The sequence below is a fragment of the Agrobacterium sp. M50-1 genome, assembly GCF_049843495.1.
Taxonomy (GTDB): domain Bacteria; phylum Pseudomonadota; class Alphaproteobacteria; order Rhizobiales; family Rhizobiaceae; genus Agrobacterium; species Agrobacterium radiobacter.
Genome location: NZ_JBBHZH010000010.1, coordinates 1 through 113,605 on the forward strand (window position 1 = coordinate 1; position 113,605 = coordinate 113,605).

Consider the following 113,605-nt stretch of genomic DNA (forward strand, 5'->3'; position numbering starts at 1 on the left):
GAGGCACGATCATCCACACCAGCAATAACAGCACCGATGGCGCAAGCATCACCCGCGCAAGACCGCTCGTGTTTCGGGTTGCCATTGGTAGTTCCCTCCCTGACCAATCCCCGCAACGTCTCCGCCGGGGCATCCTAATTCAACGATTGCCTCAGTGGCGCCCTTCGCCCGTCGCCGCATGGTAGGTCGCCAGCACCTGATCCACCGCCGCGACCAGAACCTCCTCCATATCCTTGCCCGCAACCGTGGCGAGCGGCAATTCGCCGAGATATTGGCGCAGCAGGGTTTCGGGAATTGTCTTCCCATCCAGTGCTTTGTGCAAGGCGGAAACGGCGGCAAGCGCCTCCGGCCGCGTCCAGTAATAGCGGATACGGTCGCTGTAACTGTAGTGGCGCTGCAATCGGAGCGTGATGTCATCGCCATGATAATGTCCGCGCCAGTCACCGGGCGAGGAGAGCATCAGCTCTTCCATGGTCCGCGCCAGGGGACGATCGCCATAGTCGCTGATCATCTCGGATGCGATCATGTCGAGAGCGTAAAGCGCTTCGCGATAGGCGAAGGTCAGGCCGGGACCCACTTTCAGGATGGGATATCCATCGCATACCAGTGTCGTGAGAGCGGCCTGCGTCTGGTAATCGGTGGAATGGGCCTCGAAGACCAGTTGCGGTTCGGCATCCAGCACGGCGCTCAAGGCGGTGGCTGCCTGCGGATCATAAGCGACGACATTATCGCTGCCGAATTCCACGCCGGGCTGCACGACGAAGGCGATGACCCGATCGAACGCGTCGGAAAGACCATGTCGCGCGAAGATTTCGCGGTGAAGATCGATGGTCTGGCGTGCTGCCTGCGGCTCCGTCGGCGCGACCGTGTCGAGCACATGATCGGCTCCACCAGGCACCGGCACTTCGGTGCCGAGAATGTAAAGCGGTTTTGGCAAACCGGACTCGATGGCGGCCTTTTCGGCGACGGTCGCGAGTTTCGCGGCCCGGTTGGCAATCGTGACGTCGTCCAGCGCTGCCGGCTCACCGGCGCAGCCCATCGATGCATCGAGATGGATCTTGCGAAAACCCGCCGCCACATAGGCCTCGACCATCGCGGCGGCTTTTGTCAGCGCATCTTCGGCCTTTTCCCTGCGCCAGGGATTGGGGCCGAGATGATCGCCGCCAAAGATCACCAGTTCGTGGGGCAATCCTTCTTCCTCGGCAATGCTGTTGACGAAGCTGACGAAATCCCGTGGTGTCATGCCGGTATAACCGCCGAGATGATTGACCTGGTTGCAGGTGGCCTCGATCAGCACCGGTGTCTTGCCGATGGCGGCGCGGCGAATTGCGGCGCGCAAAACCACGGGATGGGCGGAGCAGACTGAGGTGATGCCAGCGGGCCTGCCGGCGCGGCGTGCGGCGGCGAGATTTTCGAGTATGCCGGTCACAGGATTTCCTCCGACAGTTGCGCGGCCAGAAAGGTGTCGAGTTCGGAAAGGCTGACGGCGCCCTCCATCGGGCCGCGGCGAGTGACATTGTGCGCGCCGGCGGCATTGGCGTAGGCGAGCGCCTTTTGTGGATGCATGCCGAGGCGGCGGCAGGTGAGATAGGTTGCGCCGAAACAGTCGCCGGCACCGGTCGGGTCGACTTCGCGAACCCTCAGGCCGGGGGCATCGATACGTCCATGGGTACGGCTGAAATGGCTTGCGCCATCCGCACCGCGTTTCAGCACGATCTCGCCGATCCCGGAGGCGAGGAGCTTTTCGATCGCTGCGTCCTCGTCATCCAGACCTGAGGCGGCCTGAAGCTCTTCGCCGGAAGGCAGCAGAAGATCGGTGACGCCAAGGAGATCATCGATCAGCCTGCGGCCGGCATCGTCCTGCGCCAGTTCCTTGCGGATGTTCGGATCAAAGGACACCGAGCCGCCGCGCGCCTTGACGCTTTTGATCGCTTCCAGAATGATCTCGCCAATACCGGCAATCGCGAAGGCCGATCCCATGACATGCACATGCCCGGCTTTTTCAATGAGGGCCTGCGCTTCATCCGTCATATGCGTTTCGCGCGCCGCCGAATGGGCTATGTTGAAAACGAAGTCCCGTGCGCCATTTTCCCGGTAACGCACGAAGGCGCTGCCCGTCGGCCGGTCGGCTATTGTGGCGATGGCCGAGACATCAACGCCGTCGCGGCGAAGCCTTTCGACATTGAGACGGCCGAAATCATCGTCACCAACTGCTGCGATGATGCCGGCGGTTCCGCCACAATGCGCCACCTGATCGATGAAGATGGCCGGTGCGCCGCTCGGGAAGGGGCCGATCAGCGATTGCGGTTCGAGAAAGCCGTCGCCCACCGTCGTCGCCATGATTTCCACGAGGATTTCACCTGCCGTGATGGTCGGACCATTCGTGTGCGGCGCCAGTGCGGATGTCTGCCTCATCGTCTCCTCCTTATACGTTCGCCCCCAGCTTTCGGGCGGATCAAATGCCGTCGTTCTGCGGACTCTTGTTTTCGGGTATCATTCAAAAATTTACGCGCGTCAATATATGTAATTATGAAAATTTTGCTGCATCGCAGCAGGAATCTGGCGCGATGAAATAATTTATGAAGACATTATTTGCGTTAAAACAACCATTTATCGGTATATTCAGCGATGCGACCGTGCTCGGTTTTATTTTCGTATGTTGACAAAGTAACGGATTTTGAGAGATAAAAAATTTACGCATGTATTGTTATGCGTGGACATCCGTAAAGGAGGAGCGGGTATCATGAGCAAATTTATTGGAATTCTGTCATCGTCAGTGGTCGGTGTCGGCCTTTTGGCCGGTCTTGCGCAGGCGGAGGAAATCAACATCGCCACCGTCAACAATGGCGACATGATCATCATGCAGAAGCTTTCCAGCGCCTGGGAGAAGGAAACTGGAAACAAGATCAACTGGATCGTGCTGGAAGAGAATGTCCTGCGCGAGCGCGTGACGACCGATATCGCCACCAATGGCGGCCAGTTCGACATCATGACCATCGGCGGTTACGAAGCGCCGATCTGGGGCAAACAGGGCTGGCTGGCGCCGGTTGATGATCTCGGCGACGATTACGATTACGCCGATCTGCTCGATCCGATCAAGAAGGGCCTGACGGTGGACGGCAAGCTTTACGCGGTGCCATTCTACACCGAAAGCTCGTTCACGCTTTACCGCAAGGACCTGTTCGATGCTGCCGGCCTGAAAATGCCTGACAATCCGACCTACGACCAGATCAAGGACTTCGCCGCCAAACTGACCGACAAATCGAAACAGCAATATGGCATCTGCCTGCGCGGCAAGCCGGGCTGGGGCGAGAACATGGCTTTCCTCGGCACCATGATCAATACTTATGGCGGCCGCTGGTTCGACATGGACTGGAAGCCGCAGCTGACGAGCGAGCCGTGGAAAAAGGCGATCTCGGATTATGTGGCGCTGATGACCTCCTACGGCCCGCCCGGTGCGGCCGCCAACGGCTTCAACGAAAACCAGACGCTGTTTTCATCCGGCCGTTGCGCCATGTGGATCGACGCCACCTCGGCGGCGGGCCGCGTTTATGACCCCAAGCAGAGCCAGGTTGCCGACAAGACCGCGTTTACGCGTGCTCCGGTGGAGGCAACGCCGAACGGTTCGAGCTGGTCGTGGTCTTGGAACCTTGCAATTCCAAACAGCACGAAGAAGCTTGAAACCGCCAAGTCCTTCGTCAAATGGGCGACTTCGAAGTCCTATGTGAAGACGGTTGGTGAAAGCGAAGGCTGGGTGGCCGTGCCGCCGGGCACGCGCAAATCCACCTATGAGCTGCCGGAATACAAGAAGGCGGCGCCCTTTGCAGATACGGTGCTGAAGGCGATCATGTCGGCTGATCCGTCGAAGCCGACCAAGGATCCGGTTCCCTATACCGGCGTGCAGTTCGTCGCCATTCCGGAGTTCCAGGCCATCGGCACGGTTGTCGGCCAGCAGATCGCCGCAGCCCTTTCCGGCCAGCAGACTGTGGATGCGGCGCTCGAAGGCGCGCAGAAACAGGTCGAGCGTGACATGACCCGCGCGGGCTACATCAAGTAGCCGCGTCCTCCCGGCGTGCCGCCCGTTCGTCACTTTGACGGCGGGCGGCATGGGTGGGGCCAACACCCGCCGCCCTCATTCCTGTGCTTGTCACCGGAATCCAGCCAGCCCAAGCCCTTGGGCTGAAAAGGACTCTCTCGCCACGCAGACGCGCGTCGGCTGGATTCCTGTGACAAGCACAGGAATGAGGGGAGTGGGAAAATCGCATCTAACACAAACACGCATGGCCGAGTTCATCCACTGCCCGCCATGCATCACGGAGATCGACATGAGATTGAAGAACAAGGTCGCGCTGATTACCGGCGCTGCCCGCGGCATCGGCCTTGGTTTTGCGCAGGCTTTCGCCGATGAGGGCGCAAAGGTCGTCATCGGCGATATCGATATCGCCCGGGCGACCGCCTCTGCCGCCGCCATCGGCCCTTCCGCCAAGGCCGTCCGGCTGGATGTGACCGATCTGGCCGGGATCGATGCCGTGGTAAAGGCGGTCGATGAGGAATTCGGCGGCATCGATATCCTCGTCAACAATGCCGCTATCTTCGATATGGCGCCGATCAACGGCATTACCGAAGAGAGCTATGAGCGAGTCTTCGACATCAACCTCAAGGGGCCGCTGTTCATGATGAAGGCCGTCTCCAATGTCATGATCGCCCGAGCGCGCGGCGGCAAGATCATCAATATGGCGAGCCAGGCCGGCCGGCGCGGCGAGGCGCTCGTCACGCTTTATTGCGCTTCCAAGGCGGCGATCATTTCCGCCACGCAGTCGGCGGCGCTGGCGCTCGTCAAACATGGCATCAACGTCAATGCCATTGCACCTGGTGTCGTGGATGGCGAACACTGGGAAGTGGTCGATGCGCATTTCGCCAAATGGGAAGGCCTGAAGCCCGGTGAGAAGAAGGCGGCGGTGGCCAAATCCGTGCCGATCGGCCGTTTCGCCACGCCAGACGACATCAAGGGGCTTGCGGTTTTCCTCGCCTCTTCCGACAGCGACTATATTCTCGCCCAGACATATAATGTCGATGGCGGCAACTGGATGAGCTGAAAAGCCGGAGATGACCATGCATGCCATTCAATTCGTCGAGAAGGGACAGGCCGTTCTTGCGGAAGTTCCGGTTGCCGATCTGCCGCCGGGCCACGCCCTCGTGCGGGTCAAGGCTTCCGGCCTCTGCCACACCGATATCGATGTGCTTCACGCGCGTTACGGCGACGGTGCCTTTCCGGTCATTCCAGGGCATGAATACGCCGGTGAAGTCGCGGCCGTAGCCGCCGATGTAACGGGCATCCAGATCGGCGACCGGGTGGTGGTCGATCCCAATCTGCCGTGTGGCACCTGCCCGAGTTGCAGGAAGGGGCTGACCAATCTTTGCAGCATGCTGAAGGCCTACGGCGTTTCCCATAATGGCGGTTTCGCGGAATTCAGCGTCGTACACGCCGATCACCTGCATGGCATCGGTTCCATGCCCTATCACGTCGCGGCGCTGGCCGAACCGCTCGCCTGCGTCGTCAACGGTATGCAGAGCGCGGGTATCGGCGGGAACGGAACGGTGGCTGAAAATGCACTGGTTTTCGGAGCCGGTCCCATCGGCCTGCTGCTTGCACTGTCGCTGAAATCGCGCGGCATCGAGACGGTTACGATTGCCGATATCAACGAAAGCAGGCTGGCTTTTGCCGAAGATCTCGGGCTTGAGGTGGCGGTTTCCGGCTCGGAAGAGTTGCTGCGGCAACAGAAGTCTTTCGATGTTGTCGCCGATGCGACCGGTATTGCCCCCGTTGCGGAAGCGATGATCCCGCTGGTTGCCGATGGTGGCACGGCGCTGTTCTTTGGCGTCTGCGCGCCGGATGCCCGCATTTCGGTTGCGCCCTTCGAAATCTTCAGGCGTCAGCTCAAGCTTGTCGGTTCGCATTCGCTGAACCGCAACATACCGCAGGCGCTTGCCATTCTGGAAACGGATGGCGATGTCATGGCGCGGCTCGTCTCGCACCGGCTGCCGCTTTCGGAGATGCTGCCGTTCTTTACGAAGAAACCATCCGATCCGGCCACCATGAAAGTGCAATTTGCAGCCGAATGATCGTTTGGTGGTTGATAACCGCAGTCGACCGGCTTTTCGTGCGAAGGCCGGTCGATATAAAGTACCACATGTAATATTTCATGGGGGCAAGCACTTTGGCCAAATCTATCAGGACGATGGAAGAGTTTTCGGAATTCGTCGGCCTTTCCCGCCCGACCGTTTCGAAATACTTCAATGATCCGGCCTCGGTCCGCAAGAAGACCCGGGATGCTATCGAGGACGCGCTGAAGAAATCGGGCTTCAGGCCCAATATCTTTGCCGTGAACCTCAACCGCCGCCGCTCCAATATCATCGGCATCATCATCCCGAATTCGACGGACCCGTTCTATATGGCGCTGACGAGCCGTATCGAACTCATCGCCAATGAGGCGGGGTTCCTTGCTTTCGTGCTGTCTTCTGATGGCAAGGCGGAAATCGAAGACCGCGCCATCCGCACCTTCAAGTCGATGAATGTCGCGGGCGCGATCATCGCGCCGCTCGGCGTCAAGTCCCACCGCGCCACGCTGGAGCAACTCGCGGCCAGTATTCCGATCGTTTATGTGGATTCGCCGCTCGACGAGACCTCGGCCTTTGTCGGCACCGACAACCGCCAGAGTGTCGGGCTGATGGTGGATTATCTCTGCCGTTCGGGCGAGCCGCCCTGTTTCTTCGACATGCCGCAGGTCAACACCAACGCCGCGACGCGTCGCACGGCTTATGAGGAGGCCATGCAGCGCCTCGGTTTCGAGCCGCATGTGATCAATGTCCCTGAGATCGTCACCTGGGATTTCGAGCGTTTCGCTTTTGATGAAGCGTCCCGGCTGCTTGATGGGGCAGGGCATTTGCCATCACGCACCATTCTGTGCGCCAATGACCGTATCGCCTTCGGCGTCATCGCCGCCGCTTTCCAGAAGGGCATCAAGGTTGGCCACGGTGCGGATTACGACCTCAGGGTCGCAGGCCATGATGATCATCCGCTGTCTCGTTACGCCTGCCCGCCGATTACCACGGTCGCGCAGAACTATAACGAGATCGGCAGGCTCTCGATCGAGCTTCTGTTGCAGAAGCTGGACGAGGAGGCGGATGACGCAACCCGGATGCGCGAGCGCATTCTCCTCAGCGCCGATCTGATGCTGCGCAAATCGGCCTGATGATTTGTTAGGTGAGCTAAACAAAAAATCTTATTTTCTAAATAGAACTAATATCTGAACGCTCCTACTCTGTTCTCAAGGTTGCTTTGGGAGGCGACCGCGAGAGCCGGCGCAAAGGCGTGCCGGGATCCGGGAGGAAAGCAGAAACGTCATGTCGTCGGTGCCGCGAGGGTTGACCCTTCGTAGCCTCGCCAGCGCATGGCCTTCGCCGGGCAGACTGGACACTCTCGCCAGCAATTTCCCCAGCGAAGGATGTCAAAACATGAATCTCTATTCTCTCCTGTCAGCGCGTGCAGCCGGTGGTAAGCCTGTCCGGGTGGGCCTTATCGGCGCCGGCAAATTCGGTTCCATGGTGCTCGCCCAGGCGCAGCGCATCGCCGGTTTTCACATGGTCGCCGTCGCAGACCTCAATGTCGGCAAGGCGAAGGAATCGCTGGACCGTGTCGGCTGGCCGAAGGAGCGTTATGACGCGACGAGCTGCGCCGATGCGCTGAAGAGCGGCAAGACCTATGTGACCGACGACGTGAACGAGCTTTTCGCCTGCGGCGAGATCGAATGCGTCATTGAGGCGACCGGCCATCCGCTTGCCGGCGCGCGCCATGCGCTTGGCGCCATCGACCACAACAAACATGTCGTCATGGTCAATGTCGAAGCCGACGTCATGGTCGGGCCGATCCTTGCCGAGAAGGCCAGGGCCAAGGGCCTGATCTATTCCATGGCTTATGGCGACCAGCCGGCGCTGATCTGCGAGCTGGTCGACTGGGCGCGCGCCACCGGCTTCGAGGTCGTCTCCGCCGGCAAGGGCATGAATTTCGAACCGCGTTACCGTTATTCGACGCCAGACACGGTCTGGGGTTATTTCGGCTGGACGGAAGAGGAAGTGGCCAAGGGCGACTTCAATCCGAAAATGTACAATTCCTTCACCGACGGCACCAAGGCGGCCATCGAGATGGCGGCCGTCGCCAACGGTACGGGGCTGGATTGCCCGGATGACGGTCTGGCTTTCCCGCCCGCCGGCCTGCATGATCTCGCCCGCGTCTTCCGCCCCGCTGCCGATGGCGGCCGCATGGCGCGTTCCGGCCTCGTGGATATTGCCGCGAGCCAGGAGCCGGATGGGCGCGAGGTGTTCAACAACATCCGCTACGGCGTTTTCGTCACCTTTAAGGCGCATAATGAATATGCCCGCGCCTGCTTCAAGCAATATGGCCTCCTGACCGATCCCTCCGGCTGGTACGCTTCCATGTGGCGTCCGTTCCATATCATCGGTCTGGAAACCTCGATCAGCGTGCTGTCCGCGGTGCTGCGCAACGAGGCCACCGGTTGCTCCAAGGAGTTCCGCGGCGATGCCGTCGCGACCGCCAAGAAGGATATGCAGCCGGGCGAGATGCTTGACGGCGAGGGCGGTTACGCGGTCTGGGCCAATGCGATTCCCGCCACGCGCAGCCTCGACATCAAGGCGCTGCCGATCGGTCTTGCCCATAATGTCAAGCTGAAGCGCGCCATCAAGAAGGACCAGATCGTCAGCTTCGATGATGTGGAGCTGGTCAATGACCTTGACGTGGTGAAGCTGCGTCAGGACATGGAAAACCGCTTCCGTCCGCAAAAAGAAGCCGCAGCGTGATGGGCGGAGAAGCTGATATGTCCAATGGCGCTTTCGTGGTGATCGCGGAATTTCGGGTGAAGCCCGACGCGATGGACGCCTTCCTCGATGCGGCGCGCGATGACGCCAAGCATTCGGTTGAGGATGAACCGGGTTGCCGCCAATTCGACGTGGTGCGGCCGGAGACGGGAAACAATGTGGTGTTCTACGAGGTCTATGACGACAGACAGGCTTTCGACGATCATCTGAAAACACCGCATCTCGACCGGTTTCGGGAAGCATTTCCCGCCCTTATCGAAGAAGAGCTGCCGGTGCGGTTTCTGAACCGGCAGTGGCTCTGAAAGATGGAAACGATGGCTGACATTCGCCAGATCGCCGTTATCGGAACGGGTATCATGGGCTCCCCCATGGCGCGGCGTCTGGCGGAGGCCGGGTTTTCCGTCAAGGCCTGGAACCGCAGCGCTGAAAAAGCTGCGGTTCTGGCGGCAAAGGGCGTGCAGCCGGCGGCCACGGCTGCCGAAGCTGTAACCGAAGCCGATGTCGTGCTCTGTATGCTGAGTTCCGGGCCGGTCTGCGACGAGGTTCTGCTCGGCGCCTCGGGTGTCGTTTCCACCATGAAGCCTGGTGCATTTCTGCTGGTGATGAGTTCGATCCCGGTCGATAGCGCGCGGGAACAGGCGGAGGCGGCAAAGGCTCATGGCGTCGCTTATGTCGACGCACCGGTTTCCGGCGGCGAAAAAGGCGCGACTGAGGGAACGCTCGCCATCATGGCCGGCGGTGAACAGCGGGATGTGGACGCATTGCGGCCACTCCTCAATTGCCTTGGCCGCGTCACCCATGTCGGTCCGGTGGGCTGCGGCTCATTGGCCAAGCTGGCCAACCAGCTGATCGTCGCCTCGACAATCTGCGCCGTTGCGGAAGCTTTGACGCTGGTTGAAGCGGGGGGAGCCGACCCGGCGCAGGTGCGCGAGGCCCTGCTTGGCGGTTTTGCCGAGTCCACCGTCTTCCGCCAGCACGGCAAACGCATGGTGGAAGGCGATTTCCGCCCCGGCGGGCCGGCGAAATATCAGGTGAAGGATACGTCCACGGCGCTGGCTTTCGCCAAGAGCCGTGGCCTGAAATTACCGGTCGGCGAGGAGGTTGACCGGCTGTTCCGCTCCATGGTCGAGCATGGCGCGGGCGAGCTTGATCACAGCGGTGTGATCCTTGAAGTTAAACGCATGAATGCGTTCGGAGGAACGCTCGAAACTGTTTAGAGACAACAACGGGAGGAACACATGAAAATTTCAAAACTTTACGGGCTGGCTCTCGCCGCCACCATGCTGGTTGCATCGATCGCGCAGGCGGAAACGCTCACGCTTTCGACGCCGGATCCGGACAATTCCGAAATTACGCTCGCGGCCAACAAGTTCGCCGAGCTGGTGTCCGCCAAGACAAATGGCGAAGTCACCGTCAAGGTCTTCCCGAACGGCTCGCTTTACGGCGGCGATCCATCGGGCGCCGTCAAGCAGCTGGCGGGCGGATCGCTCGACATGCTGCTTCTGGCGACATCGCTTTATGCGAATTTCGACCCGCGTTTTTCGGCGATTTCCATTCCCTATCTTTTTGACGATGAAGAACAGCTTCGCACCTATCTGGAAGGTGAGCAGGGCAAGGAGCTGATTGCCGGGCTGGAAAAGATCGGCATCAAGGCGGTGGATCTGTGGCCGCGCCCCTTCCGCCAGATGACCAATTCCAAGCGCCCGATAACCTCGCCGGATGATCTCAAGGGTTTGAAGTTCCGCGTTCCCAACAATCCGCTCTGGGTGGAATTCTTCAAGAAGATGGGCGCCGCACCGACGCCGCTCGCCTTTGCCGAGGTTTATAACGCCCTGCAGCTGAAGGTCGTCGACGGGCAGGAAAACCCCATCAACGTCCCATTGTCGGCGAAATTCTACGAGGTGCAGAAATACGTCTCGATCACCAACCATATGGGTGACGGCTGGGTTCTGGGCATCAGCCCCGCCAAGTTCAACGCCCTGAGCGATGCGCACAAGGCGGCCGTCGAGGAGGCGGCGAAGGAAGCGGAAGTGTGGAAGGTGCAAAACGACGCCTCGAGCGCCGAAGCGACGATTGCCGAACTGCAGAAACACGGAATGGAGATCAATCGCCTGACGCCGGAGCAGCAGAAGGCTTTCGTGGAAGTCTCAAAGGGCCTCTATCCGGTCTTTGCCGGGTTGGTGAAGGATCAGGCTTTCTTTGACAAGACCATTGCCGCCGTCGGCAAGAAGTAAGGCCATCAGGTCTTCCGGGCCGGCGCGCAGCCGGTCCGGTTGGGAGGACAGGTTTATGGACGAAACGTCATCATTTTTCGGCAGGGTCATCAGATTGGCGACCGACGTGCTGGCCGGTCTGGCCGCTATCGGGGTTCTGGCCGTCGTGCTTTTGCAGGTGTCGACCCGAATGTGGGGCACTCCGGTCTCCTGGACCGAGGAGGCGACACGGTATCTTTTCATATGGATGGTGTTCCTGGGCGTGGCGGGCAGCTTCCGCACCGCCGACATGGCGCGGGTAACGGTGTTCATCGCGCTGATGCCGGCCTGTGTGCGGCGTCTTGCGCTGCCCATCTACGTCGTGTCGTCGGTCGTCTTTTTCGGCCTGATGATCTGGACGGGCTGGACGCTGGTGCGCCAGCAATATGTGATGAATGAAGCCGCCGCGACGCTTGCCACGCCGATGTGGATGATCGGCATCATCATTCCGCTCAGCGCGGCTCTAGGCATTGCCGCCATCGTGGAATCCCTGCGCCAGCATCGCGACCGCATCGAACTGCCGGAAGGCCTGCAGCCTCTCGCCGATGCCGATCTGGTGGTTGGAAATATGGAGAAACGGCCATGAGCCTGACGCTGCTTGGACTTTTCCTTCTCATGAGCGCTTTCGGCGTTCCGCTTGCCGTCGCGCTCGGCCTTGCGAGCCTTGCCTCCATTGCACTTTATACGTCGATGCCGATGGACCTTCTGGCGCAAACCATGTTTTCGGGCATGAACTCCTTCCTTCTGGTTGCGGTGCCGCTTTTCATTCTTGTCGGCGTCCTGATGGAACGGGGCAAGGTCGCCGAACGGCTGTTTGACTTTGCCGAGGCGATTGTCGGCTGGCTTCCCGGTGGTCTCGGCCACGTCAATGTCGCCTCGTCGGTGATTTTCGGCGGTGTCTCCGGTTCATCCGTCGCCGATATCGCCTCGATCGGCGCAATCGAGATCAAGGCCATGGAGCGTCACGGTTTTCCCAAGGGATATGCCGTTGGACTGACGCTTTGCACCTCCACGCTCTCGTCCATCATCCCGCCGTCGATCCTCATCGTCATTGCCGGCTCAGTGGCCAATGCTTCCATCGGAACGCTGCTCGTGGCAGGTCTGGTGCCGGGCCTGTTCCTTGCATTCGTCTTCATGGTTTTCAACCATATTTACGCCGTGCGTCATGGCTTCAATCCGCCCACACCCTTCAATGTACGGCGTGTTTTGACGACCGGTCTTGCGGCCATCCTGCCGATGCTGACGCCGGTGATTTTGCTGATTGGTATCGTCGACGGATATTTCACCCCTACGGAGGCGGCCGGCATCGCCGTTGTGTACACGCTGTTTCTGGCAGTGATCCTCTACCGCACGATCCCGTTTTCCGCACTGCTCGGCATCTTCATGGAGACCGCACGTACATCGGGGTCGATCCTCTTCATCGCAGCGACGGCAAAGCTGGCCGCCTGGGTCTTCACCTTCGACGGCCTGCCCGCACAGGTCGCAGTCTTCCTCGGCCATATCAGCACCGGGCCGACCATGGCGATGGTATTGATATTTTTCTTCCTGATCGTCGTTGGCATGTTCATGGATGCAATTGCGGCGATGTTCATTCTCATTCCGGTACTTCTGCCGCCAGCGGTATCGCTGGGGGTCGATCCCATACATTTCCTGATCGTCATGGTCATCACACTGACGTTGGGGCTCGTCACGCCTCCCGTCGGCGTATGCCTGTTTGCCGTTGCACAAGTCGCGAAAATGTCGATCGAGGACGTGATAAAAGGCTCCCTTGCGCCAATGGCCATTCTGGTCGCTGCCATCTTCGCGCTGGTTCTGTTTCCGGATCTGACTCTTGCGCCCATCCGGCTCATGGGGCTTTACTAAGGCCGCGCGAAGACGACCGAAAAATCAGACAACGCGACGGGCTTGCCACTCGTCGCGTTGTTTTCGCATCCATTCCAGAAACAGCATCACTTTTCTCTGCCGCAGATGGGAATGCGGGCAAACAATCCATTGGGTGACCAGCTTGATACGTGGCGCGTCGATGACGGGACAGACAAGCGCTCCGGTGCCAAGTTCCCGTTCCATCATCAGCGTGCTTTCCAGTGCCACGCCCAGGCCGCCGGCCGCGGCATCAATTGCCATATGGCTACGGTCGAACAGCACACGCCGCCATCGCGTGTCGGAATTGACACCGGCCATCGGGAACCAGTGCGTCCACTGCGCCTGCGCCTTCACAGAATGAATGAGCCGCAATTCAAGTAGCTCGACGGCCTGAAGGCTCCCGGCGGCAGCGTAATCCGGTGCGGACACCGGCAGGAATTCCTCCTCCACCAGCCCTTCCACGAAGAGGCCCGGCCAGCGGCCATCGCCGTGGCGCAGCTCTATATCGACGAGTTCCTGCGAAAAATCGGTCGGCTCGTTGGTGCCGTCGAGGCGCACTTCCAGTTCCGGATGTTCCTCCAGAAACGAGCCGAGACGAGGCAGCAGCCACTTGTTGGAAATGGTCGGCGTCGCCCGGATCGTCAGCGTGGTGACCGAGCGGAAGCCGCGAATGCTGTCGGTGGCGTCCGCAATCTGTTCGATCTGCGCGGTGATCATCGAAAAATAGCGTTCGCCCGCTTCAGTCAGCGTTACCTTGCGGCCGGTTCGCGCCATCAGTGTCGTGCCGAGCTGGCCTTCCAGCACCTGAATCTGCTGGGAAACGGCGGAGGGCGTGACGCTAAGTTCCTCCGCCGCCCGCGAAATGCTGCCCGCCCTTGCCGCGGCGTGGAAGACGAGGATCGATTTTATCGGTATCTGCATGAGGTGGTCTTCGCTTAACAAATCACGGCGGTCACCTGAGTATCACAGGTGACCGCCGTGTTGAAAAGCGTTGAACGCGAGGCTTTTAGCGGTGGCTTGGCAGTTTCGGCAGGAATACCGTCAGAAGGCCGAGCAGCGGCATGTAGGAGCAGATGCGGTAGACGAATTCGATGCCTTCCTTATCCGCATAGACGCCGAGAACCGCAGCCCCGATGCCGCCGAAACCGAAGGCGAAACCGAAGAACATGCCGGCGATGAGGCCGACGCGGCCCGGCACCAGTTCCTGCGCGAACACCACGATGGCCGAGAAGGCCGACGAGAAGACGAAGCCGATGACGACGACCAGAACCGCCGTCCAGAACAGGTTGGCATAGGGCAGCATCAGCGCGAAGGGAATGACGCCGAGGATCGAGAACCAGATGACGACGCGCGAGCCGAAACGGTCACCGATCGGGCCGCCGAAGAACACACCGAGCGCCGAAGCCCCGAGGAAGAGGAACAGCAGAACCTGCGCATCCTGTACGCCGAGGCCGAACCTGTCGATCGTGTAGAAGGTGAAGTAGCTGGACAGGCTGGCGAGATAGGCGTTCTTGGTTGCGGTCAGGACCACCAGAACGAGAAGCGTCATCATAACCGTGCCGCGTGCCAGCGGCAGGGCGCGGCTGACCGGAGCCTTGCCGACCGTTGCGCGGCGGTGGCGGGTATACCAGACACCGACCCAGGAAAGCAAGCCAAAACCGACGAGCGCAATCAGCGAGAACCAGCTGAGGCTCGACTGGCCGAGCGGGATGACGATGAAAGCGGCGAGCAGCGGGCCGATGGCCGTGCCGGTATTGCCGCCGACCTGGAAGAAGGATTGCGCCAGACCATGGCGACCGCCCGATGCCAGACGCGCAACGCGCGAGGCTTCCGGATGGAAGATCGCCGAGCCGATGCCGATGAGGCAGGCCCCGATCACCAGAACCTCGAAACTGTGGGCGAAGGCGAGTGTGATGAGGCCGGCGCAGGTGGACAGCATGGCGACGGGCAGGGAGAAAGGCATGGGCCAGCGATCGGTCACCATGCCGACGACCGGCTGCAGCAGCGATGCGGTGACCTGAAAGGCGAAGGTCAGCAGCCCGATCTGCATGAAGTCGAGCGCGTAATTGGCCTTCAGCAGCGGATAAAGCGACGTCAGCAGCGATTGCATGATGTCGTTGAGCATATGGCAGAAGCTCGCGGCTGCGATAATTGAAAACGCCGTGCGTTGCGGGTTGAACCCGGCGCTGGTGACGGTGGCCATGATGTATCCTCTCCAGATTCCCGATCGAAGGGCGGGAAACGTGTCTTTATTTCTTCCCGCTTTTATTCATATTGTTTCTGGCCTGCATTTGTGTTCTGGACGAGTTTCTTTGTGAGTGGGCCAAATGGCAAAAATCAAATCGCGGCCGCCTTCGGGGCTGACGCTGGATGAGCATGAACGCAGTCTGAAATTGATCGACGGCACCAATGAACCGGTGCTGGCGCTTTGCCGCGTTTATCCCACCGGGCACCGAACCCCGCCCCACAGCCACAGCCGGGTGCAGATCTGGTGTGCACGTCAGGGTGTGGTGCTGGTCAGCACCGCAGATGGGCGCTGGATGATACCGCCCGGTCACGGGCTCCTCATTCCCGCCGGGCTGCAGCATGAGGCCGAGACCATTTCCACGGTGGAGATGCACTCGATCTACGTTCATCCCGATCTCTTCCACGCCGGCGCGCCGCGGGTGGTGGAAATAACCGATCTCGCCTCCAGCCTGATTTCCGAACTGCTGGCTGAGGAACACCAGCCGTCGGCATTTCATCGGCAGGGCCTTGTGCGCGCGCTTTTGCTCGACGAGGTCAACCGTCTGCCGGAGCGGCCGCTCGGATTGCCTTTTCCCGATAATCAGCGTCTGGCTGCGCTCTGCCGAGATTTCCTCAAGAAGCCCGTAGCAAGGGTGGAGATTGACGACTGGGCGGCAGCCATGGGAATCAGCCGACGCTCTTTCACGCGCCTGTTCCGCCGGGAACTCGGGGTTAGTTTCGTCACCTGGCGCCAGCAGGCCTGCATTTTTGCGTCACTGCCGAGGCTGGCGGACGGCGAGGCGGTGACCAATGTGGCGCTGGATGCCGGTTATGAAAACATCCCCGCCTTCACCACCATGTTCCGGCGGATGCTGGGCAGTTCGCCCCGGGCTTATCGGCAGGCGGCGCGGCAGCGTGTTGGAGCTTTTCCGGAGCCGGAAGAAATTGGCGACTAGGCTTCACGTTCCTCCTCATCCCTATGCCTGTCGCAGGAATGAGGGAGGTGCCCTAAGCCGCCGTCGCCCGCATGTCGCGGCGGAAATCGGAAGGCGACATGCCGGCAATCTGGCGAAACGCCTTGTTGAAAGCGCTGACGGAGCCGAAGCCGCTTTCCATGGCGATCTGCAGAATATTGTCCTTGCCGGTCATCAGCATTGCCTGTGCACGCGAAAGGCGTAGCAGGGTTAGGTATTTGATCAGCGTCATGCCTGTGGATTTGCGGAACAGGTTCATCGCATATTTCGGATGCAACGATGCGGCGCGGGCAATATCGGTCGCATCTATATCGTCGAGAAAATTGGCGGCGATGAAATCGCACATGCGCACCACGCCGATGGATGGCGCCATGCCTTCCTCGTCCTCTTTGTGTTTTCCATCGGCGGCGGACGATACGACGGAATAGGGTTCGAGAAACATCCGTTCCACCCGCAGCAGCAATTCCTCCACCGCATGTTGCGCTCTGGCCGGGTCACCCGAGGCGACGTAGCGGAACCAGCGGCCAAAATTCTCCTTATCCGCCAGGTCAGTCTCGGCGCTTACCATTGTGGCGCCACCCATCAACTGGCTGGAGACGGCGACCGGCAGGCGCATACGGAAGAAATGCACAAGCGGCAGATGCGCGCCTGCGTAAAAGGAATCGTCGGAGGAGCGGTCCATCTGGTGCGGCTGGCCACCCCAGAAAATGCACATCTGGCCGGCCTCCAGCGAGAGCTCATGATCGCCCATGCGGTAATGCACCGATCCCGACATCACATAGTTCACCTCCACCTGCGCGTGCCAGTGGGGACGGAGCATGATGGGCGGGTGATTATGGAAAAGTTGAAGCGTTGTCGGCATGCCTTCGATGCTGCTTGCACCCGGCTGGTAGAAGGCTCTTTCGGCAATCTTACTTTCCGCCAAATCGATGTTCCCTTTTTACGAGACAGATTTCCTGTCGCCGTTAATGTGCCCATGTTCGCTTAAGAACGGCAATTGAAAAAGGGAGGTTTTCAATGTGCTTGAAATTTCTTGGCGCGTCCACGGCTATGCTGCTTCTCGCAGCCCCGGCTTTCGCGCAAACCGAGACCGTCACCATCTGGAGCTGGAATGTCGCGGCGTCCGCGCTGAAATCCACGGTGGAAGGCTTCAATAAACAGAATCCGGATATCAAGATCGTTGTTGAAGACCTTGGAAACAATCAGGTTTTTGACAAGACGCTTGCCGCCTGCGCAGCCGGTGGCGATGGGCTTCCGGATATTGTCACCATTGAGAATTTTGAGGCGGAGTTGTTCTGGAGCCGCTTCCCCGATTGTTTCGCCAATCTGACCGAGCTTGGCTACACGCCTGAGAAACAGGCGCTTTTTCCTGATTTCAAGCGCACGGAACTGGAGGTTGACGGCGTCGCCTATGCGGTTCCGTGGGACTCGGGCCCGGTGGCGGTGTTTTATCGCCGCGACTTCTATGAAAAGGCTGGTATCGATCCGGCCACCATCAAAAGCTGGGATGATTTCATCGCCGCCGGCAAAAAGGTCATGGCCGCCAATCCCGGCACCGTCATGGCGCAGGCCGATTTCAACGGCGACAGCGAATGGTTCCGCATGATCGCCAACGAGCAGGGATGCGGTTACTTTTCGACCGATGGCCAGAGCATCACCATCAACAAGCCCGCCTGTGTCGCGACCCTTGAAAAGGTCAAGGAGATGAAAGACGCCGGCATCATTACGGCAGCGATCTGGGATGAAAAAATCCAGGCCAATACGGCCGGCAAGGCTGCAAGCCAGATGTATGGCGCCTGGTATGAGGGTACAGTTCGCTCCGGCTCCCCCGATCTTTCCGGCAAGTGGGGCGTCTATCTGATGCCGAGCCTGACGCCGGATGGTCCGCATGCCGCCAATCTCGGCGGGTCTTCGCTGGCGATCAGCTCGACGTCCGAGCACAAGGAAGCCGCCTGGAAATATATCGATTACGCGCTGACCACCAATGAAGGTCAGGTGACGATGCTGAAATCTTTCGGCCTCGTTCCCTCCTTGCTGTCAGCCATTGACGATCCTTTCGTGAAGGAAAAGCAGTCCTATTGGGGCGGGCAGGCGGTGTGGACCGATATTCTCGCCACCCTGCCGAAAATCGTGCCCAGCCGCGGCACGGCGTTCCAGTCGGATGCGGACGCGATCTACAAGGCGACGCAGACGAAATATTTCGCTGGCGGATATCCGGATGCGAAGGCTGCGCTCGATGATGCGGCCAAGCAGATCGAAACGGCGACGGGGCTGCCGGTCGCGGAGTAGGCCGGCGGCTGTTTATGGCCGAGTGGGTGCCGCACGTTTCTTCTCCCCGAGGGGGAGAAGTCCGCGGCAGCGGGATGAGGGGGCGAGGGTTGCGATAGATCGCGAGCTAGCCCCCTCATCCGACCCTTCGGGCCACCTTCTCCCCCTCGGGGAGAAGAAATACGCCGCACCGCCTTGCAATGGTCTCGCCCTTAAACGGGGGCAGGCCTCTTTCAAACTTTTCCATTTACCCGGCAAAACCGCCGGCATCTGGAGGTCGTCATGCCGTCAAGGAACAGGATCGCTTATGCGTTTCTTGCGCCCTATCTCCTGATTTTCGCCACCTTCTGGGTCTGGCCGATCATCAGCTCGTTCATGCTGTCGTTCCAGAATACACGCATCAATCCGTGGCGGTTCGCCCCCTCCTTGAACTGGGGGCGGCTCGTCTCCGACCCGGCTTTTTATAATGCGCTCTACAATACGCTGATCATTCTGGTCATTCAGGTGCCCGTCATGATCGCGCTCGCCACCGTCATGGCGGTGCTCCTGAATTCGCCGCTCCTAAAGGCGCGGCCACTCTACCGCTTTGCCTTTTTCGCGCCTGTTGTTGTCGGCGAGGTTGCCTATGCCGCCGTTTTCCGGCTGATGTTCAGTGCCGATTTCGGCATCATCAACAAGCTCATCACCTCCGTCGGCCTTTCGCCCATTTCCTGGTTCGACAATGCCAATGCGGCCATGGCGCTCGTCATCATTGCGGTTACCTGGCGCTGGGCGGGGTATAACGCCATCATCATCTTGGCCGGCCTGCAATCCATCCCCGGCGATGTCTATGAGGCGGCGACACTGGACAAGGTGAGCAAGCGGCAGCAGTTCTTTTACATCACCCTGCCGCTTCTCAAACCCATCATCCTCTTCTGCGTTGTGCTCTCTGTCATCGGCACCATGCAGCTTTTCGCCGAACCCTTCCTCATCACCAACAGGGGCGGGCCGGGCGGCGGCACGGAGACGCTGGGGCTGTTCCTTTATCGGCAGGGCTTCACCTCACTCAATTTCGGTTACGCCTCGGCCATTGCCTACACCATGGCGGCGCTCGCCATCGCCATTTCACTCCTCAATCTATGGGTCGGGAGGGAGCCGAAATGAGATCGAAATCAAGATCGCTTTTCTGGCAGAAGATCGCGCTGCATGCGGCGCTGACGCCGCTCGCCATCATCTGGCTGTTTCCGCTGTGGATGATGTTCGTGTTCTCGACCATGCCGGACTACGGCATTTTCAGCCCTGATATTGTTCTGGTGCCGTCCACCAACTTCATCGAGAATTTCGAGAACCTTCAGGCGGATTCCAACTTCCTGCGGGCCATGTTCATCTCGATCACCGTCGCCGTCATCTACACTGTCCTTTCGGTGTTCCTGACCTCGATGGCGGGCTGGGCGCTGGCGCGCTACCGTTTTGCGGGACGCGGGGTGGTTATCGCCATCATTCTCGGCACCATCACCCTGCCATTTGCGGTCGTCGTTATTCCGCAGTTCATCATGGTGGCGCGCGAATTCAAGCTCGCCAACACCTGGGTGGCGCTGATCGTGCCGCCGCTCTTCAATTCGCTCGGCGTGCTGTTCATGCGGCAATCCTTCTCGATGATGCCAACGGAACTCTTCGATGCTGCACGGGTGGAGGGCGTGAAGGAGTGGCAGATATTCCTGCGCATCGCCCTGCCGCTGGCGCGGCCCACCATGGCGGCGCTGTCGATCATCCTGTTTCTGGCTTCGTGGAACAACTATCTCTGGCCGCTTCTCATCAATTCCCGCCCAGGAATGATGACCGCACCCGTGGCGCTTGGCACCCTCATCGGGCTCACCAAAGTGTCATGGGGCGGCATCATGGCCGGCGCGGTGCTGCTCACCGCACCCATCCTCGTGGTTTTCGTGGCATTGCAGCGTCACTTCATCGCCGGCATTTCCGCCGGGGCAGTCAAGTAAGGGGAGGCCGCATGGCGGAACTTTCGCTCAAGAACGTGGTCAAGCGTTACGGCGCGCTCGAAGTCATCCATGGCGCCGACCTCGATATTGCCGACGGCGAATTCGTCGTCTTCGTCGGCCCCTCCGGATGCGGCAAATCCACGTTGCTGCGCATGATTGCAGGGTTGGAAGACATATCGGATGGCGATGTCAGCATCGGCGGCAGGACGGTCAACGATGCCGATCCGGCAGACCGCGGCATCGCCATGGTGTTCCAGTCCTATGCGCTTTATCCGCATATGACGGTTGCCGAAAACCTGTCTTTCGGCCTTCGAATGAATGGCAACCCCAAGGCCGATACACAAAAGCGGGTCAACCGCGCCGCCGAAATCCTGCAGATAAACGAGTTGATGGAGCGCCGGCCGAAGCAGCTTTCCGGCGGCCAGAGGCAGCGTGTCGCCATCGGCCGCGCCATAGTGCGTGAACCGCAGGTGTTTTTATTCGACGAGCCGCTGTCCAACCTCGATGCGGAGCTGCGGGTGCAGATGCGCGTCGAGATATCGCGGCTGCACAAGCAACTCGGGACAACGATGATCTATGTGACCCATGACCAGACCGAGGCGATGACGCTGGCCGACAAGATCGTCGTGCTGCGTGCGGGCAATATCGAACAGGTCGGCGCGCCACTCGATCTTTACGATGATCCCGCCAACCGTTTCGTTGCCGGTTTCGTCGGCTCGCCGAAAATGAATTTCCTCGACGCCACCATCATCGGCAGCGGCGCTGAGAGCGTGACGCTCTCGCTCGACAGCGATCCTGCGGTGCGGCTGAGCCTGCCGACAAAGGCCCGCTTGAACGACGGAGCCCGCGTTTCGCTCGGCATCCGGCCCGAGCATTTTTCCGATGCGGGGCAGGGCGATGCCGATCTCACCGTGCATGTCGATGTCGCCGAACATCTCGGCAATACCAGCTATGTTTATGCCCGTACCGAAGGCGGCGAGCAGCTCATCATCGAGAGGCCGGAATCGCGCGATGTCGGTAATCGTGACCGGCTGACGGTCGGCCTTTCCGCCCGCCGGGCCTTCCTTTTCGACAGCAAGGGCGAACGCCTGCGCTGAACCCTTTCCCAAGCACCCAAGACTGATATGAAGGACGAGGATTTCATGACGACCGAACAACCGATCCGCTGGGGCATCATCGGCCCGGGTACTATCGCGAAAACATTCGCTGACGGCATCGCCCATTCCCGCACCGGCAGGTTAGAGGCCATCGCCACCCGCAATCCGGACAAGCCCGGCCTGGCCGAGGCCTTCGCCGGTGCGCGCATCATCCATGGGTACAACGCGCTGCTGGCCGATCCCGATATCGATGCCGTCTATATCGCCACACCCCATACCGGCCATGCCGAATGGGCGATCAAGGCCATTCGCGCCGGCAAGAATGTATTGGTGGAGAAACCGATTGCGCTTTCCGCCTACGATGCCGACGCCATTTTCCATGAGGCGAGAAAGGCAGGCGTCTTTGCCGGCGAGGCCTATATGTATCGCCTGCACCCGCAGACGGCGAAATTGCTCGAACTGGTCAAGAGCCGCGCGGTTGGCGATATCCGCATCATCCGTTCCAGCTTCGGTTTCAACATGGGGTCGTTCCGGGCCGATCACCGGCTCTTCGCCAATGAGATGGCGGGCGGCGGCATTCTCGATGTCGGCGGTTATCCCGTCTCGATGGTGCGGCTGATTGCCGGCGCGGTGGATGGCAAACCCTTTGCCGAGCCGGAAAAAGTGGCGGGCGCCGCCCATCTCGGCCAGTCGGGCGTCGATGAATGGGCCTCGGCCGTGCTGAAGTTTTCCAACGGCATCGTTGCCGAGGTGTCCTGCTCCATTATGGCGGGACAAGATAATGTGCTGCGCATCATCGGTTCGGAAGGGCGGATCGAGGTCAAGGATTTCTGGTTCGCCGCCGGCCACAAGGGCGGCACCGGCCGGATTGATATCTTCAGGGGCGACAAGGTGGAAACCGTCGAGTTGCCGGAGGATCGCTGGCTTTATTCCTTTGAGGTCGATGCAGCGGGTGAGGCGATCCGTGAGGGCAAAAAGGAATTCGACGCACCGGGCATGGGCTGGGGTGACAGTCTCGGCAATCTGCGTGTCATGGATCAATGGCGCGCCTCGGTCGGCCTTGAATACAGCGTCGAAAAGGCAACCTCGCGCGTTGCCAATATTACCGGCGGCAAGGTCGTGGCCGGAAACGCGGTTCCGAAGCGGCAGGTGCCGGGCCTTGCCAAGCCCGCTTCTGTGGTCGCGCTCGGTTTCGAATTTTTCCCCAATTTTGCTTCTGCATCCCTGACGCTCGATGCCTTTTACGAGGCGGGCGGCAATCTGTTCGATACGGCCTATGTCTATGGCGCAGGCAGGACCGAGGCGATTTTCGGTGACTGGCACACCAGCCGCAATGTGCCGCGCGAGGAGATCGTTTTGATTGGCAAGGGTGCGCATTCGCCGCTCTGCTACCCTGATATGATCGCCAGGCAACTCGATCAGTCGCTGGAACGTCTGAAGACGGATTATGTCGATGCCTATTTCATGCATCGCGATAATCTGGATATTCCGGTCGGCGAGTTCGTCGATGCCATGGATGCCGAAGTTCGGCGCGGCCGCATTCGCGGCATTTTCGGCGGCTCGAACTGGACGCGCGAGCGCATGGACGAGGCGGCCGCCTATGCGCAGAAGAACGGCAAACAGGCCCCGGGCGCGCTTTCCAACAATTTCTCGCTTGCTGAAATGCTCGATCCCATCTGGGCGGGATGTGTGGCGGCATCGGACGATGAGTGGAAGGAATGGCTGAAATCCCGCCAGATCCCCAATTTTGCCTGGTCCAGCCAGGGGCGCGGTTTCTTCACCGACCGGGCAGGGCGCGACAAGCAGGACGATGAGGAAATCGTCCGCGTCTGGTATTCCGACCGCAATTTCGTCCGCCGCGACAGGGCGATCGAGCTTGCGCAGAAACTTGGACGACACCCGATCCATATCGCGCTCGCTTATGTCATCGCCCAGCCTTTCCCGGTCATCCCGCTGATCGGACCGCGCACGATTGCGGAGCTGGAGGATAGTCTTTCGGCGCTGGATATCAGGCTGACGGCCGAGCAGGTGAAGTGGCTGGAGGCGTGAAAGACAACGAGCGGTGGATTTATCCGCCGCTCGTTCGGATAGGGCAAGGCATTGCGGCATATTTCTTCTCCCCGCCGGGGAGAAGGTGGCCCGAAGGGTCGGATGAGGGGCAAGCTCTCCGCATATCTCGACGCTTGCCCCCTCATCCCGCTGCCGCGGACTTCTCCCCGGTGGGGAGAAGAAACAAGGGGCATCCGCTCGCTCCAACTGACGATCTTCGGGGTGGAGACATCATCTTCCACCTTCTTTCCTCTCACGGTGACTGCTAAAGCGTAGGTTCATAAACCTGCAGCGAAACACCGCAGCTAAACAGTCACCGGGGTTCCCATGAGCGATATCGACCGAAGCCGTGCCCAGCAGCTGATGCGGGAAGCGGGCATGGATGCGCTGGTGCTTTTCCAGCCCGAAGCCTTCCGTTATGCGGTCGGTGCCCATGCCGGTGTCGCGACCATGTGGGGCAGGGCGGGTTCGGCAATTGGGCTGGTGCCGGCCGATGCCGATGCGCGGCTTGCCGCCGTCGTCAGCGATCACGCCGCCCCGACCATCAAAAAACTCGCGCCTGATGTCGATCTGCGCTGCCATCGCATCTGGATCGATATGGTCGATCTGTCGGGTGTGAGAACCATCGCGCAGGTGGACGATGCCTATCGCCGCAACAATTGCGGCGGGCCGAGGCCGGAGACATTCGACTGCGCCGCCTGTTTCGGCCTGCTCTCCGATCTGTTGCGAGAGCGCGGGCTGTCTGCGGCGCGCATCGGTGCGGACCTTGAATTCATGCCCGCCGCCGATTTTTCAGCGCTAAGGCAGGCGCTGCCCGATGTCGATTGGGTTGACGGATCGGCCGTGCTGCGCCGTCTGCGCGCCGTGAAATCCGAGCGCGAGATAGAGCTTCTAAGGCGCGCGGCAGCGGCGGCTGAGGCTGGGTTGGTCGCGATGGCCGCTGCCGTCAGGCCTGGCGCGCCGCTCGGCGGGCTTTCCGCCGCCTGGAAGGCTGGTGCACAGGCCCATGCCGCGAAATCCGGTTTTTCGCTGAGCGGGCATTGGGATTACATATCCGTGGGGCCTGCCTTGTCGGATATGGCGGCGGCTGTGACGCCGGGTGCGCTGATCAAGGCCGATGTCGGTACGCTGGTCGACGGTTATTCGTCAGATGGTGCGAGAACCTTTTCATGGGGACCGGTCTCGCCTTTGGCGTCCGATATCTTCAAAGCGCTTGAAGCGGCCTTCGCCTGCGGGCTGGAAGCGCTTCGCCCCGGCAACAGCTTCGGTGCGGTGCACGCCGCCATGCTCGCCTCGATGCGCAAGGATGGCCTCAGCGAATATTATCGCGGCCATTTCGGCCATTCCGTCGGCGGCGGTGTGGGTATCGAGGAATGGCCATTCTTTTCCCACGACAACTCGGAAATCATTCTTCCGGGCATGGTGGTCGCGCTCGAAGCACCTTTTTATGGCGAAGGGCTGGGGGCTTTGATGATCGAGGACCAGTTTCTGGTCACACCTTCAGGGGTGGAGTGCATGAACAGCCTGCCACGCACCCTGCGGGATTTGTCACTGGAGTGACGACCTGCCGCGGGGCTCCGCCTCAGAGAAAGTCGTCGCGGCGCGGGGTGAAGCAGTCGATCAGCTCGCCCTCTTCCAGGCACAGGCAGCCATGCTCGATATGGCCGGGCACAACAAGGCTGTCGCCCTTCTGCAGGTCATAGGCTTCACCATCGCGGTAAAAACGGAAACTGCCGCTGGCGACATAGGTGGATTGCACATGCGGATGGCTGTGCAGCTTGCCTTCGGCACCGGTCTTGAAACGGAACGAAACCACCATCAGCTCCGGCGCTTCGGAAAGCACGGTGCGTTCGACACCATCGTCGGGTGAAACGGTGGGGAATGTCGGTAGCTGCTGCATGTCGTTCTCCTCAATCATGTAATGCGATTTAAGCCGGCGGTCAGCGCGGCGCGCGCAGCATGGCGCGATAACGCGTCTGGCTGCTTTTCAGGTGGTTGCGCATGGCGCTTCGCGCCGCATCCTCGTTGCCGTCCTGTATGGCGATCAGGATCGCTTCGTGTTCGCCGACGAGACGGCTGAGATCGGCAGGTGAAAGCACGGTTTCCGAGCCGTTTTCGGCAACGGCGCGGCGTGGAATGACGGTCGGCCCCAGCACCTGCAGGAACTCGCTGAAGCGGGGATTGTTGGTCGCCTCTGCCACGGCGAGATGAAAGGCGAAATCGGCTTCGGCTGTCGGGCTGCCCTTGGCGGCGCTGGCGCGGAAGGCATCAAAGGCCTCGATGATCTTTTCTTCCTGCGCCGGCGAACGGCGAATGGCGGCAAGGCCGGCGGCATCGCCTTCAACGGCCGTGCGCAGTTCCAGCATCTCGATCAGCGAGGAGACGCGTGCGAGATCGACATTATGGAAGGGCCGCCGCTCTGCGGGCGCGGGTTCCAGCACGAAGACGCCGGCGCCCTGACGGGGTTCGACCAGACCGTCTGAGCGCAGCGAAGCGATCGCCTCGCGCACCACCGTGCGGCTGACGCCAAATTCCTGCGTCATCTGCGCTTCGGAGGGCAGGCGGTCGCCCGTCTTGTAACGGCCCTTGGCGATCTGGCTGCGGAGTTCCTCCGAAACTTTCACCACAAGCGTTCTGCCCTGTGGAGCGGCCGGTTCGGAGGTTGTCGCTTTTGTCATCTTGGTCGCCGTTCTAAAAAATGTCGGTTGCGTGCACCGGTCCTCGATACGTCATTCGCTGCCCGGCTTGCAATCCCGTCACTCGTGCAGGCGAGGTTTCATGCGGCATCTCAGCTTTCCCTGAAAATGGGATTGTCGACGAACACGCCGCCCTGAAACCGCACCAGCGCATCTTCCGGGGCGGGTTTTTGCGTTGTCGCTGATATATGCTGCCGGAAGGTCTCGGCATTGTCCTTCGGTTTCCAGCCGAGATAGCCGAGATGCGAATTGTCCCACCAGCCGGCATCATTGGCCGATGCGCCCCAGACGACCGGGCAGCCGAGCACCGGCGCACGAAACACCGCTTCGATCAGCGATACGAAATCATCGTATGAGAACCAGGTGGACAACATACGGTAATTGGTCGGTTCCGGCGTACAGGAGCCGATGCGCACCAGCGCCGTCTCCTGCCCGAACTTCTCGAAATACATGCGGGCAAGGCTTTCGCCGAAACATTTGGAAACGCCGTAAAGCCCGTCCGGCCGGACGGGCACGTCGGGACCGAGCCTCTCGGTCTGGGAATAATAGCCAATTGTATGGTTAGAACTGGCAAAGACGATGCGCGGCCGGCCATGGGCGCGGGCGGCCTCGTAGAGATTATAAAGCCCGATGATATTGCCCTGAAGGATTTGTTCGAAGGGCTTCTCCACCGAAATGCCGCCCAGATGAACGATGCCGTCGCAACCGGCGACCATCGCATCCACGGCATTTTCATCCGCAAGGTCGCATTGCACACATTCCTCGTTCGGCCCCGCCGGGTCGAGCGGGGCGAGATCGGCAAGACGCAATATCTCGACCATCGGTGCAAGGCGTTCACGCATCACGCGGCCAAGCTGGCCCGCCGCACCGGTAACAAGAAGCCGTTTCATTGCAATTCTCCCAAGCCTGTTCCACGTCCGCAGCGTGGTCGAGATATGCCGGCACCTCTTGACCTTGTCATACAGATCGTACAAAAAGCGGATAACATATATTATGTGCCATACGCAACAATCATGAAGGATGAGTTTGATGCTGACCGTCGAAACAAGGCAGGCCGTGAACCCGGAATATGCAAAAACGCTGGATACCGAAGGGCTCCGCCGGCATTTCCTCGCCAACGACATGTTCCGTTCCGGTGAAATCAGGCTGATCTATACCCATTATGACCGTTTCGTCATGGGCGGCGCTGTGCCAAATGGTGGGCCGCTGACGCTGGACAAGGTGGAAGAAACCAAGACGCCGTCCTTCCTCGACCGGCGTGAAATGGGCATCGTCAATATCGGCGAGGCGGGCACCGTCAGCGCCGGCGGCGAGACCTACACACTCAATCGTGGTGACGTGCTTTATCTCGGTGCGGGCAGCGGCGCGGTGACGTTTGATGGCGCCGGCCGATTCTACATCACGTCTTGCCCGGCGCATCGCAGCCTGCCGGCAAAGCTCGTCAGCCTTGCCGACAGCAAGGAGGTCAAGCTCGGCGCGACCGAAACCTCCAACAAGCGCACCATCAACCAGTTCATCCATCCGCTTGTCATGGAAAGCTGCCAGCTGGTGCTGGGTTATACAACGCTGGAGGACGGCTCCGTCTGGAACACGATTCCCTCGCATATTCATGACCGCCGCATGGAAGCCTATCTCTATTTCGGCATGGATGAAAAGTCGCGCGTCCTGCATCTGATGGGCGAGCCGCAGGAGACCCGCCATCTGTTCATTTCGAACGAAGAAGGCGCGATTTCACCGCCCTGGTCCATCCATTCCGGTGCCGGCATCGGTTCCTACACCTTCATCTGGGCCATGGCGGGCGACAATGTCGACTATACCGACATGGACTTCATCCAGCCGGGGGATCTGAAATGAACAATCCCTTTTCGCTTCAAGGGCGTAAGGCGCTGGTCACCGGCGCTAATACCGGTCTTGGTCAGGCGATTGCGGTGGGGCTTGCCGCCGCCGGTGCGGAGGTGGTGTGCGCCTCGCGCCGCGCGCCGGATGAAACGCTTGACATAATCGCCAGGGATGGCGGCAAGGCGAGCGCCCTGTCGATCGATTTCGCCGATCCGCTGGCGGCGAAGGACAGTTTTGTCGATGCCGGCTTCGATATTCTCGTCAACAATGCCGGCATCATCCGCCGCGCCGATTCCGTCGAGTTTTCCGAACTTGATTGGGACGAGGTCATGGACGTCAATCTCAAGGCGCTGTTTTTTACCACGCAGGCCTTTGCGAAAGAGCTGCTGGCAAAAGGCAGGCCCGGCAAGGTGGTCAACATCGCCTCGCTCCTGTCGTTCCAGGGCGGCATTCGCGTCCCATCCTACACGGCGGCGAAACACGGCGTCGCCGGTCTCACCAAGCTTCTGGCGAATGAGTGGGCTGCGAAGGGCATCAATGTGAATGCGATTGCGCCCGGTTACATCGAAACCAACAATACCGAGGCGTTGCGGGCGGATGCCGCCCGCAACAAGGCCATTCTCGAGCGTATTCCGGCAGGGCGATGGGGCCATTCCGAAGATATTGCCGGCGCTGCCGTGTTTCTGGCTTCGCCCGCGGCGGATTATGTGCATGGCGCGATTTTGAATGTGGATGGCGGCTGGCTGGCGCGCTGATCTGCGCCGGTTTCGAAAATTCATCATATAACTTGTATGATGAATTGTTGACAAATATACGGCAAGTGGTTTAGGTGGCTTTCAGTCAGTGAATTTGCAGAGGAATACCCAATATGAACCCTGAACAGATCAAGACGGCGCTTGGCTCCGGCCTGTTGTCCTTCCCCGTTACCCATTTCGATTCCGAAGGTCGTTTCGCCGCCGATAGCTACAGGGCGCATGTCGAATGGCTCGCCGGATACAAGGCGCCGGTGCTGTTTGCTGCCGGCGGCACGGGTGAGTTCTTTTCGCTGAAGCCGGATGAGATCCCCACCATCGTTTCCGCCGCCAAGGAAGTTGCCGGCGAAACCGCCATTGTTTCCGGCTGCGGTTATGGCACCGAGATCGCCGTCGATATCGCCCGCTCTGTCGAAAAGGTCGGAGCTGACGGTATCCTGCTTCTGCCGCATTACCTCATCGATGCGCCGCAGGAAGGGCTTTACGCCCATATCAAGAAGGTGTGTCAGTCGGTTGGCATCGGCGTCATGGTCTATAACCGTGACAATTCCGTGCTGCAGGCCGATACGCTGGCGCGTCTCTGCGACGAATGCCCGAACCTCGTCGGCTTCAAGGATGGCACCGGCGATATCGGCCTCGTGCGCCAGATCACCGCCAAGATTGGCGACCGCCTGATGTATCTCGGCGGCATGCCGACGGCGGAACTGTTTGCTGAAGCCTATCTCGGCGCCGGTTTCACCACCTATTCCTCGGCGGTCTTCAACTTCGTGCCGGGCCTTGCCAATGAGTTCTATGCGGCGCTGCGTGCCGGCGAGCGCGCGACCTGCGAACGTATCCTGACGGAGTTCTTCTACCCGTTCATGGCGATCCGCAACCGTGCCAAGGGTTACGCCGTCTCCGCCGTCAAGGCCGGTGTGCGGCTGCAGGGCTTCAACGCCGGTCCGGTGCGTGCGCCGCTGAAGGACCTGACGAATGAGGAAATCGGCATGCTCGATGCCCTGATCGGCACGCATAAGCGCAAAGCCTGATTAGGGGGCCTGATCGAGACAAGCGGGAGGGGAGCCATGAAAATCACGGCGGTGCGCACGCATCTGCTCGAACACCGGCTGGACACGCCGTTTGAAAGCGCATCCATGCGCTTTGATCGGCGCGCCCATATTCTGGTGGAAATCGAATGTGACGACGGGACCATCGGCTGGGGTGAATGCCTCGGTCCGGCCCGGCCGAATGCCGCCGTGGTTCAGGCTTACGCAGGTTGGCTTATCGGCCAGGACCCGCGCCAGACCGAGAAAATCTGGGCCGTGCTTTATAATGCCCTGCGCGATCAGGGCCAGCGCGGCCTCAGCCTCACCGCATTGTCCGGCATCGACATCGCGCTCTGGGACATCAAGGGCAAGCACTACGGCGCTTCCATCTCCATGCTGCTCGGCGGGCGCTGGCGCGAAAGCGTGCGCGCCTATGCGACCGGCAGTTTCAAGCGCGATGGCGTTGACCGCGTTTCCGACAACGCCTTGGAGATGGCGGAACGCCGGGCAGAGGGTTTTCACGCCTGCAAGATCAAGATCGGTTTCGGTATCGAGGAAGACCTCCGGGTCATCGCCGCGGTGCGGGAGGCGATCGGGCCTGATATGCGGCTGATGATCGACGCCAATCATGGTTACACCGTCACCGAAGCCATCACGCTCGGCAATCGCGCTGCCGATTATGGTATCGACTGGTTTGAGGAACCGGTGGTTCCGGAACAGCTTGATGCCTATGCCCGGGTGCGGGCGGGCCAGCCAATCCCGGTTGCGGGCGGCGAGACCTGGCATGGGCGTTATGGCATGTGGCAGGCGCTTTCCGCCGGTGCTGTGGATATTCTCCAGCCAGATATCTGTGGTTGCGGCGGCTTTTCCGAAACCCAGAAGATCGCCACGCTTGCAACGCTGCACGGCGTGCGCATCGTGCCACATGTCTGGGGCACCGGCGTGCAGATCGCAGCCGCGCTGCAATTCATGGCGGCGATGACGCCAGATCCGGTGCGGGTCAATCCCGTCGAGCCGATCATGGAATTCGACCGCACGCATAATCCGTTCCGCCAGGCTGTGCTGAGCAAGCCTATCGAGGCGGTGAACGGCATTGTCGCCATTCCCGATGGTCCCGGTCTTGGAATTGAGATCAACCGCGACGCATTGCTTGAATTCAGGATGCCAGACCCGTGAGCGAACTTGTCAGAAAACTGAGCGGCACAGCGCCTCAGCCTGCTTTCCCGAAAGGGGCTGTCGACACGCAGATGCATATGTATCTGCCTGGTTATCCCGCCTTACCGGGCGGGCCGGGCCTGCCGCCCGGCGCCTTGCCGGGACCGGAGGAGTATCGCAAGCTCATGCAGTGGCTCGGCATCGACCGGGTCATCATCACCCAGGGCAACGCCCATCAGCGCGATAATGGCAACACGCTCGCCTGTGTCGCTGAGATGGGCGAGGCGGCCCGCGCCGTGGTCATTATCGATGCGGCCACGACCGAAAAGGACATGGAGAGACTGATCGCCGCCGGCGCCGTTGGCGCGCGCATCATGGATCTGCCTGGCGGTGCCGTGAACCTTTCCGAGCTTGAGGCGGTGGATGAGAGAGCGCAGGCGGCTGACTGGATGGTGGCGGTGCAATTCGACGGTAATGGTCTTCTCGACCACCTGCCGCGCCTTCAGAAAATCCGCTCACGCTGGGTGTTTGATCACCACGGCAAGTTCTTCAAGGGCATCAAAACGGGCGGCCCGGAAATGACGGCTCTTCTGAAGCTGATCGATCGCGGCAATCTCTGGTTCAAGTTCGCCGGCGTCTATGAAAGTTCGCAGGAAAACTGGCCCTATGAGGATGTCGCCGCCTTTTCGCGGGTGATCGCCGCCCATGCGCCGGAGCGCATCGTCTGGGGCACCAACTGGCCGCATAATTCGGTGCGCGAAACGGCTGCCTATCCGGACGATGCCCGCCTTGCCGAACTGACGCTCGGCTGGCTGCCGGATGAGGCGGCCCGTCATCGTGCATTGGTGGAAAATCCGCAAGCGCTGTTCAAGCTGCCGCCATTCAAGGCGGCATAGGTCAATTCGGGATGGGAGGGGAAGGGAGGCCCCATCATCCTTTTTAAATGCGAGGTCTTTGCATGCCGGCCCGGATGGGCGTGAAAAAATCGGTCCGATAGCCTTGGAGGGGCTGGGCCGTTTCAACAATGGAGGAGGAAAGCATGAAAAAGATTGCAAGCATGATGTGCGTCGCGATGGGGATCGCGCTATCAGGTGTGGCCGCCGGCGCGCAGGAAATAACCCTGCGCTCCGCCGATATCCACCCGGATGGTTATCCAACCGTCGAAGCCGTGAAATACATGGGCGAGCTGCTGGCCGAGCGAAGCAATGGCCGCATCAAGATCCAGGTAATGAACAATTCCGTTCTCGGCGGCGAGAAAGACACCATTGAGCAGACCCGTTTCGGCGTCATCGACATGAACCGCGTCAACGCCGCCCCCTTTAACAATCTGGTCAAGGAAACCACCGTTCTCGGCCTGCCGTTCCTGTTCCGCTCGACCGAGCACATGCACAATACGGTGGACGGCCCGATCGGCGATGAGGTTCTGGCAGCCTTCGAACCACACGGCCTTGTCGGCCTTGCCTTTTACGATTCCGGTGCGCGTTCCTTCTACACCACCAAAAAGCCCGTTGAAAAACTGGCGGACCTGAAGGGCCTGAAAATTCGCGTGCAGCAGTCCGATCTGTGGATTTCGATGATGCAGGCCTTTGGCGCCAACCCAACGCCGATGCCGATGGGTGAGGTCTATTCCTCACTTGAAACCGGCGTCGTTGACGGTGCCGAAAACAACTGGCCGTCTTACGAATCCGCCCGCCACTATGAAGTGGCGAAAAACTACTCGCTGACGGAGCATTCCCTCAATCCGGAAATTCTCGTCATTTCCAAGATCTCCTATGACAAGCTCTCGCCGGAAGACCAGAAGCTGCTGCGCCAGGCCGCCAAGGATTCCGTTGCCAAGATGCGCGAACTCTGGAGCGCCCGCGAAAAGGCGTCGGAAGAAAAAGTCCGCGCCGGTGGCGCCAACATCATCAAGGTCAACAAAGAGGAATTCGCTGCGGCGATGGGTCCGGTCTACGACAAATTCGTCACCGATCCGAAGATGAAAGACCTTCTGGAACGGGTGAAAGCGGTCAAGTAACGCGCGGAAAACCGGCCCTGGACACAGGGCCGGTTTTCTTTTGTCGCCGTGGATGCGGAGGAACAGACAATGCGAAATTTCATGCGGGCAATCCGCCCCTTTCTCGGCGCGCTCAGCCACGCGTCGCTTTATATTGCCAGTATCGGTATGATCGCCATGACGCTCATCGTCGGCTGGCAGGTCTTTGCCCGTTACATCCTGAATGATTCACCCAGCTGGTCGGAGCCGCTGTCGCTGCATCTCATGTCATGGTTCATCATGCTGGGGGCAGCCGTCGGCGTGCGCGAAAGCGTGCATCTTGGGCTTGATATTCTGCGCTACATGATGTCGCCACGCGTGCAGAAAGTCATGGACTTGACCAGCCTTGCGCTCATCTTCTTCTTCGGCGTCGGTATGGCCTGGTATGGCGCCTCGCTTTCCATGGGCACGTGGTCGGCGACGATCCCGGTTCTCGGCTGGCCCGGCGGCACGGACTTCTTCCCGTTGATCGGCGGCGGTTTCCTCATTGCGCTGTTTTCCGCCGAACGTTTCATCGATCTTATCATCGGCGAGGAAATCGCGGCTGACGTGATCGTGCAGGAGGCTGCGTAAAATGGCTTACACCATTCTCTTCGGCGTCTTCACCCTGCTGATGCTGATCGGCACGCCGATCGCCTTCTGCCTCGGCATCGCTTCCTTCGCCACGGTTCTTTATCTCGGCCTGCCGCCCGTCGTTGTGTTCCAGCAGATGAATTCCGGCATGAATGTCTTTGCGATGATGGCGATCCCGTTCTTCATCTTCGCCGGAGACCTCATGGTGCGCGGCGGCATCGCCCATCGCCTCATCCGCTTTGCCGCCGGTCTCGTCGGGCACCTGCGCGGCGGCCTCGGTCAGGTCAATATCGTGGCCTCGACGTTGTTCGGCGGCATTTCCGGCTCGGCCGTCGCCGATGCCTCGGCTGTCGGCGGGCTGATGATCCCGCAAATGGCCAAACGCGGTTATGACAGGGATTATGCCGTCAATATCACCGTCAATGCCGCCATCATCGCGCTGATGATCCCGCCCTCGCATAACATGATCCTCTATTCGATTGCAGCGGGCGGCAATGTCTCGGTCGCCGATCTTTTCACCGCCGGCATTATTCCGGGCCTGCTTTTGGCCGCGGCGCTGATGGTGACGGCCTATATCGTCGCCCGCCGCAAGGGTTATCCATCCGAACCGTTTCCTGGCTTTTCGAAGCTGATGTATTATCTGCTGGCGTCGTTCCCCGGCATTCTGCTGATCGGCATCATCTTCGGCGGTGTGCGCTCGGGCATTTTCACCGCCACGGAAAGCTCCTGCATCGCCGTGCTCTATGCCTTCCTCGTAGCCATGCTGGTTTACCGCGAGCTGGACTGGAACGGTTTCGTGGAAGCGGTGATGGGTGCCGTCCGCACCACGGCCATGGTGCTGCTCGTCATCGGCACGGCGGCGTCCTTCGGCTGGCTGATGGCCTTCCTGCAGGTGCAGACGCTGATGATCGCCGCAATCAGCGCGATTTCGGACAATCCAATCATCGTGCTGCTGGTCATCAACGTCATCCTGCTGCTGCTCGGCACCTTCATGGACATGGCGCCCATGGTCATCATCTCCACGCCGGTGCTTTTGCCTGTCGTGAAGGCCTTCGGCATCGACCCCGTGCATTTCGGCGTCGTGATGATCCTGAATGCCGGCATCGGCCTCAACACGCCGCCGGTCGGAACGGTGCTCTTCGTCGGCTGCGCGGTGGGCGGCATATCGATACGGGAGGCGATGCGGACGATCTGGCCGTTCTTCGGCGCCAGCATCGCCGTGCTGCTCGCCGTTACCTATATTCCGTCGCTTTCCCTGTGGTTGCCTTCACTGTTCCGGTAACTCCGGAGATTCCAAAAAAGGAGGCCCCGCTATGCCGGGGCCTTTTCCATTTCGGCGGCAAGCAGCCTCTGCTGTTCATGCTCGTCGAACGCCATCAGATTGCCATGCCGGCTGCGGCGTATCCGGTTCATATGCTCGCGCGGACTTAGTCCCAGTGTGCGCTTGAACATGCGTGAGAAATAATAGGGGTCGCCATACCCCACCTCGGCAGCGGCCGCCGAGACTGAAAGTCCTGCCTCGAGAAAATGCATGGCGCGTTCCATGCGCTTGAATTCCTGATATTTCCGCGGCGTTCGACCCACCCGTTTCTGGAATTCGCGCAGGAAATAATCGCGATTATAGGGCGCTGCGTCTGTCGCCCGACCGGCAATGTCAGGGTCCAGCGGATTGGCCGAAATCATGGTGATCGCCTTCATCACCGCAAGGTCCAGGCCTTCCGTGCCTTCCGGTTGGAAACTCGGGCGGTCAACCCAGCCGAGGAAGGCATCGTCGATGAAGGCGATCAGAAGCACCATGAAAAGATGGTGCTGGCCCAGTGTTACCGAGGAGGGCGGGGCGCTCTGCCGGTAGTGACGCACGAGCGGCTCCAAAAGCGGCCAGCGGCTCAGCCGTAGTTTTGGCTTCAGGTCCATCTGCGCGATCAGGTTGTGGCGGCCATAAATATCGAGCGTGAAATGCTGCGCCACGCCGCGATAGGTCACGGCCTGCTCGTTCCAGCCGACAAAGCGCTGCCCCTTCAAAATCAGCATCGCATCACCGGGCTCCAGCACCCGTGATTCGCCATCGACGAGATAATGCCCACGCCCTTCAAGGCAGATGATGAGGTCGTCCACCTGGTTGGATTTGTCGATCTGCCAGGTGCGCGAATGTTCCATCTTGATCGTCGCGCGCGTCAGGTTGAGGTTCAGCGCCGCAGGTGGAACGGACGACAGAATACCACCTTCGATTTCGTCCATCTTTTTCCTCGTCTTTGTTAATTCACCTTGGCGCGGAAATTTGGTTTTGTCATCGGATAAATTGCTTTTACGCGCCGTATCAATGAGGGAGGAGATCGGTCGCGGCGAGAAATTGCGCCATCATGCGCCCGCCGCCGGCCGTTCCGGGAGATTCACTTGTACGAAATTGTATTCTGTCATTCGCGTTCCATCGGGGCGCGGGGAGGAGCATCATGAAATCTCAGCGCTTCCTTGGGCTGGGATATCTGACGCCTTACATCATCGGGCTGCTGGTCTTCACGGCAATCCCGTTTCTCGGCTCGCTCTATCTCAGCCTCACCCGTTACGACCTGATGAGCGATCCCAGCTGGGCTGGACTTGCCAATTACGAGCGGCTCTTCACCCGTGACCGGACCTTCATGAAATCGCTGAACGTTACCCTGTTCTACGTGTTTCTGACGGTGCCGCTGAAGCTTGCCTTCGCGCTGTTCATTGCGGCCATACTCAATTATAAGCTGCAATTCATCAACTTCTTCCGCACGGCCTTTTACGTGCCGTCCATCCTCGGCGGCTCCATCGCGATTGCGGTTCTGTGGCGCTACATCTTTGCAAGCGAGGGGCTCGCCAATATGGCGCTGGCGGCCGTCGGCCTGTCGCCGGTCGATTGGTTCGGTGATCCCGGCAACGCGCTTTTCACCATTACGCTGCTGCGCTGCTGGCAGTTCGGTTCGGCGATGGTGATCTTTCTCGCCGCCCTGCAATCCATCGACAAGTCGCTCTACGAGGCGGCCGCCATCGACGGCGCGGGCAAGGTCAGAACCTTCTTCTTCATCACGCTGCCGCTTTTGACACCCGTGATCTTCTTCAACCTCATCATGCAGATGGTGCAGGCGTTCCAGGAGTTCAACGGACCTTACATCATCACCCAGGGCGGGCCGCTGAAGTCCACTTACCTCCTGCCACTTTATATCTACGACGAGGCCTTCAAGAAGTTCAACATGGGCTACGCCTCCGCCATCGCCTGGGTGCTTTTCACCATCATCACCGTGCTGACCCTCGTGGCCTTCTGGTCCTCGAAGAAGTGGGTCTATTACGCCGGCGACAAGCGGAATTGATGCCATGACCGATATCGCAATCCTAAACGACATGCAGGCGGCCCGCCGGGCACGGCTCAGGCTGCTCTCCACCTCCGTCCGCTACGTGCTGCTGTTCGCCGTCGGCCTAGTCATGCTTTACCCGTTGATCTGGCTGGTGGGCGCAAGCTTCAAGACGAATTCGGAAATCTTCTCCGGCGCCGGTTTCATCCCGGAAAACCCGACGCTGGACGGCTATATCCGCGGCTGGGAAACCTCGACGCCCTATACGTTCGGCCGGTTCTTCTGGAATTCCTTCCTGATCATCCTGCCGAAGGTCATCGGCACGGCGATTTCCTGCACCATGGCGGCCTATGCCTTTGCCCGCTTCGATTTTCCGTTGAAGAAAATCCTGTTCGGGTCGGTCATCGCCATCCTGCTCCTGCCGAATGTCGTCACCCGCATTCCGCAATATATCCTCTTTCGTGATCTCGGCTGGCTGGATAGTTTCCTGCCGCTCTGGGTTCCCTCGGCTTTCGCCGGTGATGCCTTCTTCGTCTTCATGCTGGTGCAGTTCCTGCGCTCGCTGCCATCGGACATGGAAGAAGCCGCCCGGGTGGATGGCGCCAACAGCCTGCAGACGCTCGTTTATATCGTCGTGCCGATGCTGGCGCCGGCGCTGATCTCGGTTTGCCTGTTCCAGTTCATGTGGACGATGAACGATTTCCTCGGGCCGCTGATCTACCTGTCCTCGGTCGACAAATATCCGGTGAGCCTCGCGCTCAAACTCTCCATCGACACCACCGAAGCCTTTGAATGGAACCGCATCCTGGCGATGTCGGTGCTGACGATCGCGCCTGCGCTGATCGTGTTCTTTGCGGCGCAACGGTATTTCATTGAAGGGATCTCGTCTGGCGGGGTCAAGGGCTGAAAATGGCAAGCGTTCAACTTAAAAATCTCGAAAAAATCTACGGCGGCAGCTTCAAGGCCGTGCATGGCATCAATCTCGACGTCGAGGATGGCGAGTTCATGGTGTTCGTCGGCCCTTCCGGCTGCGCCAAATCCACGACGCTGCGTATGGTGGCGGGGCTGGAGGAAATCACCGGCGGTGAAATCCTGATCGGTGACCAGCGCGTCAATGACCTGCCGCCCGGCAAGCGCTCCATCGCCATGGTATTCCAGAACTATGCACTTTATCCGCATATGAAGGTGCGCGGCAATCTGGCTTTTGGCCTGAAGATCGCCGGTGTCGCAAAACCCGAGATCGAAAAGGCGATCGAGAATGTCGCGCGCATTCTCGAAATCGAGCCGCTGCTTGACCGTCTCCCGAAGCAGCTTTCCGGCGGACAGGCGCAGCGTGTGGCGCTGGGTCGCGCGCTCATCAAGAAGCCTGGCGTGTTCCTGTTCGACGAGCCGCTGTCCAATCTCGATGCCAAGCTGCGCGCCTCCATGCGGGTACGCATCACCGATCTGCACCGCCAGCTGAAAGCGGAAGGCCTGTCCTCGACGGTCATTTACGTCACCCATGACCAGACCGAAGCCATGACCATGGGCGACCGCATCTGCGTGATGCAGGCCGGCCGCATCATGCAGGTCGCGACGCCGAAGGAGCTCTACAACCATCCCGCCAATCTGTTCGTGGCCGGTTTTATCGGTATGCCGGAAATGAACCTCGTGGATGTGGCCATCGACGGTGCGGAATTCGTCATTGGCGGGCAGCGTCTGCCGATCGGCGAACATCTTGAAAGGCGTCTTTCAGCAAAGCCGGTAGATGCCGTCATCGGCATCCGCCCGCAGCATCTTTCACTGGCGGATGCCACCGATGGTCCGGCGCTGCAGGCGAAACTCACCAATGCGGAATTCATGGGCCACGAGGTCTATCTGCATGCCGATCTCGGCGGCCAGAAGCTGGTGAGCGTGGTCGGTGCGGCGGAGTTCGAAGCGCTCGGGCGCGACGGCATCCTGCGGCTCAAACCGGACCCGGAGAAGCTGCATATTTTCGACAAGGCCGATGGCCGCAACGTCTCGCTGTGAGGAGGGGACGCGCGTGCCTGATTTTTCGAGGAGGAGAAGAACAATGAAGACGACGACAAGAATGATGGCGATGCTCGCCGGTGCCGCTTATGTGGCGATGGCAACCGCCCCGGCGGCAGGTGCTGCGGAACTGCGCATGTCGTGGTGGGGCGGCGAAAGCCGTCATGTCGCCACCCAGAAGGCCATTGCCGCCTGCGGCGAGAAATACGGCCACACCGTGAAGGGCGAATTCACCGGCTTCGACGGCTATCTGGAAAAGCTGACCACGCAGATGGCCGGCAAGACGGAAGCCGATATCGTCCAGGTCAACTGGCCATGGCTGCCGCTGTTTTCCAAGAACGGCGAGGGTTTTGCCGATCTGCGCCAGCTGAAACCGCTCGATCTCTCGCAATGGGCCGAGACCGATCTGGAGGCAGGATCGATGAACGGCGTGCTGCAGGGGCTTTCCGTCTCCACCACGGGCCGCGTCTTCTTCTTTAACGCCACCACCTTCGAGAAGGCGGGCGTGGAAATTCCGAAGACCTGGGATGAGTTCTTCGCGGCAACCAAGACCATCAAGGAAAAGCTCGGCAAGGACTATTACACCTTCAATGCCGTGAAAGAGACCGCCCAGCTGCTCGTAACGCTGGCCATCGTGCAGAAGACGGGCAAGGATCTGGTCGACCCCAAGACCAACCGCGTGGCCTGGACGCCACAGGAGCTGGCAGAGGGCATCTCCTTCGTCGGCAAGCTGGTCGAAACCGGCTCCATCCGCTCCCAGAAAGAGGAGGCGGCCGATGGCAACGTCAATCTCTATGAAAAACCGTCCTGGTCCGAAGGCCGCATCGCCGGCTCCTATGAATGGGACTCGACCTATTCGAAATATGCCGATCCCCTGAAGGAGGGGCAGGTTCTGAAACCGGTGCCGATGCTGAAGCTTGCCGATGCCGTGACGGAAGGCGTTTATCGCAAGCCTTCCATGGTATTTTCGATCTCGAAAAACTCCAGGAACCCGGAAGCGGCTGCGCAGATACTGAACTGCCTGCTGAACGAGCCGGAGGGCGTCGACGCGCTCGGCACGTCACGAGGCCTGCCCGCATCGAAGGCTGCGGCGGCGCGTCTGGGTGACAAGGGCGAGCCGGAAGTGCGCGCCGCCAACGCCATCGTCATGGCGGCATCGGGACCGGTGGTTTCCCCCTTCAACGAACATCCGGAAATCCGCTCGGGCTTTATCGATACGCTTGAAGAATATGCCTATGGCCAGCTGACGGCGGAAGAGGCGGCCGAGCAGATCATCGATACGACCAACGATGTTCTTGCCAAGTTCGATTGATGACAATGGCCCGCCGCCTCCGGTGGCGGGCCCTCTATCCGGCCGCCGGATGATATGACGCATGTCCGCCAAGGGTTTGGCCGGCCATGCACGAAAGACGAGAAGAGAGCATGAACGAACCCCTTATCATCGCGTCTTCGGCGCGAACGGCAGCGCTTTGCCTTGCTGCGCCCGGCGCTCGATATTTCCTTCCGTCCAGAACGGAGTGGCGTCTGACGTCGCCGGATGGCGAAGAACGGAGCGGCGAAACCGCGACCGTCGTGACGCTGCTGCACGATCTATCCCCGGATACGCGCTATATCTTTAAAGCGGAAGGGTTCGGAAGGCTGGAGTTCAGAACTTCTCCCTGTGCCGGGCTTGTGGAGGCTACGGCATTTCCCCTGACGCCGGATGTCGCGCTCGATGATGAAGAGGGTGCGCGCGCCAATGCGCAGGTGCTGGAAAGGGCGATTGCCGCCGTGCCTCAGGGCGGCGCGTTGCGGCTTGCAGCCGGCGTCTGGACCGCCTTTCCCGTGCGCCTCAAAGGCAACATGACCTTTCACCTTGCGCAGGGAGCCGTGCTGCGCGCGCCCTCCACCCGCAAGGGTTGGCCGATATTGCCCGCACGCGATGAGGCCGGCCGCATGCTGGGCAGCTGGGAGGGATTGCCGGACGCCTGTTTTGCCGCGCCGGTTTGTGCCATCGGGGCAGATAAACTCGTCATCGAGGGCAGGGGCATTCTCGATGGCTCCGGCGACGCGGGCGACTGGTGGAGCTGGCCGAAAGAAACCCGCGATGGCGCGCGCCGGCCGCGCGGCCTTCACCTCGTCTCCTGCCGGAAGACAAACCTGCTCGGTTTCACCATCCGAAACGCCGCCTCCTGGACGATCCATCCGCAAGGCTGCGAAGACTTGATCGCCGCCGGTCTCAGCATCGCCGCGCCGCATGACAGCCCGAACACCGATGGTTTCAATCCGGAAAGCTGCCGCAACGTCACGATATCAGGTGTGCGCTTTTCCGTCGGCGATGATTGTATCGCGGTAAAGGCGGGAAAGCGCGGCCCTGACGGCGAGGACGATCATCTCGCGGAAACACGCGGCGTGCGTGTACGTCATTGCCTGATGGAACGCGGCCATGGCGGGCTGGTGATCGGTTCGGAAATGTCCGGCGGCGTGCATGACGTGGCGGTTGAGGATTGCGACATGATCGGCACGGATCGCGGCCTGCGCCTCAAGACACGGCGCGGGCGGGGCGGCGCCGTCAGCAACATCGCCATGCGCCGGGTGCTGCTGGATGGCGTGAAGACCGCGCTTTCCGCCAATGCCCACTACCATTGCGACGCCGATGGACATGACGAATGGGTGCAGTCGCGAAACCCCGCACCGGTCGATGGCGGTACTCCCTTTATCGACGGCATTACCGTAGAGGACGTCGAAATCCGCACTCTCTCCCATGCTGCCGGCGCGTTTCTCGGTCTTCCCGAAGCGCCCATCCGCAATGTCGCCGTCCGCAATCTCACCATCGTCTCGCGCGATCCGTCGGCCATCGCAACGCCGCCGGTCATGGCCGACCGGGTGCGCCCCATGCGCCATGAGGCGATTGTTTTCGAACAGGCGCATATAGTCTGCGATAATCCCGCCCTGCTGAGCGACGCTTCCGTTTCCATTGTGTCAGATTCCGATTGAGAGAATCCATGAAAGCCACTGAATATTTTGATCAGTTCTCTAACCGCTATCGGTACTACAAGGGCGGAAGCTGGTGTTATGAGGATGGATGTGTCTATCGCGGCTTGCAGCAGCTGTTCGAGGCGACCGGAGAGGCGCGCTGGAATGACCATCTGCACCGTCTGGCCGATGCACAGATAGCGGTTGACGGAACGCTCGCCGGTTACGATCCGCGGGAATATAATATCGACCACGTCCTCGCCGGCCGCGTTCTCTTTCCCCTGGCGACGGAAACGGGCGATCCGCGTTACCTCGCCGCGGCGGAACATCTGGCGGGACAACTTCGCGACCATCCGCGCATTGCCGCCGGGAATTACTGGCACAAGAAGCGTTATCCGCACCAGGTCTGGCTGGACGGGCTTTATATGGGACTTCCTTTCCAGATCGAATATGCGCAGGCGACGGGCCGAACAGAGCTGATCGACGATGCGCTGCGGCAGTTTTCGACGGCGCTCGCGGCCACGGCGGATAGCGGCGGGCTTTATGCCCATGGTTACGACGACAGCCGCAGCCAGCGCTGGGCCGATCCTCAGAGCGGCAAGTCTCCCGCCATATGGGCGCGCGCGGTGGGCTGGCTCGCTATGGCGCTGGTGGACGCGCTGACCATTCTGCCGGAGGATGGCGCGACGGCGGAGCTTCGGGAGAACACACGGCGTCTTCTGGCCGGCATCATCGCACGGCAGACTGAGGCGGGCCTCTGGATGCAGGTTCTCGACAATCCGCGCCTTGCGGGCAATTATGAGGAAACATCCGCCTCAGCCATGTTCGCCTATGCCTTGCTGCGCGCGGCGCGGCTGAAGCTCCTGCAGGGCGAAGAGGCGAATGCTGCCCTTTCGGCGGGTCGCCGCGCGCTTGAGGCGCTTCTGGAAACGCGGCTGAAAGCCGATGAAGAGGGCGTGATGCGCCTCACGGGCATCGTGCACGTCGCGGGCCTTGGCGGCTTCGAGGGCAATTATCGCGATGGAACGCCGGAATATTATCTTACCGAGCCGGTGGTGTCTGACGATGCCAAGGGTGTCGGGCCGTTGATGATGGCCTATGCCGAAAACCTGCTTCTGGCCAAGCCGCAGGCTGTTTCAGCGGAGCCATTTGCGGGGTAAATTCCCCCGTCGGTCACGCCTTGTTTTTTTCGACGAAACGGATGGCGTCGCCGACGGTCAGGATCGTGCTTGCGGCGGAATCTGGAATTTCCACCCCGAATTCCTCCTCGATTTCCATGACGATCTGAACCGTCTCCAGAGAATCCGCACCGAGATCGTCAGCAAAATTGGCGTCGTCCACCACATTGGCGGGGTCGGCGCCAAGCTGGTCCACGATGATTTTTCTGATACGTTCTGCAATGGTGGACATGGTGAGACTCCGAGAAAGTTGCTTGCCGCCGAACCCGCCCGATCTGAATTTGCGCCGAAGATATCAAAGCGAAATCAAGCTGAATTCGAAAGGACAGGCCGCAGAGTCAAAGGGTCAAAAGATTGATGACATCCGGACGTAGCATGCCTTTCGCAGCCGCGAAAGGGTGTCGATCACCCTTTAGTACCCTATAATAATACGGGATGTTTGCCACGTTAAACAGTTTGTGACTGGCAGCGGCAAACCGCTACGCGCTAAAGCTCGTTGCTTGTGAACTTTTAAATCCGCCAGCCACACCGAGCCTCACGCCATGGTCCAGTCGTCCCCGGAACGCTTCATATTGCTCGACGGCATAAGGGGAGTGGCTGCCCTTTTCATCGTCCACCGCCATGCCGAGGATCTGTTCGGGAAAAGTACGGCTTCGAGCTATCTCGCCGTGGATTTGTTCTTTGCGCTCAGTGGCTTCGTGCTGGCGCACGCCTATAACCGGAAGCTGAGCGAAGGGGCGATTACGCCGGGCTTTTTTTTGAAGGCACGTTTTGCGCGTCTTTACCCTCTTTATGTGCTGGCGCTGGTGTTGATGGCGGCTTATTTCATCTGCCTTTACGTGCTGGGCGTGCCGACGCCGATCGACGATCTGCATCGTCTCGTCGATCCCGGCGAGCTCGCTTTTGCCCTTTTCACGGGGCTGCTGTTTTTGCCGGCGCCCTTCACGCTAACCCTGAACGGCGCGTTGTTTCTCGTCAGTCCGGCATGGTCGCTTTTCAACGAACTGGTGGTGAATGCGTTTTATGCCCGCTTGGGTGTTCGGGCCACGACGAGACAGACCGCTGTGGTGCTCACCGTCAGCGCGCTTGTGCTGATGGTGGCGGCCGCCGAGTTTGGCCGTTTGCACGCGGGGTTTCGCTGGCACGAAATGTATGCAGGCATGGGCCGGGTGTTCTTCTCGTTTTTTGCCGGCGTGCTGATTTACCGTTTCCGCAATCGCGTACCGCAGTTGAAACCCTTTCAGGCGGGGCTTTGCCTTCTGCTGGTCTGTTTCATTCTGGCTGTGCCCATGTCGCGCGAACTTCGGCCGTTTTTCGATCTTGCGGTTGTCCTGTTCGTCTGGCCGCTGCTGTTATTCGTGGCCAGCAAGACGGTTCCGGGGCGCGCGGTGGCAATGGTTTCGGTGTTTCTCGGCACGGCGTCCTATGCGGTCTATGTGCTGCATATTCCGCTTCTCGCCTGGACGGAGTTTCTGATCCCGGCGGTGCACAGGGAAAATCTCGCTCTGCCGGCGGGCATTGTTTTTCTCATCGCCACGACGTGCCTGTCATGGTGGCTGACGGTTTATTACGACCAGCCCGTTCAAAAATGGCTGAAGAACCGGTTGAGAAAGCGAAGTGAGGTCCGCCAGCCGGTATGATCCCGCCTTGCGGCCCCGAACGTCAATAATGGGCGAAAATCGGGGCTGTCAGAACGAAAGCTGCGACGAGGCTGATGATCGTCAGTTTCGCAGCTCGCATGCGGCGCATTTTGCGGCCGCTCCAGTCATACGTCATACTCACCTCCACGCAGACGCAAAACTTCCGGCATGGGGACAGTCGGGACACGGCGCAGGCCGGTCATGGTCCCGCACTCACCCGATGCACATTCCATGCCCAAACTTCCCGGATGCGCCTGATCGCGCGCGGGATGCTCAATTTCAGTGTTGCCTGATATACGGCTTTTGCCAAGCCGTTATTTTCATCGGTGATTTTGAAGGCCGCTTCGCGTGGTTGCCACGAAAAGCGCGGCAACAGCATCACCGGTAAAGAGGCGGCAGACCCTGAATGGCATAACGCGGCAGCGGTCTCCACGGTCTTACGCGTTCATGTTTGTGAACGCCGAACAGAAACAGCATTTCCTCCGAGATATCGGCGGGGTCGGTCAAGCCATCCTGAAAGAGCTGGATCACCTTGCGGGCGGCATTGTTGTAGAGAACGATTTCGTCATCCATGGTGTGGCGATCATAACCGAGACCTTCCAGCACGGACTGGAGCATTTTGAGGTCCTGCGATGTGATGATGCAATTTTCATATGCGGAAGACATGGCGTCCTCCTTTCTAGTGAGGTTCACAAAAGCCGGAGCGTCGCGCTGCCATCCGGAGATGGTGCGAGGACGCTTCAACGCCTTGAGACGCGGGCAGCGCCAGGGAAACCGTTGCCGGCCCGTGGCGTCATGCATGTCGCGTGAATTCCGAATCGCTTCCCTGGTGGTCAGCAGGCGGGACAGGGCTGGAAATGCAGCAGGCCTGACGGTGGCAACGCCCTTTAATTACCGATGACGAAGCGTGCGCCGTTTATGGGGAATAGGCAAGTTAATTCCGTTACCGCAGGGAAGATGCAGCATTCGCTGCCGCAGGCAACAAAAAAGGCCGGGGCAATATTGCACCGACCTTCCTCATATCGCTCTCAACACCAGTGCCAGTACATCCGTGGTCAAAAGTCTGAAGCGACTAAAACAACTGCGAACATCGATTTCATTCGCGCTCACCAGCAGTTGCCATGAGAGCTATTTAAACTGGCAATGTGACCAAAACAAGTCCGGCGCCTATCGCGATGTTTTTATTCGTCGTGGCTTGCCGGCTGCGCGTCGCGCTACTTCTTTTTGCCGTCCGCTGTCGTAGCATTTGCGAACTTGACCTGCGAACCGGCTGGCGGCGCTGCAGCCACTTTCGCCGTCTTGTCCTTCTTCGGTTTTCGGACTTCCTTGTTACTGCGCAATTGACCCTTGGCCATGGTGTCCTCCTCCTGTTGGATTGATGGGGCCTTGAGCGGGTATGAGATAATCCGTTCAAGACCCGTTCGATCGTCGATGCTGGAAATCCCGTCCGGCTATTTCTTGCCGGATCGTTTTTTTGCGGAAACGGGCGTGTCGGTTATGATCGTCGCTTCCTGGGCTTCGCGAAGCTGGCGAAGGCGTTCCGTTTTGCGGGCGCGCTGAGCGGCCTCGGCGTTTATGATCTGCTTTGCGGCGCTATCCGTCAGTGACGCCTTGTCCTGCGCGGATAGTTTGCCGGGTTTGAAAAAAGCTTCTTTTGTCGCAGCCATGGCATTCTCCTTTACGGAAGAGCAGTATCGAACGGCTAGCGAGGGCGGGCAACCTTTTTGGGAGCGGGCAACAGCCCTTCGCGCTGCATTTTTTTCTTCGCCAGCTTGCGGTGGCGGCGCACGGCCTCTGCTTCTTCGCGGACGCGCTTTTCCGAGGGCTTTTCATAGGACTGCCGGGCCCGCATCTCGCGGAAAATGCCCTCACGCTGCATTCTCTTTTTCAGAACGCGAAGGGCCTGCTCTATATTATTGTCTCGAACGAGTACCTGCACGAATATCTCCTTTATGCAGCCGCAGCCGCTATTTTCTGATTTTAATCCTGTCCGGATTGATCCAGCTTGATCCCGTTTCGCGCACCGATGGGCTTTCATTGTTGCGCGACGGCGATGGCGCCGAGGTGGGCGCACTTATTTCATCGAGCGCGATGTTGCGCTCGAAATTTTCATGCTGGAAACGCACCCTGTAACGAACAGTTCCCTGCGCCTCGGGCAGGATCGACACGACCCTGCCAGGACCGTCGGGCTGGTTATTGCCCAGCACGCCTGGCTTCAAGAATATGGCATCGCCGCATCGGTAGGGATTTTTGCGCATAAGGACCTCCATGGCCCAAAAACAAAAGGCCGGGCTTTGACCCGACCTCTCACAATCATTTAAACCTGCAGCCAGTACATCCGTGGTCTGCGGGGTCAAATGACGAATATCAAGCTGCCTGAAGGTTATCAGCCGAGCTCTTGCCGGACCGACGGTCCTGCACGATCTCGTAGCTGATCTTCTGGCCGTCGTTCAGCGAACGCATGCCAGCGCGCTCAACAGCGGAAATGTGAACGAAAACGTCCGTGCCGCCGTTGTCAGGCTGAATGAAGCCGAAGCCCTTGGTGGCGTTGAACCACTTTACAGTACCAGTGTTCATAACGATTTCCTTTCGTAGAATCGTTGTGGTTCCCGCGATACCTTGCGGGATAAGATCGATTATTTGAGAGGAAATCCGACGGGGAACAGTCTGTTCCAGAACGACGTCACAAGCAATGGTCGATATCCAAAATATAGGCTCAATTTTTGATTTTGCAATGGGCGGAGAACAAAAAAGCATCGGCGAGCCACTTCTCGGCGGGTAAGTGTCTGGTTCAGGGCACTATTTCCCGATCGCCGCATGGTCCTTCGGGCCTGGCGCGGCCCTCCGTCTTGTGCGCATCAACCTGCACCGGGAGACACGTCTTTCTCACGGTCATCCGGCAGGCTCCCCGCGCCCGGCGTCTTGTCATAGTCGGTGAGGGAGGGTTTGGCATGCGGGCCGGCGGGGGGAATATCGTTCGGACTGGAAGGCCCTTTTTCAACGGTTTTCGATTTCGTTTTCTTCGTCATGTCGCGTCCTCCTTTTTGCAGGGAAAACGCGGGGGAAAAGGTACTGGTTCCGCCTCCACGCCGCACGGGCGCGTTTTTCCGCCATCAGCGGCGGGAACGCGGTTTCTTCTCTTCCCGGTTCATATCTCGCCCAACCCATTTGAAGAATACGACGAGGCTGACGCCGATGATGATGAGCGGAACGATGGATTCAAAACTGGACATGACTCACTCTTTCTTCCCCCGGCGATCATTTTACCGGCATGGAAGAAGCGCGTAATCTGCGGAATATCGTCCGTTCTTTTTTGGCATTTGCCGCCCGCGGCCCATCTGTCGATGAGGCCGCAGGCCGTAGTGGCTAAACTGGCAGCGATTTCACCACGGCCGTGCCACCCTCACGCGCGCTTTTCAGCGCGGCCACACCTGTCAGAACGGACATGGCGCCGGCGCGTGAACCCGCCCGTTGCCGCAGCCGGTCGTTCGAGCCCGGTTTGAAGATCATGTCGCGCATGCGGTTGTCGCCACCGTAATGGCCACCCGGCTCATGCGGCACCCATATGCGTTCAACACCGCCGCCAAAGCTTTTCACCAGCAGGATTTCGTCCGCCGGCGGCTCCGTCCAGGGCTGCTTTTCATATTGGCGCATTTCGATACGGCCTTTATGGCCGTTGAAAGCAATATGGTGGCCCTCGATCGGCATATAGGTGTTGAGCGAATAGGAGACCTGCACGCCGCTGGCGTAGCGGATCGAGGCGCTCATGGTGTCGGGAATGTCGATTTCCTCGCGGAAGACGCAGGCATCGCGCATGTAGCCGTCCACCGCCGAAGGGTCCTCATAGAGAGCATCGAGAAAAGGATCGGCGCCCAGATCCATGAAATAATCGCACTCGCTTTTGTGCGGACAGGTGCGACAGCGTGTTCCCCGGAACGGACCGTTCTTGCCATAGTGCAGCAGCTGTCCGAAGCCCTTCACTTCCACGGGATCGGAATCGAGATACCAGTTCAGAAGATCGAAATGGTGGGTGGCCTTGTGCACGAACAGGCTGCCGGAATGTTCGGTAAAGGCGTGCCAGCGGCGGAAATAATCCGCGCCGTGCTGGTTATCGAGATACCAGTGAAAATCGACCGAGGTGACGGTGCCGATTGCACCCTCGTCGATAAGCTCCTTGATGCGTGCGGCGGTGGGAGAGAAACGATAGTTGAAGGAGACGTCCACACGGCGGCCGCTTTTCGCCTCCGCCGCGCGGATGCGGTCAATCTTTTCCGGGGTGGTGGTCATGGGTTTTTCGCTGATGACATCGGCCCCGCCTTCCAGCGCGCGGATGATGATGTCGTCGTGAGTATCGTCAGGCGTGCAGACGATGACGAGTTCCGGGCGTTGCTCCGTCATCATCCGGTCAAAATCGTCGTAGAGCGGCGCGCTTGATCCCATCATGGCGCGGGCGCGTTCGGCGCGCATCAGGTTCAGGTCGCAAATGCCGACCAGTTCGACATAGTCGCTCCAGCCGGCCAGCAATTCGCGGCCCCACATGGTGGTGCCGCGATTGCCGGTGCCGACCAGCGCATAGCGTTTGCGTCTCACCTTTTCAGGCATTGTCTCTCTCCCGGATAATCAACAAACAGTCTTGAAACGCTCGACCACAGTGGCGAGGACCTCGTCCACCGGCCGCGCCTGCCAGCGATGCGAAAAGATTTCCACTTCCTGCGGGCCATGGAAGCCGGCCGCCTCGATCATGGCGCGAAATGCCTTGAGGTCAATCACGCCGTCGCCCATCATGCCGCGATCATTGAGCGGATCGGTGGTCGGCACCAGCCAGTCGCAGATATGGTGCGCCAGAATTTGCCCGTTTCTTCCCGCACGCGCCACCTGTTCCTCCAGTTCCGGATCCCACCAGACGTGGTAGACATCGATCGCAACGCCCGTTCCCGAACCCAACCTGTCACAGAGATCGAGTGACTGTTTCAGCGTGTTGAAGCAGGCGCGGTCGGCGGCATAAAAGGGATGCAGCGGTTCGATGGCGAGCGGTACGCCGGCGGCGCGGGCATAGGGGAGCAGTTCGGCCATGCCGTCCTCCACCATCTGCCGCGCACCTTTCAGATCGCGCGAGCCGGCTGGCAGGCCGCCCACGACAAGCACAAGGCAATCGGCTTTCATTGCGGCGGCTTCATCGACGGCGCGTTTATTGTCCTCAATGGCAAGGCGGCGGCCTTCGGCATTGGGGGCGGGGAAAAAGCCGCCACGGCAATGGCCGCTGAGACGCAGCCCGTTCCGTTCGACGATGCGGGCTGCTTCGGCAAGCCCGACACCGTGCACCTGTTCGCGCCAGGGCGAGATGGCGGTGATGCCGTGCGCAAGGCAGGCATCGACGATAGCGGCAAAATCGCCACCCTGTCGCACGGTGGCGAAATTGATGGAAAGGCCTTCAAGGCTCATGTCGGTATCTCCCCTAGTTCTGCTGCCTCAGCCGATGCCTCGGACCGCCAGAAACGCCTTCATGCGCTGCGTCGCCAGATCCGGCTCTGCAAGCACATTGGCCTTGTCCGCCAGCCGGAAAAGCTCGGCGAAATGCTGCGTGGAGCGGGTGCTTTCCTGACCGCCAACCATGGTGAAATGGTCCTGCAACCCGTTGAGATAGGCGAGGAACACCACGCCGGTCTTGTAGAAGCGGGTCGGGGCCTTGAAGATATGGCGCGACAGCGCCACCGTCGGCTCCAGAATGTCGAAGAATTCGTTGTCCGCGCCGCGCTTCAGGCTGGCAAGCGCCCTGGAGGCGGCCGGCGCAATGGCGTCGAATATGCCGAGCAGCGCATCCGAATGGCCCTGTTCGTCGCCGGCGATCAGTTCGGCATAGTTGAAATCGTCGCCGGTATACATGCGCACGCCTGATGGCAGACGGCGGCGCATCACGATTTCCTTTTCCTTGGAGAGAAGCGAAATCTTGATGCCGTCGATCTTGTCGGCATTCTCTTCGATCATGGCAAGGCAGGTTTCCATCGCCGTCATATGGTCGCCCGAACCCCAATAGCCCTCCAGCGCCGGGTCGAACATTTCGCCCAGCCAGTGGATCACCACTTTTCCTTCCACACGGGAGAGAACCCTGGCATAAGCCCTCAGATAATCATCCGGCGAGCGGGCGGCGGCGGCCAGCGCACGGCTCGCCATCAGGATCACACGCCCGCCTTCTCCCTGAACAAAATCAAGCTGTTCGAGGTAAGAGTCGACAATCTTGTTGAGATCGTAGCCGCTGCCATCAAGATGGTCGGTGCCCACCCCGCAGGCAATCAGCGCATCCTTGCGGCTGGCCGCCTCCTTCAGCGAACGGGAAATGAGTTCCTGCGCCTGCGGCCATGCCAGCCCCATGCCGCGCTGCGCCGTATCCATCGCCTCGGCGACACCGAGGCCGAGATCCCACAGGCGGTGACGGAAACGCAGCGTTGCGTCCCAGTCGATGGCGGGCGTGAGCCACGGATCATTATCGGCAAGCGGATCGGCCACCACATGGGCGGCGGCGAAAGCGACGCGGTTGAAATCCGCAGCACTTCGTTTTTCAACGGCGACCGGCGTGCCTGAGAGTTTGTAGACCTCGATGCTGCGGTCGTCTTTCGGAAGCTTGAGCTCGCTCACATCAGCCTCCTCAGGAAAGGGCGGGAACGTCGAGCCAGCGGCGTTCCTTCCACGATCTCAGCCCAAGTTCGGCAAGCTGCACGCCCTTCACGCCTTCCATGAGGCCATAGGGCCACGGATCATTGTCGACGAGGTGGCGCACGAACATTTCCCACTGCGCCTTGAAGCCGTTGTCGTAGACGACATTGTCCGGCACTTCCTGCCAGGTCTTGTAGAAATCGATGGTCTGCGGCTGGTCCGGGTTCCACACCGGCTTCGGCGTATTGGTGCGGTGCTGGGTAAAGCATTTGGTCAGGCCCGCCACCGCCGAACCATGGGTGCCGTCCACCTGGAAGGTGACGAGGTCGTCGCGGCGCACCCGCACCGCCCATGAGGAGTTGATATGGGCAATGGCGCCGCCTTCCAACTCGAAGGTCGCATAAGCGGCGTCGTCAGCATCCGCCACATAAGCGCGGCCCTGCTCATCGAAACGTTCCGGAATATGGGTGGCGCCGAGGCAGCTTACGGATTTCACCGGTCCGAACAGATTGTCGAGCACATAACGCCAGTGGCACAGCATATCGAGAATGATGCCGCCGCCATCTTTCAGGCGGTAATTCCAGGAGGGCCGCTGCGCCGGTTGCCAGTCGCCTTCAAAAACCCAGTAGCCGAATTCGCCGCGCACGGAGAGGATTTTGCCGAAGAAGCCGCTGTCGCGCAGCATGGCGAGCTTGCGCAGGCCCGGCAGGAACAGCTTGTCCTGCACCACGCCATGTTTGATGCCTGCGCTTTCGGCGAGCCGGGCGATGGCCAATGCCTCTTCCATCGTGTCAGAAATCGGTTTTTCGCAATAGACGTTCTTGCCGGCCTTGATGGCTTTCTCCAGCAGGCTGCCGCGCATCTGCGTCGTGCCGGCATCGAAGAACAGTGTGTCATCGGGGTTTGCGAGGGCAGCGTCGATGTCGGTCGTCCAGCGCGCCACATTGTGCTTTTTGGCGATTTCCTCGATCTTCACGCCATTGCGGCCGACCAGAATGGGGTCGAGCATGACCCTTTCACCGTTCTTCAAAAGTACACCGCCCTGATCTCGAATGGCGAGAACGGAGCGCACGAGATGCTGGTTGTAACCCATGCGGCCGGTGATGCCGTGCATGATGACGCCGATAAGTTTCATGAATTTCCTCCCAAGGCGGCCTTTTCCCGAAAGCCGCTTCCGTCAAACATGGAAATTTGTAACCATTTGGTTATTTGTGGTCGTGAAGGATGCGATCTGTCAAGGTGTTTTCGACAGGAAAAATTCGTCTTGTGCGAACTCTCGCGTTTGCGTATCGCCACCGCGCCGCAAAAGAAAACGACGCGCTTCGCGGATGCGAATGGCGCGTCGTCGCTGTTGTTAAAGAGGAATTCGGTTCGGCCGGCTCAGACCGGCCGCACTGCAGCAAGCAGGGTATCGACGATGTGCTGGCCCCAGCGTTCCAGCTCGGCCGGATCGGTGAGGTCGCGCTGGAAGATCGTCGACAGCGTGAAACGGTTCGACAGATAAAAGGCGCCGAGCGAGGCGATCGTCAGATAGACGTCGATCGGATCGAGGCCATCACGAAATTCGCCCGCGTAGCTACCGCGCCGCAGCACGTCCTCCAGTTCCGAAATAAAATTCGAATGCATCGCCGCAATCGTCGGAGATTGCCTGAGATAGCGGGCTTTATTGAGGTTTTCCGTGGCGAGGATGCTCAGGAATTCGGGATGGTCGAGGAAGTAGTGCCAGGTGAAAAGCGCAAGCTCGCGCAAGCCCTCCGACGGGGCCTTGCGGGTCAGGTCAAGCCGTCTTTCGGTGTGGCGGATATGGCGATAGGCATCCTCCAGAACGGCGAGATAAAGCGCATCCTTGTCGCCGAAATAATGGTAGATCATCCGCTTGTTGGTGCCGGCGCGCCGGGCGACGACATCGATTCGAGCCCCCGCCAACCCCTTGGCGGCCACCTCGCGGCGGGCGGCTTCGAGAATGGCGGCGCGCGTTCTTTCCGGGTTTCGCACCTGTGTCGTCGCGCGTTTGCGCTTGGGCGACGGTGTATTCTCCATGGCCGGATCGGGGGGCGGATCGGACGGCTGGTTTTTTGTCGTTTCTTCCATTTCAGCACCCGCTTGACAATGTTTGCGATCAGTGTTCCCATGTAACCAATTAGTTATAAAACGGCAAGTGTCGTTTACGTTCATCATCAATTGGCAGTCAATAGGGAGGAGTTGCCAATGCCCATGATGCTTCACAGGAGAGGTGTGCTTTCAGCAGGGCTTGCGGCCCTGTCGCTTGCGACATTGGGAGGGGGGTCGGCGCAGGCGCAGGCCGCCCGCCTTCGCATGTTGTGGTGGGGTTCGCAGGAACGCGCCGATCGCACCAACAAAGCGATAGCAGCCTATAAGCAGGTCAAGCCGGATCTCGACATTGCCGGTGAATTTGCGGGCTGGAGCGACTACTGGCCGCGCCTGGCAACGCAGGTTGCCGGCCGCAATGCGCCTGACCTGATCCAGATGGATTATCGCTACATCTTCGAATATGGCCGCCGCGGCGCGTTGGCGCCGCTGGATGACTATATCGGCAAGGGCCTGAAGATCGAAGATTTCGGCAAGATGAACATCGATTCCGGCCGGGTCGACGGCAAGCTCTACGGCATCAATCTCGGCGTCAATTCCAGTGCTGTCTTCTTCGATAAGGCGGCCTGGGAAAAATCAGGTGCAACGCCGCCGGCGATCGGCCAGACCTGGGAAGAATTTGCCGAAAACGCCGCCAAGCTCAGCAAGAACAAGCCGAAGCCGGGCTATTACGCGACGGCCGACGCCAGCGGCGTGGAGCCGAGCTTTGAAAACTGGCTGCGCCAGAACGGCAAATCGCTCTACACGCAGGATGGCGGGATCGGCTTTGATCCGACCGATGCGACCAAGTGGTTCACCCTCTGGGCGGATCTGCGCAAGAGCGGCGCCTGTGTGCCCGCCGATGTGCAGGCGCTTGACCAGCTCAACATCGAAACGAACCCGCTGACGACGGGCAAGGCGGCAACCGCATTTGCCCATTCCAACCAGTTCGTCGGTTATCAGAAGCTCAACAAGTCCAAGCTTGCCATAAGCTCCTATCCGAAGAGCACGAAGGATGGCCCTTCCGGCCATTACCTCAAACCTTCCATGCTCATCAGTGTCGCAAACGGCAGCGCCGGCATCGAGCAGGCGGTCGGCTTCATCAATTTCCTCGTTGCCGAACCGCAAGGTATCGACATTCTCGGTGTCGAGCGCGGCGTTCCGGCATCGGAATCCATGCGCAACCAGCTGAGCAGCAAGCTCGACGAGGTCAGCAAGATCATGGTGGACTACATCGCCGAGATTACCCCCGGTGTTGGCGAACTGCCGCCGGCGCCGCCTCCGGGCGCGGGCGAATTCGCCTTCGTCCTCAAACGCACGGCGGAGGAAATCGGTTTCGGCAAGGTCACGCCGGAAGAGGGCGGCGACCGCCTCGTCAAGGAATCCGAAACCGTTATCAAACGGAAGTGATGGTTTATGGCCTTTCGATCTGAAACTCTTGTAGAGGAGAGCCGTGGCGCGGCTCTCCCGAAACGGGGCGGTGTGAAGCGGATTTTCGACCGCAACATTCACGCCTACCTGTTTCTCCTGCCCTGGCTGATTGGCTTCTTCGGCCTCACCCTCGGTCCTGCGCTCGCGTCGCTTTATCTGTCTTTCACCAATTACGACCTGTTGCAGTCGCCGGACTGGGTGGGGGCGGCCAATTACGTGCGCATCGCCACGGCCGACCCCAAATTCGCCGCCGCCATGCAGGTGACTTTTACCTATGTGCTGCTGTCGGTACCGCTGAAGCTGATCTTCGCGCTGCTGGTGGCGCTCGCCTTCAATCGCGGCATCAAGGGCCTGACGCTTTATCGGGCGATCTTCTATCTGCCGTCGCTGCTGGGTTCGAGCGTCGCGATCGCCGTGCTCTGGCGCCAGCTTTTCGCCTCTGATGGTCTCGTCAACATGATCCTGTGGCAGGCCTTCGGTTATGAAGGGCCGAGCTGGATTTCCAATCCGGATTACTCGATCTACACGCTGGTCATCCTGTCCGTCTGGCAGTTCGGTTCTCCGATGATCATCTTCCTCGCGGGCTTGAGGCAGATACCGCAGGATATGTACGAGGCCGCCGAAATCGACGGTGCGAGCAAGGTGCGGCAATTCTTCCGCATTACGCTGCCGCTTTTGACGCCCGTCATCTTCTTCAACGCTGTCATTCAGACGATCGACGCTTTCAAGGCCTTCACCCCCGCCTTCATCATTTCCGAAGGCACTGGCGGGCCGATCAACTCGACGCTGTTTTATACGCTTTATCTCTACCAGGAAGCCTTCGGTTTCTTCCGCATGGGTTATGCCTCGGCGCTTGCCTGGATTTTGGTGATCATCATCTCGCTGTTCACGGCCTTCTCGTTCCTCAGCGCGAAATACTGGGTGCATTACGATGACTGATGCTGTTACCGCCCCCCGGCCGGGCCAAGGCCCGCAACGCTCGCCCCTGAAATCGGTGATGCTCCACACGGCATTGATCGTCGCGTCTTTCGCGATGCTCTATCCGATCCTGTGGATGATCTCGGGTTCCTTCCGGCCGCAGGACGAGCTCTTCGGCTCCTCCTCGCTTATTCCCTCGGCGGTCGATTTCGGCGGTTATATTCGCGGCTGGACGGGGCTGCAGGTGAGCTTCGGGCAGTTCTTCTGGAACTCCTTCTTCATCTCGATACTCGCCACCATCGGCAATGTCGTCGGCTGCTCGCTCGCCGCCTTCGCTTTCGCCCGGCTCCGCTTCGGCGGGCGCAATTTCTGGTTCGCGCTGATGCTTGGCACGCTTATGCTGCCCTATCATGTCGTGCTGATCCCGCAATATATCCTGTTTCTGGAAATGGGCTGGGTGAATACCTCGCTGCCGCTGATCGTGCCGAAATATCTGGCGACGGACGCCTTCTTCATCTTCCTGATGGTGCAGTTTTTCCGCGGCATCCCGCGCGAGCTGGATGAGGCGGCTGTCATGGACGGCTGCTCACCCTTCCGTATCTACTGGAAGATTATGCTGCCCCTGTCGCTGCCGGTGCTGGCGACGGCCGCCATCTTTTCCTTCATCTGGACATGGGACGATTTTTTCGGACCGCTGATCTATCTGAATGACATCAACACCTACACCGTGCAGCTCGGTCTCAGATCCTTCGTGGATTCCACTGGCAGCTCGGACTGGACCTCGCTTTTCGCCATGTCCAACCTGTCACTGGTGCCGGTCTTCCTGTTCTTCCTGTTCTTCCAGAGGCTGCTGATCGAAGGCATCGCCACCACGGGCATGAAACGCTGAACGGAACCCGGATCGGGAACGCATTTTAAGACAATCAACACTGTCGCTGCCGCCCTGGATGCGGCGCGGCAGTCGGGAGAAACAGCATGGCAAGCAGCATTACTCTGGAAAAAATCGTCAAGCGGTTCGGCGCCTTTCCGGTCGTTCACGGCATCGACCTCAAGATCGAGCCGGGTGAGTTCACCGTCTTCGTCGGCCCTTCGGGCTGCGGCAAGTCCACTCTCCTGCGCATGATCGCGGGGCTTGAGGAAATCTCAGAAGGCGATCTTCGTATCGACGGTGAAAGGGTCAATGAAACAGCCGCCTCCAAGCGCGGCATCGCCATGGTCTTCCAGTCCTATGCGCTCTATCCGCATATGAGCGTCTACAAGAACCTCGCCTTCGGTCTCGAAACGGCAGGCTACAAGAAACCGGAAGTCGAGGCGCGGGTGCAGAAGGCCGCCGATATCCTGCAGATCGGCCCGCTGTTGCAGCGCAAGCCGAAGGCGCTTTCGGGCGGTCAGCGCCAGCGTGTCGCCATCGGCCGCGCCATCGTGCGCGAGCCGAAAATATTCCTTTTCGATGAGCCGCTCTCCAACCTCGATGCCGAACTGCGCGTGCAGATGCGCGTCGAAATCGCCAAGCTGCACCAGACGCTGGGCAGCACGATGATCTATGTGACGCATGACCAGGTGGAAGCCATGACCATGGCCGACAAGATCGTGGTGCTGCGCGACGGCCGCATCATGCAGGTCGGCCGACCGCTCGATCTCTACAATAATCCGGCCAATCAGTTCGTGGCCGGCTTCATCGGTTCGCCGAAGATGAATTTCCTCTCCGCAAAAGTGGCTGCAGGGGACAGTTCCAACCGCACCATCGAGGTGGCCGGCCAGCGCATCGTGCTGGACACGCCGGTGGCGGCGCAACAGGGCGAACCACTTACCTTCGGCGTGCGACCCGAACATGTGAATCCGCAGGCCCAATCCTCGCTCGGCGACGCCTCTATCCAACTCGTGGAACATCTCGGCGGTTCGACGGTGGTTTACACCAGCACCCCCGACGGCCAGCCCGCCACCGTGCTGCTGGACGGCCAGCGCCAAATCCGCATCGGCGAGACCATTCCCTTTGCCTTTGATCTTTCGAAGACGCATCTGTTCGGGGCGGATGGGCGGCGGATATGAGAACGAGTGGGTGAGTTGTCTCACCATAGGGCTGCTAACGAAATCCGCAAAGCTTGCGTTCGTCATCCTCGGGCTTGTCCCGAGGATCTGCAACATGTTGATCTTGTTCAACGTGATTAGATCCTCGGCACAGGGCCGAGGATGACGTCGCGTGGGAGGTTTTCGATCGTGCACTAATCGGCCGCTCTGTGGCCAGCGAGTATCTTGCTTAGCGTCACCGCATCTTCCCCAAACTGGCCGATGTCATCACCCCCGACGAATTCCAGCATAGCATAGGCCGGTTTCGTCCATTCGCTCTCCGGCAATGCATCCACGCACGTCCGCCAATAGTCCGCACGTTCGCGAAGCGGCAGGCGGCTGGCGTCGGCGAGCCAGGCGAAAACATGCAGGTGGCAGATGCGTGGGCCGAGGGCGGATATTTCCGTCAGTGCGTTCTTCAGCGGCAGGCCGGGGGCGGGTTGCCAGTAGAAAAAGAGGTTGGGCATTGGCAAATCCTGCATGAGTTGCAGGGCCGAGGGCAGGGTGTCTGTCAGCGAATTGGGGTGGTATTCGAGGCCGATCGTCATGCCGTAGTCTTCCGCCCCGCGGGCGATGGACGCCAGCGCCTCCGTTGCTGCGCGGCGTTCCGCGGGAGAGTAATCCGTGGAAGGGCGTTTGCGGCTGCCGGGCCAGATGCGGATATGGCCGGTGCCGAGCGCCTTTGCTGTTTCCAGCACGGCGGTCATGTCCTCGGGCGAAAAATCGGGTGCGAAAATGTAGGAGCCGTAGGAAGACACGGTGAGGCCCGCTTTCGCCGTCCGTTCGGCGACATGCCTTGCATTGGCAAGGTCGCCGGTCGGCACATGGATATCCGCACCCCATTCGATTGCCCTGACGCCATTTGCGGCGGCAAGGTCGATGACGGCCTGCACCGGCAGGGAGCGGAAGGTGACGGAGCAGAGGCCCGGCTCAAACATTCTCATGCGATCAGTTCCAGATGTTCAGGACGCACCTGCTGTTGCAGAGGTGCTTGGCGGCAGAAGCGTTCGATTTCGGCAATCGCCATGTCGCCGAGCCTTGCACGTTCAAGGCCGGTGGCGCCGGCGATGTGCGGCGTCAGAAAGACGTTCGGCAGGCTGTAGAAGGGTGAATCGGGTGGCGGCACTTCCGGGTCGGTTACGTCGATGACGGCTTCGATGCGTCCGGTTTTCAGTTCGGCCAGAAGCGCGTCTTCATCCACCAGCGCGCCGCGCGCCGTATTGATCAGGGTTGCGCCGTTCTTCATGCGGGCAAGCGCGTCCGCGCCGATCATGTGCCGTGTCTGCGGCAGGGAGGGTGCATGCAGGGAAATGACATCGCTCACTGCCATCAGTTCCTCGAGCGAGACAAGACGCACACCGAGCTTTTGCGCCTCTGCAACGCTCAGGAGCGGATCGAAAAGGATGAGGTTGAGATCGAACGGTTGCAACAGATTGATGACGCGGCGTCCGATCCGCGATGCGCCGACGACGCCGACCGTCAGGCCGAGATTGCCGATGGCCTGCGCCTGTAGTCGCTCGACAGGCGCGCGGTCGCGATGCTCCAGATAAAGACGTCGGAAGCCGAAAGTACGCTTACCGGCCAAAAGGATCATTGCCAGCGAAAATTCGGCCACCGGCTGCGCATTCGCTTCCGCCGCGCTGCACACGGTAATGCCACGATCAAAAACCGCTTGCGACAGGAAATATTTGACCGTGCCGGCGGCATGGGAGATCAGGCTGAGACGCGGCATCAGGGCCAGTTCCCGCGCGCCGATATCCGGACAGCCCCAGCCGGTTAAGAGAATATCCGTCCGCGCCAGCTGCTCTTTCACTGAAGCGGCGTGGAAATCGCAGATTCGCCCTGCGTCGAGAATCTCGACGCTCTGCGACAGCCTTTCAAGAGCCTGCGGTGTCAGCACATGCTGCGTTCGCTCCGGGTCCATGACGAGGCTGAGACGCGGAAGCGGGCTCGTCATTGCGGCTCTCCCGTTGCCGCCATGCTGCTGACCGGAACGCCCTGTTCCGCAAACAGGCGGTCGAGCGCATCAATATCCGGAAGTGCCGGAACCGTCGCCAGTGCTTTTTCGCTTTCTGGCCCGGCCACCCCCGCAAAGACCGCGCAGGCAAGCAGGGTTTCGCCCGCCGAAATCTCGCCCCGCAATTGCGGCACCGTGGTCTTGGCGTTGATGAGATTGGTGTTGGGCAGCGCCTTCAGCGCCACGCCGTGACGGGTTATGCTGGAGCCGAGATCGATGATGGCGGATATGTCGGCGCCGCAATCGGCTGTCGCCCGGCCCGCCTCTTCGCTCACGGCATCACGGTCGCCGTCGTTGCGGCTGATGGCGAAGCCGCCTTCGGTTACCGAAAGGGGGCGGGTCGACCTGATCCGGTGCAGCCTGATATGCCAGTCGCCAGCCGCAACCTGCGTCGTTTCAACCGCCACATCCGGGAACGGCTTCCACGTTGCTCGCAGGCTTGCCCCGGCCAGCAGAACCTTCTCGTTGGTCTCGCGCACGCGGTAATGCAGGCCGTCTTCGGAAAAGGCCAGCATGTTGTCGAAACCGTTGGTCTTGAAACCACGCTCGTCCACTTCCACGCCGAAACCGTAACGGGAGGAATAGGCGAATTTGGCATATTTTTCCGGCCCGCCACGCATGGAAAGGTTTTCCTGGCCGCTGGAAAGCGCCGTGACATTGCCTGTCGCCCGCATCATCACCATGCCGGGATGAACGAGCGGCCTTGGTCTTGCGGATGTGTCAGGCTGTTTTTCCTCCGCCTGCCAGAAGGGGTGGCTTTCCGGCAGGGCCAGCGGCAGAAAGGCCTTGAAGGCCCAGTAGGGCGAACCCGCCGAATTATAGCTTTCGGACATGGTAAGCTGCGGATAGGCGTAACCGATGGAGAGCACGCCGTCGCGGTCGGCAATCGGCTTTTTCGCCCACCAGCGCAGATGCTGCAGATAAAGCCCCTTGATCTCTCCCCAGGGCAGCGCCTCCTCATCCGCAAAGGCCAGACCTGCCCAGAAGCCGCCGCAGGCGAAGCGGTAGGTCATGGAGCGCCCGAAGGCGAGGGTGCCGCCATCCTCATCGAACCAGCTGGCGAAATCGCCGGCGAAGAGGCGAGCGCGCTCGCGGTAGCGTTCGGCATAGGCATCATCAGGCTTGCTGAGCTTCGCGTAGATCAGGCCGTAAAAATGCATGGCGAAGGCGATGTAATGGTCTATGCGGCGATAATTGCCGTCACGATACCAGCCGTCGGCGATATAAAACTCGTCCAGTTCCTTCTGGAATGTCTCGGTCAGGCTGCGATCGAATTCGATGCCGAGGTGATCAAGCGCCATATCGACCATCACCCGGAAAAACTTCCAGTTATTATCGGCGTAATTGCGCTCGCGCGCCGTCAGCAGATAACGCCGCACATTGTCCTTCTGCGCATCGGACAGCGGTTCCCACAGGCGCTGCGGCGCAAGCCGCAGCGCAAACCCGATTGCGGCAAGCTCCACCAGCCGCTGGTCTTTCTGGCGCACGTCGCCCCAATATTCGGGATGGGAAGGATCGGTGCCGTTGGCTATTCCCCGTGCCAGAAGCGGCCAATGGTCGAAATGATCGCCACTGAGCGCAAGCGGTGCGATGCCCCAGAGCGGCCGGGCGAAACCTTCCAGATCGGCCGCCGCCCGGTCGAAATGCGCGGCAGCCCCGCTGAGCGTCACTCTCGCGCCGCCCGGCGAAAAATAGGCAAGAAGCGGCGCGAAACTGTCATCCAGCGCCCGCCGGACATCGGCGCGGCTTTTGAGCGGATTGCCGTGCAGCGGATTAAACCTGGCCATATTTACCTTGGTCATGGTGTCATGCATCGCGTGTCGCCTTTCCCGTCTTTTTCGCCTTGCCGGCCGTCTGTCCTTCCACCAGCTGCACGCCAAGCTGCACCTGGCGGGCATTGGCGGAAGGTTCAGTCAGCCGGCGGCGCATCAGTTCCACCGCCTCGCGGGCGATTTCGCGCCGGTCGACCCGGATCGTGCTGAGACGGGGCGTGGAAAGTTCGGCAAAGGGCAGGTCGTCGAAGCCGATGATGGAAAGATCGTCCGGTACGCCGAGGCCAAGCTCCTGCGCTGCCCCCAGCGCACCGAGCGCAATCGCGTCATTCATGCAGAAAATACCGGTGAGTTCAGGGTTTTTGGCCAATAGCTGACGAACCGCATCGCCCGCTTGCCCGAAACCGCTATCCGCCGTCGAAAGCAGAAACTCGTCATAGGTCGCTCCCTCTTCCTCGAGGATCGTGTGGCGAAAGCCGCGCATACGTTCTCTTATGGTGTGGCGATGATGCGGGCCGATATAGGCGACCTTACGGTGGCCGAGTTCCAGAAGCCGCCGCGCCGCCATCGCGCCGCCATAAAAATTGGAAGGCGAGACGCAATCCAGCATCATCGAGGGATCGGCGCTATTGACCAGAACCGGTTGCAGCACACCCTGCGTGATGCGGTGGATGATTTCATCCTCGGGATCGAGACCGATGGCGAGAAGACCGTCCACCTCGCAGACCCGCTGCGTCAGGGCGTCGTCGATCTGCTTCTGGTGCAAAAGCCTGATATCGAGTTCGAAACCATCCGTCTGGGCAAGGCTGCGCAGCATGTCGAAAATATCGTGATAAAAAGCGCCGATATCGCCAGTCGCCCTTTCGGCGGACATGAGGGCAAGGATTTTCTTGCCCTCCAGCGGCACACCGCCGGCTTGGGTTGTGGCCGGCCGCAATGGATAACCAAGCTCCGCCGCTACCCCCAGAACCTTGGTCTGGATGGATGCGCTGATACCCTTTTCCCCTGCGAGAACCCGCGAGACGGTGCTGATGGAAACGCCGGCGCGCTGGGCGATATCCGACTGGCGCGGGCGGCTGATGTCGGGCGTATCGTTCATATCGTCTCCTGCGCTTGCAAAAAAATCTAATATGATGCAAATATTGCAAACTAAGAAAATTTGCAAGAATTTAAGTGGTCAGTAAAAAATTTGCAAACGCGGGAGGAGCAGATGCAAACTATCGACAGACGTGGATTTTTGGTGACGGCGGCGCTGGCCGGTCTCGGCGTGGCGGCGGGCGGTTTTCGCGCGGCCGCGGCCGAAACCCGGCTTCGCTGCGTATGGTGGGGATCTGCCGACCGCAGCAAGCGCACCAACGACGTGATCGCCCTTTACCAGAAGGCGAACCCGCAGACGGAGATCAGCGGTGAGATGATCGCCGGTTCCGATTACTGGACCAAGCTCGCGACATCGATGGCGGGACGGAACGTCGCCGACATCTTCCAGCTAGAACCTTCCACCATTGCCGATTATTCCGGCCGTGGCGCCTGCATGGAGCTGGACCAGTTCGTCGGCAAGTCGCTTGATCTTTCCACCTTCGGTAAAAGCGAAGTCGATCTCTGCCGTATCGATGGCAAGCTTTACGGCGTCGGCCTCGGGCTGAATTCCTTCTGCATGATGTATGACGCCGATACGCTGAAGGAAGCCGGCGTTTCCGTGCCGCAGGACCAGATCACCTGGAAGGCGCTGGCGGAACTGGCGCGCGATTTCAAGAAGAACGGCCCGGCAAAACGGAACTATTGGGCGGTGCCTTATGGTGCGCGTTATCACTATGTTTTCGATGTCTGGCTGCGCCAGCGCGGCAAGCTTCTGTTTCAGGACGGCACCATCGGCTTCAACAAGGAAGATGCGAAGGAATGGTTCGCCTATTGGGAGGACCTGCGCGAGAACAAGCTCTGCGTTTCCGCCGATATCCAGACGCGTGACGACAATACCATCGAATCCAACGCCCTGACGCTTGGCAATTCGGCCATTGGTTTTGCCTATTCCAACCAGCTTGTCGGTTATCAGAAGCTCAATAAACAGACGCTGTCCATCGGCATGCTGCCGGGTGAGGGGGCGGGCAAGCCGACCGGGCATTATTACCGGCCTGGCCTCATCTGGTCCATCTCGTCCACCTCGACCAATGCGGAAGCGGCGGCGAAATTCATCAACTTCTTCGTCAATGATCTGGAAGCGGGCAAGGTGCTCGGCGTCGAGCGTGGCGTGCCGCCGGCCAAGGTCGTGCGCGAGGCATTGTTGCCAAGCCTCAACGAGACCGAGCGCAAGACGGTGGATTATATCGAAAGCCTGTCGGGCAAGCTCGATTCCTATCCGGAGCCCGCCCCGATCGGCGCCAACGAGTTTGACCGTGGCGTGATGCGTCCCATCGCCGATTCGCTCGCCTTCGGCCGCGCCAGCGTGGATGAAGCGGCGCAAAACCTCGTCGACACCGGCACGCGGACCCTGCGCAAGCGCGGCTGACGACGAAACGGGCGCCGCCACACGGAATCGAAGCCGTGTGGCGGTGCTTTTTATGAAGTGCCTGAGATAAATGGCGCTTCACGCCGTTCAAAATGGTCTGTACGACAAACAGTACTGGACAAGTATATGGCATTTAAGCCAGAAATTCTGATCTGGATCGATAAATCTGAAGATTAGAATATGGCGCCCAATTTCCTTCTCGTTGATGCTGAAAAAGAGTTCGATGTCCTGAAAGCGGCGGCGTCGCTGATCCGCGTGCAGATATTGAAGCTGCTGCACGAGGCGAGCGGCCTCAATGTCAACGAAATTGCGCAGAGGCTGGATTTGCCGCAGTCCACAGTTTCCGCCGGCGTGGCCGTTCTCGAGGAGGCGGGGCTGCTGCGAACCGAGACGCGCAAGGCGCGCAAGGGCAACCAGAAAATCTGCTTCGCCACCTGTGACGAACTCATCGTTTCCTTCCGCAAACCCGAGGCTCCGGCAGCATCAAATTACATCGCGGTCGCCATGCCGCTCGGCCTTTATACCCAGAGTTCGGTCACCGCGCCCTGCGGTATCTGCTCGCCGGAGGGCATTATCGGCCTTCTTGATGTGCCCGATACTTTCATGGATCCAGACCGGATGAAGACGGCGCTGCTGTGGCTGACATCGGGCTTCGTGGAGTATCAATTCCCCAATAATGCCAAGATTCAGGGGCGGAGCGTCGAGGAAATAGAGTTTTCGATGGAGGTTAGTTCCGAGGTGCCGGGAACGCACAGCGACTGGCCCTCGGACATTACGCTGTCCGTCAACGGCAGGGAAATCGGTGTCTGGACATCGCCCGGGGACTTCGGCGACAAGCGGGGCGTGTTTACGCCTGACTGGTGGAAGCTTTCCGGTTCCCAATACGGCATGCTCAAGACCTGGCGCATCACCGCGCAGGGAACCTATGTCGACGGAACCCGGATTTCGGATGTGACGCTCGCAGATATTGATCTCGCCAGCCACCGCTCCATCCGGTTGCGCATCGAGGTCAAGGCCGATGCAAAACATCCGGGCGGGCTGAATATCTTTGGCCGCGGCTTCGGAAATTACGATCAGGACATCGTCCTGCGCCTGCGCACCGCTGACTGATCCAGCCAATTTTCAAAAGTATGATTTTCGCGGTTGACAGGCGCGGATTCCCTCGGCAACTATATTATCAAACATGGTTCATATCATATTTTGAGATATAAATGCGCAGGGAGGAGAGCCTATGAAAGCGCGGGTTTCAGTCCACCGGGACTTCCGGATTGGGCGTATCGACGATCGTCTGTATTCCGCCTTCATCGAGCATATGGGGCGTGCGATTTATGGCGGGATTTATGAGCCCGGCCATCCGCAGGCGGATGCAAACGGCTTTCGCCAGGACGTTCTGAAATTTGTTCAGGACCTGAAAATTCCGGCCATCCGTTATCCCGGCGGCAACTTCGTTTCGGCCTATCGCTGGGAAGACGGCATCGGGCCGCGCGACCAGCGCCCGATCCGTCTTGACCTCGCATGGCGCTCCAAGGAAACCAACCAGATCGGCATCAACGAGTTCGCCGACTGGGCGCAGATGGCCGGTATCGAGATGATGCTTGCCGTCAATCTCGGCTCCCGTGGTCTGGATGACGCCCGCAACTTCCTCGAATATGTGAATTTTCCGGGCGGCACCGCGCTGAGCGATCTGCGCCGCAGCCACGGCACGGAAAAACCCCACGGCGTGAAAATGTGGTGCCTTGGCAACGAGATGGACGGCCCCTGGCAGATCGGCCACAAAACCGCGGTGGAATATGGCCGCCTGGCGAACGAGACGGCCAAGGCCTTCAAGGGTTTCGATCCGACGATTGAAGCGATTGTCTGCGGCAGCTCCAATGACGGCATGCCGACCTATCCCGAATGGGAGCGCGAGGTGCTGGAGGAGTGCTATGAGAATGTCGACCACATCTCGCTGCACAAATATTTCGGCAATAACAGCCGCGACACGCTGAATTATTTCGGCAAGATCGAGGAAACTGGGCGTTACATCCAGACCATCGCCGGCGTCATCGATTATGTGAAGGCGAAGAAGCGCGCCAAGAACGATGTTTCCATCTGCTTCGACGAATGGAACGTCTGGTATCACATCCGCGAAGAAGACGGCAAACGCATCAAGAGCTGGGACTGGCCGGAAGCGCCCGCACTTCTGGAAGAGACATACAACTTCGAAGATGCGCTTTTTGTCGCCGGCCTGCTCAACGAGTTCATCCGCCGTTCGGACCGCGTGCGCATCGCCTGCATCGCCCAGCTCGTCAATGTCATCGCCCCCATCCGGGCGGAAAAGAACGGGCCGGCCTGGCGTCAGACGATCTATTATCCCTATCAGTTCGCCTCGCTTTATGGCCGTGGTGTTGCGCTGAACGTTGCGGTCGATTGCCCGACTTATGATTGCAACGCGGCCGATGACGTCAAATATCTGGATGTCGCCGGTGTCTATGACGAGGCGGAAGGCATGGTGACGCTGTTCGTGCTCAATCGTCATCTGACCGAGGCGGCAGAGGTCAATGTCAGCCTCACCGGCTTCTCCTCCGCCACGCTCGATTTGCATCTGGCCATGGCGGGCTATGACCTGCGTGTCGGCAACGGCCCGGATCAGCCGGATCGCGTCGTGCCGGTGCAAGGCAGCGGCGTCGGTGTCGAGGACGGGGCGCTGAAGGGTTCCGTTCCGGCGCTGTCATACCATGTGCTGCGGCTGAAGGTTCAGTGAGGCGGCCATGGGTGTCCGTCTCAACAATATCGCCAAGTCCTTCGGCTCCTTCGCTGCGATCCGGGATGTCTCGATGGAAATCCCGACCGGCAGTTTTGCGGTCTTCGTCGGGCCTTCCGGCTGCGGCAAATCCACATTGCTGCGCATGATCGCTGGTCTTGAGGAGACCAGCGGCGGCCATATCGCCATCGACGACCGTGATGTCACGGCCGTCGAACCGGCCGATCGCGGTGTCGCGATGGTGTTCCAGAACTATGCGCTTTATCCGCATCTCAGCGTGTTCGAGAACATGGCCTTCAGCCTGCGTCTCGCGCGCCGCCCGAAAGCGGAGGTGAATGAGAGAGTGGGCGAGGCTGCCCGCATCCTGCAGCTTGAAGACCACCTGCATAAAAAGCCGTCGCAGCTTTCCGGCGGCCAGCGGCAGCGCGTGGCGATAGGCCGCGCGATCGTCCGCCAGCCGAAGGTCTTCCTGTTCGATGAGCCGCTTTCGAACCTCGATGCGGAGCTGCGTGTCCAGATGCGTCTGGAGCTGACACGGCTTCATCGCAAGCTCGGCGCCACGATGATCTATGTCACGCATGACCAGGTGGAGGCCATGACGCTTGCGGACAAGATTTTCGTGCTGAAGGGCGGCGTGGTGCAACAGGCGGGTGCGCCGCTTACCCTTTATGACGATCCGGATAACCGCTTCGTGGCGGGTTTCATCGGCTCGCCGGCGATGAACTTCCTGCAGGCGGAAATTGTCGAGCAGGCAAACGGCGTCGTGACGCTTTCGCTCGATGGCGGCCAGAGACATCTCGAAGCGCGGCTTTCACAGCCTGTTTCCACCGGCCAGCGGGTCGAAATCGGCGTTCGGCCGGAACATCTGATGATTTCGCAAGATGGCGCCCTGCCTGTCAATGTCGAGGTGGCGGAGGAGTTGGGTGATGTCTCCTACCTCTATACTCGCGCGCTGTCCGGCAAGGAAATCATCGTGCAACGTCAGGGATCGCGCGAAAGTCTGGACGGCCGGTCCGTGTCGCTGAGCGCTGCGCCCGACCATATTCTGGTTTTCGACACGGACGGCAAAAGGTTGCGATAGGCGCGAGGAGGCGTCTTTCGATGCAGCAGACCGCCTCTTCAAGGGGTGTTTCCACATAAACGGGAGGAGTGAACGATGCGATTGATCAAGACATTGCTTGTTGGCACGGTTCTGGGTTTGACCGCCCTGCCGGCGCTGGCCAAACAGGATATCGTCTGGTGGGACTTTCTGTCCGGCGGTGACGGCGTGCGCATGAAGGCGCTGATCGATGCCTTCAACAAGGAGCACCCGGATATCCAGGTCAAGGGGACGACGCTGGAATGGGGCGTTCCCTTCTATACCAAGGTGCGGACCGCCTCTGCCGTCGGGGAAGGGCCTGATGTCATGACCTATCACCTGTCGCGTGCGCCGCTCGCCCTGCAGGAAAAGGTGCTGAGCGAGATTACCGACAAGGATCTTGAGGAGGCCGGACTAAAGAAAGAAGATTTCTTCAGCGCACCGCTTGAAGCGGCCACCCATGACGGCAAGCTTTATGCCGTGCCGTTCGATATTCACGCGCTTGTTCTTTATTACAATGCCGATCTCCTGAAAGGCTCGCCCTATCTCGATGCCGAAGGCAAATTGACCGGCATCCAGACGATGGATGATTTCGAAAAGGCGCTGGCCTGGGCGAAAGAAAAGGGCGTTGAAACGCCGGTCACCTATCAGTCCGGCGGCGAAGCCGGTGTCTGGCGCGTCTTTTACACCCTGTTCTCGCAGCAGGGCGGCGAACTCGTCACCAATGGCGAGGTTCTGGCCGGCGACAATGCCGAGAAGGCCGCCAAGGCAATCGACACCATGTCGAAATGGCGCGAAAACGGTTGGGCGCCGGAACAGGCAGAGTATCCTGCCTCCGTCGCGCTCTTCTCCGCCGGAAAATCCGCCTTCCAGCTGAACGGCGTATGGGAAGTGCCGACCTACAAGGACCTGGAGAAAAACGGCAAGCTGGGCTTCAAGTGGAGTGCGGTCGAGGTTCCGCCCTTCATGGGCAAGCGCGCCACCTGGGCGGATTCGCACGCCTTTGCCATCCCCAACCAGGGTGACAAGACCGTTTCCGGCGAGAAACGCGCCGCCGTGATGAAGGTGATCGGCTGGATGGAAAAACACGCCATCAGCTGGGCCGATGCCGGCCACATCCCGGCCTATAAATCGATCACCGAAGGTAGCGAATACAAGGCGATGCAGCCGAACGCCACCTATGCATCGCTGGCGGAAGCGGCGGTGTTCGATCCGAAGACGACGATCACCGGTGTGGCCTCGCCCGCCTATGATGCAGCTCTCAACGTCATCGCGCCGGCCATTCAGGGCTTCATGAGCGGCACGGATGCGGTGGAGCAGATCAAGGAAGAGCTGCAAAGCAAGCTGAAGTAACAGAACCTGCCCTCCGGTTTCTGGCCGGAGGGCAGCACACAATGCAAGGTCCCGGAGACACTCCATGGCTATGATTGAAAACCGGCGCAAGAAATCGCTGATCGCGCTGTCGATGGTGACGCCGTTCATCGTGGTCTTCGTCACATTCTTCCTTTACCCGCTGATCGAGATGGTGCGCATCAGTTTCACCGATGCGCCGCTGATCGGCGACGGTGACTGGGTGGGGTTTGCGAACTACGCAAAGCTGCTGAGCGACCGCCTCTTCGTCACGTCGCTGAAAAACAACGGCTATTTCGTGCTTCTGACCGTCGTGCCGACGACCGTCATCGCCCTGATGATCGCTCTCGCCGTCAGCCGCCTTTCGGGCGTGAAGCAGACGATTGCCATGAGCCTGTTTTTCCTGCCCTATGTGCTGCCGGTTTCGGTCGTCACGGAAATCTGGGCGTGGATGCTCGATCTGCAGTTCGGCATTCTCCAGCCGGTGATTTCGCTGATTGCCGGCAAACCGGTCGCGGTTTTCAAGAATCCCTACTGGGTCATGCCGATGGTCGCCGTCGTCACCATCTGGTGGACGAACGGTTTCAACGTGCTGCTGTTCATCGCCGGTTTGCGCAATATTCCGGCGGAGCTTTATGAGGCGGCCTCACTTGACGGCGCAACGACGTGGCAGCGCTTCTGGCGGGTGACTTGGCCGCTTCTCTGGCCGGTCACGGCGCTTATTCTCACATTGCAATTGATCCTGCAGCTGAAGATATTCGACCAGATCTATCTCCTGAGCGGCGGCGGGCCCTTCAATTCCAGCTTCGTGCTGCTGCTCAAGGTCTATCGCGAGGCGTTCCAGCTGAACAATGGCGGTTACGCCTCCGCCGTGGCCACCGTGCTCTTCCTGCTGATCGTCACCGTTTCCATTCTCCAGTTCCAGTTGCTGCGCATCCGGAGGAACTCATGAGCTTCACGAAAAGACTAGAAAATGTCGTTCTGACCCTGCTGACATTTTCGGCGGCGCTCGTTTGGATATTTCCGCTCTATTGGGGTTTCGTGACGTCGCTACGTTCGGACAATAATGTTGCCGGCAACATGTCGCTGCTGCCAGATGAGTTTCAGCTGGGGGCTTATGTGAACGCGCTCTTCAACACGCGGCTGTTGACCTGGTACGCAAATTCAATCGGCACCGCCGCAATCGTCACGGTCTCCGTGCTGCTGATTTCGATGCTGTGCGCCTATGCCCTGTCGCAGATCCGCTTTCCGGGACGGCGTCTGCTTTATGGCGTCGTGCTTGCGAGCTTCATGGTGCCGGCGCAGACGCTCGTCGTCACTCAGTTCATTCTGATGAAGAACCTCAACCTCATCAACACCTGGGCGGGCATCATCCTGCCGCAGCTCATCACGCCCATCGTCATCATCGTTTATAAGCAGTTCTTCGACAGCGTGCCGAAGGAGATGCGCGAAGCGGTGGTTCTGGATGGCGGCGGCGAATATACCATCCTGTTCAAGGTCTATCTGCCGCTGAACTGGGGGATCACCACCGCCATGGCGATCGTGACTTTCATCACGGTGTGGAACGCCTTCTTCTGGCCGTTCCTGGTCGTCACCTCTGAAAACATGATGACGATCCCCGTCGGCATCACCCAGGTCAACGACACTTTCGGCATTGTTTATGCGCGCCTGATGGCCATCGCCATGCTGGCGGCGCTGCCGGTCATCATCGCCTATGTCATCTTTCAGCGGCGCGTGACGGAAGCGATCATGATCTCGTCCGGTGTGAAAGGGTGAGGGCGGCGCTGCTTAGATGACGTGGGCATTGTGCAGGGCGGTCAGCACCTCGTTCTTGAGGTGTGCGAGTTCAGGAGATCGCCGGTCGCGCGGGCGCGGCACATCCACCTCTATCCGCTGCTGGATACGGCCATCATGGGCGCCCATCATGTAGATCCGGTCGCCGAGATAGAGCGCCTCGTCGATATCGTGGGTGACGAGCAGGAAGGAAATGCCGCGCTGTTCGATGAGCTTCAGCACAAGGTCCTGCAACTTCATACGGGTGAAGGCATCGACCGCACTGAAAGGTTCATCGAGCAGCAGAATGCGCGGCTCGGTATAGAGCGCCCTTGCGATCGCCACGCGTTGCGCCATGCCGCCCGAAAGGGCCTTCGGCAGCGCGCCGCCGTGGCCGCTCAAACCGACATCGTCAATCAACCCCTTCACGCGCTCGACATCATATTTCCTTCCGGCCGCATAACCGATGTTTTCGGCAACCGTCAGCCAGGGCATCAGGCGGGGCTCCTGAAAGACAAAGGCGATGGGCGGTGAGTCCGATGCCTTTTCCTCGTCCTGCTGAATTCTGACAGCGCCTGAAAAACGCCGGTCTAGGCCGGCGGCGATGCGCAGCAGCGTGCTCTTTCCGCAGCCGCTGGGGCCAAGGAGAACCGCCGCTTCGCCATCACCCAGCGTGAGCTGGATATCCTGAAGGATCACTGTGTCGCCGAAAGCCTTTTCGCGCACATCGACATTGAGCAAACTCATCGCAGGCGTCCTTCCTGCTGAAGGGGATAGGTGTCGCGCCAGCGCAGGCAGCGGTCTTCGACGATCTTGAAGAGGCTGTCGGAAATCTTGCCCAGCACCGCAAGGCAGATGATGGCGATCATGACGAGATCAGGTCGGGAAAGCTCCCGTCCGTCGGAAAGCATGTAGCCGATACCTTCTGACGCGGCCAGAAGTTCGGCCGCAACGACACTCAGCCAGGCAAGCGACAGCCCGTAACGCAGGCCCGTGAAGAGATGCGGCAGCGAGGCGGGAATGAAAATCCGCCAAACCAGCACGGGCAGCGGCTGACGATACATCTCGCCCACCTCCACCAGCTTGCGGTCGACATTTCGGATGCCCGAGAAGAGATTGAGATAAACCGGAAAAAACGCGCTTTTGGCGATCAGCACGATTTTCGAGGTTTCGCCGATGCCGAACCAGATCATCAGCAGCGGCACCCATGCAAGGCTTGGGACCGCCCGCAGCGCCTGAAATGTCGGCTCGAGATAACGTTCGGCGGCAATCACCAGGCCAACGAGCGAACCGACGATGATGGCGAGCAGGGAGCCGATGACGAAGCCGACAAAGACGCGCGCGGTACTGGCCGCGACATTCGTCCACAAGGGGCCTTCCGCAAGTCGCAGGAAAGTGTCGTAAAGTTCGGAGGGCGGCGGCAGCACATAGGGGCTGACCCAGCCGAGGCGAACGAAAAGCTCAAGCAGCAGCAATGATCCGACCGGCACGATTGCGCCGCGCAGATCAAAGCGGCCAAGGAAATTCCCCACCCTTTGCACAAGCGGCAATCGGGAAGGGAACTGTTTCGCAGTCTGTTTCACGCGCTGGAATTCGCGCGGATGGGAATTCATGCGCCGAGTGCCTTTTTCGCCGGCGCCGGATCGATCAGCGATGACAGGACAGTGTCGACATTGACGCCCGGGCGCAGAACGTCGTCGCCCAGGAGTGGTGTGACGATGCGGATCGAGTTCAGCAATTCCTCACCGGGAACGGGATCCTTCCAGTCGCGCTTTTCGATCGTCAGCTTAGTGATCTTGGGATCGTTGCCGGTGACCTGCGTGACAAAATCGATGAATTCGCCGTTGTTTTCACGGATCCATTTCTGCGTCTGCACCCAGACGCCAAGAAGCCTGTCGACCGCTTTCGGGTGCTTCGCCAGAAACTCCTCGGAAACGCTGAAGACGCTGCCGTCGCGCCAGCTGCGCTCATCGAAAATCGCCCGGTCGCCCGCAAGCTCGGCCTGGGAGGTATGCGGATCGATGCCGACCCAGGCATCCACCTGACCCTGCTGAAGCGCGTTGAAACCTTCCGGATGCTGCAGGTTCACGACCTTGAGGTCATCGATGGACAGCTTGTTCTGGTCAAGCGCGCGGACGAGGGTGAAATAGGGCGCGGTGCCCTTGGTGACCGCAATGGTTTTGCCCTTGAGATCGGCGACGGTCTTGACCGGCGAGTCCGGGCGCACCTGAATGATGGAGGAACCGCCCCAGCTCGCCACATAGATAACCTTCAGCGGCACGCCGTTGGCGCGGGCGAGAAAGGCTGATAGTGCGGCCGAGCCGGCAAAATCCGTCGAGCCGACTTTCAGGAATTCGAGCGAATTGTTGCTGCCGCGGGATTGCACCCAGGTGATCTTGGTGCCGACATCCTTGAAAGCTTCCTCAAGCCAGCCCTTGTTCTTTATCAGCAGCGTGTGCGAGGAGTAAAACCCCCAGTCCAGCTTCAGCTCCGCAGGAAATTCCGGCGAACTCTGGGCCAGGGCATTGCCCGTGACAAGTGGTGCTGCGAGCGCGCCGGCAATGCCGAATTTGAGGATCTGGCGGCGGGAATGTTCGGCCTTCATGTTAATTCACCTAATTTATGTAATTTGTATACTTTAAGGGTATGGGCGGGTGTTTTTGAGGTCAATCCGCCGTTCTGGAACCCCATGCCAAACTTTGCGACCGGCGTGGAAAATCTCCCTACCGCGAGCGGGATCGGCGCGACGGCGCGTTATTCAGGGAAAAAACGATTGGCCGGCCGTTGCAGACCAAGATGGTCGCGCAATGTCGGCCCCTCATAGTCCTTGCGGAACAGCCCGCGCCTTTGCAGTTCCGGCACCACCTGCGTCGTGAAGCCGTCAAGGCCGGCAGGCAGGAAAGGGAAGGTGACATTGAAACCGTCCGAGCCCTCTTCGTGGAGCCATTGCTCCATTTCGTCGGCGATGGTCTTCGGCGTACCGACGAAGGCTAGACCCGCATAGCCGCCCAGCCGCTGGGCAAGCTGGCGCACCGTCAAGCCTTCGCTTCGGGCGAGCTCGATCACCCTTTCACGGCTGGATTTGCTGGCGTTCGTCTCGGGAATATCAGGCAGTGGGCCATCTGGATCGAAACCCGAAACATCATGGCCAAGCGCAATCGAAAGCGAGGCGACGGCGCTGTCATAGTGGACAAGGCTGTCGAGTTTGGTGCGTTTGGCCTTGGCCTCTTCCACACTTTCACCCACGAGAACGAAAGCGCCGGGCAGGATGACAATTCCGTCGCGGGAACGACCCGCTGCGACGGTCCTGTCCTTGACGTCCTTATAAAAGGCCTTTCCTGCCGCAAGCGTGGGTGTTGCGGCAAAAACGACCTCCGCGGTTTCGGCGGCAAGCTGACGTCCCGGCTCCGATGCGCCGGCCTGCACGATGACGGGCCAACCCTGCACCGGACGTGCGATGTTGAGCGGTCCGCGCACGGAAAATTCAGGTCCCTTGTGATCAAGCACATGCATTTTTTCCGGATCGAAGAACAGCCCGCTATCGACATCCCGGATAAAGGCGTCGTCCGAAAAGGAATCCCAGAGGCCGGTGACGACATCGTAAAATTCCCGCGCACGGCCATAGCGCTCGGCATGGTCAGGCTGCTCCTCGCGGCCGAAATTCCGGGCTGCGTCGGGATTTGACGTGGTGACGATGTTCCAGCCGGCGCGGCCGTTGCTGAGGTGATCGAGCGAGGCGAAACGCCGGGCCACATGATATGGCTCATCGAATGTGGTGGAGGCGGTGGCGACCAGCCCGATGCGGGAGGTGACGGCGGCAAGCGCCGAAAGCAGGGTGAAGGGCTCAAAGGAGGTGACGGTGTGGCTGCGGCGCAATGCCTCCGTGGGCATGTTCAACACCGCCAGATGATCCGCCATGAAGAATGCATCGAATTTCGCGGCCTCGAGCTGTTGTGCGAAACGCGCGAGATGGGCGAAATTGAAATTCGCATCCGGAAAGGCGCCCGGATAACGCCATGCACCCGTGTGGAGACTGACGGGCCGCATGAAGGCGCCGAGATGCAGTTTGCGATCATTTGCCATGGGATTCGCTTTCGTTGATGTTCTCGGCTTGCGCGGCGTATTGCTGATGGCTTTAAATGCAGACAGGCCTTTGCTCGTCGCGACGATATCCCTGCCGGAGGATCGACGCGGCAAAGACTATTCCGATTATGATTTCCGAACCGAAAGATTTTTGCTGAAATTCTGCATTTGGCGATGATCCCATGGCGACAGCCGCTCGGTCATCTTCGAAGTGTAACAGCGGAGCGGCCGCAGTAAGACGGATGGCGGCAACCATCTTTCTGATGAATAAGTTTTATTAAGTGTATAAAAATCAGAATATTGGCTGAATTTCCTGATGTAATTTATCTGGTTTGATCAGCCGTAAGGCGCCAAGATTACCTCGATGCAGGAGCCGGTGCGGACGGACTATCCAAATCCGCACCGGAGCATTTTGCGCGGCGCTTAAACCGCCAGCAGTTTCTCATTCCCGATACGGGTGGTTTCGATGGCGCCCTCCGTTTCGATACGCTTGCCGGTGGCGGGATCGAAGAAATGAAGGTGGGCGGTGGGGAAGTCCAGCTGGACGCGCTGGCCGGGTTTTACCGAGAGGTCTTCACCGATGGCGGCGGAGAAAGTCTCGCCGGCGATATTGGCATGGACGATGCGGCCGGAGCCCAGTTCTTCGACGAAATCCACGATAGCCGGTACGCCCGCGCCTTCCGTGCTGACCACGCATTGTTCCGGGCGGATGCCCACCGTCACGTCGCGGCCGCGCAGTTCCAGTGCGGTTTCGGGGAAGAGTTTCACCGGAGTGCCATCCAGCATCACGGCAGGGGATTCCACCTCCACCCTTGTGGCAAACAGGTTCATGGCCGGCGAGCCGATGAAGGACGCCACGAAGGTGCTGGCCGGGCGGTGATAGATATCCAGGGGATGGCCGACCTGCTCGACATTGCCCTTGTTCATCACCACCAGCCGGTCGGCCAGCGTCATGGCCTCCACCTGATCATGGGTGACGAAGACGGATGTGGCGGAGAGGCGCTGGTGCAGCTTGCGGATTTCCGCGCGCATGGTCACACGCAGCTTGGCGTCGAGGTTGGAGAGCGGCTCGTCGAAAAGAAACACGGCAGGTTCACGGATGATGGCGCGGGCCATGGCGACACGCTGGCGCTGGCCGCCGGAAAGGGCGGCCGGCTTGCGCTCCAGATAATCGGAAAGGCCGACGATCTTTGCGGTTTCCTCGATGCGGCGCTGGCGTTCGGCCTTGGGAACACCGGCAACCTTCAGCGCATAGCCGATATTGCCGGCCACCGACATATGCGGATAAAGCGCGTAATTCTGGAACACCATGGCGCAGCCGCGTTCACGCGGCTCCAGCGTGTTGACCACGCGGCCGCCAATGGCGATTTCGCCCGAGGTGATGTCCTCCAGACCGGCGATCATGCGCAGCAGCGTGGATTTGCCGCAGCCGGAGGGGCCGAGGATGACGACGAATTCGCCGGAGTCGAAAGAGAGGTCCACGCCGTGCAGGGTGGGCGTCTTGCCGTAGGATTTACGAACCTGACGAATATCGATCTGAGCCATGATAGAAAACCTTGTTGTTGAGAGCCGCGCTGTTACTTGTCGGACGAGACGAGGCCGCGGACGAACCAGCGTTGCAGGAAGGCCACGACGAGAAGCGGCGGCAGAATGATGATGAGGGAGCCAGCCAGCGTGACGTTCCAGTCCGGCGTGCCGTCATCGGCGGGCAAAAGCGCGCGGAGCGACATCATCACCGTCTTGTAGGACGGGTCCGTGACCATCAGGAGCGGCCAGAGATACTGGTTCCAGGCATAAACGAACATGATGGTGGTGAGCGCCAGCATGTTGGTGCGCGACAGCGGCAGCAGCATGTCCACGAAGAAACGCGCCGCGCCCGAACCGTCCATGCGCGCGGCCTCCGCCAGCTCGTCCGGTATCGTCATGAAGAACTGCCGGTAGAGAAAGGTGCCGGTTGCGGTGGCGATCAGTGGCAAAGTAAGGCCGGCATAGGAGTTGAGGAGGTTCCATTCCAGCGTGACCTCGATGCCGAACAGACCGAGAATCGAGCGGAACGGCTGGAAAAGATCGGCGGCGACCGAATAGGTCGGCACCACGCGCACTTCGAGCGGCAGCATCAGCGTGATGAACACCGTCCAGAAGAACAGGTGTTTGAGCGGCGAGCGGAAGAACACGATCGCAAAGGCGGTGAAGGCCGAAAGGGCTACCTTGCCGATGGTGACCAGCGTCGCCATGATGATGCTGTTGAGGAGGGCGTTGCCGAGATTGGCGCGTTGCCAGGCAGCCTGCGCATTGGTGAAGAATTCGCCCTGCGGCATGAAGCTGAAGGGGACGCTGTTGACCTGCTGGACCGTCTGGCTCGCGCCGGAAATAACAACGATGAAGGGGCCGATGAGCAGGAGGAGGCCGGCCGCCATGATCGCATAGGTCAGGGCGTCGGCGTAAGGGGTGCGCTGGATCATGGCCGCCTCACTTGTAATGGACTTGCCGCTCGACAAAGCGGAACTGGATGAAGGTGAAGACCATGATGAGGCCGATGAGGACGAGGCTCTGCGCCGAGGCGCCGGAATAGTTCAGCCCCTCGAAGGCTTCGCTGACGATGCGATAGACCATCACTTCGGTGGCGTGGTTGGGGCCGCCCTCGGTGGTGGAGGCGACGATGCCGAACGTATCGGCGCCGACGAAGCCCTCGGTCATCATGATCACGGTCAGGAAGAACAGGGTCGGCGCGAGCAGCGGCACCTGAATGTCGATGGCGCGGCGAATGGGCCCGGAGCCGTCCATGGCGGCGGCCTCCGTCAGCGAACGCGGCACGGATTGCAGGCCGGCGAACAGGAAGATGAAGGTGTAACCCGCCCATTTCCAGATGAAGATGACGATGACGAGGATGAGCGCGTGTTCGCCGTATTTGGCCGGGTTCCAGATATCCGGCCACCAGGAATTCAGCGATGCGGCGAGACCGCGTTCCGGCGACAGGATGAAGCGGAAGGCCATGCCGGCGGCGGGACCGGCAATCGCATAGGGCAGGATATAAAGCACCCGGAAAAAGCCGGAGCCGGGAAGCTGCCGGTCGACCGCAAGGGCGAGCACGAGGCCGATGAGGATCGCGAAAAACGGACCGGCGATCGCAAAGATCAGGCTCGTGAGGATCGATTGCCAATAAAGCGGATCGCCGAAGGTTTCCACGAAATTGGCCAGGCCGACAAATTCCGCCTGGCCGCCGAAGGGCGGCTCCAGGGTGAATGCCCAGTTCAGCACCGCCGCAACCGGCCAATAGAAGAACAGAAGGATGAGCAGGAACTGCGGCAGGGCGAAGAGCACAGGCAGCCACGTGCTTTTGAAGACGGTACGCTTTTCCATTGGAGTCCGGCAATGTTCGAGATTTCGGCGGGCCTGCCCGGAGATCGTCCGGACAGGCTTCTGAGAGCGATGAAAGAGCGCTTAGTTCAGCTTGGCGCCTTCATAGGTCTTTTCGAAGCGGCGCAGACCGGTGTTGGAGCGCTCGACGGCCTTGTCGAGTTCAGCCTGGATATCGGCGTTCTGCATGAAGATGGCTTCGAGCGAAGTGGCGACTTCCTTGCGGATCTGCGTGAAACCGCCGAGGCGGATACCGCGGGTATATTCGGAAGGCGGCGTAAACGTCAGGCTCTCGATCGCCTTTTCGCGGCCCTTATAGGGAGCCTTGTCGTAGAAACCATTGGCCTTCATGGCGTCGAAGCCGGTCTTGGTGACCGGGATGTAGCCGGTGACGGTCGACCACCACTCAACCATATCAGGCTGGGCGATGAAGTTGAGGAATGCGGCTGCACCCTTGTATTCGGCGTCCGGACGACCGGCCATGACCCATAGCGAAGCGCCGCCGACCAGTGAGTTGTGACGTTCCGCGCCCTTCCAGATCGGCAGCATGGCGACGTCCCACTTCACGCCTTCAGGCATGGCCTTGCCAACGGTGCCGTGGCTGGCGATGGAGGACATGAACATCTGGCAGGTCTGCGAGGTGAAGGCCGGCAGGATGTCCATGCCAAGCTGCTTGGTCTTGACGACGAACAGCTTCTCGTCCTGCATCTTCTTGAAGAATTTGACCTGATCGACGAACTTGGTCTTGTTGATCGTCAGTTCCGCGTCGAGACCCTGATAGCCGTTGCCCTTGGTGGCGATCGGCTGGTTGTGGATGGCGGAGAACTGCTCCATCAGCATCCAGGTGTCGAAGTTGAAGGCGAGCGGGCATTCGAAACCGGCGGCCTTCAGCTTCTTGGAGGCTTCTTCAACCTGCTCCCAGGTGTCGGGCTTGAAGGTGATGCCGGCTTTTTCGAAAGCGTCGACATTGTAATAGAAGACAGCTGTGGAGGAGTTGTAGGGGAACGAGTTCAGCTCACCGGCGGCCGTGGCGTAATAATTGGCGATGCCGGGGAAATAATTGTTCCAGTCGATCTTGTAGCCATTGTCGGCCATCAGCTTCTTGGCGGGTACGAAAGCCTTGGACAGCATCATGTCCAGCGTACCGGCGTCATAAATCTGGGTGATGGCGGGCTGCTTCTTGGCGCGGTAGGCGGCAATGGTGTTCTGCAGTGTGGATTCGTAATCGTTCTGCGAGGTGCAGACGATCTCGAATTCGGCCTGGGAATCGTTGAACTTCTTGCAGGTCTCCTGCACGCGGTCACCAAGATCGCCGGAAAGGCCGTACCAGAATTCGAACTTGGTCTTTTCTGCCTGGGCGGCCGTGGCGCCGAAGGCGGCGGCGATTGCGACGCCGGCCACGAAGGAAGTCAGAGCGGAAGATTTCATGAGTTAGCCCCGTTGATGGAATGATGGCCTGCTCGGCAAGGACCTCATGTCCCCGGCACGTAGCCACGGGCTCTGCTAACAGCCGTCTTTGACGGATCGCTTACATTTTGTTGAACATTTTATGATGACTGGCCGCGCAGCCCAATCTGCGCGGCGGAAAAGCCGAAAAATCTGGATTTATCCTTATTTATCAATCGGTTTACGTTTTTGGCCCGTTTTACTACCTGCTGCTGAATGGTTCTCGAAAGTCAACCGCGGCGTGCGGCCTCGATGGTGGCGACGTCGATTTTCTTCATATCCATCATCGCCTCGAAGGCGCGCTTGGCTTCCGCGCCGCCGGCGGCCATGGCGTCCATCAGCACGCGCGGCGTAATCTGCCAGGAGACGCCCCATCTGTCCTTGCACCAGCCGCAGGCGCTTTCTTCACCGCCATTGCCGACGATGGCGTTCCAGTAACGGTCGGTTTCTTCCTGGTCTTCGGTCGATATCTGGAACGAAAAAGCCTCGCTCTGTTTGAAGGCCGGTCCGCCATTGAGGCCGATGCAGGAGACGCCTGCAACGGTGAACTGCACCATCAGCGCATCTCCCTTCTTGCCGGACGGATAATCGCTCGGCGCATGGTGGACGGCGGTTACCGCGCTGTCCGGAAAGGTCTCGGCATAAAATCTGGCGGCTGCTTCCGCATCCTTGTCGTACCAGATACAGATCGTGTTCTTTTCCACCTGCATAATCCTCCCTAGTTGAAATCGTCCCCCCTGCCGCCGGGCAACTTGCTTGCCTATTGCCAGTTCCCGATCAGGCATAAAATGCAGCCGCGGCGCAAACGTTCCGAAAACGCTGCATCGATCACCGCTAAAGCCAGCGTCAATGGGGCCGTCAGCCATAAAATCCGCGGGTACAGGCGCGCACCGCAAACACGGTCGTCAAATCAATTGTGTCTTCCCGATGCATTGCCGGGTCTTGCGATCTCTACGGAAAGCAAGTCCCCGGCTCGGACGTAAAGTAACGATAGAACTATTGCATCGTCGTGACTTCGGCCAAGGGCACAGGCATGAAAGGAAGGCCAGCGAACGGAAATTTTTCTGAGCCATTCAATGTATCTGATGAAAATCAATATTATCATTAAATATTATTTAAGAATGAAATCATAATATTTGTGAATAATTTTGGATGGAAACATTCCTTTTTATCGGAGGATTGCGCGTGAGTATTCTTGATCGTGGTGCCAATGCTGTCGCGGTTCTCGCCGCGCTTTCCAAATCGCAGGCCATCATAGAATTCGACCTTTCGGGAAAGATTCTTACCGCCAATGAGAATTTCTGTCGGGCGCTCGGTTATGAGCTTTCGGAAATTGTCGGCAGGCACCACAGCATGTTCGTGGAGCCCTCCGTCGTGTCTTCTCAGGATTACAAGGCCTTCTGGTCCAAGCTATCGGCCGGCCAATTCGATCAGCAGCAATATAAGCGCATCGGCAAGGGCGGCCGGGAAGTCTGGATCGAGGCATCCTACAATCCGGTGTTTCGTCGCGGCAAGCCGGTGAAAGTCGTCAAGATCGCCACCGATATCACCGATCGCAAGCTGAAGGTGGCGGAAGATGCGGGCAAGATCGACGCCCTGTCACGGGCGCAGGCCATCATCGAATTCTCCCCTGATGGAGAGGTTCTGACTGCGAACGAGAATTTTCTGGCGGCGCTGGGATATTCGCTGGCGGAAGTGCAGGGCAGGCATCATTCCATGTTCTGCGAACCGGCCTATACGCAGTCGCCGCAATATAAGCAGTTCTGGAAGCGGCTGGCCGGCGGCGATCTCGTTGCGGACGAGTTCATGCGGCTTGGCAAGGGCGGCCGCAAGGTCTTCATTCAGGCGTCCTATAACCCGATCTTCGATCTGAACGGCAAGGTGTTCAAGGTCGTCAAATTCGCGACCGATGTCACCGGCCGCGTCGAAAATGTCGAAAAACTCGCACAATGCCTTACCGATCTGGCCGAGGGCGATCTTGCCCAGAACATCGATAAACCTTTCATCCCCTCGCTTGAAAGATTGCGCACCGATTTCAACGCAGCGTCGGAAAAGCTCAAAAGGGCCATGACGCTGGTGTCTGAAAATGCCGGCGCGATTTCTTCCGGTTCCAACGAGATCAGGTCCGCCGCCGATGATCTCGCCCGGCGCACCGAACAGCAGGCCGCCTCCATCGAGCAAACGGCAGCCGCGCTGGAAGAGATTACCACTGCCGTCAATGATTCAAGCCGCCGCGCGGAAGAGGCGGGCAAGATCGTCACCCGCGCTCGTGACCATGCGGAACATTCGGGCCAGGTGGTGCGCGATGCGATCGGCGCCATGGACCAGATCGAAAAATCATCGCGCGAAATCTCCAACATTATCGGCGTGATCGATGAGATCGCGTTCCAGACCAACCTTCTGGCGCTGAATGCCGGCGTGGAAGCAGCCCGCGCAGGCGAGGCGGGCAAGGGTTTTGCCGTGGTTGCGCAGGAGGTTCGCGAACTCGCGCAGCGTTCCGCAACGGCCGCAAAGGAAATAAAGAGCCTGATCAATGCCTCCGGCGCGCAGGTGGAAAACGGCGTCGGTCTTGTTACCAGGGCTGGCTCGGCGCTGCAGGAAATTGCCGAGCAGGTGCGGGATATCAACACCAATGTCGTGGCGATTGTCGATGCCGCGCGGGAACAGTCGACGGCGCTTGCGGAAATCAATCAGGCGGTCAACACCGTCGATCAGGGCACCCAGCAGAATGCCGCCATGGTGGAGGAACAGACCGCCGCAAGCCACAGCCTTGCGCGGGAAGCGGCCGCCCTGTTCGAGCTTCTCGGGCAATTCCGGTTCGACGACGCGACGCGATACACAGCCCCGGCGCGGGGCGGCTTTGAGCAGCAATCCGCGCCGGTGAGCTCGCATCGCAGCGCATCCCGCCCGCTTACGGCGCGCGGTTCCGCTGCGGTTGCCGTCAAGCATGAGGAGTGGCAGGACTTTTAGGGTGAGGCCTCAGCAAGCCGAGCCAATCACGCCAACGTCATCCTCGGGCTTGTCCCGAGGATCTGCAACGTATTGATTTTATTCGACGTGGTTAGATCCTCGGCACAGGGCCGAGGATGACGTCGACAGAATGTTGATCCTCCATTACTGACTTGAAAGGCGCTGCCCGCCGTCTGCGCCCCATCCGATCACGCCAGTCCATTCGGTGTTCGATACGTGATGACAAGCCGGAAAGCTGGGCATATCTTCCGGATTGGCCGATAATCGGCACATCGCGTTTGGAGTTTTCGGGGACTTTCGCTTGGCAGGGATATCGACAAGCCGCGTGGCTCTTGCCCTGTGTCTGCTGACCGCAGCCTTCGGCGCGGCGCAAGCCGAAGAGCCCGCCGGGGAAAAAGCCGCCTGCGCCTATACCCATGATGTCGCGCCGGACCTGTGCATCAATGTCGGCAGTTACAATAAAGATCTTTGCCACGCCATTGAGGTCCTTGCCGCCCGCCATGCTGTTCCGCCTGATTATTTCGCCCGGCTGATCTGGCGGGAAAGCCTGTTCCGGGCGAGTGCGGTCAGCCCGAAGGGCGCGGAGGGCATTGCCCAGTTCATGCCGGGAACGGCGCGGCTGCGCGGTCTTGACGACAGTTTCAACATCATCGCCGCGCTTGAAGCGTCTTCCCGGTATCTCTCCGAATTGAATGTGCAGTTCGGTAATTTCGGTCTTGCCGCCGCAGCCTATAATGCGGGGGAGGCGGGCTTGCGGAACTTCATCGCCAACGGTCGCCTGCCGACCGAAACCCGGGATTATGTGTTTGCGATCACCGGTTATCCGGTGGAAACCTGGAAGGACAACCCGCCGGACAAGGCGGCGCCGGCACTGGATGACAGCCGGCCTTTCCTCGATGCATGCGTGCGTCTCGCAGACACCCGCACCATGAACGATCCCGTCCTCATTGCATCAGCAGACTGGGCGCCCTGGGGCGTGCAGCTTGCGGCGCATTATAATCCTGCTGTAGCGAACCGGCTTTTCACCCGGGCGATCCTGCAGCTTTCGCAACCGCTGAATGCCGAAAGGGCGCTGATCGTGCGGCAGCGGGGTGGAAACTTCGGGTCGCGCCCGCGTTATGCCGCCCGCATCGGCCGCGAAACCAGAGCCGAAGCCAACACCCTTTGTGGCGATATCCGGCGGGCGGGCGTTCCCTGCACCGTGTTCCGCAACCGGTAAAAACGGCCGAGCCGGACCGGCGAGTCTTCTTTCCGCGACAAGGCTGATCATAACAAATTGATCGGCTTGAAGGACGTCCCATCTTTCAGGCGGAAATGTTCATGCATAGATTTGCCGCGAATGCTGGGCGACAGGGGCCGGCTGCATGCGTGGGGAATGATCTGGAAATGAAATGGTTTGAAACCGGATGTCTGGCGGCCGTTCTGGTCGTCGTTGCGGCGTGCACCAGCGCCGGGGAGACGCAGGTCTCCCGCACCGTCGCAAGTTTCGTGGGACAGCCGCGTGACGCCGCAATCGCCCGGCTTGGCCGCCCGAACAAGGTCATCATCGAAAACGGCGAAACCGAATCCTACTGGCTGAAGGTCGATGTGGAGACCTATGCCGGCCTCAGCAACAGGCGCGAAGTCAGGAACGTGGACGGGCAGTCGCGGGTCTCGGAAACCGAAGGCATGAAGATCAAGGAACATCGCCGCGACTGCATCATCAAGATCACCGCGAATGCCGCCTCAACTATCAAGACGAGTGAGATCATCGGCAATCCCGCCAACTGCGAGACGCTTCTCAATCGTCCAGCCTCCTGAGAAGGTCCGTCGCAGCCGCTGCGGTTGCCGAGTGCCTCAGAGCTCCATCTTGATGGTGAGCATATATTCGGTGCCCTTCGCCCGGTCGCGCGTGCGGGATACTTCAAGTGTGACCTTGTCCAGCTTGTGCCCGAGGCTTTCCTTGATCGTTCCGCCCGGTGTGTCCTCGCGTCGGAACGAGGTGTTGCCGTAACCGACGCCCATTTTGCGGGTAATGGCGTTTTCCGTGTAGGTTCTTCCGAACATGGCGGAAGCCTGGCCGCTGCGCACCGTCGTTTCGAAGCCGCGGGAATCGATGTCGCGATAGGCCGAGGCGGCAATCGAATTGTCCGAACTGCTGTAGCTGCCGCCGGCACTTATTCTGGCGAGGCGATGACCGTCATGTTCGAGAGAGAAATTGCCGTCGGCCGAAGGTCCGAAACGCCCGCCGTTCATGGCGTCCTTATAGGTGAAGCGGAAGCGGCCGCTGCGCGCATCCACCTGATAATTATAGGAGGCGTCGCCGCTGCGGATCTGGATACCCGGCGCCGGCTCGCTGCCGAGGATCGGCGAAACCTTGTCCGCGAACTGGAACAGGGGTTTGGTGACCTGATCAAACTCCGACTTCGACAATTCCACCGGCTTGCCATCGGGGTCGAATTTCCCGACCGCGAGGCAGGGGCGCTGGTTGATGATGCTCTTCAGGGCAAAGACCGTGCAATTATCGCTGGTCGTGCCGGCAATCGCGGCGTGGACGGAATTGCGCAGGGTGTAGCTGCCGCAGCAGGAGAAGGCTTCATTGTCCAGACTGGCATCGCGCGTGTAGCCCGTAAAAACAATGCCGCTCGCCCCGTTGTTCAGGCCGATATTGGCGAAATGCGGGCCGCTTTGCAGCGGAAAGAGCTTCAACTGGCCCTGGTCGGCAAGCGTTTTCGGGTTGGAAGGTGATGGAAGCGGCATTCTTCTTCTCTCCTGAAACACGGGAACGGTGTGTTTTTTTACCATCGTAAATTGAAGCCGCAACCCTTAACTGTACCCCGTGATATATCCCGTTCCTGTGGATGAGAGTGACCGCTGTTGTTACTGTGAGCCTGTGCGCATATGTTGGAGTACTTAATCTTGATTTGCGGGCAAGGCGGACAGGCGCATAATGACCTCCCAGTTGGATTTTTTCGCTTCCGCGTCAGCGCGGCTTCCGCAGGCTGAAAGAGGGCGAAAAGCGGGTGGTCGCGAAACGACCCAAAAGACCGCTACGGACGATGAGGCCCTTGCCGGATATCTTGAATCTACCGGCAATTATCGTGTCCTGCGCCGGCTGCAGCCGCGCGCGGTCGTCGACCGGCCAAGGCCGGATTTTCCCCGCCAGGGCGTCATCCTCGATACGGAAACGACGGGCCTCGACCATCGCACGGACGAGATCATCGAAATCGGCGTCATCACCTTCACATTCGACGATAACGGTGCGATCGGCGATGTCACCGGCATCTATGGCGGGTTGCGGCAGCCCGCTATTGCCATTCCCGAAGAAATCACCCGCCTGACCGGGATTACCGACGAGATGGTTGCGGGACAGTCGATCGACATGGCGCGGCTGACTTCCCTCATTGCCGATGCTGATTTGATCGTCGCTCACAATGCGGGTTTCGACCGCCCCTTTTGCGAGGCCTTCTCGCCAATCTTCCGCAACAAGGCATGGGCGTGCTCGGTTTCGGAAATAGACTGGCGTGTGCGTGGTTTCGAGGGCAACAAGCTTGGTTATCTGATCGGACAGTCAGGTTATTTCCACGACGGCCATCGCGCGGTGGACGATTGTTTCGCCTTGCTGGAAGTGCTGGAGCAGACGCGCCCCGGCCAGAGCAGCAGGCCATTTGCCGAACTCCGTGAGGCGAGCCAGCGGTCAAGGGTGCGCATCTACGCGGAAAACAGCCCCTTCGACATGAAGGATCATCTGAAAAAGCGGGGTTATCGCTGGTCCGACGGTTCCGATGGCCGGCCGAAATCCTGGTGGGTGGAACTGCCGGAGGAAAAGCTCGAAGAGGAACTGCATTTCCTGCGGACCGAAATCTACCGCTGGGATGCCGACCCCACAGTCAAATATCTCACCGCTTTCGACAGGTTCAAGGCCGGCTGAAACACGGGGTATTTCGGCTTTTCAGATTGCATACAATTTCTGCAATGAATCGAAAACAATCGATGTAAAATTGGGCAGGTCCGCACACGGGTTTCGGGTGCGCAGAAAAATATCATTTTACATCAATGGCTAAGCCGATTGGCACGCCTCCTGCATGACAAAGACGTCGCAGGAGAGTGTTTATGAGCAAAGCCGCAGCAATCGACATCGCTTCCGTATCGAAGATTTACGGCAACACCACCGCCGTGCATGCGATTAGCCTCAAGATACCGGCCGGGAGCTATTGCTGCCTGCTCGGCCCATCGGGCTGCGGCAAGACCTCGACGCTCAGGATGATTGCTGGCCACGAGAGCATCTCCAGCGGTGACATCAGGCTCGGCAATGTGGTCGTCACCGATCTGCCGCCGGCCAGACGCGGCACGGCAATGATGTTCCAGTCCTATGCGCTGTTTCCACATCTCGATCTCGTCGACAATGTCGCCTTCAGCCTCAAGATGAAGGGTGTGGACAAGGAAGGTCGCCGGGCGAAGGCGCTTGAAATGCTGCAGCTGATGCAGCTCGAACCCTATGCCAGCAGGCGTCCGGCCCAGCTTTCCGGCGGGCAGCAGCAGCGCGTGGCGCTGGCGCGTGCGCTCATCACCGATCCCGAGGCGCTGCTGCTGGACGAGCCGCTTTCCGCGCTGGACCCGTTCCTCAAAATCCGCATGCGCGCCGAGCTGAAGAAGCTGCAGACCTCGCTCGGCATCACTTTCGTCCACGTCACCCATAGCCAGGAAGAGGCCATGGCGCTGGCCGATATCATCGTCGTCATGAATGACGGCCGTATCGAACAGTCAGCCACCCCCCGCGAGGTGTTCGAGCGTCCCGCCACCGCCTTCGTTGCCCGTTTCATGGGCGACCACAACGTCATTTCCGGGCGTTTCCGGGAAAAGGTTGACGATCTCGTCACGCTCGAAGTGGCCGGCGGCGGCACTTTCACGGCAAGCGGCGTCGCCCCGGATGACGGCGCGATCGATATCGCCGTGCGCACCGACCGCGTCCGCGTCGGTGAGGCAGACCAGCCGGGCCTCGGTTTCACCGGCATCGTCTCGAATGTCGAATATCGCGGCGCAAGCGTGAAGATCGCCGTGACCGGCGCGGGCATTGAGGACTTCAACGTCATCCTCAGCGATGCCGCCTTCTTCGAAAACCCGGTCAGGACCGGTGACGCCATACCGCTTTCATGGAATGCGGCCGATGCCATCGTGCTCGGCCGGGTAGAGAAGTGACCCCAAAAATAACCAGAGGAGAACTTTGAAATGACAGACATCACCAGCAGCAAGAAGGGCCTTTCCCGCCGCGGCCTCCTGAAGGCGGGTGCGGCCGCCACGGGCGCCGCAATCGGCTCCGGCCTCATCACCGGCTTCCCGACCATCTGGGCGCAGAACCCCATCACCATCCGCCAGTTCGGCACCGGCGTGTCGAACCTCAACGCCATTGCCGAAAAGTGCAAGGCCGATCTCGGCATCACGCTCGAAATGACGGCGACGGATTCGGATGCCGCCGCCCAGCGCGCCGTCACCCAGCCGAACTCCTACGATATCGCCGATATCGAATACTGGATCCTGAAGAAGGTCTATCCCGCCGGCGTCATCCAGCCGATGGAAATCAAGAAACTCAAATATTACGACAAGATCGTGCCGCTGTTCAAAAACGGCAAGCTGAAGCCGGACAGCGTCGTGGCGCAGGGCACGGCCCCGCACACGGTCGGTTTCGTTGAAAAGCCCGGCGACAAGACGTTCGCCAAGGGCGAGACCGATTATTTCACCATGGTCCCGACCATCTACAATGCCGACACCCTCGGCATCCGCCCCGATCTCGTCGGCCGCGATATCACCAGCTGGGCCGATATCATGGACCCCAAGTTCAAGGGCAAGACCTCGATCCTCAACATCCCCTCCATCGGCATCATGGATGCGGCCATGATCATGGAAGCCATGGGCAACATCAAATATGCCGACAAGGGCAACATGACCAAGGAGGAGATCGACAAGACCATCGACTTCCTCATCAAGGCGAAGAAGGACGGCCAGTTCCGCGCCTTCTGGAAGAGCTTCGATGAAAGCGTCAACCTCATGTCATCAGGCGAAGTCATCATCCAGTCCATGTGGTCGCCTGCGGTTGCTGCGGTCCGCTCCAAGGGCATAGCCTGCAAATACCAGCCGCTGAAGGAAGGTTATCGCTCCTGGGGTGGCGGCCTCGGTCTCGCCAAGCATCTTTCCGGAGCCAAGCTTGATGCGGCCTATGAATATATCAACTGGTACACCTCGGGCTGGGTCGGCGCTTATCTCAACCGTCAGGGCTATTATTCCGCCGCCATGGAAACGGCCAAGGAGCACATGTCCGCCGACGAGTGGGGTTACTGGGTCGAAGGCAAGCCGGCGCAGGGCGACATCATCGCCCCTGACGGCAAGGTCATGGAAAAGGCGGGCGCGGTGCGCGACGGCGGCTCCTTCGAGGAGCGCATGGGCAAGGTCGCGTGCTGGAACTCCGTCATGGACGAAGACCGCTACATGGTCCGCCGCTGGAACGAATTCATCGCGGCCTGATCTATGTAAAAAACAAGACTGGCGGCGGTTTATCGTCGCCGGTCCTGAAATCGGCAGGCGCACAAACCTCTCGTCCGTCATCCTCGGGCTTGACCCGAGGATCTAACGATCCACCACCTCAGACGTGGTTGGATCCTCGGGTCAAGCCCGAGGATGACGTCGAGAGTGTGGAGGGCTTGTTACGTGCTGGCTGGCGGCATTGCCGCCGGTGCTTCCGCAAATTCAGGGAAAGGCTCGGATATGGTGACGGTCAGGTTCATCGGCGTCAGCGACAAAAAGGACAGACCGCCCCGCAGCTTCGCGCTGCCGCAAAAGCTTGTGTCCTATGTGCAGGCCGCCCCGCTTCTGCTGATCCTCGGCTTTTTCCTGGCTTTGCCGATCCTCATGATCGCCGTCGTCAGTTTCTGGGATTACGATTTTGCCCAGATGTATCCCGATTTCGTGACCTTCAATTATCTGGAAACGCTCGGTTCCTGGGTCACCTGGCAGACCTATCTCAACACCCTGAAATATGCCGCCGTGGTCTGGGCGATCACGCTGTTCTGCGGTTTCTGGGTGGCCTATTTCCTCGCTTTCCATATCCGCACCACCACGATGCAGATGGTGCTGTTCCTCGTCTGCACCGTGCCCTTCCTGACATCGAACATCATCCGCATGATTTCGTGGATCCCCGTTCTGGGTCGAAACGGTCTCGTCAACAGCGCGCTGGTCGGCACCGGCATCATTCCCGAGCCGATCGAATGGCTGCTTTATTCTGACTTCGCCGTGGTGCTCGCCATGGTGCATCTCTATACGCTGTTCATGGTCACGCCGATCTTCAACACGCTGATGCGCATCGACAAATCGCTGATCGAGGCGGCGCGTGACGCCGGCGCGACGGGCTGGCAGACGCTCAGCAACGTCATCATTCCCCTTGCCAAGCCCGGCATGGCCATCGGCAGCATCTTCGTCGTCACGCTGGTCATGGCCGATTTCTCCACGGTTCAGGTCATGTCCGGCGGCCAGAGCGCGTCGGTGGCGCTGATGATGAAGAACCAGATGTCGCTGCTGCAATATCCTGCCGCCGCCGCCAATGCCGTCATCCTGCTCATCCTCGTTCTTCTGATGGTCGCGGGCATCCTGCGCATCGTCGATATCCGCAAGGAGCTCTAGTCCCATGCATCAGGAAAAACGCGGTCGCGAATTCTATATCCTCGCCTTCTTTTTCGCCCTCTTCGTGCTGTTCCTTTACGGCCCGTTGTCGGCCATCCTCATCCTCGCCTTTCAGGGGCCGAATGGCGGGCTGACTTTCCCGTTGAACGGCGTTTCGCTGCACTGGTTCGGTAATCTCTTCGAACAGCAGGCTGTCGGTGATTTCGGCGGCTCCTTCCGCCGCTCCCTCGGTCTCGGGCTGATGGTCATGGCCGTCACCGTGCTCGTCTCTCTGCTGGCGGGCCTTGCCTTCCGGCGCAGGTTCATCGGCGCGACGCCGCTATTCTACCTGTCGGTCGCCAGCCTCGTCGTGCCGTCGATCATCATTTCACTCGGTATTGGTGTTCTTTTCCAGCAGCTTGGACTGGAACCTTCATGGTATACATCAGCTTTCGGGGCGCATCTCACCTGGACGCTGCCTTTCGGCGTGCTGATCATGCTCGCCGTCTTCAACCGCTTTTCGCCGTCCTATGAAGAAGCCGCCCGCGATCTCGGCGCATCCTCCTGGCAGACCTTCGCCCATGTGGTGCTGCCGATGATCGCGCCGAGCCTGATCGGCGTCGGCCTGTTCGGCTTCACGCTTTCTTATGACGAATTCGCCCGCACATTGATGACGTCAGGCACCTACAACACGCTGCCGCTGGAAATCTACGGCATGACCACCAATGTCACGACGCCGGTGCTTTATGCGCTCGGTGCTGTTACAACCCTGTTTTCCTTCCTGGTGATTGCGGCCACGCTTGGCCTGATCGTTACGCTCAATCGCCGCCATTCACGCGGATAAAGAAACGTAAAATGCGCATTCTCGTCATCAATCCCAACACCACGCACTCCATGACCGCGACCATCGCCGACGCCGCGACGCGGATAGCCGGCCGCGATACGGAGATACTGGCCGTTACCTCGTCCATGGGTCCCGTCTCCATCGAAGGTTATTACGACGAGGTTTTCGCCGTGCCCGGCCTCCTGCTGGAACTGGCAAAGGCCCCGGCGCTCGGAGCCGACGCGGCAGTCATCGCCTGTTTCGACGATACCGGGCTCGATGCGGCCCGTGCTCTGGCCGATATTCCCGTTATCGGCATCTGCGAGGCGGCGGTCTCGGCCACCGCCTTCATCGCGCAGAAATTCACCATCGTCACGACGATGGAACGCTCACGGCTGCCTCTGGAACATCTGGTCCATCGTTATGGCATGTCCGCCCGCTGCAACGTGCGCGCCGCCGATATACCTGTCCTGTCGCTGGAAGATCCCGCCTCGAACGCTCGTGAAAGGCTGCGCGCGGAAATCTCGCTGGCCCTGAAAGAGGACAGGGCGGAGGCGATCGTGCTCGGTTGCGCCGGCATGGCCGACCTTGCCGCCGAATTGCGCAATGAATTCGGCGTGCCGGTTGTCGATGGCGTTGCAGCGGCCGTCAAACAGGCGGAATCGCTGGTGTCCATGGGGTTATCAACCGCCAAGCGCGGCGCTTATGCCACGCCGCTCACCAAGCCCTATCGCGGATTGCTGGAGGCATTTAGGCCGGACAGGCTCTCCGGGGCATCGGCAGACGGCGCAGACGTTCTCACGGCCTCCGCCCATAAAACGACGAAGGCGAGCTGATAGGCCAGATCGCGCTGGACGCTCTGCAATGCCGGATCGCTTAGAACTATTCTTGATCCGTTTCTCTTCAGCATGTTGAACCGCTCGGCCCTGGCAAGCATGGCCGTGACGTGAGCGCGGCTGATCCCGTACGCACGGGCGGCCGCCTTGCGGGAGAACACGCAACCCGTCGCATCGCACGCCTCTGTTTTCGCGGCCAATAACAAGTCCAACAGGATGGGGAAACCGGGCGCATGCCCAAGGAACATCCGCATCTCCTCCGAAACAAAAGACAAATCCTGCGCGTGCCGCAGTGACCAGCTCACACCGTCGATAACGGCGTCTGTTCCGACAGCCTTTTCGCCGGGTGTCTCCATTGCCGGGGAGATTTCCCATGGAGAAGCCGCGGTGAGATAGGCCGTGGCGAGCGTCTCGATTGCCGTAATGAGCCAGCCGCTCAGGCGCCATGGCCGCTCGCGGTTATCCCCGCCTGGCGGGTGCCGCTGCGCGGTATTTTCCAGTTCCAGCCAGTCGATCAATGCGCGTGTCCTGCGGCTGGATGCCCAGCCGGGTGGCACGACAACTGCCTGAACCGCCGCCAGCGTAAATTGCCCGCCATGACCAGATCCGAGGCCGATGGCGCACATGACGGTGGCGAACGCGCCGAAGTCTCCAAACGCGCGGACGAGGCGCTGCTCCTGTTTGAAGACGGCCGATATGTGGGTGCAAAGAGAGGTGACAGCATCATCAAAGGCGGCATCGTTCAGGATGCGGTTCGCAAGTAAGTCCAGCCTCTCTCGAAGCACGTCCGGCTGAGGCCGGACGAAGTCCCTTTTGGGGTGCGTCTTTGAAGCTGGAGCGCCTGCTTTTCCGGATACCTTTCTCCCATGTTTTTTCTATTCACTACTTTATGGCGAATTCGAAAGCGTGAGTTCTGTTCGCTGACGACGGCCGCTTGGGGCAGGGGTGACAGCCGAAAGGTTCCGCTCCGGAAGATGCGTGCATTTTGTTGCACTCCCCCGAGGCTCTGTTGCGCGGTATTAAAAAATACTCTCATAAATTGAATGTTAAGGGGCGCGTTAAAATGTGTTCCCTTTTGAGACGGTTTGCGAGGGTGACGCTGAAAATGAAGTTATCTACTGTTTTTATTGCATAATTTAATGAAGCCGTGGATGCGAAATCTTTCGTCCATTTGCCGTGAATACAATCTTTGATGGTTGCTTTTTAGGCATTGACGACATCGCGAAAGATGCATCCGAAACCACATGACACCCGAATGTTACTGCCATGTCTCGGGCGCGGTCGGCAGCGATGCCGGGCGGCGCGTGGAGCCCGTCATGCCTTTTATTCATCCCCGATTATTCAGAGGAGGTTGAAATGATTCAACTTAAACATGTTGCTTTTGTTGGCCTTGCGGCCATCGCGATGCAATTCGATATCCCGTCCATGGGCCAGCCGGCCCTTGCGAACGCGGCAACCCTCACCGCCGAGCAGACGGCGGCTTTCCAGTCGAAACTGGAACAGGCGGAAGCTAGCCGCGAACTGCTCGGCCGCCGATCCGTGTGCCTGATGGAACATCTGACGGCGCAACAGCAGCTCAGCGCCGACCGCGAGAAGGCGCTGGGGCAGGCCATGTACCTGCAGATCGAGCTGGAGCGGCAGGTGGTGCAGTCCGAAACCAGCGTGAAGGGCTATGAGGAGCTGGTTCAGTCCGAGAGCGAGAACGTCAGGGCGCGTCAGGCCACCTTCGAAAAAGCCCGCAGGGAAATGGACGAGCAGGCCAAGAGAGTAAAAATATGCAGCGGCGTCCTCTTCTTCCTGCCGGGAATTTGCCAGATCGGTGACGCCGCGGTGAAGGCGCTGGGCTGGATGAAGGATGCGGAGAGGGAATACCGCATCGCGCAGCCACGTCTGGACAATGCCCGGGCGGCTCTTGAAGGCGTTCGCAACCAGCTCGAAAACAATCGCCGCCAGCTTGCGGCGGCACAGCAGAGCCACGCGGAAAACCAGAAGGCGGTGAAAACTCTGGAGGAGCAGATCACCAGGCTCAAAGCGGCGATCTCCACCATCAACGTCAAGGTTCAGGACTTCAACATTCAGGTCGGCAACTTCACCAGCGCTCTCAAGGAAGCGAGCGAGGTCAATCCTGACGACGCGAAAATACGTCAGGTTACGCGGCTGTCCGCCGAGATCGACGGCCTGACCAAAGACGTGCCGCAGTTCATTTCCTCCACCGAGGCCGGACTGCCGGACGACGCGAAGAAGCAGTGCGGATCGTGAACGATCAACCCCATGAGTGTGCGTAACCACCCATCAACAGGAGCATGGAAAATGAACAATGTCGTGACGTTTGAAAGCCGGACCGCCCAAATCAACAGCGCGATCGACGCCGGCGTCGATGCGATCGTTTCGCAGCCGAATTTCAGCCTTCCCAAGTCTGATACGGCGCTTGTCCGGTCCTATGTCGATAAAATCCAGGGAACCTATGATGTCGAGCGCGCCAAGCGTGACACCGACAATGCGATCGACCTGCTTTACATCGCCTACAACACAACACCGCAGGAAGAGGACAAAATTCGCGCGCGCATCACTGCGATCATGGATGGATTGATTGATTCGCAGCAGAAGAGCGAAATAGTCATGAGAGGCGCGATAGGGACGGCCACCCGCATCGGTTCGTCCATCGCCGATCTTTTCCCGGATTGGCTCGATATCAGGGAGGGAAATGATCAGGCCGAAATCAAGGCGTTTGTCTCCAACGACCTGATAAAACTGGCGAAAAATATCCGCGATAGAGCACTGGAGGTGCGCAACGATCTTCTTAATCTTGCCGACACATATGACGCCATCATTGCGAAAACGGCTCAAGCCACCAGCATGAGCGAAACGGCTTTGAGCAGGCGTCTCGAAGACAAGGCGGTGATGGAGCGGGAAATCCACGAGGCCGATGCGCGGCGCCAACAGCTTGAATCACTTGTGAACGATCTCAAGGCGCAGGTTGCGGAATTTGAAAAGAAAGCCCGCGAATACGAACAGCGGGCGAATACGGCCGAACAGCGCGCTTTTGTCATGTCGATCGTTCGTGTCGGCGCGCAGATGATTTCCGGCGTCGTTCCTGCCATCGCCATGGTCGCGGGCGGACCGGCTTCGATGTTGGCGTCCTCGGTTGGCGGTGCTCTCTCAGGGCAGTCCAAAGGCGGGCAGGGTGCTGACGGACAGGGGCAGGGTGGTGGCGGCCGCACGCCCGCAACCGGCGACGGCAAGACGGATGCGGCGGCAACGCAGAGCAAGATTTCCGAGCAGAAGGCTGAACTCCGCAAAGCCGAGGAAAAACGCGACACCTTGAAGACGGATATCAAATCGCTGGAGGACAGCAGGTCGGCGCTGGCGAAGGAGGCCGACGGCGCCGATCCGAAATCGAGCAAGGCCGTGGAGCTTGCCGAACTCGATAAACGACTGACCGCGCGTGCTGCAGAACTGAAAGCGCAGGAGGAGAAGATTGCAAGTCAGCAAACCCTGATTTCCAGCCTGCAGGCTTCGCTCGACGCGCTCGACAAGGGGCTTGGCAAGCTCACCGACGAGCAGCAGCAGCAGGCGGCGAGCCTGCGTGAAATGCAAATGAAGATGATCGACAAGGTGGAAACCTATGAGAAAGAACGCCGGAACCAGGCCGCCGAACTCATAAAGATCAACGCTCTGCTCAAGGGCAAACAGGCCGAGGATGACAAGATCAAGCTTGCGGTCCAGTCGCTTAACGTCAGCATTTCGGCGCTGAAACGCATGAAGGAAATTATTGAGGAAATCGCCTTTTTCTTCAAAGGCTTCGCCGATTTCATGCAGGCCGTAGCCGACGATGCACAGCATCAGATCGACGGCATCGAAAATGTCGCGGGGCAGGAGACTATTCGCAGGAACCGCTTCGCCCAGCTCGTTCGCTCCGTTGACGAGTTCTTCGTCAGGCAGACCGCCCAATGGCACGCGGTGGTGACCGTCAGTGACAGATTCAACCGCAGCTTTGCGCACGGATGGTCGAAGCTCAACGGGTTGCAAGGCTCATATATCACAGGCCCCGCACTGACGAACTATATGGCGGAAGCCTCGGAGAAGCTCTCGGCCATCGTCGCCGAACGCGAGGCCGCTGCGGACGCAAAAATCGCGTCGCTGCAGGCGTATCGTCAGGATCTGAGCAAGACCGCCTGATCCCCTGAGACCCTGCCGTTCCCTTTCCGGCCCGGCAGGAAGCGCATCCATGGTCTCAGCCGGAATCGTCCCCCTTGGCATGGATCATGGGCAATGTCCTGCCGGCGCATATGCCGGCAGGGCGGCCACCGAAACTTCGACATTCACCAAATCAACGACGGGCATCCGGCCGCCATCGAAGCGCCCCATGCCGCGTCATTTTCAGAAAGGAGAAGACCATGCCGACAGTCAACAACCCTCCCGTTCTGGTGCCTCAGGACACCCCCGCCTGGTGCTTTGCCGCCGTCGAGCAGATGGTGCGGGCCTATCGCGGGCTTCCTGCGGCCACGCAATACGATATTGCGAGACGCAATACCGCAGCGCTCGCGACCGTCGATCCGCAGGTTCAGGAACGCTGGGAGCTGGCGCAGGTTCTGGATCAATCCGCCGGCATCCTTGAACTGGGCGGGGCAAATCCGAACAGCAATATCGTCAAGCTGGTGTCCAGCCAGTGGAACGCCTTCGATCACACCTCGACCGGCGGCCATTTCGTCAACGGTCTGACCGCCGATATCGTCAGGAGCGAGATTGATAACAACCGCGTCTTCGTGATCGGAACCGAATACCATTATTACCTCGTCTACGGCTACACCGTGAACGGCAAGGATCTCGAACTGCATATTCTCGACCCATGGCCGGCCGGGCGGGGCGGCGCCAGAACGCGCCTCGGACTGCAGGAATTTTTGGGCATGCCGGCCCGCGTCGCCATCACCTTCGGTTAGGCCGGAGCGCCGGCCGCCAACTGCATTCCCATCGACTGCCGGAGATATTCCGGCACCCAATCAACACCAGATCCCGCCACGCGATCCCGCACGTCAACGCCCGGGAACAGGTGGCTCATGTTCAAAAAAGGAGACACACATGCCAATTCTCAGCAATTTCGTGGTCAAGCATATCCGGCCCTTTGGTGAAGCGGGTTATGATGCTTTCGGCAATGCGCAGACGATCGAATTCCTCTCGAGCCTCGGGCTCAGCACGGGGGATATCACCAATATCTTCGCGGCATGGCGTCTGGCGGCCCTGGCTGATCCCGTCGGCGAGAGCAATCTTCTCGTTGCGGCAGCAAATGCGCTGGCGCAGGCGCGATGGGAAAACCTCTATGAGACCCAGATGAGTACGGTGCTGTTCCTCGATGATGTCCAGCTTGAATCCCTCAGCCATCTCGAGCCTGGTCCCAACCGAAACTTTTCGTGGCGGTCGCCGACCCCTATCGCCGCCGCGGTAACCATTCACAACGGCAGCAACAGGCATCACATCATCTGGGAGGCAACGGGTTTTTCCGGTGGTACGGATGAAAATGGCTGGATTTCGCACTTCTCCGATTTATTGCCGACCGAGCGATAGGCCCATCGTCGGATAATCGCCAGACGACGCCGGAAAGTTCTCGCAACTTTCCGGCGTCCCTGCCGCCAGCCCCTTCATATCCCTGTCATAATGGTGTCTGATACCGAAACCGCCTTTTGGTCGATATGTGTTGACGACTAGCCGTTGCACGCAGGGAGTTCTTTCGTGAAATCGTCAACACGAACCATAGAGACCGAGGTGCGCAGCCAGAGACGCGGCACGCCCGGCGAGGTTTTTGCGGCCTTCCTGAAACTCGGCGTCACCTCTTTCGGCGGTCCCATCGCCCATCTCGGTTATTTTCGCGATGAGCTGGTCGTGCGGCGCAAATGGATCGATGAGACCGGTTACGCCGATCTCGTGGCGCTGTGCCAGTTTCTGCCCGGCCCAGCCTCCAGCCAGGTGGGGTTTGCGCTCGGGCTGCTGCGCGCAGGCCCGCTCGGTGCGCTCGCGGCCTGGACGGCATTCACATTGCCATCCGCCATTCTCCTCCTTCTCTTCGCCATGGTCGCCGCCTCCATCGAAGGGCCGGTCGGCGCCGGCCTGTTGCATGGGCTGAAAATTGTCGCCGTCGCTGTCGTCGCGCAGGCGGTCTGGGGCATGGCGAAAAGCCTCGCGCCGGATCGTGAACGCGCCAGCATCGCGCTGGCCGGCATCGTCTGCGTGGTGTTTGTCGCCGGCGCCTTCGGGCAGGTTCTGGCGCTTGCCATTGGGGCCGTTGCCGGGCTGGTCTTCTGTCGTTCCGATGCCGCGGGGCAGGCCACCCATCTCGCCTTCCGTGTACCCAAAAGCGTCGGATATATCGCGCTTGCCGCCTTCGCCCTGCTGCTCGGTCTCCTGCCGCTGCTTGCTGCTGCGGCGGCTTCACAGGGTCTCTCTTTGTTCGACGCCTTTTATCGCGCCGGCGCGCTCGTCTTCGGCGGCGGCCATGTGGTGCTGCCGCTGCTGCAATCGGAAGTCGTCGCCACAGGCTGGGTCACGGAAGATGCCTTTATCGCGGGTTATGGCGCAACCCAGGCCGTGCCCGGTCCGCTCTTCACCTTCGCCGCCTATCTTGGTGCGGTGGTGGGGCCGCAGCCCAACGGTGCTGCTGGGGCGGCGATCGCCCTTGTCGCGATCTTCCTTCCGGGCATGCTGCTGCTCGTCGGCGCACTGCCCTTCTGGGAAGGGTTCCGCAAGCACCTTCTGGCGCAGGCCGCCATGCGTGGCGCAAATGCCGCCGTCGTCGGCATTCTCGGCGCAGCGCTTTATGATCCGGTCTGGACAAGCGCCATCTTCACCCCGAAGGATTTCGCCCTGGCGCTGACAGGCTTCATCCTGTTGACGATCTGGAAAACGCCGCCATGGGCCGTGGTTGTCCTCTGCGGGGCGGGCGGCGTTCTGCTTGCCTTGATATAGGCCTCATCCCGTAGCGCCCATGGTCTCGAACATCCAGTCGGAAAAGGCCTGCATGGCGGTTGTGGGCGGTTTCGATTGCAGCCGGGTCAGCCAATAGCTTCCGAGCGAAATGGTAACCGGAAAAGGCTGGATGATCGCGCCGGATGCGAGATGCCGCGAAAACATCGATGGCGGCGCTAGCGCCACGCCGAGCCCCTGCAGGGCGGCTTCCATCATGCCAAGAGACGTGTCGAAAACAATGCCTGCATTCACTTGCGCCGCGGGCGTCACGCCGGCGGCCGCAAACCAGTTACTCCATTCATCGGCCCTGTAGCTGCGCAGCAGCGTCGCCTCCATCAGATCGGCGGGCGTTTTCAGCATCTCCGCCAGTTTCGGCGTGCAAAGCGGGGAAAGAGGCGCCTCGAATAGTCGAAAGGCATCCGTGCCGTGCCAGGAGCCCTGGCCGAAACGAATGGCGAAATCCAGCCCTTCCGCCGCCATATCGACGCGGTTGTTATTGGTGGAAACCCGCACATCGATGAAGGGATGCCGCTTTTGAAACGCCTTCAGCCGGGGCAGCAGCCAGCCCACGGCAAAGGTTCCCACGACACCCAGAAACAGCAGCTCGCGCACCTGTCCGGCCTCGATCCGGTCGAGCGTCGTCGCCATCTGGTCGAAGGAGCTGGTCACCGTCGGCAGCAGGGCCTCACCTTCGGCGGTAATTTTCAGCCCGCGCGGAAGCCGTTGAAACAGCGAGACGCCAAGCCGCTTTTCCAGACCCTTCACCTGCTGGCTCACAGCCGCCTGCGTCACGCACAGTTCGATGGCCGCACGGGTGAAGCTCAGGTGCCGGGCGGATGCTTCAAAGGCCCGCAGGCCGTTCAGGGGAAGAAATTGCCGAACCATTCGAGACCTAGATTTTCTTGTGTCTCTTCCGAGATATCATGATTTGTTCGTGCAATGTAGGGCGGCTAAACGTCTTTCGCTGGGGATGGCGAACAAGCCGAAAATCCACCCAAGGTTTTGGAGAACGCGAAAGATGAAACTTAATCGCAGACATATCGCACTGGCTGCCCTGCTCTCGACGAGCCTGTTCACGCAGGCCTTTGCCGCCGATGAGGCGAGGCTGAAAGCGATAACGGACGCCGCGATCAAGCCGGTCATGGAGAAAAACGGCATCCCCGGTCTTGCCGTTGGTATCAGTGTTGATGGTCAGAGCCACATCTTCACCTATGGCGTCATGTCCAAAAGCACGAATGAGCCCGTGAACCCGCAGACGCTGTTCGAACTCGGCTCCATCTCCAAGACATTCACCGTCACGCTCAGCACCTATGCCGAGATAAACGGCCAGCTGTCGCTTTCCGGCAAGGTTGAAGACTATCTTCCCTCCATGAAGGGCAAGCCTTTCGGCGATGTCACGCTGATGCATCTCGGCACCCACACTGCCGGCGGCTTTCCGATTCAGGTGCCCGACAACATCAAGACGGAACGGCAGTTGCTAGCCTATCTCAAGGCCTGGAAACCCTCCTACAAGCCTGGAACGCACCGAACCTACGCCAATCCCAGCATCGGAATGCTGGGATACATTACCGCAAAAGCCATGGGCCAGAGCTTTGATGTCGTCATGCAGGACACGTTGTTCCCCGCGCTCGGTCTGAAGAACACCTTCACCGTAGTGCCCAAGGCAAAGATGGCCGACTACGCACAAGGTTATAAGCGAACCGGCGAGCCGGCCCGCATGACGCCCGCCATTCTTTCATCCGAGGCCTACGGCGTCAGATCGACAGCGCAGGACATGATCCGCTTCGTCAACGCCAATATGGGTCTGGAAAAGCTGGATGGAAAAATCCAGCAGGCGCTCACCAACACCCATACGGGATATTTCAGCGTCGACGCTATGACGCAGGATATGGTCTGGGAGCAATATGCCCTTCCAACGCCGCTGAAGACGCTGCGAGAGCTGAATTCCGGTACCCTGCTAAAGACCATTCCGGTCTCCGAAATCTCGCCGCCCATGAAGCCGCGTCAGGATGTCTTCATCAACAAGACCGGCTCCACCAATGGTTTCGGCGCCTATGTGGCGTTCATCCCCAGCCAGAAATTGGGCATCGTCATTCTGGCTAATAAAAACTATCCCAACGAGGAGCGGGTTTCCGCTGCCTATGAGATCATGACGGCGCTTGAAAAAGCGCAATAAGACCGTCCGTCGATCTGGTGCTTTTTACCGGCGCGGGAGCCGATTTTTCCGCGCCGGAATGCGTAACAGTGGGTAACACGCCGTTGCCGATGACAGAGGCAGGCAATCGCGCTAACGGAGAAAAGATGCGCCGGCTGCCGATTCGATCTCGGTTACACGCGCAAATCATAAAAGCAAATCTCTGCGCGGCTACGGACTGAAACGGGAAAACCCGGGAAGCGCGTGCCGGCTGTTTCCTAGGGGGAGACGACATGAGCGAAACCGGTGGTTATTTTCCGCGCTGGCGACTGAAAACCGAAGGGCGCATCCTGCCCGATGAGCGGCTGCCTGCGGGGCAGACAGCGGTACTCGGTCTTCAGCACGTCGTGGCGATGTTCGGTTCCACGGTCCTTGCCCCGCTGATCATGGGGTTCGATCCGAATGTCTCGATCCTGTTTTCGGGCATCTCGACGCTCATTTTCTTCATCGCCGTTGGCGGTCGCGTGCCGAGCTACCTCGGCTCCTCCTTTGCCTTCATCGGCCCGGTGCTTGTGGCAACGGGCGCAGCCGCGGGTGCGGCAAGTCCTGATATCGCACTCGCACTCGGCGGCATCATCGCCGCCGGTGTGCTTTATGCGCTGATCGGCGTCATCGTCATGATCGCCGGCCATAACTGGATCGAAAAGCTGATGCCGCCGGTTCTGACCGGGGCGATCGTTGCGGCAATCGGTCTCGTTCTCGCCCCGATTGCGATCGCAAGCGCTTCCGGCTCCGGCCCCGGCAACCCCGATGGCGACCAGCTGTCGCGCTGGATTGCGATCCTGACTGTCACATCGGTCGGTGCGATTGCGGTCTATGCGCCCGGCATGGCGCGCCGTTTGCCCATTCTTCTCGGCGGCGCGATTGCCTATCTCGCCTATCTCGTGCTCGCCAACGGCTTCGGCTTCGGCAAGCCCGTCGACTTTTCAAGTGTGGCGGCTGCACCGTGGTTCGGATTGCCGACATTCACCGCACCGGTGTTTTCAGGATCCGCAATTGCCCTGATCGCGCCGGTCGTCGTCATTCTCGTGGCGGAAAATCTCGGACATATCAAGGCGATAGGCGCGATGACCGGGCAGAACCTTGATCGTTATCTCGGCCGCGCCTTTATCGGTGACGGCATTGCGACGATGTTCTCCGGCGCCTTCGGCGGAACCGGCATGACGACCTATGCCGAAAACATGGGCGTCATGGCGATAACCCGCATTTTCTCGACGCTCGTCTTCATCGTGGCTGCGCTCGTCGCCATCATCCTCGGCTTCTCGCCGAAATTCGGTGCGCTCATTCAGACCATACCGGGGCCGGTCATCGGCGGCCTTTCCGTCGTGGTCTTCGGCCTGATCGCGGCGACCGCCGGGCGGATATGGGTTGAAAACAAGGTCGATTTTTCCGAACCCCGCAACCTCATCACCGTGGGTATCGCGCTGGTGTTGGGCGCCGGCAACTTCAAGCTCAATGTCTCCGGCTTCACGCTCGACGGCATCGGCACGGCAACAATCGGGGCGATTGCCTTCTACCACCTGCTGGGCCTTGGCAGGCCCGCGTCGGGCAAATGATGCCTGCCGCCTGAACATCCGCCATCTGGATAGGCAGCATCGGGTTTCCCGATGCTGCCGGGATCTATCGAGCAGGCCCCGTCACAGAATGCATGGAAGCACCTCGGTCGGGCCCGAGCCTGTCCATGAGCCTGTGTTTGAGAGTCCAGTGCGCAGGCGCCCATGCTGATGGTGTTTTCGTTCCTCATCGTTTTCCTTGTTCCTGCAGCACTTTACGAAAGCTGGACGGTGCCGCTTGGATGCTGGAGGCAGGCGTCCGCCTCAACGGACGCCTGCCAGCCAAATTAGTAGTCCATGGCTCTGAGATCATCGAGCAGGCCGGGCCCTTTCGGCACCCAGCCGAGCTTCTTCCGTGTCAGGGCGCTGGAGGCCCTGAGGTCCATGGAGGCGAACAGGGCAAACCAGCCGAAATGGCCGGCAGCCTCCGCTTTCGGCAGCGAGACAACTGGCAGCCCAAGGCCCTCAGCAACGATCCCGGCAATGTCGCGCACGACAACGCCTTCTTCCGCCGCGGCATTATATCGAACACCCCGCTCACCCCGAACGAGCGCCATCACGTAGAGCTTCGCCACATCGTCCACATGACCGGCCGACCAGCGATTGCCGCCGTCCTCGACATAAGCGACGACGCCTTTGTCGCGCGACATCTCTATATAAGGCGAGATCAGGCCCTGCTTCACCGTGTCATGCACCTGCGGAAGCCGGATGACACCGAGATTGACGCCCGCCTGCAATTGCTCCTGGCCCGCCAGTTCGGAGGCGATGCGCGGGTTGAAATGATGGGTATCGAAGACATCCTCCCGCGCGGGTTCGCCATTGCCGGGATCACCCATGCCGACCCCTGAGGTGATGAGCATCGGCCGTTCGGAGCCGGCCAATACGGAGCCCAGCGCCGCGATCACCCGGCGATCCTTTTCGCAATTGGCGGCAAAATTCGCAAAATCATGATCGAAAGCCGTATGGATGACGGCATCGGCAGTTTCCGCGCCCGCGGCAAGCCCCGCCGCATCTTCCAGCGTGGCGATATGGGCGGAAGCGCCTGCGGCCTGCAGCGCTCTTGCGCCGGCCTCCGAGCGGGTGAGGCCGATAACCTCATGGCCGCTCGCCAGCAGTTCACGAAGAATACGGGATCCGATGAACCCGGTGGCACCTGTCAGAAAAACACGCATATAAATCTCCCGCGTTGACGGGGGCGGTGATCTCATGAAGAATTGTCCTGTTAAAGTAGTGACTTTATCATGGTATAATTCTCAACAGGCTGCGGCGGGAAATGCAATGACGGATAATGCACTCAGCACCTTTCTGCGGGATCGCCGTATGCGGCTTGATCCCGCAACGTTCGGTTTTCCCGTCGGCCGCCGCCGCACACCGGGCCTGCGCCGGGAAGAGGTCGCCCAGCGCGCCAACATAAGTCCGACCTGGTATACCTGGCTGGAACAGGGCCGCGGCGGTTCGCCCTCGGCGGATGTGCTGGATCGTATCGCAAAAGGATTGATGCTGACCGATCCCGAGCGCGACCACCTGCATATACTGGCCTTCGGACATCCGCCCGAGCAGCGTTACCGTCAGCCCGAGACCATAACGCCCCGGCTGCTGGGCGTGCTTGACGCCATGCCCTTCAGCCCCGCCATCATCAGGACGGCGACATGGGATGTTCTGGCATGGAACCGCGCCGCCGCCCTCATCCTGACGGATTACAGCAAGCTGGCGAGGGAGAACCGCAACATCCTGCGTCTGATCTTCTCCGATGAACGGGTGCGCACCGCCCAGGAGGACTGGCGCAATGTCGCCCGTTATGTCGTCGGCGCGTTCCGGGCGGATGCGGCGCGCGCTGGCGCGGGGGCCGGCATCCAGCAACTGGTCGATGAGCTCTCGGCCGCCAGCCCCGAATTCAAGGCCATGTGGGATGATAACGAGGTCACAAGCATGCATGAGGGCCTCAAGCGCCTCCACCACCCGGTTCTCGGAACGATTGAACTGGAGTTTTCAAGCTTTGCGGTGGAGGGACGCTCGGATCTCAACATGATGGTCTATAATCCCGCCAATTCCGAGATGAGCGAGCGGTTTCGCTCGCTGATCGCAAAATCCGGTTGATTCCATCACGCCGTTCTATCCACCGTCTGGGCGCTCCGGTTCCAGAACCGAGACGCCCAGCCAGCGAGCGATACTCTCTTCAAGTTCCGCTTCCCGAGGAGCGCCTTCACAGGCCCAGGCGACAATGCCATCGGGGCGTATCAGTAATGCGCTCACGTCCATTCGATTTTCGGCATCCACCGCAACGTAGTTTAGCCGATCAGACCAGCGTTCCGCGACATCGCCGAGCATTGGACGCGCATCGAAATCGAGCAGCACCGCACGGCAGCTCCGCAGGTGCTCATTCAGCCGTGTGCCGTCAAGGAGAGTTAAATCCGGCGCACTGCGGCCGACAAGGGCGTGAGGAGCGCCAAGATCGTAACGGATACCGATGCCCCAGACGCGCTCGGCGAAATAGGTTGCGCCGTCGCCCGTGGCGGCGAGATCGCGGATGACGCCTTCCAGCGCCCGCGAGCTTCGGCTGGGCCGCATCAGCGCCACCTGTGCACGCGACCAGTCCAGAACCTGCGAGGCTATGGGTTGGCGCTCGCTGGCATAACTGTCGAGCAGGTCTGCCGATGCGTCGCCGCGGATGACCGCAGCGAGCTTCCAGCCAAGGTTCATCGCGTCGCCGAGGCCGAGATTGAGCCCCTGGCCGCCCAGCGGCGAGTGAATGTGGGCGGCATCGCCCGCCAGCAGCACGCGCTTGCGGCGATACTCCGCCGCCATGAAGGCGCGGTCGGTCCATGTCGTGGCCAGATCAAGCCTTGTTACCGAAACATCCGTGCCCGAGACCCTGCGCAGCACGGCTTCGACATGTTCGCGCGTGATCGGCGCGGAACGGTGAAAAGCGCCATCGTCGAAATCGGCCATGGCGATCGTGCCTGTTGGCGTGAACATATACATGCCAGCAGCGGTATAATGGCGGCCGGGCTTCAGCGCCTCGGGATCGGCCAGTTCGACCTGTGCTGAATAGCCGGTGAATTCGGGTTCGGTGCCGGCAAAAGCGACCCCCGCCACCTTGCGCACCAGGCTGCGAGCGCCATCGGCGCCGACAAGCCAGCGGCCCCGAAACACCGCGCCGCCCGCCTGAACGGTGATATCCTCCTCGGATTGCTCGAAACCTTCCACGGCGAAACCGCGCCGTATCTCGACGCCCAGAGCCTCGGCCCGTGCCGCCAGAACGGTCTCTATACTCGCCATGTCGGTGGCAAGGTTGCTGGGCGAACCGGCGAGGCGATATTGCCAGCGCTGCGTGTCGATCTGGTCGTGAAAAAACTGGATGCCTGCGAAATGCCCGGCGGGCCGCCGCCGCTGGTCTTTCATCCAATGCGCCGTCCCTGGCGTGTCACGGCCGGCCGCCCGCTCTTTGATCGCCTCTAGCAGACCACGCCGATCAAGGCTCTCGATCGTCGGCGCCGTCAGGCCACGCAGGCCGAAAGGAGGCCGCTTCAGGGGTGAATCCGGATATGGCGATGCTTCGAGAACCAGCACCGAGCAACCGGCCTGCCTTAACTCACAGGCGAGAAACAGGCCAACCGGGCCAGCGCCGGCGATCAGGACGTCATGAAAATAAACAGGGGGTGTGCGCATGGTCGGGCTCCTTTAAGTCGATGTTCGACCGGAGCGTTTCTCCAACCTGAGACCCACACGGACGAACAGATGGATGCGCAATGCATCCTTCGTTCGTCGCGGGGATCTCCGACCAGAGGCCAAAGACCAGAGCTTCCGTTACCAGAAGGACTTGGGCTTACCAAACCAAGTCTGCCTTTTCCGACGGGGCCAAAATAGCGCAATGACTGGCGGTATGCAACGGATGGCGTAGTCGTTTGAAGCTCTCGGCAATGTCGGGACGGTGCTATATGTCATGACCTGCCCGTTTCGGCGGCCGTCGCGTGTGCTGGTGCAATGATCGTCAGAGCCGTCGGCCGGATGCCGGGAGGTCGATTGGATGAGCATCCCGGCGTCAGCATAGACCTCATGCTGGATGATCGCGCCGTTAACCTGATCTGTGAGAACTTTGATCGTACATTTGGGACAGGCATCCGCAGACCCGGCAAAGGAATGGGTATGCATTCCGCTATCTTGCCGGCACGCGGCCAATGCCCGTCGCTTCGATTAAAGGAGGTTCGGGATCGGGTACGACTGATAATGTGTGTTTGAGACATTTGAGCGCGAAACAGGATCGGGAGTGGCGCACGCCCTCTATCTTATAGAGTTTCCGCCGCAGAAACTGTTCGTAACCTGCGGTTCCCGCCACCGCCACCTTGATGAGATAATCATATTCACCTGTTGTCAGATAGGCTTCCAACACCTCCGGAAGAGCGGCCATCGCTTCCCCGAAACGCTCCAGAACCTCGTCGTCGTGGCGCTCCAGCATCACCTCGATGATGACGGTTTCCGTCAGTCCGAGCTTGGCCTGATCGAGAATGGCGGTGTAGCCGCGAATGACCCCTTCGTCTTCCAGCCGCTTGACGCGCTGCCAGCAGGGGCTGGGCGAAAGCCCCACCTTTTCCGAAAGCTCCGAATTGCTCAACCTGCCGTTCTCCAGCAGGGTGCGCAATATTTTGCGGTCAATTCTGTCCAGCGGCTTCGTCATGCCGGCCTCCCCAAAATACGTTGCAAAAAAATCTGCCGTCGCGGCGGCAGCCTGCGAAAGAAGTGTTTTCCGACGCGCCGTTTGGTGGTGTCATTCGAAAGCACCTTCGGCTGATCTTTGAGTACCGTACTGCAAGGTACAGGCAGCAGGAGGAGCAGGCGTGGCACCGATAGAGCAGCAACATTTTCCAAGGCCGAGAACGCTCATCCATCCCGGCATTTCTGCGCCGGTGCGCATCAACAGCCTTCGCTCGCCATCTGCGCGCCATGTGCGGCTGTTCATCGCGCCGGGGCGTAGCCTTTACGACGGCATCGTGCGGCCGCTCTTCGAAAACGGCATTGAGAATGCCTCGCTCACCATTCTCGGCGGCTATTTTGACATATTGTCCTATTGCGTGGCCCCGCCCGACCCTTCCGGCAGGGCGGTCATTGCCTATACCAAGCCCATCGACGCCGGTGCTGCCTGGCTTGTCTTCGGCAATGCCACGCTTGGGCGCAGCATGAAGGGAGAGCCGATCGTCCATTGCCATGCCGCCATGCGCACGGCGGCGGGTGTGGTCAAAGGCGGCCATTTGCTGACTGAATCCTGTATTGTCGGCGAAAACGGCGTTTCCGCGCTGGTGACCTCACTCGACAGTTTCGTGCTGCAGCAGTCCTTCGACCCTGAAACCAATATTCCCCTTCTTCAACCAAGGAACCGTACGGAGCGCGCCGATGAACACGCATAACACTGTCGAGACCGGCTCCATGGGGCGTGTGGCCTATGCCCGCATCGCACCCAATGAAGACCTCGTTCTCGGTGTCGAAAAACTGTGTCTGGCCGAAGGTTTTCGAAATGCCTTCGTGCGCGGTGCGCTGGGGAGTCTGGTCGATGCGTGCCTTGGCACGCGCAGCGGCGCATTCTTGCAGATAAGCGGTCCCGCCGTTGAAATCGTCTCCATCGCCGGTGAGGTGCGCGCCCAGCCCGATGGCTCGCTGCGTGCCGCGTTGACCGGTGTCGTGGCCGATACCGAAGGTTCGGTTTATGGCGGACCCTTCATCGCCGGCGCCAACCCGGTTTGCATGACGTTTGAAGTGACGCTGGAAGAGTGGTTGCCTGCGGAAAAGCCGCAGGCGGCGTGAGTTGTAGTAAGGCGGGCCGTTGAGTTGCGCAGCGCAACTCATGCGGCGCGCCCTTGTTTTTCGGTCAGAAGCAGCTCGAAAGTGACGCAGACCGGGTTTTTGCCGCGCACCAGCCGCCCGCCGCTGATATGCTTGGTGAGATCGACCATCGCAATATCCAACATCGCCTGTTCGCCGCCCGCGGCGGAAGGGCCGATGCGGCCATTGCGGATGAGGATTTCGCTGGCATAGGCGGTGAGACTTGTTCCGTCTTCGTAGTCCGCACCGATCAGGCTGCCGATGCCGTTGACCTCGGCCTCCCGAAGACCGAACTGGGTAGAGGCCGCTTCAAGGGCGGTGCAGATATCGGTATTTGGCCGCACCGTACATAACAACGCCCGCAGGCCTGAACCTGTTCGGCTGCGCGGTTGCGGAATAGGGGTGAAGAGGGGGAAATTGGTTTCCTCATCCTTTTGCACATCGAGGATTGCGCCATCCAGCGCCAGCGCCTCAAGCGGCGTTTCCCCGGCAAATTCGGCCTCGAAGGGCAGCAGATGCCCCATGGAGACAACGCCGTCGGCACTTTTCCAAGAACCATGGCAGTGCAGAAACGGCTCCCCATCCCGCCGGCCCATATGCAGGCCGGCGTCGATGATGGTGCCATCAGGCATGGAGAAGGTTTCACTGTACCAAGCGGCATGGCTGTCATCGGGGGCGGCCGCGGGCATGACGTAGTGCAAATGCTTCATCGGCACATTTTTCAGCCGGACATAACCGCCATCGAAACCCTGCTCCGCAAAGGCATCGGCAATCGCTTCGTTAACGCACACGCCGGGCCTCACCGTCAGCGTGACCGGATGCGCGTGGCAGCCGATCACGCGAAAGCGCTCGGGCGTTGTCGGTCCGGGATGGACGATGCGACGGGGGAGCTCTTGCGCGCCTGTCTCCGTCATACCGCAAGCCCGGCGGTAATGAAGCCGCCATCCACGGCGAGCACCTGTCCGTTGATGTAGCTTGCGTCCTCTGACACGAGGAAAGCCACGGCAGAGGCGATCTCGTCCGTCCTGCCATAGCGATGCATCGGAACGCGGCTATGCCATTGGTCGCGAACATTTTCAGTATGAACCGCCTGGGTGAGGGGGGTGTCGACCGGACCGGGAGCAATTGCGTTGACACGAATGCCTGATTGACCCAGCTCGTTTGCCATTACCATCGTCAGAAGATTGACGCCGCCTTTCGAAGCGCCATAGGCGCTGCGGCCACGATTTCCACACATGCCGGAAACAGAGCTGATATTCACGATCGAGCCGGCAATATCGCGCTCCAGCCAGTAACGTGCGGCAGTGCGCGCTACCGCGAAGCTGCCGACGAGATTGACATCAACGATACGGCGAAATTCTTCGACGCTTGTGTCGACGGACAGCTTGTCGATACCGATGCCGGCGCTGTTGACGACGGCGACCAGATCAACCGCATGATCGGCACCGTTAGCCGTCAGGGCGGCGAAAGCCGTCTCTATCGATGCCTCGTCCGCAACGTTGCAGACGATGCCCCGCGAGAGATCGATACCGAGCTTTTCGCAGGCTATATCCAGCGCCTCGCGCTTGAGATCCAGCAACCATGGCTGCCAGCCGCGCGCCATCAGGAGCTGCGCAGTGGAGAAACCGATGCCGGATGCACCACCCGTGATCGCGACGGCCCCTTTTGTCCCTGTTTTCTCTTGTGTCATACCGTCTCCTCCCGATTGAATGTCACGCCTGTCAGCCTGTCCGCTTTTCTTCGAAAGCCGGCATCTGACCGCGTTTCTCCAGTTCCTCGCGGATCATTTTCTTGGTGATCTTGCCGTAGGCGGATTTCGGCATGGCATCCCAGAACACCACTGATTTCGGCAGCTTGTAGCGGGCCATCTTGCCTTCCAGATAGGCCTTCAGATCGATGGCGGCGATATCCGCGCCCTCGCGGGCCACGCACACGGCCACACCGACCTCGCCCCACACCGCGTCCGGCACACCCAGAACCGCAGTCTCGCTGATGTCAGGATGCATGAGGATCTTTTCCTCGATTTCGCGCGGATAGATGTTCGAGCCGCCGGAAATATACATGTCGGAGGCGCGCCCGGTGATGTAGAGGAAGCCGTTCTCATCGCGATGACCAAGGTCGCCCGTGCGGAACCAGCCATTGCGGAAGGCTTTGGCATTTGCCTCGGGATTATCGTAGTAGCCGGCGAAAACGGCGGGACCGATTACACAAATTTCGCCGGTTTCGCCTGCGCCAACCTCCTCGCCAGCATCGTTCTGGATCTGCACTTCCATGGCGGTGCGGTCGAAGCCGCAGGTGCCGATGCGCGTTTCCGGACCGTCCTCGGCGTTATGAAAAGAAGGCGGCAGCACGGTGATGTTACCGGTGACTTCACCCAGGCCGAAATATTGCACCAGCACCGGGCCGAGCTTTGCAAGCGCCCGTTTCTGGTCCGCGCGATACATCGGCGCGCCGGCATAGATGACATAGCGCAGCGAGGAGTGATCGAAACGATCCAAAGAGGGGTCTTCGACGAGCATTTTAAGGATGGTCGGTACAGTGAAGGCGTTGGTGATGCGCCATTTTTCGATCAGCGCCCAGACGGCGGGCACATCGAGCTTTTCCGCCGCCGGAAGCACGGTTTTCGCGCCATGCGCCACCTGCACCAGCTGGTGAATGCCCGCACCGTGTGAAAGCGGGGCAACGACGATGGAGGCGTCGTCCGGTCCGGTGCCGGGCATCAGATCGCAGAGATGGTTGGTGATGACGAACGCCATCTGGCCATGGGTAAGCACTGCAGCCTTGGGCCGGCCGGTGGTGCCCGAGGTGAAGAAGAACCAACACGGGTCATCCCGATCCACTGCCTGGCTTTTGACTTTGTGCCCCATATGACGGGCCACGATGGCATCGTAATCCTCACCGAACTCAGCCGTACCGATGGCGATGCTGAAATCGATAGTGCTTGCCTCATGGCTGGCTTTTGCATGATCGGGAAAAGCACTGGCGCAAATCATGCCGCGTGCGCCGCTGGCCTTCGCCAGATAGGCAACTTCATCGGGCGATTGACGGTAATTGGTCGGCACCCACACCGCACCCACGCGGAAGCATGCGAACATGGATTCGAACATCTGGTTGTTGTTGGAGGACTGCACCAGAATGCGGTCCCCCTTTCGGACGTTGAATTCAGTCTCCAGCGCATGGGCCATTGCGTCGACGCGGGCTTCCATTTGAGCCCAGCTCCAAGTCTTTTCACCCCAGACGAAACCGATATGGTCCGGGTTGCGGCGTGCCGCCTGCGTCAGGAAATGCGAGAGGTTCATCACCCGCGTGGTGGAGGGCGCAACCCCGCCCGCGGGATGCTGCACGGCACTTTGCATCGTCATTTCACACGCTCCATGATCGAGACGTAATTGGCAACCGCCGTGCCCCCCATGTTGAACACGCCAGCCAGGGAGGCCTTGGGAATTTGCATGTCGCCTGCCTCGCCCATCAATTGCATCGCCGCCATGACATGCATGGAAACGCCGGTCGCCCCGACGGGATGACCTTTCGATTTCAATCCACCCGATGGGTTGATTGGCAGGCGTCCGGTCTTCAGCGCCGTTCCATCCTGGACAACGCGATAGCCTTCACCGGGCTTCGCAAGCCCCATGGCCTCATATTCGATAAGTTCGGCAATGGTGAAGCAGTCGTGCGTTTCAACGAAAGAGAGGTCGTCGAGCGTTGCGCCGGCAAGTTCCAGCGAGCCGGCCCAGGCGCGGCGCGCGCCTTCGAAAGCCAACGGATCGCGACGGCTCAATGCCATGATGTCGTTGACATGCTTGCGGCCCCGGAAGCCGATGGCGCGGTTGAGTGTGGCTGCCGTTTCCTCGTCGGCCAAAATGATCGCGGCAGCGCCATCAGAAATCAGCGAGCAGTCGGTGCGGCGCAGCGGGCCTGCGACGTAGGGGTTCTTGTCCGAAACCGTATTGCAGAAATCGAAGCCGAAATCCTTGCGCATATGTGCATAGGGATTGACCGCGCCATTGGCGTGGTTCTTTGCAGCAATCATCGCCAGCTCTTCCGAGCGGTCTCCATAACGTTGAAAATATGCCTGTGCGATGCGGCCGAACTGGCCGGCAAACCCGCCGGGAATATTGGCCTCCTCCGCACGGTAACAGGCGGAGAGCAGGATTTCGCCCACCTCTGCGGTCGGCAGCGCCGTCATTTTTTCGGCGCCGACAACGAGTGCGATGCGGCCGCGCCCGGCTTCGATGAAGTCCATGGCGCTATAGAGGGCGGCCGATCCTGTTGAGCAGGCATTTTCGAAACGCACCGCCGGCGTATAGGCGAGGCGCTCATCGCCCATCGCTACCAGGGCGCCCTGAAAATCCTGTTTCGAGAAGCCATTGTTCATCACGCCGACGAAAATGCCGTCGATATCACTGACATCGACGCCCGCATGGTCTATGGCCGGCGCCACGACCGAAGCCATCAGTTGCTCGGTATTTTCAAGGGCCGACTTGCCGAAAGGCGAATGCGCCCAGCCGACGATCTGTGCTTTGCTCATTTGCTCGTTCTCCTCGTTTGCCGTTTCGTGTCGCCTTCACCGCGCGTGCGGGCGCGGCTGGCCATCATTTCTGCGATGCGTGTCTCGATGCGGGTTACTTCCTCGCGCAGCAGCGCTGCCAGTTCCGGCTGGCGCTCCGGCCGCATGCGGCTGTCCACAGCGGCAATGCTCAGCGCTCCCGCCACAGCGCCATCAGGCGCGCGGATGGCAACGCCAATACCCCAGGAATTAGAAAGGATCAGGCCGGGATTTAGC

109 protein-coding genes and 1 pseudogene (1 of these 110 cut by a window edge) are annotated in these 113,605 nt (G+C 59.9%); 63 read left to right on the top strand and 47 right to left on the bottom strand.

Going from position 1 to position 113,605, the window contains the following annotated elements; all coding sequences use genetic code 11:
- The 3 genes and pseudogenes from WDZ78_RS20480 to WDZ78_RS20490 all read right to left on the bottom strand — a co-directional run.
- Positions 1-133: pseudogene (locus WDZ78_RS20480) on the bottom strand (sugar ABC transporter permease); the annotation flags it as partial.
- A gap of 18 nt (positions 134-151) precedes the next feature.
- Positions 152-1,429, bottom strand: coding sequence for a D-tagatose-bisphosphate aldolase, class II, non-catalytic subunit (locus WDZ78_RS20485; RefSeq protein ID WP_425674061.1), 1,278 nt, complete (start codon positions 1,427-1,429; stop codon positions 152-154).
- Complete coding sequence (locus WDZ78_RS20490; RefSeq protein ID WP_425674062.1) at positions 1,426-2,415, bottom strand: tagatose kinase; 990 nt, start codon at positions 2,413-2,415, stop codon at positions 1,426-1,428. Before WDZ78_RS20490 ends, WDZ78_RS20485 begins: the two co-directional genes overlap by 4 nt.
- 328 nt (positions 2,416-2,743) lie before the next feature.
- Between WDZ78_RS20490 and WDZ78_RS20495 the strand changes: the two genes are divergently transcribed.
- From WDZ78_RS20495 to WDZ78_RS20540, 10 genes are all read left to right on the top strand, one after another.
- Entirely contained in the window at positions 2,744-4,057 is a 1,314-nt protein-coding gene (locus WDZ78_RS20495; RefSeq protein ID WP_425674063.1) for an ABC transporter substrate-binding protein, read from the top strand.
- Positions 4,058-4,325: 268 nt separating this feature from the next.
- On the top strand, positions 4,326-5,096 hold the full coding sequence (locus tag WDZ78_RS20500; protein ID WP_425674064.1) for a galactitol 2-dehydrogenase: 771 nt from the start codon (positions 4,326-4,328) through the stop codon (positions 5,094-5,096).
- A 16-nt stretch (positions 5,097-5,112) separates the two neighbouring features.
- Positions 5,113-6,123 (top strand): D-altritol 5-dehydrogenase, encoded by a 1,011-nt coding sequence (locus WDZ78_RS20505; protein WP_425674065.1) that lies wholly within the window; start codon positions 5,113-5,115, stop codon positions 6,121-6,123.
- A gap of 116 nt (positions 6,124-6,239) precedes the next feature.
- Positions 6,240-7,253: a LacI family DNA-binding transcriptional regulator gene (locus WDZ78_RS20510; protein ID WP_026372476.1), complete on the top strand. Its 1,014-nt coding sequence runs from the start codon at positions 6,240-6,242 to the stop codon at positions 7,251-7,253.
- A gap of 262 nt (positions 7,254-7,515) precedes the next feature.
- Positions 7,516-8,874 (top strand): NAD(P)H-dependent oxidoreductase, encoded by a 1,359-nt coding sequence (locus WDZ78_RS20515; RefSeq protein WP_425674066.1) that lies wholly within the window; start codon positions 7,516-7,518, stop codon positions 8,872-8,874.
- A 17-nt stretch (positions 8,875-8,891) separates the two neighbouring features.
- Positions 8,892-9,194 (top strand): putative quinol monooxygenase, encoded by a 303-nt coding sequence (locus tag WDZ78_RS20520; protein WP_112523336.1) that lies wholly within the window; start codon positions 8,892-8,894, stop codon positions 9,192-9,194.
- A 12-nt stretch (positions 9,195-9,206) separates the two neighbouring features.
- Positions 9,207-10,109 carry an NAD(P)-dependent oxidoreductase gene (locus tag WDZ78_RS20525; protein ID WP_425674067.1) on the top strand — a complete coding sequence of 301 codons (903 nt, stop codon included), beginning with the start codon at positions 9,207-9,209 and terminating at the stop codon, positions 10,107-10,109.
- Between the two features lie 21 nt (positions 10,110-10,130).
- Positions 10,131-11,126 (top strand): DctP family TRAP transporter solute-binding subunit, encoded by a 996-nt coding sequence (locus WDZ78_RS20530; protein WP_046800386.1) that lies wholly within the window; start codon positions 10,131-10,133, stop codon positions 11,124-11,126.
- A 55-nt stretch (positions 11,127-11,181) separates the two neighbouring features.
- Positions 11,182-11,730, top strand: coding sequence for a TRAP transporter small permease (locus tag WDZ78_RS20535; protein WP_052820014.1), 549 nt, complete (start codon positions 11,182-11,184; stop codon positions 11,728-11,730).
- Complete coding sequence (locus WDZ78_RS20540) at positions 11,727-13,007, top strand: TRAP transporter large permease (RefSeq protein ID WP_026372470.1); 1,281 nt, start codon at positions 11,727-11,729, stop codon at positions 13,005-13,007. Before WDZ78_RS20535 ends, WDZ78_RS20540 begins: the two co-directional genes overlap by 4 nt.
- A gap of 24 nt (positions 13,008-13,031) precedes the next feature.
- Here WDZ78_RS20540 and WDZ78_RS20545 read toward each other — a convergent pair whose 3' ends face one another.
- Together WDZ78_RS20545 and WDZ78_RS20550 are read right to left on the bottom strand one after the other, a co-directional pair.
- Positions 13,032-13,928 carry a LysR substrate-binding domain-containing protein gene (locus WDZ78_RS20545; protein WP_026372469.1) on the bottom strand — a complete coding sequence of 299 codons (897 nt, stop codon included), beginning with the start codon at positions 13,926-13,928 and terminating at the stop codon, positions 13,032-13,034.
- Positions 13,929-14,013: 85 nt separating this feature from the next.
- Complete coding sequence (locus WDZ78_RS20550; RefSeq protein WP_425674069.1) at positions 14,014-15,210, bottom strand: MFS transporter; 1,197 nt, start codon at positions 15,208-15,210, stop codon at positions 14,014-14,016.
- Between the two features lie 124 nt (positions 15,211-15,334).
- Here WDZ78_RS20550 and WDZ78_RS20555 point away from each other — a divergent pair, with 124 nt between their 5' ends.
- Positions 15,335-16,189 (top strand): AraC family transcriptional regulator, encoded by an 855-nt coding sequence (locus tag WDZ78_RS20555; RefSeq protein WP_425674070.1) that lies wholly within the window; start codon positions 15,335-15,337, stop codon positions 16,187-16,189.
- Between the two features lie 52 nt (positions 16,190-16,241).
- Here WDZ78_RS20555 and WDZ78_RS20560 read toward each other — a convergent pair whose 3' ends face one another.
- Positions 16,242-17,138 (bottom strand): helix-turn-helix domain-containing protein, encoded by an 897-nt coding sequence (locus WDZ78_RS20560; protein WP_425674147.1) that lies wholly within the window; start codon positions 17,136-17,138, stop codon positions 16,242-16,244.
- 86 nt (positions 17,139-17,224) lie between these two features.
- On the opposite strand from WDZ78_RS20560, the gene WDZ78_RS20565 reads away from it, so the two are divergent.
- The 6 genes from WDZ78_RS20565 (at position 17,225) to WDZ78_RS20590 (ending at position 25,157) form a co-directional block, all read left to right on the top strand.
- Positions 17,225-18,496: an ABC transporter substrate-binding protein gene (locus tag WDZ78_RS20565; protein WP_425674071.1), complete on the top strand. Its 1,272-nt coding sequence runs from the start codon at positions 17,225-17,227 to the stop codon at positions 18,494-18,496.
- Between the two features lie 261 nt (positions 18,497-18,757).
- Entirely contained in the window at positions 18,758-19,618 is an 861-nt protein-coding gene (locus WDZ78_RS20570) for a carbohydrate ABC transporter permease (RefSeq protein WP_425674072.1), read from the top strand.
- Positions 19,615-20,451, top strand: coding sequence for a carbohydrate ABC transporter permease (locus WDZ78_RS20575; RefSeq protein WP_425674073.1), 837 nt, complete (start codon positions 19,615-19,617; stop codon positions 20,449-20,451). The genes WDZ78_RS20570 and WDZ78_RS20575 overlap by 4 nt, the downstream gene beginning before the upstream one ends.
- Positions 20,452-20,462: 11 nt before the next feature.
- The gene (locus WDZ78_RS20580; protein WP_149622484.1) at positions 20,463-21,548 is read left to right on the top strand and encodes an ABC transporter ATP-binding protein; all 1,086 of its coding nucleotides are present in this window, start codon (positions 20,463-20,465) and stop codon (positions 21,546-21,548) included.
- A gap of 45 nt (positions 21,549-21,593) precedes the next feature.
- Positions 21,594-23,597: an aldo/keto reductase gene (locus tag WDZ78_RS20585; RefSeq protein ID WP_425674074.1), complete on the top strand. Its 2,004-nt coding sequence runs from the start codon at positions 21,594-21,596 to the stop codon at positions 23,595-23,597.
- A gap of 327 nt (positions 23,598-23,924) precedes the next feature.
- Complete coding sequence (locus WDZ78_RS20590) at positions 23,925-25,157, top strand: M24 family metallopeptidase (RefSeq protein WP_425674075.1); 1,233 nt, start codon at positions 23,925-23,927, stop codon at positions 25,155-25,157.
- A gap of 22 nt (positions 25,158-25,179) precedes the next feature.
- Here WDZ78_RS20590 and WDZ78_RS20595 read toward each other — a convergent pair whose 3' ends face one another.
- The 3 genes from WDZ78_RS20595 to WDZ78_RS20605 all read right to left on the bottom strand — a co-directional run bounded on the left by WDZ78_RS20595 (position 25,180) and on the right by WDZ78_RS20605 (position 27,183).
- Entirely contained in the window at positions 25,180-25,497 is a 318-nt protein-coding gene (locus tag WDZ78_RS20595) for a cupin domain-containing protein (RefSeq protein WP_003499912.1), read from the bottom strand.
- A 40-nt stretch (positions 25,498-25,537) separates the two neighbouring features.
- Positions 25,538-26,275: a FadR/GntR family transcriptional regulator gene (locus tag WDZ78_RS20600; RefSeq protein WP_026372460.1), complete on the bottom strand. Its 738-nt coding sequence runs from the start codon at positions 26,273-26,275 to the stop codon at positions 25,538-25,540.
- Between the two features lie 110 nt (positions 26,276-26,385).
- On the bottom strand, positions 26,386-27,183 hold the full coding sequence (locus WDZ78_RS20605) for an NAD-dependent epimerase/dehydratase family protein (protein WP_425674076.1): 798 nt from the start codon (positions 27,181-27,183) through the stop codon (positions 26,386-26,388).
- 139 nt (positions 27,184-27,322) lie between these two features.
- Here WDZ78_RS20605 and kduI point away from each other — a divergent pair, with 139 nt between their 5' ends.
- From kduI to WDZ78_RS20645, 8 genes are all read left to right on the top strand, one after another.
- A complete protein-coding gene (kduI, locus tag WDZ78_RS20610; RefSeq protein WP_425674078.1) occupies positions 27,323-28,147 on the top strand; it encodes a 5-dehydro-4-deoxy-D-glucuronate isomerase in 825 nt (274 codons plus the stop codon).
- On the top strand, positions 28,144-28,887 hold the full coding sequence (gene kduD, locus WDZ78_RS20615) for a 2-dehydro-3-deoxy-D-gluconate 5-dehydrogenase KduD (RefSeq protein WP_425674080.1): 744 nt from the start codon (positions 28,144-28,146) through the stop codon (positions 28,885-28,887). Before kduI ends, kduD begins: the two co-directional genes overlap by 4 nt.
- Before the next feature lie 113 nt (positions 28,888-29,000).
- Positions 29,001-29,912 (top strand): 5-dehydro-4-deoxyglucarate dehydratase, encoded by a 912-nt coding sequence (kdgD, locus tag WDZ78_RS20620; protein WP_425674081.1) that lies wholly within the window; start codon positions 29,001-29,003, stop codon positions 29,910-29,912.
- A gap of 36 nt (positions 29,913-29,948) precedes the next feature.
- Entirely contained in the window at positions 29,949-31,085 is a 1,137-nt protein-coding gene (locus WDZ78_RS20625; protein ID WP_425674083.1) for a D-galactarolactone cycloisomerase, read from the top strand.
- Positions 31,082-31,960, top strand: a complete 879-nt coding sequence (locus WDZ78_RS20630; RefSeq protein ID WP_425674084.1) for an amidohydrolase family protein — start codon at positions 31,082-31,084, stop codon at positions 31,958-31,960. The genes WDZ78_RS20625 and WDZ78_RS20630 overlap by 4 nt, the downstream gene beginning before the upstream one ends.
- Before the next feature lie 143 nt (positions 31,961-32,103).
- Positions 32,104-33,081 (top strand): TRAP transporter substrate-binding protein, encoded by a 978-nt coding sequence (locus WDZ78_RS20635; protein WP_026372454.1) that lies wholly within the window; start codon positions 32,104-32,106, stop codon positions 33,079-33,081.
- Positions 33,082-33,150: 69 nt separating this feature from the next.
- Entirely contained in the window at positions 33,151-33,672 is a 522-nt protein-coding gene (locus tag WDZ78_RS20640) for a TRAP transporter small permease (RefSeq protein ID WP_020812561.1), read from the top strand.
- A 1-nt stretch (position 33,673) separates the two neighbouring features.
- Positions 33,674-34,954: a TRAP transporter large permease gene (locus WDZ78_RS20645; protein WP_020812560.1), complete on the top strand. Its 1,281-nt coding sequence runs from the start codon at positions 33,674-33,676 to the stop codon at positions 34,952-34,954.
- Between the two features lie 29 nt (positions 34,955-34,983).
- On the opposite strand, the gene WDZ78_RS20650 is transcribed toward WDZ78_RS20645, so the two are convergent.
- Positions 34,984-35,910: a helix-turn-helix domain-containing protein gene (locus WDZ78_RS20650; RefSeq protein WP_026372452.1), complete on the bottom strand. Its 927-nt coding sequence runs from the start codon at positions 35,908-35,910 to the stop codon at positions 34,984-34,986.
- Positions 35,911-36,122: 212 nt separating this feature from the next.
- Here WDZ78_RS20650 and WDZ78_RS20655 point away from each other — a divergent pair, with 212 nt between their 5' ends.
- The 6 genes from WDZ78_RS20655 (at position 36,123) to WDZ78_RS20680 (ending at position 43,111) form a co-directional block, all read left to right on the top strand.
- Positions 36,123-37,004, top strand: coding sequence for a carbohydrate ABC transporter permease (locus WDZ78_RS20655; protein ID WP_425674085.1), 882 nt, complete (start codon positions 36,123-36,125; stop codon positions 37,002-37,004).
- A gap of 4 nt (positions 37,005-37,008) precedes the next feature.
- A complete protein-coding gene (locus WDZ78_RS20660) occupies positions 37,009-37,893 on the top strand; it encodes a carbohydrate ABC transporter permease (RefSeq protein WP_026372451.1) in 885 nt (294 codons plus the stop codon).
- Between the two features lie 2 nt (positions 37,894-37,895).
- The gene (locus WDZ78_RS20665) at positions 37,896-38,996 is read left to right on the top strand and encodes an ABC transporter ATP-binding protein (RefSeq protein WP_026372450.1); all 1,101 of its coding nucleotides are present in this window, start codon (positions 37,896-37,898) and stop codon (positions 38,994-38,996) included.
- Positions 38,997-39,039: 43 nt separating this feature from the next.
- The gene (locus tag WDZ78_RS20670; RefSeq protein ID WP_425674086.1) at positions 39,040-40,308 is read left to right on the top strand and encodes an ABC transporter substrate-binding protein; all 1,269 of its coding nucleotides are present in this window, start codon (positions 39,040-39,042) and stop codon (positions 40,306-40,308) included.
- Positions 40,309-40,418: 110 nt separating this feature from the next.
- Positions 40,419-41,972, top strand: a complete 1,554-nt coding sequence (locus tag WDZ78_RS20675) for a glycoside hydrolase family 28 protein (RefSeq protein ID WP_425674087.1) — start codon at positions 40,419-40,421, stop codon at positions 41,970-41,972.
- Positions 41,973-41,980: 8 nt separating this feature from the next.
- Positions 41,981-43,111: a glycoside hydrolase family 88/105 protein gene (locus WDZ78_RS20680; protein WP_425674088.1), complete on the top strand. Its 1,131-nt coding sequence runs from the start codon at positions 41,981-41,983 to the stop codon at positions 43,109-43,111.
- Positions 43,112-43,124: 13 nt separating this feature from the next.
- Here the strand turns inward: WDZ78_RS20680 and WDZ78_RS20685 are convergent, their stop codons facing one another.
- Positions 43,125-43,361, bottom strand: a complete 237-nt coding sequence (locus WDZ78_RS20685; RefSeq protein ID WP_003508136.1) for an acyl carrier protein — start codon at positions 43,359-43,361, stop codon at positions 43,125-43,127.
- A 310-nt stretch (positions 43,362-43,671) separates the two neighbouring features.
- On the opposite strand from WDZ78_RS20685, the gene WDZ78_RS20690 reads away from it, so the two are divergent.
- On the top strand, positions 43,672-44,769 hold the full coding sequence (locus tag WDZ78_RS20690) for an acyltransferase family protein (protein WP_425674089.1): 1,098 nt from the start codon (positions 43,672-43,674) through the stop codon (positions 44,767-44,769).
- A 378-nt stretch (positions 44,770-45,147) separates the two neighbouring features.
- Here the strand turns inward: WDZ78_RS20690 and WDZ78_RS20695 are convergent, their stop codons facing one another.
- The 12 genes from WDZ78_RS20695 to WDZ78_RS20750 all read right to left on the bottom strand — a co-directional run bounded on the left by WDZ78_RS20695 (position 45,148) and on the right by WDZ78_RS20750 (position 53,511).
- Entirely contained in the window at positions 45,148-45,435 is a 288-nt protein-coding gene (locus WDZ78_RS20695; protein ID WP_020810478.1) for a hypothetical protein, read from the bottom strand.
- A 548-nt stretch (positions 45,436-45,983) separates the two neighbouring features.
- The gene (locus tag WDZ78_RS20700; protein WP_003508140.1) at positions 45,984-46,124 is read right to left on the bottom strand and encodes a hypothetical protein; all 141 of its coding nucleotides are present in this window, start codon (positions 46,122-46,124) and stop codon (positions 45,984-45,986) included.
- A gap of 96 nt (positions 46,125-46,220) precedes the next feature.
- Complete coding sequence (locus WDZ78_RS20705; protein ID WP_003508141.1) at positions 46,221-46,436, bottom strand: hypothetical protein; 216 nt, start codon at positions 46,434-46,436, stop codon at positions 46,221-46,223.
- A 35-nt stretch (positions 46,437-46,471) separates the two neighbouring features.
- Positions 46,472-46,708, bottom strand: a complete 237-nt coding sequence (gene rpsU / locus WDZ78_RS20710) for a 30S ribosomal protein S21 (protein ID WP_020810479.1) — start codon at positions 46,706-46,708, stop codon at positions 46,472-46,474.
- 28 nt (positions 46,709-46,736) lie between these two features.
- On the bottom strand, positions 46,737-47,126 hold the full coding sequence (locus WDZ78_RS20715) for a cold-shock protein (protein WP_371503260.1): 390 nt from the start codon (positions 47,124-47,126) through the stop codon (positions 46,737-46,739).
- 10 nt (positions 47,127-47,136) lie between these two features.
- On the bottom strand, positions 47,137-47,346 hold the full coding sequence (locus WDZ78_RS20720) for a cold-shock protein (protein WP_003508146.1): 210 nt from the start codon (positions 47,344-47,346) through the stop codon (positions 47,137-47,139).
- 281 nt (positions 47,347-47,627) lie between these two features.
- Positions 47,628-47,798 (bottom strand): hypothetical protein, encoded by a 171-nt coding sequence (locus WDZ78_RS20725; RefSeq protein ID WP_425674090.1) that lies wholly within the window; start codon positions 47,796-47,798, stop codon positions 47,628-47,630.
- A gap of 337 nt (positions 47,799-48,135) precedes the next feature.
- Positions 48,136-49,371: a Gfo/Idh/MocA family protein gene (locus WDZ78_RS20730; RefSeq protein WP_425674091.1), complete on the bottom strand. Its 1,236-nt coding sequence runs from the start codon at positions 49,369-49,371 to the stop codon at positions 48,136-48,138.
- 18 nt (positions 49,372-49,389) lie between these two features.
- Complete coding sequence (locus WDZ78_RS20735) at positions 49,390-50,211, bottom strand: sugar phosphate isomerase/epimerase family protein (RefSeq protein WP_425674092.1); 822 nt, start codon at positions 50,209-50,211, stop codon at positions 49,390-49,392.
- Between the two features lie 27 nt (positions 50,212-50,238).
- Positions 50,239-51,402 carry a dihydrodipicolinate synthase family protein gene (locus WDZ78_RS20740; protein WP_425674093.1) on the bottom strand — a complete coding sequence of 388 codons (1,164 nt, stop codon included), beginning with the start codon at positions 51,400-51,402 and terminating at the stop codon, positions 50,239-50,241.
- 10 nt (positions 51,403-51,412) lie between these two features.
- Positions 51,413-52,555, bottom strand: coding sequence for a Gfo/Idh/MocA family protein (locus tag WDZ78_RS20745; RefSeq protein WP_425674094.1), 1,143 nt, complete (start codon positions 52,553-52,555; stop codon positions 51,413-51,415).
- Positions 52,556-52,800: 245 nt separating this feature from the next.
- A complete protein-coding gene (locus WDZ78_RS20750; RefSeq protein WP_026372437.1) occupies positions 52,801-53,511 on the bottom strand; it encodes a TetR/AcrR family transcriptional regulator in 711 nt (236 codons plus the stop codon).
- A 117-nt stretch (positions 53,512-53,628) separates the two neighbouring features.
- On the opposite strand from WDZ78_RS20750, the gene WDZ78_RS20755 reads away from it, so the two are divergent.
- From WDZ78_RS20755 to WDZ78_RS20770, 4 genes are all read left to right on the top strand, one after another.
- Complete coding sequence (locus tag WDZ78_RS20755; protein ID WP_026372436.1) at positions 53,629-54,918, top strand: ABC transporter substrate-binding protein; 1,290 nt, start codon at positions 53,629-53,631, stop codon at positions 54,916-54,918.
- A 6-nt stretch (positions 54,919-54,924) separates the two neighbouring features.
- Positions 54,925-55,878 carry a carbohydrate ABC transporter permease gene (locus WDZ78_RS20760; protein WP_020810284.1) on the top strand — a complete coding sequence of 318 codons (954 nt, stop codon included), beginning with the start codon at positions 54,925-54,927 and terminating at the stop codon, positions 55,876-55,878.
- A complete protein-coding gene (locus WDZ78_RS20765; RefSeq protein ID WP_026372435.1) occupies positions 55,871-56,746 on the top strand; it encodes a carbohydrate ABC transporter permease in 876 nt (291 codons plus the stop codon). The genes WDZ78_RS20760 and WDZ78_RS20765 overlap by 8 nt, the downstream gene beginning before the upstream one ends.
- An 86-nt stretch (positions 56,747-56,832) precedes the next feature.
- On the top strand, positions 56,833-57,906 hold the full coding sequence (locus WDZ78_RS20770; protein ID WP_425674095.1) for an ABC transporter ATP-binding protein: 1,074 nt from the start codon (positions 56,833-56,835) through the stop codon (positions 57,904-57,906).
- Between the two features lie 173 nt (positions 57,907-58,079).
- Here the strand turns inward: WDZ78_RS20770 and WDZ78_RS20775 are convergent, their stop codons facing one another.
- Genes WDZ78_RS20775 through WDZ78_RS20790 form a run of 4 tightly spaced genes read right to left on the bottom strand, consistent with a single transcriptional unit; the run spans position 58,080 to position 62,812 of the window.
- On the bottom strand, positions 58,080-58,868 hold the full coding sequence (locus WDZ78_RS20775; RefSeq protein ID WP_425674097.1) for a sugar phosphate isomerase/epimerase family protein: 789 nt from the start codon (positions 58,866-58,868) through the stop codon (positions 58,080-58,082).
- Positions 58,865-59,881: a hydroxyacid dehydrogenase gene (locus WDZ78_RS20780; protein WP_425674098.1), complete on the bottom strand. Its 1,017-nt coding sequence runs from the start codon at positions 59,879-59,881 to the stop codon at positions 58,865-58,867. Before WDZ78_RS20780 ends, WDZ78_RS20775 begins: the two co-directional genes overlap by 4 nt.
- Positions 59,878-61,755 carry a DUF2264 domain-containing protein gene (locus WDZ78_RS20785; protein ID WP_026372431.1) on the bottom strand — a complete coding sequence of 626 codons (1,878 nt, stop codon included), beginning with the start codon at positions 61,753-61,755 and terminating at the stop codon, positions 59,878-59,880. The genes WDZ78_RS20780 and WDZ78_RS20785 overlap by 4 nt, the downstream gene beginning before the upstream one ends.
- Positions 61,748-62,812 carry a LacI family DNA-binding transcriptional regulator gene (locus WDZ78_RS20790; protein ID WP_026372430.1) on the bottom strand — a complete coding sequence of 355 codons (1,065 nt, stop codon included), beginning with the start codon at positions 62,810-62,812 and terminating at the stop codon, positions 61,748-61,750. The genes WDZ78_RS20785 and WDZ78_RS20790 overlap by 8 nt, the downstream gene beginning before the upstream one ends.
- Positions 62,813-62,923: 111 nt before the next feature.
- On the opposite strand from WDZ78_RS20790, the gene WDZ78_RS20795 reads away from it, so the two are divergent.
- From WDZ78_RS20795 to WDZ78_RS20825, 7 genes are all read left to right on the top strand, one after another.
- Positions 62,924-64,216, top strand: coding sequence for an ABC transporter substrate-binding protein (locus WDZ78_RS20795; RefSeq protein WP_026372429.1), 1,293 nt, complete (start codon positions 62,924-62,926; stop codon positions 64,214-64,216).
- Positions 64,217-64,396: 180 nt separating this feature from the next.
- Positions 64,397-65,326, top strand: coding sequence for an ArsR/SmtB family transcription factor (locus WDZ78_RS20800; protein ID WP_020812829.1), 930 nt, complete (start codon positions 64,397-64,399; stop codon positions 65,324-65,326).
- 121 nt (positions 65,327-65,447) lie between these two features.
- Positions 65,448-66,959: an alpha-N-arabinofuranosidase gene (locus tag WDZ78_RS20805; RefSeq protein ID WP_026372428.1), complete on the top strand. Its 1,512-nt coding sequence runs from the start codon at positions 65,448-65,450 to the stop codon at positions 66,957-66,959.
- Between the two features lie 7 nt (positions 66,960-66,966).
- Positions 66,967-68,040, top strand: a complete 1,074-nt coding sequence (locus tag WDZ78_RS20810) for an ABC transporter ATP-binding protein (protein WP_026372427.1) — start codon at positions 66,967-66,969, stop codon at positions 68,038-68,040.
- A gap of 75 nt (positions 68,041-68,115) precedes the next feature.
- On the top strand, positions 68,116-69,390 hold the full coding sequence (locus tag WDZ78_RS20815; RefSeq protein WP_425674099.1) for an extracellular solute-binding protein: 1,275 nt from the start codon (positions 68,116-68,118) through the stop codon (positions 69,388-69,390).
- A 64-nt stretch (positions 69,391-69,454) separates the two neighbouring features.
- Positions 69,455-70,339, top strand: coding sequence for a carbohydrate ABC transporter permease (locus tag WDZ78_RS20820; RefSeq protein ID WP_035213836.1), 885 nt, complete (start codon positions 69,455-69,457; stop codon positions 70,337-70,339).
- Complete coding sequence (locus WDZ78_RS20825; protein ID WP_425674101.1) at positions 70,336-71,163, top strand: carbohydrate ABC transporter permease; 828 nt, start codon at positions 70,336-70,338, stop codon at positions 71,161-71,163. The genes WDZ78_RS20820 and WDZ78_RS20825 overlap by 4 nt, the downstream gene beginning before the upstream one ends.
- Before the next feature lie 12 nt (positions 71,164-71,175).
- On the opposite strand, the gene WDZ78_RS20830 is transcribed toward WDZ78_RS20825, so the two are convergent.
- From WDZ78_RS20830 to WDZ78_RS20870, 9 genes are all read right to left on the bottom strand, one after another.
- A complete protein-coding gene (locus WDZ78_RS20830) occupies positions 71,176-71,907 on the bottom strand; it encodes an ABC transporter ATP-binding protein (RefSeq protein ID WP_020812834.1) in 732 nt (243 codons plus the stop codon).
- Positions 71,904-72,773 (bottom strand): ABC transporter permease, encoded by an 870-nt coding sequence (locus WDZ78_RS20835; protein WP_026372422.1) that lies wholly within the window; start codon positions 72,771-72,773, stop codon positions 71,904-71,906. Before WDZ78_RS20835 ends, WDZ78_RS20830 begins: the two co-directional genes overlap by 4 nt.
- A complete protein-coding gene (locus tag WDZ78_RS20840) occupies positions 72,770-73,765 on the bottom strand; it encodes an aliphatic sulfonate ABC transporter substrate-binding protein (RefSeq protein ID WP_026372421.1) in 996 nt (331 codons plus the stop codon). The genes WDZ78_RS20835 and WDZ78_RS20840 overlap by 4 nt, the downstream gene beginning before the upstream one ends.
- A 149-nt stretch (positions 73,766-73,914) precedes the next feature.
- Positions 73,915-75,243 carry an LLM class flavin-dependent oxidoreductase gene (locus WDZ78_RS20845; RefSeq protein ID WP_425674103.1) on the bottom strand — a complete coding sequence of 443 codons (1,329 nt, stop codon included), beginning with the start codon at positions 75,241-75,243 and terminating at the stop codon, positions 73,915-73,917.
- Between the two features lie 423 nt (positions 75,244-75,666).
- Positions 75,667-76,788 (bottom strand): sn-glycerol-3-phosphate import ATP-binding protein UgpC, encoded by a 1,122-nt coding sequence (locus tag WDZ78_RS20850; RefSeq protein WP_026372418.1) that lies wholly within the window; start codon positions 76,786-76,788, stop codon positions 75,667-75,669.
- Positions 76,789-76,820: 32 nt separating this feature from the next.
- Positions 76,821-77,705, bottom strand: coding sequence for an ABC transporter permease subunit (locus tag WDZ78_RS20855; RefSeq protein ID WP_026372417.1), 885 nt, complete (start codon positions 77,703-77,705; stop codon positions 76,821-76,823).
- Positions 77,706-77,712: 7 nt separating this feature from the next.
- Entirely contained in the window at positions 77,713-78,603 is an 891-nt protein-coding gene (locus WDZ78_RS20860; protein ID WP_003508200.1) for a carbohydrate ABC transporter permease, read from the bottom strand.
- Positions 78,604-78,684: 81 nt separating this feature from the next.
- Positions 78,685-80,028, bottom strand: coding sequence for an extracellular solute-binding protein (locus WDZ78_RS20865; protein ID WP_425674105.1), 1,344 nt, complete (start codon positions 80,026-80,028; stop codon positions 78,685-78,687).
- Between the two features lie 248 nt (positions 80,029-80,276).
- Entirely contained in the window at positions 80,277-80,756 is a 480-nt protein-coding gene (locus tag WDZ78_RS20870) for a VOC family protein (RefSeq protein ID WP_026372415.1), read from the bottom strand.
- A gap of 475 nt (positions 80,757-81,231) precedes the next feature.
- Between WDZ78_RS20870 and WDZ78_RS20875 the strand changes: the two genes are divergently transcribed.
- From WDZ78_RS20875 to WDZ78_RS20885, 3 genes are all read left to right on the top strand, one after another.
- On the top strand, positions 81,232-83,016 hold the full coding sequence (locus tag WDZ78_RS20875) for a methyl-accepting chemotaxis protein (protein ID WP_026372414.1): 1,785 nt from the start codon (positions 81,232-81,234) through the stop codon (positions 83,014-83,016).
- A gap of 325 nt (positions 83,017-83,341) precedes the next feature.
- Entirely contained in the window at positions 83,342-84,235 is an 894-nt protein-coding gene (locus WDZ78_RS20880) for a transglycosylase SLT domain-containing protein (RefSeq protein ID WP_425674148.1), read from the top strand.
- Positions 84,236-84,402: 167 nt separating this feature from the next.
- Positions 84,403-84,816, top strand: a complete 414-nt coding sequence (locus WDZ78_RS20885; RefSeq protein ID WP_026372412.1) for a hypothetical protein — start codon at positions 84,403-84,405, stop codon at positions 84,814-84,816.
- A gap of 36 nt (positions 84,817-84,852) precedes the next feature.
- On the opposite strand, the gene WDZ78_RS20890 is transcribed toward WDZ78_RS20885, so the two are convergent.
- The gene (locus WDZ78_RS20890; protein WP_026372411.1) at positions 84,853-85,755 is read right to left on the bottom strand and encodes a hypothetical protein; all 903 of its coding nucleotides are present in this window, start codon (positions 85,753-85,755) and stop codon (positions 84,853-84,855) included.
- Positions 85,756-85,945: 190 nt separating this feature from the next.
- Here WDZ78_RS20890 and WDZ78_RS20895 point away from each other — a divergent pair, with 190 nt between their 5' ends.
- From WDZ78_RS20895 to WDZ78_RS20920, 6 genes are all read left to right on the top strand, one after another.
- A complete protein-coding gene (locus WDZ78_RS20895; protein ID WP_425674106.1) occupies positions 85,946-86,926 on the top strand; it encodes a 3'-5' exonuclease in 981 nt (326 codons plus the stop codon).
- 182 nt (positions 86,927-87,108) lie between these two features.
- Positions 87,109-88,194 (top strand): ABC transporter ATP-binding protein, encoded by a 1,086-nt coding sequence (locus tag WDZ78_RS20900; RefSeq protein WP_425674107.1) that lies wholly within the window; start codon positions 87,109-87,111, stop codon positions 88,192-88,194.
- A 30-nt stretch (positions 88,195-88,224) separates the two neighbouring features.
- Positions 88,225-89,514, top strand: coding sequence for an ABC transporter substrate-binding protein (locus WDZ78_RS20905; RefSeq protein WP_425674108.1), 1,290 nt, complete (start codon positions 88,225-88,227; stop codon positions 89,512-89,514).
- 240 nt (positions 89,515-89,754) lie between these two features.
- Complete coding sequence (locus WDZ78_RS20910) at positions 89,755-90,666, top strand: ABC transporter permease (RefSeq protein WP_425674109.1); 912 nt, start codon at positions 89,755-89,757, stop codon at positions 90,664-90,666.
- A 4-nt stretch (positions 90,667-90,670) separates the two neighbouring features.
- Positions 90,671-91,489, top strand: a complete 819-nt coding sequence (locus WDZ78_RS20915; RefSeq protein WP_003508216.1) for an ABC transporter permease — start codon at positions 90,671-90,673, stop codon at positions 91,487-91,489.
- An 11-nt stretch (positions 91,490-91,500) separates the two neighbouring features.
- Positions 91,501-92,304: an aspartate/glutamate racemase family protein gene (locus WDZ78_RS20920; RefSeq protein ID WP_425674111.1), complete on the top strand. Its 804-nt coding sequence runs from the start codon at positions 91,501-91,503 to the stop codon at positions 92,302-92,304.
- On the opposite strand, the gene WDZ78_RS20925 is transcribed toward WDZ78_RS20920, so the two are convergent.
- Positions 92,196-92,822, bottom strand: a complete 627-nt coding sequence (locus tag WDZ78_RS20925; RefSeq protein WP_425674112.1) for a hypothetical protein — start codon at positions 92,820-92,822, stop codon at positions 92,196-92,198. The two genes, WDZ78_RS20920 and WDZ78_RS20925, sit on opposite strands and share 109 nt — an antisense overlap.
- Before the next feature lie 78 nt (positions 92,823-92,900).
- Between WDZ78_RS20925 and WDZ78_RS20930 the strand changes: the two genes are divergently transcribed.
- From WDZ78_RS20930 to chrA, 6 genes are all read left to right on the top strand, one after another.
- A complete protein-coding gene (locus WDZ78_RS20930) occupies positions 92,901-93,068 on the top strand; it encodes a hypothetical protein (RefSeq protein WP_425674114.1) in 168 nt (55 codons plus the stop codon).
- Positions 93,069-93,660: 592 nt separating this feature from the next.
- Positions 93,661-94,563 carry a hypothetical protein gene (locus WDZ78_RS20935; protein WP_026372404.1) on the top strand — a complete coding sequence of 301 codons (903 nt, stop codon included), beginning with the start codon at positions 93,661-93,663 and terminating at the stop codon, positions 94,561-94,563.
- 51 nt (positions 94,564-94,614) lie between these two features.
- Complete coding sequence (locus WDZ78_RS20940; RefSeq protein ID WP_026372403.1) at positions 94,615-96,483, top strand: hypothetical protein; 1,869 nt, start codon at positions 94,615-94,617, stop codon at positions 96,481-96,483.
- Positions 96,484-96,701: 218 nt separating this feature from the next.
- Positions 96,702-97,244 carry a hypothetical protein gene (locus tag WDZ78_RS20945; RefSeq protein WP_026372402.1) on the top strand — a complete coding sequence of 181 codons (543 nt, stop codon included), beginning with the start codon at positions 96,702-96,704 and terminating at the stop codon, positions 97,242-97,244.
- 139 nt (positions 97,245-97,383) lie between these two features.
- A complete protein-coding gene (locus WDZ78_RS20950) occupies positions 97,384-97,866 on the top strand; it encodes a hypothetical protein (protein ID WP_026372401.1) in 483 nt (160 codons plus the stop codon).
- Between the two features lie 165 nt (positions 97,867-98,031).
- Positions 98,032-99,261: a chromate efflux transporter gene (gene chrA, locus WDZ78_RS20955; RefSeq protein ID WP_425674116.1), complete on the top strand. Its 1,230-nt coding sequence runs from the start codon at positions 98,032-98,034 to the stop codon at positions 99,259-99,261.
- Between the two features lie 3 nt (positions 99,262-99,264).
- On the opposite strand, the gene WDZ78_RS20960 is transcribed toward chrA, so the two are convergent.
- Complete coding sequence (locus tag WDZ78_RS20960) at positions 99,265-100,146, bottom strand: LysR substrate-binding domain-containing protein (protein WP_425674117.1); 882 nt, start codon at positions 100,144-100,146, stop codon at positions 99,265-99,267.
- Positions 100,147-100,279: 133 nt separating this feature from the next.
- Here WDZ78_RS20960 and ampC point away from each other — a divergent pair, with 133 nt between their 5' ends.
- Together ampC and WDZ78_RS20970 are read left to right on the top strand one after the other, a co-directional pair.
- Complete coding sequence (gene ampC, locus WDZ78_RS20965; RefSeq protein ID WP_425674118.1) at positions 100,280-101,437, top strand: class C beta-lactamase; 1,158 nt, start codon at positions 100,280-100,282, stop codon at positions 101,435-101,437.
- Between the two features lie 251 nt (positions 101,438-101,688).
- Positions 101,689-103,011: a solute carrier family 23 protein gene (locus WDZ78_RS20970; RefSeq protein ID WP_425674119.1), complete on the top strand. Its 1,323-nt coding sequence runs from the start codon at positions 101,689-101,691 to the stop codon at positions 103,009-103,011.
- A gap of 284 nt (positions 103,012-103,295) precedes the next feature.
- Here the strand turns inward: WDZ78_RS20970 and WDZ78_RS20975 are convergent, their stop codons facing one another.
- Entirely contained in the window at positions 103,296-104,180 is an 885-nt protein-coding gene (locus tag WDZ78_RS20975; protein WP_425674120.1) for an SDR family oxidoreductase, read from the bottom strand.
- Positions 104,181-104,286: 106 nt separating this feature from the next.
- Here WDZ78_RS20975 and WDZ78_RS20980 point away from each other — a divergent pair, with 106 nt between their 5' ends.
- Positions 104,287-105,105 carry a helix-turn-helix transcriptional regulator gene (locus WDZ78_RS20980; protein ID WP_425674122.1) on the top strand — a complete coding sequence of 273 codons (819 nt, stop codon included), beginning with the start codon at positions 104,287-104,289 and terminating at the stop codon, positions 105,103-105,105.
- A gap of 15 nt (positions 105,106-105,120) precedes the next feature.
- On the opposite strand, the gene WDZ78_RS20985 is transcribed toward WDZ78_RS20980, so the two are convergent.
- Together WDZ78_RS20985 and WDZ78_RS20990 are read right to left on the bottom strand one after the other, a co-directional pair.
- Entirely contained in the window at positions 105,121-106,677 is a 1,557-nt protein-coding gene (locus WDZ78_RS20985) for an FAD-dependent monooxygenase (protein ID WP_425674123.1), read from the bottom strand.
- Between the two features lie 487 nt (positions 106,678-107,164).
- Entirely contained in the window at positions 107,165-107,683 is a 519-nt protein-coding gene (locus tag WDZ78_RS20990; protein ID WP_026372392.1) for an Lrp/AsnC family transcriptional regulator, read from the bottom strand.
- A 160-nt stretch (positions 107,684-107,843) separates the two neighbouring features.
- Here WDZ78_RS20990 and WDZ78_RS20995 point away from each other — a divergent pair, with 160 nt between their 5' ends.
- Complete coding sequence (locus WDZ78_RS20995; protein ID WP_026372391.1) at positions 107,844-108,410, top strand: hypothetical protein; 567 nt, start codon at positions 107,844-107,846, stop codon at positions 108,408-108,410.
- Positions 108,397-108,804, top strand: coding sequence for a PPC domain-containing DNA-binding protein (locus tag WDZ78_RS21000; protein WP_026372390.1), 408 nt, complete (start codon positions 108,397-108,399; stop codon positions 108,802-108,804). The genes WDZ78_RS20995 and WDZ78_RS21000 overlap by 14 nt, the downstream gene beginning before the upstream one ends.
- Before the next feature lie 38 nt (positions 108,805-108,842).
- On the opposite strand, the gene WDZ78_RS21005 is transcribed toward WDZ78_RS21000, so the two are convergent.
- The 5 genes in view from WDZ78_RS21005 to WDZ78_RS21025 are tightly spaced (at most 31 nt apart) and all read right to left on the bottom strand, a layout consistent with a single transcriptional unit that may run on beyond the window.
- A complete protein-coding gene (locus WDZ78_RS21005; RefSeq protein WP_425674124.1) occupies positions 108,843-109,736 on the bottom strand; it encodes a DUF296 domain-containing protein in 894 nt (297 codons plus the stop codon).
- Positions 109,733-110,512 carry an SDR family NAD(P)-dependent oxidoreductase gene (locus WDZ78_RS21010; protein ID WP_425674125.1) on the bottom strand — a complete coding sequence of 260 codons (780 nt, stop codon included), beginning with the start codon at positions 110,510-110,512 and terminating at the stop codon, positions 109,733-109,735. The genes WDZ78_RS21005 and WDZ78_RS21010 overlap by 4 nt, the downstream gene beginning before the upstream one ends.
- A gap of 31 nt (positions 110,513-110,543) precedes the next feature.
- Positions 110,544-112,184 (bottom strand): acyl-CoA synthetase, encoded by a 1,641-nt coding sequence (locus WDZ78_RS21015; protein WP_425674126.1) that lies wholly within the window; start codon positions 112,182-112,184, stop codon positions 110,544-110,546.
- A complete protein-coding gene (locus tag WDZ78_RS21020; protein ID WP_425674128.1) occupies positions 112,181-113,350 on the bottom strand; it encodes an acetyl-CoA acetyltransferase in 1,170 nt (389 codons plus the stop codon). Before WDZ78_RS21020 ends, WDZ78_RS21015 begins: the two co-directional genes overlap by 4 nt.
- Positions 113,347-113,605: the final stretch of an IclR family transcriptional regulator gene (locus WDZ78_RS21025; RefSeq protein ID WP_425674129.1), read on the bottom strand. The gene runs 605 nt beyond the window's last position; 259 of the gene's 864 nt are visible here — the last part of the coding sequence; its start codon lies beyond the right edge, outside the window — the gene reads right to left on this strand; its stop codon occupies positions 113,347-113,349. Before WDZ78_RS21025 ends, WDZ78_RS21020 begins: the two co-directional genes overlap by 4 nt.

Bases quoted from the DNA above. Each gene is read 5' to 3' on its own strand.
- WDZ78_RS20945 (WP_026372402.1), top strand. From the start codon at position 96,702: ATGCCGACAGTCAACAACCCTCCCGTTCTGGTGCCTCAGGACACCCCC.
- WDZ78_RS20755 (WP_026372436.1), top strand. From the start codon at position 53,629: ATGCCCATGATGCTTCACAGGAGAGGTGTGCTTTCAGCAGGGCTTGCG.
- WDZ78_RS20625 (WP_425674083.1), top strand. From the start codon at position 29,949: ATGAAAATCACGGCGGTGCGCACGCATCTGCTCGAACACCGGCTGGAC.
- WDZ78_RS20495 (WP_425674063.1), top strand. From the start codon at position 2,744: ATGAGCAAATTTATTGGAATTCTGTCATCGTCAGTGGTCGGTGTCGGC.
- WDZ78_RS20770 (WP_425674095.1), top strand. From the start codon at position 56,833: ATGGCAAGCAGCATTACTCTGGAAAAAATCGTCAAGCGGTTCGGCGCC.
- WDZ78_RS20505 (WP_425674065.1), top strand. From the start codon at position 5,113: ATGCATGCCATTCAATTCGTCGAGAAGGGACAGGCCGTTCTTGCGGAA.
- WDZ78_RS20765 (WP_026372435.1), top strand. From the start codon at position 55,871: ATGACTGATGCTGTTACCGCCCCCCGGCCGGGCCAAGGCCCGCAACGC.
- WDZ78_RS20855 (WP_026372417.1), bottom strand. From the start codon at position 77,705: ATGATCCAGCGCACCCCTTACGCCGACGCCCTGACCTATGCGATCATG.
- WDZ78_RS20950 (WP_026372401.1), top strand. From the start codon at position 97,384: ATGCCAATTCTCAGCAATTTCGTGGTCAAGCATATCCGGCCCTTTGGT.
- WDZ78_RS20940 (WP_026372403.1), top strand. From the start codon at position 94,615: ATGAACAATGTCGTGACGTTTGAAAGCCGGACCGCCCAAATCAACAGC.
- ampC (WP_425674118.1), top strand. From the start codon at position 100,280: ATGAAACTTAATCGCAGACATATCGCACTGGCTGCCCTGCTCTCGACG.
- WDZ78_RS20690 (WP_425674089.1), top strand. From the start codon at position 43,672: ATGGTCCAGTCGTCCCCGGAACGCTTCATATTGCTCGACGGCATAAGG.
- WDZ78_RS20605 (WP_425674076.1), bottom strand. From the start codon at position 27,183: ATGAAACGGCTTCTTGTTACCGGTGCGGCGGGCCAGCTTGGCCGCGTG.
- kdgD (WP_425674081.1), top strand. From the start codon at position 29,001: ATGAACCCTGAACAGATCAAGACGGCGCTTGGCTCCGGCCTGTTGTCC.
- WDZ78_RS21010 (WP_425674125.1), bottom strand. From the start codon at position 110,512: ATGACACAAGAGAAAACAGGGACAAAAGGGGCCGTCGCGATCACGGGT.
- WDZ78_RS20910 (WP_425674109.1), top strand. From the start codon at position 89,755: ATGGTGACGGTCAGGTTCATCGGCGTCAGCGACAAAAAGGACAGACCG.
- WDZ78_RS20720 (WP_003508146.1), bottom strand. From the start codon at position 47,346: ATGAACACTGGTACTGTAAAGTGGTTCAACGCCACCAAGGGCTTCGGC.
- WDZ78_RS20730 (WP_425674091.1), bottom strand. From the start codon at position 49,371: ATGCCTGAAAAGGTGAGACGCAAACGCTATGCGCTGGTCGGCACCGGC.
- WDZ78_RS20970 (WP_425674119.1), top strand. From the start codon at position 101,689: ATGAGCGAAACCGGTGGTTATTTTCCGCGCTGGCGACTGAAAACCGAA.
- WDZ78_RS20905 (WP_425674108.1), top strand. From the start codon at position 88,225: ATGACAGACATCACCAGCAGCAAGAAGGGCCTTTCCCGCCGCGGCCTC.
- WDZ78_RS20550 (WP_425674069.1), bottom strand. From the start codon at position 15,210: ATGGCCACCGTCACCAGCGCCGGGTTCAACCCGCAACGCACGGCGTTT.
- WDZ78_RS20515 (WP_425674066.1), top strand. From the start codon at position 7,516: ATGAATCTCTATTCTCTCCTGTCAGCGCGTGCAGCCGGTGGTAAGCCT.
- WDZ78_RS20930 (WP_425674114.1), top strand. From the start codon at position 92,901: ATGACCAGATCCGAGGCCGATGGCGCACATGACGGTGGCGAACGCGCC.
- WDZ78_RS20960 (WP_425674117.1), bottom strand. From the start codon at position 100,146: ATGGTTCGGCAATTTCTTCCCCTGAACGGCCTGCGGGCCTTTGAAGCA.
- WDZ78_RS20835 (WP_026372422.1), bottom strand. From the start codon at position 72,773: ATGAATTCCCATCCGCGCGAATTCCAGCGCGTGAAACAGACTGCGAAA.
- WDZ78_RS20555 (WP_425674070.1), top strand. From the start codon at position 15,335: ATGGCAAAAATCAAATCGCGGCCGCCTTCGGGGCTGACGCTGGATGAG.
- WDZ78_RS21015 (WP_425674126.1), bottom strand. From the start codon at position 112,184: ATGACGATGCAAAGTGCCGTGCAGCATCCCGCGGGCGGGGTTGCGCCC.
- WDZ78_RS20685 (WP_003508136.1), bottom strand. From the start codon at position 43,361: ATGTCCACCATTGCAGAACGTATCAGAAAAATCATCGTGGACCAGCTT.
- WDZ78_RS20575 (WP_425674073.1), top strand. From the start codon at position 19,615: ATGAGATCGAAATCAAGATCGCTTTTCTGGCAGAAGATCGCGCTGCAT.
- WDZ78_RS20565 (WP_425674071.1), top strand. From the start codon at position 17,225: ATGTGCTTGAAATTTCTTGGCGCGTCCACGGCTATGCTGCTTCTCGCA.
- WDZ78_RS20660 (WP_026372451.1), top strand. From the start codon at position 37,009: ATGACCGATATCGCAATCCTAAACGACATGCAGGCGGCCCGCCGGGCA.
- WDZ78_RS20825 (WP_425674101.1), top strand. From the start codon at position 70,336: ATGAGCTTCACGAAAAGACTAGAAAATGTCGTTCTGACCCTGCTGACA.
- WDZ78_RS20490 (WP_425674062.1), bottom strand. From the start codon at position 2,415: ATGAGGCAGACATCCGCACTGGCGCCGCACACGAATGGTCCGACCATC.
- WDZ78_RS20815 (WP_425674099.1), top strand. From the start codon at position 68,116: ATGCGATTGATCAAGACATTGCTTGTTGGCACGGTTCTGGGTTTGACC.
- WDZ78_RS20510 (WP_026372476.1), top strand. From the start codon at position 6,240: ATGGAAGAGTTTTCGGAATTCGTCGGCCTTTCCCGCCCGACCGTTTCG.
- WDZ78_RS20895 (WP_425674106.1), top strand. From the start codon at position 85,946: ATGACCTCCCAGTTGGATTTTTTCGCTTCCGCGTCAGCGCGGCTTCCG.
- WDZ78_RS20725 (WP_425674090.1), bottom strand. From the start codon at position 47,798: ATGACGAAGAAAACGAAATCGAAAACCGTTGAAAAAGGGCCTTCCAGT.
- WDZ78_RS20865 (WP_425674105.1), bottom strand. From the start codon at position 80,028: ATGAAATCTTCCGCTCTGACTTCCTTCGTGGCCGGCGTCGCAATCGCC.
- WDZ78_RS20860 (WP_003508200.1), bottom strand. From the start codon at position 78,603: ATGGAAAAGCGTACCGTCTTCAAAAGCACGTGGCTGCCTGTGCTCTTC.
- WDZ78_RS20535 (WP_052820014.1), top strand. From the start codon at position 11,182: ATGGACGAAACGTCATCATTTTTCGGCAGGGTCATCAGATTGGCGACC.
- WDZ78_RS20935 (WP_026372404.1), top strand. From the start codon at position 93,661: ATGATTCAACTTAAACATGTTGCTTTTGTTGGCCTTGCGGCCATCGCG.
- WDZ78_RS20760 (WP_020810284.1), top strand. From the start codon at position 54,925: ATGGCCTTTCGATCTGAAACTCTTGTAGAGGAGAGCCGTGGCGCGGCT.
- WDZ78_RS21000 (WP_026372390.1), top strand. From the start codon at position 108,397: ATGAACACGCATAACACTGTCGAGACCGGCTCCATGGGGCGTGTGGCC.
- WDZ78_RS20795 (WP_026372429.1), top strand. From the start codon at position 62,924: ATGCAAACTATCGACAGACGTGGATTTTTGGTGACGGCGGCGCTGGCC.
- WDZ78_RS20670 (WP_425674086.1), top strand. From the start codon at position 39,040: ATGAAGACGACGACAAGAATGATGGCGATGCTCGCCGGTGCCGCTTAT.
- WDZ78_RS20585 (WP_425674074.1), top strand. From the start codon at position 21,594: ATGACGACCGAACAACCGATCCGCTGGGGCATCATCGGCCCGGGTACT.
- WDZ78_RS20540 (WP_026372470.1), top strand. From the start codon at position 11,727: ATGAGCCTGACGCTGCTTGGACTTTTCCTTCTCATGAGCGCTTTCGGC.
- WDZ78_RS20595 (WP_003499912.1), bottom strand. From the start codon at position 25,497: ATGCAGCAGCTACCGACATTCCCCACCGTTTCACCCGACGATGGTGTC.
- WDZ78_RS20745 (WP_425674094.1), bottom strand. From the start codon at position 52,555: ATGAAACTTATCGGCGTCATCATGCACGGCATCACCGGCCGCATGGGT.
- kduD (WP_425674080.1), top strand. From the start codon at position 28,144: ATGAACAATCCCTTTTCGCTTCAAGGGCGTAAGGCGCTGGTCACCGGC.
- WDZ78_RS20870 (WP_026372415.1), bottom strand. From the start codon at position 80,756: ATGCAGGTGGAAAAGAACACGATCTGTATCTGGTACGACAAGGATGCG.
- kduI (WP_425674078.1), top strand. From the start codon at position 27,323: ATGCTGACCGTCGAAACAAGGCAGGCCGTGAACCCGGAATATGCAAAA.
- WDZ78_RS20695 (WP_020810478.1), bottom strand. From the start codon at position 45,435: ATGTCTTCCGCATATGAAAATTGCATCATCACATCGCAGGACCTCAAA.
- WDZ78_RS20775 (WP_425674097.1), bottom strand. From the start codon at position 58,868: ATGAGAATGTTTGAGCCGGGCCTCTGCTCCGTCACCTTCCGCTCCCTG.
- WDZ78_RS20735 (WP_425674092.1), bottom strand. From the start codon at position 50,211: ATGAGCCTTGAAGGCCTTTCCATCAATTTCGCCACCGTGCGACAGGGT.
- WDZ78_RS20705 (WP_003508141.1), bottom strand. From the start codon at position 46,436: ATGGCTGCGACAAAAGAAGCTTTTTTCAAACCCGGCAAACTATCCGCG.
- WDZ78_RS20700 (WP_003508140.1), bottom strand. From the start codon at position 46,124: ATGGCCAAGGGTCAATTGCGCAGTAACAAGGAAGTCCGAAAACCGAAG.
- WDZ78_RS20655 (WP_425674085.1), top strand. From the start codon at position 36,123: ATGAAATCTCAGCGCTTCCTTGGGCTGGGATATCTGACGCCTTACATC.
- WDZ78_RS20665 (WP_026372450.1), top strand. From the start codon at position 37,896: ATGGCAAGCGTTCAACTTAAAAATCTCGAAAAAATCTACGGCGGCAGC.
- WDZ78_RS20810 (WP_026372427.1), top strand. From the start codon at position 66,967: ATGGGTGTCCGTCTCAACAATATCGCCAAGTCCTTCGGCTCCTTCGCT.
- WDZ78_RS21005 (WP_425674124.1), bottom strand. From the start codon at position 109,736: ATGACGGAGACAGGCGCGCAAGAGCTCCCCCGTCGCATCGTCCATCCC.
- WDZ78_RS20980 (WP_425674122.1), top strand. From the start codon at position 104,287: ATGACGGATAATGCACTCAGCACCTTTCTGCGGGATCGCCGTATGCGG.
- WDZ78_RS20780 (WP_425674098.1), bottom strand. From the start codon at position 59,881: ATGACGAGCCCGCTTCCGCGTCTCAGCCTCGTCATGGACCCGGAGCGA.
- WDZ78_RS20850 (WP_026372418.1), bottom strand. From the start codon at position 76,788: ATGGCTCAGATCGATATTCGTCAGGTTCGTAAATCCTACGGCAAGACG.
- WDZ78_RS20650 (WP_026372452.1), bottom strand. From the start codon at position 35,910: ATGGACGAAATCGAAGGTGGTATTCTGTCGTCCGTTCCACCTGCGGCG.
- WDZ78_RS20920 (WP_425674111.1), top strand. From the start codon at position 91,501: ATGCGCATTCTCGTCATCAATCCCAACACCACGCACTCCATGACCGCG.
- WDZ78_RS20520 (WP_112523336.1), top strand. From the start codon at position 8,892: ATGTCCAATGGCGCTTTCGTGGTGATCGCGGAATTTCGGGTGAAGCCC.
- WDZ78_RS20840 (WP_026372421.1), bottom strand. From the start codon at position 73,765: ATGAAGGCCGAACATTCCCGCCGCCAGATCCTCAAATTCGGCATTGCC.
- WDZ78_RS20680 (WP_425674088.1), top strand. From the start codon at position 41,981: ATGAAAGCCACTGAATATTTTGATCAGTTCTCTAACCGCTATCGGTAC.
- WDZ78_RS20805 (WP_026372428.1), top strand. From the start codon at position 65,448: ATGAAAGCGCGGGTTTCAGTCCACCGGGACTTCCGGATTGGGCGTATC.
- WDZ78_RS20785 (WP_026372431.1), bottom strand. From the start codon at position 61,755: ATGCATGACACCATGACCAAGGTAAATATGGCCAGGTTTAATCCGCTG.
- WDZ78_RS20845 (WP_425674103.1), bottom strand. From the start codon at position 75,243: ATGGCAAATGATCGCAAACTGCATCTCGGCGCCTTCATGCGGCCCGTC.
- WDZ78_RS20600 (WP_026372460.1), bottom strand. From the start codon at position 26,275: ATGACAAAAGCGACAACCTCCGAACCGGCCGCTCCACAGGGCAGAACG.
- WDZ78_RS20890 (WP_026372411.1), bottom strand. From the start codon at position 85,755: ATGCCGCTTCCATCACCTTCCAACCCGAAAACGCTTGCCGACCAGGGC.
- WDZ78_RS20500 (WP_425674064.1), top strand. From the start codon at position 4,326: ATGAGATTGAAGAACAAGGTCGCGCTGATTACCGGCGCTGCCCGCGGC.
- WDZ78_RS20590 (WP_425674075.1), top strand. From the start codon at position 23,925: ATGAGCGATATCGACCGAAGCCGTGCCCAGCAGCTGATGCGGGAAGCG.
- WDZ78_RS20800 (WP_020812829.1), top strand. From the start codon at position 64,397: ATGGCGCCCAATTTCCTTCTCGTTGATGCTGAAAAAGAGTTCGATGTC.
- WDZ78_RS20885 (WP_026372412.1), top strand. From the start codon at position 84,403: ATGAAATGGTTTGAAACCGGATGTCTGGCGGCCGTTCTGGTCGTCGTT.
- WDZ78_RS20525 (WP_425674067.1), top strand. From the start codon at position 9,207: ATGGCTGACATTCGCCAGATCGCCGTTATCGGAACGGGTATCATGGGC.
- WDZ78_RS20580 (WP_149622484.1), top strand. From the start codon at position 20,463: ATGGCGGAACTTTCGCTCAAGAACGTGGTCAAGCGTTACGGCGCGCTC.
- WDZ78_RS20570 (WP_425674072.1), top strand. From the start codon at position 18,758: ATGCCGTCAAGGAACAGGATCGCTTATGCGTTTCTTGCGCCCTATCTC.
- WDZ78_RS21020 (WP_425674128.1), bottom strand. From the start codon at position 113,350: ATGAGCAAAGCACAGATCGTCGGCTGGGCGCATTCGCCTTTCGGCAAG.
- WDZ78_RS20790 (WP_026372430.1), bottom strand. From the start codon at position 62,812: ATGAACGATACGCCCGACATCAGCCGCCCGCGCCAGTCGGATATCGCC.
- WDZ78_RS20545 (WP_026372469.1), bottom strand. From the start codon at position 13,928: ATGCAGATACCGATAAAATCGATCCTCGTCTTCCACGCCGCGGCAAGG.
- WDZ78_RS20675 (WP_425674087.1), top strand. From the start codon at position 40,419: ATGAACGAACCCCTTATCATCGCGTCTTCGGCGCGAACGGCAGCGCTT.
- WDZ78_RS20820 (WP_035213836.1), top strand. From the start codon at position 69,455: ATGGCTATGATTGAAAACCGGCGCAAGAAATCGCTGATCGCGCTGTCG.
- WDZ78_RS20985 (WP_425674123.1), bottom strand. From the start codon at position 106,677: ATGCGCACACCCCCTGTTTATTTTCATGACGTCCTGATCGCCGGCGCT.
- WDZ78_RS20975 (WP_425674120.1), bottom strand. From the start codon at position 104,180: ATGCGTGTTTTTCTGACAGGTGCCACCGGGTTCATCGGATCCCGTATT.
- WDZ78_RS20830 (WP_020812834.1), bottom strand. From the start codon at position 71,907: ATGAGTTTGCTCAATGTCGATGTGCGCGAAAAGGCTTTCGGCGACACA.
- WDZ78_RS20640 (WP_020812561.1), top strand. From the start codon at position 33,151: ATGCGAAATTTCATGCGGGCAATCCGCCCCTTTCTCGGCGCGCTCAGC.
- WDZ78_RS20900 (WP_425674107.1), top strand. From the start codon at position 87,109: ATGAGCAAAGCCGCAGCAATCGACATCGCTTCCGTATCGAAGATTTAC.
- WDZ78_RS20645 (WP_020812560.1), top strand. From the start codon at position 33,674: ATGGCTTACACCATTCTCTTCGGCGTCTTCACCCTGCTGATGCTGATC.
- WDZ78_RS20530 (WP_046800386.1), top strand. From the start codon at position 10,131: ATGAAAATTTCAAAACTTTACGGGCTGGCTCTCGCCGCCACCATGCTG.
- WDZ78_RS20990 (WP_026372392.1), bottom strand. From the start codon at position 107,683: ATGACGAAGCCGCTGGACAGAATTGACCGCAAAATATTGCGCACCCTG.
- WDZ78_RS20635 (WP_026372454.1), top strand. From the start codon at position 32,104: ATGAAAAAGATTGCAAGCATGATGTGCGTCGCGATGGGGATCGCGCTA.
- WDZ78_RS20750 (WP_026372437.1), bottom strand. From the start codon at position 53,511: ATGGAAGAAACGACAAAAAACCAGCCGTCCGATCCGCCCCCCGATCCG.
- WDZ78_RS20915 (WP_003508216.1), top strand. From the start codon at position 90,671: ATGCATCAGGAAAAACGCGGTCGCGAATTCTATATCCTCGCCTTCTTT.